This window comes from Cyanobium sp. ATX 6F1, from assembly GCF_024346315.1.
Classification (GTDB): Bacteria; Cyanobacteriota; Cyanobacteriia; order PCC-6307; family Cyanobiaceae; genus ATX-6F1.
Map to the genome: position 1 here is coordinate 1 of NZ_JAGQCS010000011.1, position 82,261 is coordinate 82,261.

92 protein-coding genes, 1 tRNA gene and 2 pseudogenes are annotated in these 82,261 nt (G+C 65.4%); 51 read left to right on the forward strand and 44 right to left on the reverse strand.

From position 1 onward, the window contains the following. Positions 1 to 104: 104 nt before the first annotated feature. The 3 genes from KBZ13_RS13765 to KBZ13_RS13775 are packed head-to-tail and all read right to left on the reverse strand — an operon-like array spanning position 105 to position 1,750. Entirely contained in the window at positions 105 to 626 is a 522-nt protein-coding gene (locus KBZ13_RS13765; RefSeq protein ID WP_255010118.1) for a hemagglutinin, read from the reverse strand. 58 nt (positions 627 to 684) lie between these two features. Next, positions 685 to 903 (reverse strand): hypothetical protein, encoded by a 219-nt coding sequence (locus KBZ13_RS13770; protein WP_255010120.1) that lies wholly within the window; start codon positions 901 to 903, stop codon positions 685 to 687. A gap of 13 nt (positions 904 to 916) precedes the next feature. Further along, positions 917 to 1,750, reverse strand: coding sequence for an ABC transporter ATP-binding protein (locus KBZ13_RS13775; RefSeq protein ID WP_255010122.1), 834 nt, complete (start codon positions 1,748 to 1,750; stop codon positions 917 to 919). A gap of 87 nt (positions 1,751 to 1,837) precedes the next feature. On the opposite strand from KBZ13_RS13775, the gene KBZ13_RS13780 reads away from it, so the two are divergent. Both KBZ13_RS13780 and KBZ13_RS13785 read left to right on the forward strand, forming a co-directional pair. After that, entirely contained in the window at positions 1,838 to 2,074 is a 237-nt protein-coding gene (locus KBZ13_RS13780) for a FitA-like ribbon-helix-helix domain-containing protein (RefSeq protein WP_255010125.1), read from the forward strand. After that, the gene (locus KBZ13_RS13785; protein WP_255010128.1) at positions 2,061 to 2,489 is read left to right on the forward strand and encodes a type II toxin-antitoxin system VapC family toxin; all 429 of its coding nucleotides are present in this window, start codon (positions 2,061 to 2,063) and stop codon (positions 2,487 to 2,489) included. The genes KBZ13_RS13780 and KBZ13_RS13785 overlap by 14 nt, the downstream gene beginning before the upstream one ends. A gap of 34 nt (positions 2,490 to 2,523) precedes the next feature. Here the strand turns inward: KBZ13_RS13785 and KBZ13_RS13790 are convergent, their stop codons facing one another. Then, positions 2,524 to 2,670, reverse strand: a complete 147-nt coding sequence (locus tag KBZ13_RS13790) for a hypothetical protein (RefSeq protein ID WP_255010129.1) — start codon at positions 2,668 to 2,670, stop codon at positions 2,524 to 2,526. A gap of 31 nt (positions 2,671 to 2,701) precedes the next feature. Then, positions 2,702 to 2,761 (reverse strand): annotated as a pseudogene (locus KBZ13_RS15835) (hypothetical protein); the annotation flags it as partial. 268 nt (positions 2,762 to 3,029) lie between these two features. Between KBZ13_RS15835 and KBZ13_RS13795 the strand changes: the two are divergent. Together KBZ13_RS13795 and KBZ13_RS13800 are read left to right on the forward strand one after the other, a co-directional pair. Then, complete coding sequence (locus KBZ13_RS13795; protein WP_255010131.1) at positions 3,030 to 5,186, forward strand: adenylate/guanylate cyclase domain-containing protein; 2,157 nt, start codon at positions 3,030 to 3,032, stop codon at positions 5,184 to 5,186. Then, the gene (locus KBZ13_RS13800; RefSeq protein ID WP_255010132.1) at positions 5,183 to 6,667 is read left to right on the forward strand and encodes a mechanosensitive ion channel family protein; all 1,485 of its coding nucleotides are present in this window, start codon (positions 5,183 to 5,185) and stop codon (positions 6,665 to 6,667) included. The genes KBZ13_RS13795 and KBZ13_RS13800 overlap by 4 nt, the downstream gene beginning before the upstream one ends. 355 nt (positions 6,668 to 7,022) lie before the next feature. Here the strand turns inward: KBZ13_RS13800 and KBZ13_RS13805 are convergent, their stop codons facing one another. Genes KBZ13_RS13805 through KBZ13_RS13820 form a run of 4 tightly spaced genes read right to left on the reverse strand, consistent with a single transcriptional unit; the run spans position 7,023 to position 10,465 of the window. After that, the gene (locus tag KBZ13_RS13805; RefSeq protein ID WP_255010136.1) at positions 7,023 to 7,604 is read right to left on the reverse strand and encodes a DUF4178 domain-containing protein; all 582 of its coding nucleotides are present in this window, start codon (positions 7,602 to 7,604) and stop codon (positions 7,023 to 7,025) included. Between the two features lie 40 nt (positions 7,605 to 7,644). After that, the gene (locus KBZ13_RS13810; RefSeq protein WP_255010138.1) at positions 7,645 to 9,195 is read right to left on the reverse strand and encodes a polyamine aminopropyltransferase; all 1,551 of its coding nucleotides are present in this window, start codon (positions 9,193 to 9,195) and stop codon (positions 7,645 to 7,647) included. Then, entirely contained in the window at positions 9,192 to 9,422 is a 231-nt protein-coding gene (locus tag KBZ13_RS13815; protein WP_255010139.1) for a hypothetical protein, read from the reverse strand. Before KBZ13_RS13815 ends, KBZ13_RS13810 begins: the two co-directional genes overlap by 4 nt. Further along, positions 9,422 to 10,465, reverse strand: coding sequence for a hypothetical protein (locus KBZ13_RS13820; protein ID WP_255010141.1), 1,044 nt, complete (start codon positions 10,463 to 10,465; stop codon positions 9,422 to 9,424). Before KBZ13_RS13820 ends, KBZ13_RS13815 begins: the two co-directional genes overlap by 1 nt. 111 nt (positions 10,466 to 10,576) lie before the next feature. On the opposite strand from KBZ13_RS13820, the gene KBZ13_RS13825 reads away from it, so the two are divergent. Next, entirely contained in the window at positions 10,577 to 10,786 is a 210-nt protein-coding gene (locus KBZ13_RS13825) for a DUF350 domain-containing protein (RefSeq protein ID WP_255010142.1), read from the forward strand. On the opposite strand, the gene KBZ13_RS13830 is transcribed toward KBZ13_RS13825, so the two are convergent. Beyond that, on the reverse strand, positions 10,783 to 12,243 hold the full coding sequence (locus KBZ13_RS13830) for a glycosyl hydrolase family 57 (protein ID WP_255010144.1): 1,461 nt from the start codon (positions 12,241 to 12,243) through the stop codon (positions 10,783 to 10,785). The two genes, KBZ13_RS13825 and KBZ13_RS13830, sit on opposite strands and share 4 nt — an antisense overlap. A gap of 154 nt (positions 12,244 to 12,397) precedes the next feature. On the opposite strand from KBZ13_RS13830, the gene KBZ13_RS13835 reads away from it, so the two are divergent. The 3 genes from KBZ13_RS13835 (at position 12,398) to KBZ13_RS13845 (ending at position 13,200) form a co-directional block, all read left to right on the forward strand. Then, complete coding sequence (locus KBZ13_RS13835; RefSeq protein WP_255010311.1) at positions 12,398 to 12,658, forward strand: hypothetical protein; 261 nt, start codon at positions 12,398 to 12,400, stop codon at positions 12,656 to 12,658. Positions 12,659 to 12,769: 111 nt separating this feature from the next. Beyond that, positions 12,770 to 13,024, forward strand: coding sequence for a hypothetical protein (locus KBZ13_RS13840; RefSeq protein ID WP_255010146.1), 255 nt, complete (start codon positions 12,770 to 12,772; stop codon positions 13,022 to 13,024). Further along, positions 13,021 to 13,200: a hypothetical protein gene (locus tag KBZ13_RS13845; protein ID WP_255010147.1), complete on the forward strand. Its 180-nt coding sequence runs from the start codon at positions 13,021 to 13,023 to the stop codon at positions 13,198 to 13,200. Before KBZ13_RS13840 ends, KBZ13_RS13845 begins: the two co-directional genes overlap by 4 nt. Here KBZ13_RS13845 and KBZ13_RS13850 read toward each other — a convergent pair. The 8 genes from KBZ13_RS13850 to KBZ13_RS13885 all read right to left on the reverse strand — a co-directional run bounded on the left by KBZ13_RS13850 (position 13,197) and on the right by KBZ13_RS13885 (position 17,356). Further along, complete coding sequence (locus KBZ13_RS13850) at positions 13,197 to 13,541, reverse strand: cupin domain-containing protein (protein WP_255010149.1); 345 nt, start codon at positions 13,539 to 13,541, stop codon at positions 13,197 to 13,199. The genes KBZ13_RS13845 and KBZ13_RS13850 overlap by 4 nt on opposite strands. 77 nt (positions 13,542 to 13,618) lie before the next feature. Next, entirely contained in the window at positions 13,619 to 14,143 is a 525-nt protein-coding gene (gene dcd / locus KBZ13_RS13855) for a dCTP deaminase (RefSeq protein WP_255010151.1), read from the reverse strand. An 83-nt stretch (positions 14,144 to 14,226) separates the two neighbouring features. Beyond that, positions 14,227 to 15,147 (reverse strand): oxygenase MpaB family protein, encoded by a 921-nt coding sequence (locus KBZ13_RS13860; protein ID WP_255010153.1) that lies wholly within the window; start codon positions 15,145 to 15,147, stop codon positions 14,227 to 14,229. Between the two features lie 378 nt (positions 15,148 to 15,525). Next, entirely contained in the window at positions 15,526 to 15,867 is a 342-nt protein-coding gene (locus tag KBZ13_RS13865) for a hypothetical protein (protein ID WP_255010154.1), read from the reverse strand. Between the two features lie 48 nt (positions 15,868 to 15,915). Then, positions 15,916 to 16,332 carry a PIN domain-containing protein gene (locus tag KBZ13_RS13870; protein ID WP_255010156.1) on the reverse strand — a complete coding sequence of 139 codons (417 nt, stop codon included), beginning with the start codon at positions 16,330 to 16,332 and terminating at the stop codon, positions 15,916 to 15,918. Positions 16,333 to 16,334: 2 nt separating this feature from the next. After that, positions 16,335 to 16,604, reverse strand: coding sequence for a prevent-host-death protein (locus tag KBZ13_RS13875; protein WP_255010158.1), 270 nt, complete (start codon positions 16,602 to 16,604; stop codon positions 16,335 to 16,337). A 162-nt stretch (positions 16,605 to 16,766) separates the two neighbouring features. Then, complete coding sequence (locus KBZ13_RS13880) at positions 16,767 to 16,988, reverse strand: DUF86 domain-containing protein (protein ID WP_255010160.1); 222 nt, start codon at positions 16,986 to 16,988, stop codon at positions 16,767 to 16,769. Positions 16,989 to 16,993: 5 nt separating this feature from the next. After that, positions 16,994 to 17,356 carry a nucleotidyltransferase family protein gene (locus KBZ13_RS13885; RefSeq protein ID WP_255010161.1) on the reverse strand — a complete coding sequence of 121 codons (363 nt, stop codon included), beginning with the start codon at positions 17,354 to 17,356 and terminating at the stop codon, positions 16,994 to 16,996. Positions 17,357 to 17,818: 462 nt separating this feature from the next. On the opposite strand from KBZ13_RS13885, the gene KBZ13_RS13890 reads away from it, so the two are divergent. The 6 genes from KBZ13_RS13890 (at position 17,819) to KBZ13_RS13915 (ending at position 22,535) form a co-directional block, all read left to right on the forward strand. After that, positions 17,819 to 18,838, forward strand: a complete 1,020-nt coding sequence (locus tag KBZ13_RS13890) for an NAD(P)-dependent alcohol dehydrogenase (protein WP_255010165.1) — start codon at positions 17,819 to 17,821, stop codon at positions 18,836 to 18,838. Positions 18,839 to 19,087: 249 nt separating this feature from the next. Then, positions 19,088 to 19,435, forward strand: a complete 348-nt coding sequence (locus KBZ13_RS13895) for a nucleotidyltransferase domain-containing protein (protein WP_255010169.1) — start codon at positions 19,088 to 19,090, stop codon at positions 19,433 to 19,435. Next, positions 19,422 to 19,820 carry a HEPN domain-containing protein gene (locus tag KBZ13_RS13900; protein ID WP_255010172.1) on the forward strand — a complete coding sequence of 133 codons (399 nt, stop codon included), beginning with the start codon at positions 19,422 to 19,424 and terminating at the stop codon, positions 19,818 to 19,820. Before KBZ13_RS13895 ends, KBZ13_RS13900 begins: the two co-directional genes overlap by 14 nt. Positions 19,821 to 20,379: 559 nt before the next feature. Next, entirely contained in the window at positions 20,380 to 20,898 is a 519-nt protein-coding gene (locus tag KBZ13_RS13905; RefSeq protein WP_255010176.1) for an HIT domain-containing protein, read from the forward strand. A 3-nt stretch (positions 20,899 to 20,901) separates the two neighbouring features. Beyond that, a complete protein-coding gene (locus KBZ13_RS13910; protein WP_255010179.1) occupies positions 20,902 to 21,447 on the forward strand; it encodes a J domain-containing protein in 546 nt (181 codons plus the stop codon). A gap of 8 nt (positions 21,448 to 21,455) precedes the next feature. After that, positions 21,456 to 22,535: a hypothetical protein gene (locus tag KBZ13_RS13915; protein WP_255010182.1), complete on the forward strand. Its 1,080-nt coding sequence runs from the start codon at positions 21,456 to 21,458 to the stop codon at positions 22,533 to 22,535. An 851-nt stretch (positions 22,536 to 23,386) separates the two neighbouring features. Here the strand turns inward: KBZ13_RS13915 and KBZ13_RS13920 are convergent. The 4 genes and pseudogenes from KBZ13_RS13920 to KBZ13_RS15840 form a co-directional block, all read right to left on the reverse strand. Beyond that, on the reverse strand, positions 23,387 to 24,463 hold the full coding sequence (locus KBZ13_RS13920) for a RelA/SpoT domain-containing protein (protein WP_255010184.1): 1,077 nt from the start codon (positions 24,461 to 24,463) through the stop codon (positions 23,387 to 23,389). A gap of 108 nt (positions 24,464 to 24,571) precedes the next feature. After that, positions 24,572 to 25,132 carry a hypothetical protein gene (locus KBZ13_RS13925; RefSeq protein ID WP_255010187.1) on the reverse strand — a complete coding sequence of 187 codons (561 nt, stop codon included), beginning with the start codon at positions 25,130 to 25,132 and terminating at the stop codon, positions 24,572 to 24,574. 99 nt (positions 25,133 to 25,231) lie between these two features. Next, the gene (locus tag KBZ13_RS13930; RefSeq protein ID WP_255010189.1) at positions 25,232 to 25,510 is read right to left on the reverse strand and encodes a DUF1294 domain-containing protein; all 279 of its coding nucleotides are present in this window, start codon (positions 25,508 to 25,510) and stop codon (positions 25,232 to 25,234) included. A 147-nt stretch (positions 25,511 to 25,657) separates the two neighbouring features. Further along, a pseudogene (locus KBZ13_RS15840) lies at positions 25,658 to 25,891 on the reverse strand (cold shock domain-containing protein); the annotation flags it as partial. Between the two features lie 234 nt (positions 25,892 to 26,125). On the opposite strand from KBZ13_RS15840, the gene KBZ13_RS13935 reads away from it, so the two are divergent. From KBZ13_RS13935 to KBZ13_RS13980, 10 genes are all read left to right on the forward strand, one after another. Next, complete coding sequence (locus KBZ13_RS13935) at positions 26,126 to 29,299, forward strand: DUF3427 domain-containing protein (protein WP_255010191.1); 3,174 nt, start codon at positions 26,126 to 26,128, stop codon at positions 29,297 to 29,299. Positions 29,300 to 29,308: 9 nt separating this feature from the next. Further along, the gene (locus KBZ13_RS13940) at positions 29,309 to 29,539 is read left to right on the forward strand and encodes a DUF433 domain-containing protein (protein ID WP_255010193.1); all 231 of its coding nucleotides are present in this window, start codon (positions 29,309 to 29,311) and stop codon (positions 29,537 to 29,539) included. Further along, on the forward strand, positions 29,536 to 29,814 hold the full coding sequence (locus KBZ13_RS13945) for a DUF5615 family PIN-like protein (protein WP_255010195.1): 279 nt from the start codon (positions 29,536 to 29,538) through the stop codon (positions 29,812 to 29,814). The genes KBZ13_RS13940 and KBZ13_RS13945 overlap by 4 nt, the downstream gene beginning before the upstream one ends. Positions 29,815 to 29,838: 24 nt before the next feature. Then, positions 29,839 to 30,522, forward strand: a complete 684-nt coding sequence (locus KBZ13_RS13950) for a DUF3427 domain-containing protein (RefSeq protein WP_255010197.1) — start codon at positions 29,839 to 29,841, stop codon at positions 30,520 to 30,522. Positions 30,523 to 30,575: 53 nt separating this feature from the next. Continuing rightward, on the forward strand, positions 30,576 to 30,770 hold the full coding sequence (locus KBZ13_RS13955) for a DNA-binding protein (RefSeq protein WP_255010199.1): 195 nt from the start codon (positions 30,576 to 30,578) through the stop codon (positions 30,768 to 30,770). A 165-nt stretch (positions 30,771 to 30,935) separates the two neighbouring features. After that, a complete protein-coding gene (locus tag KBZ13_RS13960; protein WP_255010201.1) occupies positions 30,936 to 31,115 on the forward strand; it encodes a hypothetical protein in 180 nt (59 codons plus the stop codon). Between the two features lie 118 nt (positions 31,116 to 31,233). Then, positions 31,234 to 31,452 (forward strand): type II toxin-antitoxin system HicB family antitoxin, encoded by a 219-nt coding sequence (locus KBZ13_RS13965; RefSeq protein ID WP_255010203.1) that lies wholly within the window; start codon positions 31,234 to 31,236, stop codon positions 31,450 to 31,452. Then, entirely contained in the window at positions 31,445 to 31,690 is a 246-nt protein-coding gene (locus KBZ13_RS13970; RefSeq protein ID WP_255010205.1) for a type II toxin-antitoxin system HicA family toxin, read from the forward strand. Before KBZ13_RS13965 ends, KBZ13_RS13970 begins: the two co-directional genes overlap by 8 nt. Before the next feature lie 224 nt (positions 31,691 to 31,914). Further along, positions 31,915 to 32,112, forward strand: coding sequence for a hypothetical protein (locus tag KBZ13_RS13975; protein ID WP_255010206.1), 198 nt, complete (start codon positions 31,915 to 31,917; stop codon positions 32,110 to 32,112). 30 nt (positions 32,113 to 32,142) lie between these two features. Beyond that, positions 32,143 to 32,469: a nucleotidyltransferase family protein gene (locus tag KBZ13_RS13980; protein WP_255010208.1), complete on the forward strand. Its 327-nt coding sequence runs from the start codon at positions 32,143 to 32,145 to the stop codon at positions 32,467 to 32,469. Positions 32,470 to 32,704: 235 nt separating this feature from the next. Here KBZ13_RS13980 and KBZ13_RS13985 read toward each other — a convergent pair whose 3' ends face one another. From KBZ13_RS13985 to KBZ13_RS14000, 4 genes are all read right to left on the reverse strand, one after another. Further along, entirely contained in the window at positions 32,705 to 33,079 is a 375-nt protein-coding gene (locus KBZ13_RS13985; protein ID WP_255010210.1) for a type II toxin-antitoxin system VapC family toxin, read from the reverse strand. Between the two features lie 31 nt (positions 33,080 to 33,110). Next, a complete protein-coding gene (locus KBZ13_RS13990; protein ID WP_255010212.1) occupies positions 33,111 to 33,371 on the reverse strand; it encodes an antitoxin in 261 nt (86 codons plus the stop codon). 278 nt (positions 33,372 to 33,649) lie between these two features. Further along, positions 33,650 to 34,024 (reverse strand): hypothetical protein, encoded by a 375-nt coding sequence (locus tag KBZ13_RS13995; RefSeq protein WP_255010215.1) that lies wholly within the window; start codon positions 34,022 to 34,024, stop codon positions 33,650 to 33,652. Beyond that, positions 34,021 to 34,479: a hypothetical protein gene (locus tag KBZ13_RS14000; protein ID WP_255010216.1), complete on the reverse strand. Its 459-nt coding sequence runs from the start codon at positions 34,477 to 34,479 to the stop codon at positions 34,021 to 34,023. Before KBZ13_RS14000 ends, KBZ13_RS13995 begins: the two co-directional genes overlap by 4 nt. Positions 34,480 to 34,616: 137 nt before the next feature. Between KBZ13_RS14000 and KBZ13_RS14005 the strand changes: the two genes are divergently transcribed. The 3 genes from KBZ13_RS14005 to KBZ13_RS14015 all read left to right on the forward strand — a co-directional run bounded on the left by KBZ13_RS14005 (position 34,617) and on the right by KBZ13_RS14015 (position 36,250). After that, a complete protein-coding gene (locus KBZ13_RS14005; protein WP_255010218.1) occupies positions 34,617 to 34,847 on the forward strand; it encodes an antitoxin MazE family protein in 231 nt (76 codons plus the stop codon). After that, the gene (locus tag KBZ13_RS14010; protein WP_255010220.1) at positions 34,844 to 35,173 is read left to right on the forward strand and encodes a type II toxin-antitoxin system PemK/MazF family toxin; all 330 of its coding nucleotides are present in this window, start codon (positions 34,844 to 34,846) and stop codon (positions 35,171 to 35,173) included. Before KBZ13_RS14005 ends, KBZ13_RS14010 begins: the two co-directional genes overlap by 4 nt. A 225-nt stretch (positions 35,174 to 35,398) precedes the next feature. Next, on the forward strand, positions 35,399 to 36,250 hold the full coding sequence (locus tag KBZ13_RS14015; RefSeq protein ID WP_255010222.1) for a hypothetical protein: 852 nt from the start codon (positions 35,399 to 35,401) through the stop codon (positions 36,248 to 36,250). Between the two features lie 38 nt (positions 36,251 to 36,288). Here KBZ13_RS14015 and KBZ13_RS14020 read toward each other — a convergent pair whose 3' ends face one another. After that, complete coding sequence (locus KBZ13_RS14020) at positions 36,289 to 38,034, reverse strand: protein adenylyltransferase SelO (protein ID WP_255010313.1); 1,746 nt, start codon at positions 38,032 to 38,034, stop codon at positions 36,289 to 36,291. Between the two features lie 132 nt (positions 38,035 to 38,166). On the opposite strand from KBZ13_RS14020, the gene KBZ13_RS14025 reads away from it, so the two are divergent. The 4 genes from KBZ13_RS14025 (at position 38,167) to KBZ13_RS14040 (ending at position 40,297) form a co-directional block, all read left to right on the forward strand. Then, positions 38,167 to 38,439, forward strand: coding sequence for a DUF3303 domain-containing protein (locus KBZ13_RS14025; protein WP_255010223.1), 273 nt, complete (start codon positions 38,167 to 38,169; stop codon positions 38,437 to 38,439). Between the two features lie 308 nt (positions 38,440 to 38,747). Then, complete coding sequence (locus tag KBZ13_RS14030; protein WP_255010235.1) at positions 38,748 to 39,329, forward strand: hypothetical protein; 582 nt, start codon at positions 38,748 to 38,750, stop codon at positions 39,327 to 39,329. Positions 39,330 to 39,355: 26 nt separating this feature from the next. Continuing rightward, complete coding sequence (locus KBZ13_RS14035; RefSeq protein WP_255010237.1) at positions 39,356 to 39,547, forward strand: hypothetical protein; 192 nt, start codon at positions 39,356 to 39,358, stop codon at positions 39,545 to 39,547. 84 nt (positions 39,548 to 39,631) lie between these two features. Then, entirely contained in the window at positions 39,632 to 40,297 is a 666-nt protein-coding gene (locus KBZ13_RS14040) for an SDR family oxidoreductase (protein WP_255010316.1), read from the forward strand. Positions 40,298 to 40,313: 16 nt separating this feature from the next. On the opposite strand, the gene KBZ13_RS14045 is transcribed toward KBZ13_RS14040, so the two are convergent. Then, positions 40,314 to 41,744, reverse strand: coding sequence for an NAD(P)/FAD-dependent oxidoreductase (locus KBZ13_RS14045; protein ID WP_255010238.1), 1,431 nt, complete (start codon positions 41,742 to 41,744; stop codon positions 40,314 to 40,316). 132 nt (positions 41,745 to 41,876) lie between these two features. Here KBZ13_RS14045 and KBZ13_RS14050 point away from each other — a divergent pair, with 132 nt between their 5' ends. From KBZ13_RS14050 to KBZ13_RS14070, 5 genes are all read left to right on the forward strand, one after another. Beyond that, the gene (locus tag KBZ13_RS14050; protein WP_255010240.1) at positions 41,877 to 42,485 is read left to right on the forward strand and encodes a PCC domain-containing protein; all 609 of its coding nucleotides are present in this window, start codon (positions 41,877 to 41,879) and stop codon (positions 42,483 to 42,485) included. Further along, complete coding sequence (locus KBZ13_RS14055; RefSeq protein ID WP_255010242.1) at positions 42,482 to 43,033, forward strand: hypothetical protein; 552 nt, start codon at positions 42,482 to 42,484, stop codon at positions 43,031 to 43,033. The genes KBZ13_RS14050 and KBZ13_RS14055 overlap by 4 nt, the downstream gene beginning before the upstream one ends. After that, entirely contained in the window at positions 43,030 to 43,269 is a 240-nt protein-coding gene (locus tag KBZ13_RS14060) for a hypothetical protein (RefSeq protein ID WP_255010245.1), read from the forward strand. Before KBZ13_RS14055 ends, KBZ13_RS14060 begins: the two co-directional genes overlap by 4 nt. 78 nt (positions 43,270 to 43,347) lie before the next feature. Next, a complete protein-coding gene (locus tag KBZ13_RS14065) occupies positions 43,348 to 43,671 on the forward strand; it encodes a hypothetical protein (protein ID WP_255010247.1) in 324 nt (107 codons plus the stop codon). 167 nt (positions 43,672 to 43,838) lie between these two features. Next, positions 43,839 to 44,186 (forward strand): PilZ domain-containing protein, encoded by a 348-nt coding sequence (locus KBZ13_RS14070; protein WP_255010250.1) that lies wholly within the window; start codon positions 43,839 to 43,841, stop codon positions 44,184 to 44,186. On the opposite strand, the gene arfB is transcribed toward KBZ13_RS14070, so the two are convergent. Further along, positions 44,183 to 44,623: an alternative ribosome rescue aminoacyl-tRNA hydrolase ArfB gene (arfB, locus tag KBZ13_RS14075; protein WP_255010252.1), complete on the reverse strand. Its 441-nt coding sequence runs from the start codon at positions 44,621 to 44,623 to the stop codon at positions 44,183 to 44,185. The two genes, KBZ13_RS14070 and arfB, sit on opposite strands and share 4 nt — an antisense overlap. Positions 44,624 to 44,646: 23 nt before the next feature. Further along, positions 44,647 to 44,961 carry a hypothetical protein gene (locus KBZ13_RS14080; RefSeq protein WP_255010253.1) on the reverse strand — a complete coding sequence of 105 codons (315 nt, stop codon included), beginning with the start codon at positions 44,959 to 44,961 and terminating at the stop codon, positions 44,647 to 44,649. Positions 44,962 to 45,050: 89 nt separating this feature from the next. Between KBZ13_RS14080 and KBZ13_RS14085 the strand changes: the two genes are divergently transcribed. Then, positions 45,051 to 45,605 (forward strand): PAP/fibrillin family protein, encoded by a 555-nt coding sequence (locus KBZ13_RS14085; protein ID WP_255010255.1) that lies wholly within the window; start codon positions 45,051 to 45,053, stop codon positions 45,603 to 45,605. Here KBZ13_RS14085 and KBZ13_RS14090 read toward each other — a convergent pair. Then, positions 45,571 to 45,942 carry a hypothetical protein gene (locus KBZ13_RS14090; RefSeq protein WP_255010257.1) on the reverse strand — a complete coding sequence of 124 codons (372 nt, stop codon included), beginning with the start codon at positions 45,940 to 45,942 and terminating at the stop codon, positions 45,571 to 45,573. The two genes, KBZ13_RS14085 and KBZ13_RS14090, sit on opposite strands and share 35 nt — an antisense overlap. 51 nt (positions 45,943 to 45,993) lie before the next feature. Here KBZ13_RS14090 and KBZ13_RS14095 point away from each other — a divergent pair, with 51 nt between their 5' ends. After that, positions 45,994 to 46,530, forward strand: coding sequence for a gamma-glutamylcyclotransferase (locus KBZ13_RS14095; RefSeq protein WP_255010259.1), 537 nt, complete (start codon positions 45,994 to 45,996; stop codon positions 46,528 to 46,530). Here the strand turns inward: KBZ13_RS14095 and KBZ13_RS14100 are convergent. Both KBZ13_RS14100 and KBZ13_RS14105 read right to left on the reverse strand, forming a co-directional pair. After that, a complete protein-coding gene (locus KBZ13_RS14100) occupies positions 46,517 to 47,410 on the reverse strand; it encodes a DUF4115 domain-containing protein (RefSeq protein WP_255010260.1) in 894 nt (297 codons plus the stop codon). The genes KBZ13_RS14095 and KBZ13_RS14100 overlap by 14 nt on opposite strands. 92 nt (positions 47,411 to 47,502) lie before the next feature. After that, complete coding sequence (locus KBZ13_RS14105) at positions 47,503 to 49,668, reverse strand: glycosyltransferase (protein ID WP_255010262.1); 2,166 nt, start codon at positions 49,666 to 49,668, stop codon at positions 47,503 to 47,505. Between the two features lie 257 nt (positions 49,669 to 49,925). On the opposite strand from KBZ13_RS14105, the gene KBZ13_RS14110 reads away from it, so the two are divergent. Both KBZ13_RS14110 and KBZ13_RS14115 read left to right on the forward strand, forming a co-directional pair. Continuing rightward, positions 49,926 to 51,080, forward strand: a complete 1,155-nt coding sequence (locus tag KBZ13_RS14110; RefSeq protein WP_409995665.1) for a sirohydrochlorin chelatase — start codon at positions 49,926 to 49,928, stop codon at positions 51,078 to 51,080. Between the two features lie 406 nt (positions 51,081 to 51,486). After that, positions 51,487 to 51,777, forward strand: a complete 291-nt coding sequence (locus tag KBZ13_RS14115; RefSeq protein WP_255010264.1) for a DUF2811 domain-containing protein — start codon at positions 51,487 to 51,489, stop codon at positions 51,775 to 51,777. A gap of 181 nt (positions 51,778 to 51,958) precedes the next feature. Here the strand turns inward: KBZ13_RS14115 and KBZ13_RS14120 are convergent, their stop codons facing one another. Further along, positions 51,959 to 53,608: a GMC oxidoreductase gene (locus KBZ13_RS14120; RefSeq protein ID WP_255010266.1), complete on the reverse strand. Its 1,650-nt coding sequence runs from the start codon at positions 53,606 to 53,608 to the stop codon at positions 51,959 to 51,961. After that, positions 53,608 to 53,799, reverse strand: coding sequence for a hypothetical protein (locus KBZ13_RS14125; protein WP_255010276.1), 192 nt, complete (start codon positions 53,797 to 53,799; stop codon positions 53,608 to 53,610). The genes KBZ13_RS14120 and KBZ13_RS14125 overlap by 1 nt, the downstream gene beginning before the upstream one ends. Before the next feature lie 275 nt (positions 53,800 to 54,074). Between KBZ13_RS14125 and KBZ13_RS14130 the strand changes: the two genes are divergently transcribed. Next, positions 54,075 to 62,147, forward strand: coding sequence for a YDG domain-containing protein (locus KBZ13_RS14130; protein ID WP_255010278.1), 8,073 nt, complete (start codon positions 54,075 to 54,077; stop codon positions 62,145 to 62,147). After that, the gene (locus tag KBZ13_RS14135) at positions 62,144 to 63,427 is read left to right on the forward strand and encodes a CHAT domain-containing protein (RefSeq protein ID WP_255010280.1); all 1,284 of its coding nucleotides are present in this window, start codon (positions 62,144 to 62,146) and stop codon (positions 63,425 to 63,427) included. Before KBZ13_RS14130 ends, KBZ13_RS14135 begins: the two co-directional genes overlap by 4 nt. Positions 63,428 to 63,529: 102 nt before the next feature. Here KBZ13_RS14135 and KBZ13_RS14140 read toward each other — a convergent pair. Beyond that, positions 63,530 to 63,606: transfer RNA gene (locus tag KBZ13_RS14140), tRNA-Met, on the reverse strand. Positions 63,607 to 63,664: 58 nt separating this feature from the next. On the opposite strand from KBZ13_RS14140, the gene KBZ13_RS14145 reads away from it, so the two are divergent. Beyond that, a complete protein-coding gene (locus KBZ13_RS14145) occupies positions 63,665 to 64,684 on the forward strand; it encodes a DUF475 domain-containing protein (RefSeq protein ID WP_255010282.1) in 1,020 nt (339 codons plus the stop codon). On the opposite strand, the gene KBZ13_RS14150 is transcribed toward KBZ13_RS14145, so the two are convergent. Genes KBZ13_RS14150 through KBZ13_RS14165 form a run of 4 tightly spaced genes read right to left on the reverse strand, consistent with a single transcriptional unit; the run spans position 64,681 to position 67,251 of the window. Beyond that, positions 64,681 to 65,667 (reverse strand): asparaginase, encoded by a 987-nt coding sequence (locus KBZ13_RS14150; protein ID WP_255010284.1) that lies wholly within the window; start codon positions 65,665 to 65,667, stop codon positions 64,681 to 64,683. The two genes, KBZ13_RS14145 and KBZ13_RS14150, sit on opposite strands and share 4 nt — an antisense overlap. A 43-nt stretch (positions 65,668 to 65,710) precedes the next feature. Then, a complete protein-coding gene (locus tag KBZ13_RS14155) occupies positions 65,711 to 66,217 on the reverse strand; it encodes a CGLD27 family protein (RefSeq protein WP_255010286.1) in 507 nt (168 codons plus the stop codon). A gap of 7 nt (positions 66,218 to 66,224) precedes the next feature. After that, positions 66,225 to 66,623 (reverse strand): ribosome silencing factor, encoded by a 399-nt coding sequence (gene rsfS, locus KBZ13_RS14160; RefSeq protein WP_255010287.1) that lies wholly within the window; start codon positions 66,621 to 66,623, stop codon positions 66,225 to 66,227. Continuing rightward, entirely contained in the window at positions 66,616 to 67,251 is a 636-nt protein-coding gene (locus KBZ13_RS14165) for a DUF3318 domain-containing protein (RefSeq protein ID WP_255010289.1), read from the reverse strand. The genes rsfS and KBZ13_RS14165 overlap by 8 nt, the downstream gene beginning before the upstream one ends. A 123-nt stretch (positions 67,252 to 67,374) precedes the next feature. Between KBZ13_RS14165 and carB the strand changes: the two genes are divergently transcribed. Together carB and KBZ13_RS14175 are read left to right on the forward strand one after the other, a co-directional pair. Next, positions 67,375 to 70,689 (forward strand): carbamoyl-phosphate synthase large subunit, encoded by a 3,315-nt coding sequence (carB, locus tag KBZ13_RS14170; RefSeq protein WP_255010291.1) that lies wholly within the window; start codon positions 67,375 to 67,377, stop codon positions 70,687 to 70,689. 55 nt (positions 70,690 to 70,744) lie between these two features. Beyond that, complete coding sequence (locus KBZ13_RS14175; protein WP_255010292.1) at positions 70,745 to 71,467, forward strand: DUF3386 domain-containing protein; 723 nt, start codon at positions 70,745 to 70,747, stop codon at positions 71,465 to 71,467. A gap of 18 nt (positions 71,468 to 71,485) precedes the next feature. Here the strand turns inward: KBZ13_RS14175 and KBZ13_RS14180 are convergent, their stop codons facing one another. Genes KBZ13_RS14180 through KBZ13_RS14190 form a run of 3 tightly spaced genes read right to left on the reverse strand, consistent with a single transcriptional unit; the run spans position 71,486 to position 73,883 of the window. Beyond that, on the reverse strand, positions 71,486 to 71,707 hold the full coding sequence (locus KBZ13_RS14180; protein ID WP_255010294.1) for a DUF6447 family protein: 222 nt from the start codon (positions 71,705 to 71,707) through the stop codon (positions 71,486 to 71,488). Positions 71,708 to 71,734: 27 nt separating this feature from the next. Continuing rightward, on the reverse strand, positions 71,735 to 72,124 hold the full coding sequence (locus KBZ13_RS14185) for a hypothetical protein (RefSeq protein ID WP_255010297.1): 390 nt from the start codon (positions 72,122 to 72,124) through the stop codon (positions 71,735 to 71,737). A gap of 19 nt (positions 72,125 to 72,143) precedes the next feature. After that, a complete protein-coding gene (locus KBZ13_RS14190) occupies positions 72,144 to 73,883 on the reverse strand; it encodes an ABC transporter ATP-binding protein (protein ID WP_255010298.1) in 1,740 nt (579 codons plus the stop codon). A 23-nt stretch (positions 73,884 to 73,906) separates the two neighbouring features. On the opposite strand from KBZ13_RS14190, the gene KBZ13_RS14195 reads away from it, so the two are divergent. The 3 genes from KBZ13_RS14195 to folP are packed head-to-tail and all read left to right on the forward strand — an operon-like array spanning position 73,907 to position 75,775. Next, the gene (locus KBZ13_RS14195) at positions 73,907 to 74,149 is read left to right on the forward strand and encodes an RNA-binding S4 domain-containing protein (RefSeq protein WP_261359063.1); all 243 of its coding nucleotides are present in this window, start codon (positions 73,907 to 73,909) and stop codon (positions 74,147 to 74,149) included. 31 nt (positions 74,150 to 74,180) lie between these two features. Continuing rightward, complete coding sequence (gene tpiA, locus KBZ13_RS14200) at positions 74,181 to 74,921, forward strand: triose-phosphate isomerase (protein WP_255010300.1); 741 nt, start codon at positions 74,181 to 74,183, stop codon at positions 74,919 to 74,921. Beyond that, positions 74,921 to 75,775: a dihydropteroate synthase gene (gene folP / locus KBZ13_RS14205; protein ID WP_255010303.1), complete on the forward strand. Its 855-nt coding sequence runs from the start codon at positions 74,921 to 74,923 to the stop codon at positions 75,773 to 75,775. Before tpiA ends, folP begins: the two co-directional genes overlap by 1 nt. Before the next feature lie 10 nt (positions 75,776 to 75,785). Here folP and KBZ13_RS14210 read toward each other — a convergent pair whose 3' ends face one another. Further along, positions 75,786 to 76,457, reverse strand: a complete 672-nt coding sequence (locus KBZ13_RS14210; protein ID WP_255010305.1) for a hypothetical protein — start codon at positions 76,455 to 76,457, stop codon at positions 75,786 to 75,788. 204 nt (positions 76,458 to 76,661) lie between these two features. Here KBZ13_RS14210 and KBZ13_RS14215 point away from each other — a divergent pair, with 204 nt between their 5' ends. Genes KBZ13_RS14215 through KBZ13_RS14225 form a run of 3 tightly spaced genes read left to right on the forward strand, consistent with a single transcriptional unit; the run spans position 76,662 to position 81,962 of the window. After that, entirely contained in the window at positions 76,662 to 78,341 is a 1,680-nt protein-coding gene (locus tag KBZ13_RS14215) for an ABC transporter transmembrane domain-containing protein (protein WP_255010306.1), read from the forward strand. Next, positions 78,338 to 80,461: an ATP-binding cassette domain-containing protein gene (locus tag KBZ13_RS14220; RefSeq protein ID WP_255010308.1), complete on the forward strand. Its 2,124-nt coding sequence runs from the start codon at positions 78,338 to 78,340 to the stop codon at positions 80,459 to 80,461. The genes KBZ13_RS14215 and KBZ13_RS14220 overlap by 4 nt, the downstream gene beginning before the upstream one ends. Before the next feature lie 34 nt (positions 80,462 to 80,495). Then, positions 80,496 to 81,962, forward strand: coding sequence for an HlyD family type I secretion periplasmic adaptor subunit (locus KBZ13_RS14225; RefSeq protein WP_255010310.1), 1,467 nt, complete (start codon positions 80,496 to 80,498; stop codon positions 81,960 to 81,962). Positions 81,963 to 82,261 lie beyond the last annotated feature (299 nt).

Consider the following 82,261-nt stretch of genomic DNA (forward strand, 5'->3'; position numbering starts at 1 on the left):
GAAGGACTTGGGCTTCTGCATGCCCCATTCTGGTGGCCAGACCCATTGCTGTCACTGGGATCTGGGCAGATTTATGGGCGTCTGTGGAGAGCTCGGCCGCTGATCTACGCGCAACAGGCTCCTAGCGAGGTGGGGCTGCCGGGGTGGTCGCGGCAGATGTGGCCGTTACGCCAGCTCCAGATCCAGGGCGGCACCTGCAGCAGCTGCTGGAGGTCGGGCCGCTCCCGGAGGCTCACGGGAGTGAACTCGGTGGCGTAGCTGAAGGCGGCATCCCGCTGGGCCTGGTTGAGCACCACGCTCCCCTGGGGCCCCGACACCGAGCGGTGCAGGGTGCCGATCGGAATCTCCAGGGCCCCCATCGCCCGCTCCAGCTCCACCAAATGGTGGGGCTGATCCCACTCGGGATTGAGCAGGATGAAGCGGCGCTGGCCGCTGAGCACCAGGTTGTGGTCCACCTGGTGACTGTGCCGATAGAACTGCGGGAACTCAGCGTCATCGGGCGGCGAGGTGGCAGCTCCGCTGTGCAGCACCACATCGGTGCCATTGGCGTGGGGCACGCTGGCATCAAAGAACGTCACCTGCGGCGTTTCCCGGAACACGTGGATCGGAACGAAGCGGAGCTTCATGGCCCTGACCGGTGGCTACTCCACTGTTAGCCCCGCCGGGAGCGCAGCGCGGGAGAGCTCAGTAGGAGCTTTCCTCCCCCAGCAACGCATCGATGCAGCAGCGGGCTGCCTCCAGGGCGGTCTCGGGGCTGGGCCAGGGGCCCTGGTTCAGCTGACAATGCAGATCCACATCGGCCACGTGCCCGGCGGGATCGCCGATGTGCACGTCCCAGCCGCCCTCCAGGGGCTGCAGGGTGAGCGCATAGCCGCGGTGATGCAGGGCCTTGGCAGGGTCCATGGGGCGCGTCCGGCTATTCCGATGATGACGGCGGCTGAACATCTGAGCTGCATTCGCCCGCCGGCAGCACCTGGCGGTAGCCCCCTGCCGACACAACCTGTAATGGCGTGTCGAACAACGTGCTCAAGGGACCGTCCTGCAGCAGCGCCCCGGCGGGGCCATCGCCCACCACCGCCCCCCGGCGGAGCAGCACGCAACGGCTGATCTCGGGGATGATCGCCTCAATCTGGTGGGTCACCAGCAGCAGGGTGGTGCCGGAGCGGGCCAGATCACGCAGGATCTCCAGCAGCTGATGGCGGGAGCGCAGGTCGAGGCCATTGGTCGGTTCATCGAGCACCAACACCTCGGGATCGTGCACCAGGGCCCGGGCCAGCAGGACGCGCCGCTTCTGACCATCGGAGAGCTGGGCCAACGGGCGCTCGGCCAGATCCCAGAGGGCCAGCTGGGCCATCAGCTCCCGCACGCGCTCGCGCTGGGCGGTTGTGGGCTGCTGGCTGCGGCCGATCCCCACCGAGCCGAAAAACCCCGAGAGCACCACATCAAAGGCGCGCACGCGTCCGACATAGCCGATCTGCAGATCGGTGGAGACAAGGCCGAGGCGCGCGCGCAGGTCCCAGAGGTTCACGGTGTCGCTGCCGAAGATCCGCAGCGCCGAACCGGGCTTGACCAGCGGGTAGAGCTCACGACCAAGAAGCTTGATCAGGGCGCTCTTGCCGGCCCCGTTGGGGCCGAGCACCACGGTGTGCTCACCCAGGTGCAGGCGCAGGTTGAGGTTCTCGAAGACAAGGCGTGGGCCCAGGTAGGCGTCCACGGCCTGGAGCTCGAAGTAGGGGGAGGGGGAGGTCAAGACCGGCGGTGAGCTGTTGCGAAGCCTATGGGCCAAGGCAAGAACCCACGGACTTGATAGCATTGCTATCAAACGTGAACACTGGCCATGGCTGACCTACTGGTGCGTGGGGTTGACGACGCCATCGTGCGGGCCTTGAAGGAGCGAGCTGGAGCCCACGGCCGCAGCGCCGAGGCGGAGCACCGCGCCATTTTGGCGAGCGTGCTCCAAAAGCCCCCACGGCGCAGCCTGGCGGAGTTGCTCGCAGCCATGCCGGATGCAGGCCTGGATGCAGATTTCGAGCGATCCTCCAGCGACCGCGCACCGAACGATGTTTTTGGTTGACACCAACGTCATCAGCGAAGCGCGCAAAGGGCCGCGTTCCAACACCGGCGTCAGGGATTTCTTCACGACCTGCACAAAGGAAGAGCGAAGGCTCTTTCTGGCCTCGATCACGGTGGGCGAACTGCGCCGAGGCATCAGCTTGATCCGCTATCGCGGCGATGAAGTCCAGGCCCAACGGTTGGAGGTCTGGCTCTCTGAGGTGCTGGTCAACTTCGGATCCAGCATCCTCAGTTTCGATGGCGAGGCCGCCCAGGTGTGGGGGGAGTTGCGGGTACCCCATCCCGAACATGCGCTCGACAAACAGATCGCGGCGATCGCCCTGCTGCATGACCTGACGGTGGTGACCCGCAACACGGTTGACTTCAACGGCACCGGGGTGAACCTGCTGAATCCCTTCCAGGTCACTCCCCGCTGAGATGTCCCTCCACAGTGGGAGCCCCCATGCCCCCTCAGGCCAGCGCCTCCTGGTAGAGCCACTCATCCTGGGCACCGCGGCCGAAACGGTAGCGCTCCTTGAGCACACCGCTGCGGCCTCGGCGGCTCCAGCGGGCTTGGAAGGCACCGTTCCAGCAGCTCCCTCCGCCGCTGGCGCTCACTGCTGCCAGGTTCCGGGTGGGTACGCAGCAGGTGATCGATCTCCCCGGCCTCCACGCCGGCCAGGGCGAAAGCGCTGTAGCGCGAGCGCATCAACTTCTCGGCCGTTGAGGTCAACCGCTGGCCGCGGATCAACGGCGCGCAACAGGCAACATAGGCCCCGCCGCCGCAGGGGCAATCCTTCGGCAGCGGGGAGGCAGAGGCAGCAAAGCCCTGGGCCACAGGCAACGGGAACGCCTGCTCAGTCTGGGCTGGAGGCAGGCGACCAGGGCCGGCGGAAGGGTGGCAATGACTACAGGAGCCTCAAATCTGGCGATTAGGCTCCCCATGGCCTGATCGATGGAATGAACCACTGGTGTGGATGCGTCGCCTCTCCAGGGATTCAGCCAATCAGCTGAGCATCAAATCAAAGCTGATCCTGATGCTGCTGCTGGTGAGCGGCTTTTCCACGCTGATCTCAGCGGCCCTGGGCTATCGAAGCGGCCAGATCAATCTCACCAATCGGGTCTTCAATCAGCTCACCAGTGTTCGAGCTTCAAAGGCCTATCAGATCGAATCCTATTTTCGGAACATCCAGAATCACACGCAGACCTTGAGTGAAGACCTTTCCATCGTTGCTGCCGTCGAGCAGTTCGATGCGGCCTTCAAGCAACTCAAAGGTGTTGCCGAGCCGGCCCAATCAGACCGGGCCTTGGAGACGTACTACCGCAAGGAATTCCTACCAAGGCTGGATAAATACCATGCCGGCACTCCGAACCTTCCCGCCTATCTGGCCAATGACCCGGCCACGCGCTACCTCCAGTACAACTACATTGCGGCCAATCCCAATCCCGTAGGAAAAAAGCAGCAACTCGCCGCCGCCAAGGATGGCAGCGGCTACTCCCAGGTCCATGGGCGCTATCACCCGATCTTTCGCAACATCGTCGCCAAGTTCGGCTACTACGACATGTTCCTGATCAACCCCCAGGGACAGATCGTCTACACCGTTTTCAAGGAAACCGATTACGCCACCAACCTTGAGAATGGCCCCTACAAGGACAGCAATCTGGCCGAGTTGGTGCGTCAGGTGATCGCCTCGAAGGAGAAGGGCTTCACCCGGCTGGTCGACTTTGCCGCCTATGCCCCCTCCTACGGCACACCCGCTTCCTTCATCGCCGCTCCGATCTACAACGGCTCCAAGTTGGTGGGCGTTCTGGCCTTTCAGTTGCCCGTCGACGAGATCAACAACGTGATGACCGGCAACCAGGACTGGAAAGAAGATGGACTGGGGAAATCAGGCGAAACGATCCTGGTGGGCCAGGACAACCTGATGCGTTCGGCCTCGCGCTTCTATCTGGAGGATCCCAAGGCCTTTCTGGCGCAGTTGCAGTCCCGCGGCATGAAGGAGGACGCGATCGCACGCCTGCGCCAGTTCAACACCACAATCCTGCAGCAGCCGGTGACCAGCCCAGCGGTGACCAAGGCGATCGCCGGTGGCTCCGGAACCCTGCAGGTCGTCGACTATCGCGGCGTGCCGGTGCTGAGTTCCTATGCGCCACTGGCGATCAAGGGTTTCGACTGGGTGATCCTCTCCCAGATGGACCTGGCGGAGGCCTATGCACCGATCCATGCCTTCCAGCGTCAGATTCTGATCACCGTGACGCTGCTGATCCTGCTGGTCACCCTCCTGGCCATGGCCCTGGCCCATCTGTTCGTGAAGCCTGTCCAGCAACTGATCGAGAGTGCCCGCAAGGTCTCTTCCGGCGAACTCACGAGCATCCCGGAAGTGAATTCCAAGGACGAATTCGGTGAGTTGGGTCGATCCTTCAATGCCGTCGTGCAGAGTCTCCAGACTCAGACAGCGCTGGTCGATCAAAAGAACCATGAGAATGAGCAGCTGCTGTTCAGCGTCTTTCCGGCGGCGATCGCACGGCGGCTGCAACGGGGTGAAACCCAGATCGCCGAAGACGTCACCAACGTGGCGGTGCTGTTCGCCGATCTCAAGGGATTCTCCAAACTCTCTTCTTCGCTCACGGCCTATGAGTCGGTGGCGATTCTCAACGATCTGGTGGGTTCCTTTGATGATCTAGCCGAACGATTCGGGCTGGAGAAAATCAAGACGATCGGCGACAGCTATCTGGCGGTCTGCGGCCTCTCGGTGCCCTATCTCGACCATGACAAACGGGCCCTCGATTTCGCCATCGAGATGCTCGGCATCCTGCGCCGTTTCAACCTCGAGCGGGGCTTCTCGCTCGGCATCCAGATCGGCATCCACTCCGGCGACATTATTGCCGGCATCGTCGGCAAGAGTCGAGTCGTCTATGACATCTGGGGCGTAACGGTGAAACAGGCCCATGGCCTCAGCCAGGAGTGTCCATCCGGCAGCGTTCTCGTTTCCGAGGTGGTGCATCACCGGCTCGAGGATCTCTACCAGTTCGAGCTCATCGCCGCATCAACCAATGGTCAAAAGTCTCAGCAGGCCTGGCGGTTGACGAGCAGCACCGTGCCAGCGGTCGGCGAGGTTCTCTCCGAGCCATGAACACTTCCTCGCCTCTCTTGATGTGGGGGATCGGCCTGGCGATCGGCTTTCCCCTGCTCACGATCCTGCTGGGCGAACTGATCCATCGCCTGAAGCGACGGGGTCTGGCGATTGCGAGCACGGTTCGACTGGTGCGCGATGTGCTGCTGCCGATCCTGGTGCTGCTGGTCTTCCTGCAGCACCTGCTGATGGTCGACCCCAGCGGCCGCCTGTTCAAGGCCGTCGAGACGGTGTTCTGGGTCTGCGTGATCCACGCCGCCCTTTCCCTGCTCAACGTGATCCTGTTTGAGCAGGCCGAGGCCGACACCTGGCGCTCAAGGGTGCCGAAGCTGCTGATCGATCTGGCGCGCCTGTTTCTGATCCTGCTGGGTAGCGCCTTCGTGCTGGCCACGGTCTGGAACGCCGATCTCGCTGGCCTGGTCACCGCCCTGGGGGTGAGTTCGATCGTCATCGGCCTGGCCCTGCAGGACACGCTCGGCAGTGTGATGTCAGGGATTGCGCTGCTGTTCGAGCGCCCGTTCACGGTGGGGGACTGGCTGGAGGTGGGCGGCGTGGTGGGCCAGGTGATCGACATCAACTGGCGCGCCGTGAGGTTGCTGACCCTGGAGCAGGAGATGGTCGTGATCCCCCACAAGCTGATCAGCAGCGAGATCATCCGTAATTTCACCAAGCCCAACAAGATCCACGCCGAACGGATTCAGATCGGTTTTTCTTACAACGATCCGCCCAACCTGGCCCGGCAGGTGCTGAAGAGCACGGCCCTGGAAACCAAGGGCATTCTGCTCGATCCAGAGCCCGATGTGTTCACGCTCGCCTATGCCGACTTTGCCGTGTCCTATGAGGTGAAGTTCTTCATTCGCGATTACGGCGATGTGGAGCAGATCCGCGAACGTTTCATGACCAGGGTCTGGTATGCCGCCAAGCGCAACAACCTCTCGATTCCTTTTCCGATCCGCACCGTCTACAACTACCACGGGCCCACGAGCCAGCAGAAAGGCATCGCCAAGAAATTCAACGAAAGCCTGCAGGCCATTCCCTCCTACGTTCCGATCAATCGCGAGGAGAGCAGCGCCGCCACCTCAACAACAGGCATCGCCCTGCAGCATTTTGCCGCGGGCGAAAAGGTGATCCGCCAGGGGCGTATGGGCAATGAGCTCTACATCATCGTCGCCGGCCAGGCGGTGATGTCCACCCGGGATGAAAGCGGCGAGGAGCTGGAGTTACTTGCCCTCAGAAGTGGTGAGTTCTTCGGCGAGATGAGTCTGTTTTCCGGTGAACCCAGCGTCGTGACCATCGCCGCCAGCAATGACCTGGAGGTGATGAAGCTCCCAGCGGCGGTGGTCAATCAGATGATCGATCGCCAGCCCAGCTTTGCCCGCGAGATCGGCCAGATCCTCGAGATCCGCCGCCTGGCGATCCAGGAGACGAAACAGGCCCACCGGCAGTCGCTCCAGGACCAGCAGGCGGGCCAACGCACCTGATGGATGGGTCCCGCCACCGATGAGCCCTCTGTTCGCCTGTGCAGGTTGTGGTGTTCGGATCGAACGCTCCATGCGCCTCTATCTTGGGCAGAAGGGGCATGTGCTCTGCTCCACCTGCAAGGACAAGCTGGAGGCTGATCCGCCCGCTTCAGCGGCGCCAAGCGATCTGCGGAGCCAGCCGCCATCGGGCTGAAACGGAGGAGTGAAGCGCGCCTGGGGCGCGGATGGATGATCGCAGGCTCCCTCAACTCCTTGCTGCGATCACCCGATGCTGGGCAGAGCAGATCAACCGCGTCGCTCCCAACAGCTTGATCAGCGCGACCATCACCCCCTGGGCCCAGGACCCGCCGGCCGCTCAGCGGTACACCGAGCGACCATCCCCAGGAAGCAGCGTGAGGCTGGAGGGATCAATGCGCCAACCGGCGCTCACCTCCACCTCCTGGTCCTCCCCAACGCCCCACAGCTCCGCCGCCAACAGCCTCCCTTCGCTGCCGACGTAGTCGGCGAAGCGACAGCTGCCCGGGCGGCGGTTCATCGTGCGGGCTGTGGCTGTCACTGTGGCCTTGCCCTGCTCCCGCAGGGTATAGACCTGGCCCTGCCAGGTCAGCTCGGTGGGCAGGGGCTGGAGCAGGTGTGCGTCCACCGTCTCCAGCCAGCTCACCTCCAGCCAGTCGTCCTCGCAGACCACCAGCCAGCGCGCGTCCTGGCGGTCGCGGACCAGGTACTCGAGCCATTGGAAACCGTCCTCCTCGTAGACCAGCCGGTCCTCCACCACCCAGTCGCGGGCGTCGGCCTGCACGATGTCGCCCAATTGCAGATCAAACAAGGTGCGGTCCCGCAGCGGCAGCGGGCGCGCTCCGAGCCGCCGCCGCGAGCGCTGCAGCACCAGCACGACCGCGGCCACCGCCACCAACAGCAGCAGCAGAAAAACGGCCATGCGGACCCAGGCAACGGCGCAGATTTCAGGCTATCGGGGCTCAGTCGGGCCGCCAGAGGCTCTGGCGTTGGTAGTCGGTCAGCACCGGGCGGCTCAGCCGGTTGGGCTGCACCGATTGACCGGGTCCCGGCCGTAGATCCCGGGGCAGCTCGAACAGCCTGGCCAACTGGGTGCGATCGATCCAGCGGCCCTCAAAGGGCAGCGCGCCCGCGGCCAGCGTCCGCCCAGGCCGGTGGGCGAGCACAAACCCCCAGGGGCCGAAGCTGGGCACATCGACGCTGTAGGGCAGGGTCTCGAGATCCAACACCGCAAAGGTGGCCTGAATCGAGGCCAGCACCTTCGGTGTGAAGAAGGGGGTCGAGGCCTGGGTCACCACCAGACCATCGGCCGCGAGCTGACGGAGCAGAAGGCCGTAGAACCCCACGCTGTAGAGCCGGGCCAGGGGAGAGGTGGTGGGATCCGGGAAATCGGCAATGACCACGTCGTAGGGGCCGGGCAGGTCTCGCACCAGGGCGAAGGCATCGCCGATGTGAATGTGCACGCGCCGATCATCGAGGCTGCCGCGGTTCAGCTGGCGCAGGAACGATTGCTTCCGGGCCAGCCGAAGCATCGCCGGATCCAGTTCCACCAGATCAACCCGCTGCACCCCGGGCCAGCGGAGCAGTTCCCGAAGGGCCAGGCCATCCCCCGCCCCGAGCAGCAGCACCCGCCGCGCCCGGCCATGGAGGGCCATCGCCGGGTGCACCAGGGCCTCGTGGTAGCGGTATTCATCGAGACTGGAGAACTGCAGGTTGCCGTCCAGGAAGAGACGCAGGTCATCCCGCCGTCGGGTCAGCACGATTCGCTGGAAGCGGGTCTGCAAGCGACCGATCACCGGATCGTCGTAGAGGCGGTCTTCGATGCGATCGCCCAGGGGCGCCACCACCAGGGCGGCCACCCCCACCAAGGGAACCAGGGCGCTCACCGGCCAGCGCCAGCGCCGCAGCTGGGGAAATCCCCAGCACAGGGCCCCACCGGAGAGCAAGGGCACCACCGCCAGCAAGGCCGCCGTGGGCAGCAGCCCCAGGGAGGGCAGCAACAGCAGGGGGAAGGCCAGGGACCCCACCAGTGCACCGAGATAATCGAGGGCGAGCACCCGCGCGAGGGCGGTGCGCAGCTGCTCCTGTCCCTCCAGCATGCGGGTCAGAATCGGCAGCTCCATGCCCCCCAGCACACCCACCAGCAGGGTGAGCACCACCAAGCCCAGCCAGAGGGGACCATCGGCGGCGAACAGGGAGAAAAGCGCCAGCGGGCCGAGCAGGCAGAAGGGACTCAGGCACAGCTCAATGACCACGAAGCTGCGCAGCAGCGGCCCCTGGGGCCGAGGGCCCATCGCCACAAACTGGCTCAACCAGGCCCCCAGACCCATCGCCGCCAGGAAGGTGCCCACCACCACCCCGGTGGCCAGGGCGGCATCGCCGGCCAGGTAGCTGGCCTGCGTCACCAGCAGCAGCTCCAGCACCAGCCCAACGATGGAGGAGATCGCCGCACTGGCCAGGAGCAGACGGACCTGCAACGGCGTGAGCGGCGTGAGCGACGCTCGCTGACTCACTTGGCGCCGCCCGGACCACGGCCCTGGAAGCCAGCCCAATCGCGGCTGGGCGTGGCCGGGCGCCAGCGGCCTGACGTGTAGGTGCCGCGATGGCTGACGCCACCGGAGTCGGAGGCGGTGGGGGGGCCGTCCTGTCCGAGCCGGTAGAGGAGGGGGCGGGTGATCGCCAACCCCGTGCCCACCAGCACCGCCGTCACCACCAGGGCGAGCATCAGCTGACGTTCCATCAAGGCTCAGGCAGGGCGCTGGCGAGTGGGGTGGTCGGCAGCGGCGCGAGGGCGCTGACGTTGATGGGCCACGGTGTCACCACCCCATCCTCCACGAGCAGATCCAGCCATTCCAGCTCCAGGCCACCCCCTGCCAACGTCGGCGGCAGCTCGACACGAACGCGAACGCTGCGGGGCTCATCCAGCCGCAGGTGCCACCGGGCGGACACCGTCCAGCACGCGTCGTCAGAGCCCTCAACGTGGCGAAGCTTGAGCGGCTGGCGCTCCTGCAACAGCGCTCTGCCGAGGGCATCGGTGAGGCGCAGCTCCAGGGTCAGACCATCGGGGGGAGCACCGGTGCCGGCCGGGTGATGAGAAGGCTCTTCGTAGCGGGCCTCCACCCGCAGCCGCAACAACCCCGGCCCCCCCAGGATCAGTCGCTCAGACCCTGTCGCCTCGTCGAAGCGGCGATGGAAGCGCAGGCGGCAGTCGCCGTAGACCGCCCTCCAGAGCATCACAACCAGCACGGCAGCCACCAGCGCCGTGATCAACAACAAGGGGCGATCGACGCTGTGGTTCTCGACGCTGAGGCGAATCAGCAAGGGATCAGACAGCGGCACTCCGGCCACACCCAGCAGGTCCTGGTTCTGCAGCCGCAAGCGGTAGGAGCCGCCCACACGCGGCCGCAGGTTCAAGGTGAGCGCGTCGTCCTGTTCGTCGTAGGTGCCGCTCTCCCCCTCCTCGCTCCAGGTGCCCAGCTCCCGCCAGCCTTCCTTGCTGAGCTGGAGCACGGGTTGGCCGGCCGCATCGAGCAGATCCACATCCAGCAGCAGGCTGCTGTTCGGCGGCAGCTCGGCCCGCAGATCAAGGCGCGGACTGCCCAACCAACCGTCCTGGAGATGGAACGGCTGACTCTCCACGGGCCCATCGCCAACGAGCGAAAGCATCTGCCGCTCCCGGGGCAGCAGCAGCGTCAGCAGCAGCACAAGTAAGGGCAGAAGAGGAAGGAGCGCGGCCAGCAGGGGCCAGCGCACCACGGCGAATCGCTGGACGGGCGGTGCCATCGTGCTCTCCGAGCCCGGGTCTCGAGGCGCCCGGAACTCCTTCTGGGTACCCTACGGGCGCACTGACCATCCTGGCCCCCGACGACCGGTGCCGCCTCCCACCTGAAGCCGATGCCCCGACCCCTCCTTCAGCTCCTGTTCACCGTGGGCTGGACCTTGGTGGGCGTGATGCTCATCTATGCCGGCACCGTTCTCTTTGATCGCCTGGCGCCGATCGACTACCGGGCCGAAATCCGCAAAGGCAATGTGGCCGCCGGGCTGGTGCTGTCGGCCGTGATCCTGGCGGTGGCCGCCGTGGTCGTAACCATTCTCGCCACCTAACCGATCACCGCCTCACCGCGCCGGTGGATCGCGTTGGCGTAGTCGGTCCAGGCGCCCTGGCCCCAATAGCGGAAGCAACTGGTTTCCAGCAGCAGCAGGTGGAGCAGCGCCTCTAGATAGGGCGCGGTTTTGGTGATGGCGGGATCCTGCGCCACCAGGGGGTCAAACACCTGGTGGAAACGGGCACTGAGGCGATTCATCGGCTCCAGCACGTTGCCGTAGCCCTCCACCCAGCTGAGGTTGTTGGTCCAGGACGCTCCCGCCATCGAGAACTGGGGATCGTTGGCCTGGAGTGCGGCGATCGCCGCTGCGGTGGATTCCGGCGTGGGGTGACTGCCCGTGAGTTGCCAGAGCTTGTGTTGTTGGACCGCCTGGATTTTCGGGTAATCATCTGGGCTGACACCGGCGGCCTCCAGCAACTCCAGATACTCGGTGCCATTGATCGCCACCGTTCTTGAATCCGTTCCCGATTCGCTCCCCTGGGCGGCAATTTTCTGATGGGCCTGGATGAAGGCAGAGGGGAATTCGTTCATCATCACGCCGCCATTTTCACCGTCGGCAATCTGCGACACGAGCGAAGGAATCGATCGTCCCCCCAGCTCTTGCCGCCCCAGGCCCAGGGCTTCATAGCAGGGCTGCATCTGGCCCACCAGCTTGGTATCGGAGCCCTGGGTTTTGATCAAGGCCGTGATGGACACCGTTTCGCCGCTGGAGTTGCGCACCACGAGTTGGTTGGGGCCGTATTTCTGCGCCTGGCTGAGGCTGGAGCCATCAAGGTTCTCCACGCTGTGCTCCTGCACCAGCAGCCACCGGTAGCCGCACTCCCGCAGGGCCTTGATGAATTCATAGAGGGTGTCGGGGTGGTTGGGGAGCGCCATTTCAGGCGGTGAGAATCCCTTCACCCGTTGCAACGCCTCAGGGCCGAAGAGGGCCGAGAAATGGTGTTGCCAGGCCAGGATCTGCAGCTTGAGGTCGGGGATGGGCGTGGAGGGGGCCACCGCATGGCTCCAGAAGGTGCCGAGCCATTCCACGTGGGGCTGAAGGCTGGGATCGCAGGCGAGAAACTTGAGGGCATCGAGAATGTCGACGCGGCCCATCTGCTCAAAGCCCCAGAGCAAATTGCCCGAATAATCCAACATGATCCGAGGGTTGCAGCCGCCCTGAATCAGCTGGGGGAGGATTTCCGCGAGGCGCTTGTAGCAGTGGGCAAAGGCTTCGGCGTTGTGGTTATCGCCCTCGCCGGGGTGCTCGAACATGTACTGGAGATGGGAGATCAACTCGCCATGGGCCCCGGCAGGAATCGTCGGCTGGTGCATGTGCAGGGCACAGGCGAAGCCGGAGCGGATCTGCCCCAGCTTGAGCGTGGTGCGCGGCAGAAAAACGGGGCCGGCCTGCTGCATCAGGGCGAGGAGTTCGGCTTCACGGCCGGCGATCGGCGGCAGGGCTGAGTCGGTCATGGCAATGGTGTCGCGCCGGCGCGATCAAGGGGGAGGGGTCCATCCGCCGCCATCATCGCGGCGTCACAGCCCAGGCCTGGCGGCAGAACTCCGGGCCGGCTGCCAGGCCAGCGGCGCTCCCCTCTTAGCGTTTGGTCAGTTGCTGCCGTCCAAGGTGCAGAAGCCACCCCTCCTCCTGGCCGCTGCGGTTCTGGCCCTTCCGCTGCTGATCCCTGACCCAGCACTGGCGCAGAAGCGGATCCCCAAACTTCCGGGGTATGACCAGTGTCCGCTTGGGTATGTCAATGACCTCAAGCAGCATTGCAACTCACCCATCTACTACGAGGTGAAGCCCACCTACGGAAAGCCCTGTGACTCGGGATGGATGAACATCGGGGCGGGTTACTGCAAGAAGAAGACGCTGGGAATCTTCTGATCTCACAGAATCTGGGACCGCACACGCATCAACGGTCAGGCCCCGCAAGACCTCAGGGTGGAGGTGATCGGGCATCATCAGGGAGACTGGAGCGCTCGGCGGATGATCCCGATGCGGTACACGCTGGTTGCGGCGGCCCTGCTCCTGCCCCTGCTGGCCGGATGCGACAGCGTCTGGCGCTGGACAACCCAGCCCTTCCGCCTGAGCTGCAGCCTCGACTCCGCATCACCCACGATCTTCCGCATCGACCCCCGTAGTCAGCAGGTGCAGGAGCTGGATCCGAAAACCGGCGAGGTGACGCGCACCGTCACCACCAATGAACCGCCACCCAAACTGGGTGGCGGTTCATCGATGACAGCACGGTGACGATCACGCCGCGGCAGATCAGCTGGGAGACCCGCATGTACCGGCCCCAGTGGGTGCGGGACAGCCGGTCGATCGATCTCACCACCCTGCGCTACACCTCGGAATCGAGCGTGCAGGTCGATATGGGCCCGGAGATGAGCCAGGAGACCCGCACGGGACGCTGCCGCAGGATCTAACGACGGAACTCCGGCCGGTCCTCCTCACAGGTCACCAGCAGCAGGGTGTCGTCGAGAGCGGTTTCGGTGTGGGTGTCGCCCGGCTCCACGAAGTAGTAGCCGCCGGCAGTGATGGTGTGTTTATCGTCGCCATCGGCCTGCACCCGCATCGCTCCACGCACCACAAACACCTGGCACCAGAAGGCATGGTGATGGCGTGGAATCGTCAGGCCCTGCGGCAGGCGGTAGAGGCCTGATTCCACGTTGTGGTCGCCTTCCCACAGACGGCAGGCCTGCATCGGGACCCCCCGCACATCGATCGGCTGCCACTGCTGCTCGTGGGTGGGGAGGTAGCGGGTCATCGGTGATCGGCTGCGCTGAACCGTGAGTGAACTCTGCCGCAACACCCCTGTCAGCAGCCAGGCAACGGCCGAGTCGTTCAGAAGGAGTCTTCCGTCTGGCCGGCGAAGCGGCCGGCGTAGCTCTCGCTGCCCTGCAGGAGCTGGAACACGAACTGGCAGATCGCGGTGCCGGGAACCACGGCCAGGGGTGCTGGGCCGAAGTTGCTCATCTCGAGCACCTGCTGGCTGTCGATCCCCGGCCCCATGAAGGGGGCGCTGATGTGCACCATCAGGCCCAACCGCGCGAAACGGCTGCGACCCTCCAGCCAGCCGCACAGCCCGGGGCCCAGGCGCAGGCGCTCGCGGGTGATGCCGAGCACCGTTTCGCCGGGCATGATCAGGATGTGCCCGCCCTTGGGCACCTCGATCTTCTCGGTGAGCTGCCGGTAGTCGGTGTGCTCACGCACCTCGATCACCGCGTGGACCTTGCGGAACACGCGAAAGGAGGGGGCGAGGGTGAGGTCGAGCGAGGCAGGGCCCAGCCGCTCGGGATCGAAGGGCGTGACCGTGATGGCGCCCTGCTCGATCGCCTGAAGGATCGCCTCTCTGCCGAGAACGGCCATGGATGTCCTTTGGGGTGGGCGGTTGTGGATTGTCTCAGGCGGCCGATCGGGTGCCGCTCGCAGAAGGCCTGGGCGGGGAGGATTCAGCCAGGAGGCGCTGCGGATCCTGTGGCGTCAGCAGTGTCATCGGCAGGCAGGCCTGAACGCCTGGGCGGGTTGAGGTTCTGCAGCAGGGGCAGCGGGCCCAGTTGCTCAAGCCGGAAGTTGGCGCCATAGCTGGGGGTGGGCCGCTGGGAGAAGAACCGCGCCCGGGGTTGCCGCCCCAGCCCTCGGCTCAAGACGGCACCGGCGGCGGAGGCGCGGCTGCGCAGGCGCAGGGTGGCGAGCACCAGCTGCTGCAGCAAGCCCGGCGCCACGGGCCAGCCCAGGCTGCCCGCCGTCTGGCGATCGAGCAGGCCGGTCAGCACCCGTTGCAGCGCCGGCCGTAGGGGGGCGGGCCAGTCGGCCAGCAGCATGGCCAGGGTGGCGTCGGCGACGCGGCGGTTGCTGGGGGCCAGAGCGAATACCTCCCGTTCCACCTGCTCGTTGAGCGCCATCAGCTCCACCAGGCTGCCCGGGATGGCGCTGATCCCCATCCGCTGCCCCACCGCCTGCCAGAAGCGGAACAGGTGCTCCTGCTCCAGGTCGTTGAGGCCCCGCCAGCCGTAACGACTCAGCCAGCGGATCGGCTCGGCCACGAACGTAGAGAGCACGTAGAGGAAGTCGTCGTTGCCGATGGCGTAGTGGCCGTGGATGTGGTTCATGCGCTCGATCACCGCCGCACCCGCCTCGCTGTCGACCCCATGACGCAGCAGTTCGGCCACCATCAGGCCGGTGTCGTCGTAGCGCTTGCGCGGCCGCTGGGCGAACTCACCGGTGCGATCCAGCAGAGCAGAGATCGAGGGCACGCAGAAGGTCTTGAGCAGGGCCAGCTCAAGGGAGCGGGTGAGATCCCAGGGGAACACCACGCCGGCGAGCTGGTGGCAGGTGGCTTCGGCCTCCTGCAGCGGGCTGGGATCGCTCATGGCTCCAGGGGATCGGTCTGCCTGTTCGAAACAAGAAGGGACCATCGCTGGAAACCCTATGGCGCCCGCGAAGGAAGTGGGCGCACATCCACGGCCGCAGGACGAGCGCATCAAGGATCCGTTCGGTTGCCCTACATCGGGTCACGACCACCACCGGCAGATCGGGTGGCACAACCCCGTGCTGGCAAAGGCCGAGGAATCGCATGGTGGGCCGGGTGCTCACCGGCAACGGCATCACCGCCTACGGCAACGGCGCCTACCTCCTGATCGGCGGCGACGACCTGAGCGACACCGAGCGCGACGAGCTGCTGCAGCTGTGCCGCCAGCGCCTCGATGCCTTCCGTGCCCAGCGTGGCGAAGAGGTGGCTTGTTTGCCTTTCAGAAGCCTTCGGCTTCGGCCACCGCTTGCCGATCAGTGGCTCCATCAAGGTCCGCGTGCTCACCCGCACCATGGCCGTTGCGAATGCTGCGGCACGGGCTGTTGCTCAGCCAATCCCGCACCAGTGCGCCCTGGAGGTGGTTCACATCATCCCCAGAAATACTCAAAGCAATGCCGGCAAACGGGACACGGATCGCTCCGACTTTCGCGGACTCCTCGTCAACTACCAGATCAGGCAGGAGGACAGCCGCCGGATGCTGCTGGAGAACGAACTGGCGCTCTGCATCGCCGATGCCTATCCGGTGAGCGAAGGGCACAGCCTGGTGATCCCCCGGCGCCATGGGGCCGACGGGCTGGAGTTGCACCAGCCGGAGTGGAATGCGATGGGCTCAGCTCTCCAGGTAACGCTCCACCGTGTTGGTGGTCCAGGTTGCGATGCCGATGCCGAAGAAGTCCTGATCCTCCGTCCAGATGGCGCATTCCAATGGCAACGCCAGCGCCAGGGCAGGCCAGTCATCCTTGTCACGGATCCTCACCAAGGCCTCCTCCTTGGCCGACCCGAGCACGCTGTTTTCCACAACCTGGACCATCAACAGCAGGCTGAGCAAAGCCTCAGCGCAGACCTCTGCATTGAGTCCTCTCTTCCTGGCGAGATCACTCACGTAGGCGGTCGCCTCGGCCACGTTGGCTTCAGCGACAAAGAAGTCCACTTGATCGGCGTAATGGGCGATGAGCGCGCGCACCCGAAGGCCGAGACAACCGCGAATGAGGATGTTCGCGTCCAGGACCAGACGCTTGCGCTCCACCCTCAGGCCGACGGTTGCTCAGGGCGGCCTTGCCGCCAGGCCTTGAAGTCGGCACTGAGCTCGTCTTCGCTCAAACCGAGACGCTCCAGTTCAGCCTGCATCAGCCGGCCAGCCTCCAACACCTTGTCCCGATCACTCAGGTTGCCCTGCTGGGGCAAGGGCACGTAGAGGCCAATGGTGCGGCCATGGCGGGTCACCTCAATCGGCGTGGACGATTCCAGATGGGAGGCCAGCCTGGACCTGAGTTCACGGATGCCAATACGGGTCGTCACGCCTTCCTCCCGCCAAATGTGTACACATCCTAGGGCTGGCTGGGGCGGCACAACCACTCCCGGAGCCGGGTTGGCTGCAGCCGCCGCGCGCTCACACCAGAAGGGATCCCAGTAGCAGCGACTGCCTGACGGGCCGCCCAGGGCCCGAAGCCCACCGGATCATTATCTTTGCCGCAACGCCCGAACAGCCGCGATCAGTTCAGGCAGGGATTGCTCACAGATCAGCAACACCTGCTCACTGTCGAGATCGAAGTACTGATGGGCGATCACATCGCGAAAACCCATGGCCCCCTTCCAATCCACCGATGGGAATTCGGCCTGCAGACGACCAGGCCAGTGGCGTTCAAAAAGCTTGAGAGCCTCACCGATCGCGAGGAACTGCATGCAGATCACGTCAAGCAGATCCCGGCCCACCTCCGTATCAACTTGAGATGGGTCCTCCTTCCGTCATGGCCGCAGGCCTTCGTCGAGGATGCGCTGCTTGAGGGAGGGTTCATGCGCTCGCGCAGTCGCACCACATCCACAGACGTGCTCAGCAACGTTTCCAGCTCCTGCTTGAGGTGCACCAGGGCATAGGGAGTGAGCGGATCCAGCCGCACCCACACGTCGACATCGCTGTCGGGGCGGGCGTCGCCACGGGCAACGGAACCGAAGACGCCGATATCGACCACGTTGAAGCGCTGTTGCCAGTCTCCACGATGGAGCCGCAGGGTGCTGAGAACCTGTTCTGTCCGTGGGCTGGTGATGGTCATCGGGGTTCCGATCTGGAGGCCGTTCTGCCGGGATGGCTGCGCTGATGCACCGCTACCAAACGCTGCGATCCGAACGGAATCGCACCCAACGACAGGAGCTGCACTGAAGTTGCCTGGCGCAAGCACTCTGGGAAGGGTCAACCACCACAGGCTGATCCCCCTCACAACGGTTGGATCCCATGGGCCTCCACTGGGGCGAGCCTGCGAGGGAGTCGGTTTTTCCTGCCCATTGGCGCTTGAGTCCGAGGCGTGAGGGCGATTGCGCGCAGCCGCGGGGTTTGGGACGGGGGCGGGCACGGGGGTTCATGGTGGTGCGGACATGGGCTGGACCGCTTTGCCTAGGATCGCGAGGGTCGCCCGTTCGACAAGGTCAACCCCCTAGGGGCATCGGAGCCAGCCCATTCCCGTGAACGGCAAGCCATTCGTTGAGATCATCAGATCCATCCCAAGCCAGCAGATTCGATGACCGCACAGATCGAGGCCCTCGCTGCCCTCGGCGCCGGGCAACCGCTCCAGCCCTTTTCCTACACCCCCGGTCCCCTCGGCAGCGATCAGGTGGAAATCGCCGTAGAGAGCTGCGGCATCTGCCATAGCGATCTCTCCATGCTCGACAACGAGTGGGGCATGACCGCCTATCCGTTTATTCCCGGCCATGAAGTGATCGGCCGGGTGGCCGCCCTCGGGGAGCACACGAAGCGTCTGAGCATCGGCGACCGGGTTGGTCTGGGCTGGTTTTCCGGCAGCTGCGGCGCCTGCGACCAATGCCTCTCCGGCAACCAGAACCTCTGCCTTAAGGCCGAAGCCACCATCGTCGGGCGCCACGGAGGCTTCGCGACGCGGGTGCGGGCCGAGTGGACCTGGGTGTCTCCCTTGCCGGAAGGCCTCGACGCCGAGAAGGCAGGCCCCCTTTTCTGCGGTGGCATCACCGTCTTCAATCCGATCGTGGAATTGGGTATCAAACCCACCGACAGCGTGGCGGTGATCGGGATCGGCGGGCTGGGTCACATGGCCCTGAAGTTTCTGCGGGCCTGGGGATGCGACGTCACCGCCTTCACCAGCAGCGACTCGAAACGGGAGGAAGCGCTCCAGCTGGGCGCCCACCGCACCTTGAACTCCCGCAACGCCGAAGAACTGGCAGGGGCTGCGAGCAGCTTCGACTTCATTCTCAACACCACCAACGCCAACCTCGACTGGAACACCTACATCGCCGCCCTCAAACCCAAGGGGCGTCTGCACACCGTGGGGGCCGTACCTGAACCGATCGCCTTGGCCGCTTTTCCGATGATTCTCGGGCAGAAAAGCCTCTCCGCTTCACCGCTGGGGAGCCCTTCCACCACCGACAAGATGCTGCATTTCAGCTGTCGCCACGGCATCGCGCCCACCACGGAGTTCTTTCCCATGTCGAAGGTCAATGAAGCCCTGGATCACCTCCGCTCCGGCAAAGCCCGCTACCGCATCGTGCTGATCAACGACCTGGGGTGAGGCCCACAAGCGGCTGCTGAGACTGTGGCCCCAGCGGCAGCGGATATCGAGATGACTGGGGCGGCCACAGCAGTACCCGCAGCAGGGTTGGCTGCAGCCGCATCACGCCCACGCCAGAGGGGATCCCAGCAAGGGCGAAGCCCTGACGGGCCGCCGAAGACCTGCCTGCCGATCCGAAGTGGGCTGGCACATCAGCCCACCAACCCCAACACGGCTGCATCGCCTGGCGGGTGGCTTCACAATGGGGTGATGAGCACGGCATCCACGCCCACGATCGAGGAACGGCTCCAGGCCATGGCCGGGGTGATCCATGGCGTCATCCCCGGGGCGCAGGTGCGGCTGTTCGGTTCGAGGGCTCGCGGCACCAGCGGACCTGATTCCGACATCGATCTGCTGATCACCGCCCCAGATGAGTGGCTGGCGCAGCATCACCGTTTCCAGGTGCTGAACGATCTGTGGGGTCGGCTGGCCCAGGCGGATGTGTCGCTCGATCTGCTGCTGTACTCCCGGAGCGAATGCGAGGAGCGCCAGCACTGGCGGAGCCATGTGATTGGCAGGGCCTACCGGGAAGGACGGCTACTGCATGGCGCTCTCTGAAGCGGAAGGTCTGCTGCGCATCGCCGCCGTCGATTTGGAGAGCGCTCAGGCTTCCTTCGACCCGACCGTCTTTCGCGAAGGTGCCTGGGGTTTCTGGCTGCAGCAGGCCGTGGAGAAGGCGTTGAAGGCCTGGCTGCTGCATCTGGGCAGCGATCCGCCGCTCACCCATGACCTGCGCCGTCTGGTGTTGCTGCTTGAGGCCAAGGGAGTAGCCACGGCCAAGCTGCAACCGCTCGCTCAGCTCACCGTCTATGCCGTGCAGTTCCGCTATGACGCCGATCCCACACCCCTGGGGTTGGATCGGGAAGACCTCAACCGGCAGGTGAAGGAACTGATCGCCCGGGTGCAGGCGCTGGTCATGCCGGGTTCCGAAACTGAGGCGTGACGGTGTCTGCCATGCCCCACCCCCCTCTGCTGCCTTCCATCGCCTGCGCGCGTTCATCGCCGAGCGCATGCGCATGAGACCTATCGACCAGCCGTTGATGCTCCTGGAACTGCTCGGCCATGGGTTTGCCAGGCAACAGCCAGCCCAGCCCCAGTGCAGGACGTCGCCCGCAGGATCCTGGGAGAAGACTTGACCCAGATCGACACCTACGTGCAGCGGGTGAAGCGCATGGTGGGCCGGGTGCTCACCGGCAACGGCATCACCGCCTACGGCAACGGCGCCTACAGCCTGATCGGCGGCGACGAACTGAGCGATGGCGTTACCTGGCCGAAGGCCAGCGTGGCGGAGCCACTACGCGACGAACTGCAGCAGCTCTGCCGGCAGCGCCTTGATGCCTTCCGCTCCCAGCGCGGCGAAGAGGTATTTGCCCACCGCAGCCGCCACCGCACGCCGATCAGCGGCTCGATCAAGTACCGCGTGCTCACCCGCGCCCGGGGCCGCTGCGAATGCTGCGGCGCGGGCTGTTGCTCAGCAAATCCCGCACCAGTGCGCCCTGGAGGTGGATCACATCATCCCCAGAAACCAGGGAGGACCCGACGACCTCTCCAACTTCCAGGCCCTCTGCTTCCGCTGCAATGCCGGCAAGCGGGACACGGACCGCACCGACTTTCGCGGACTCCTCGCCAGCTACCAGCACAGGCAGGAGGGCTGTGTGTTCTGCGCGCTGGAGGGCAGCGGCCGGGTGCTGCTGGAGAACGAGCTGGCGCTCTGCATCGCCGATGCCTATCCGGTGAGTGAGGGGCACAGCCTGGTGATCCCCAGACGCCATGTGTCCGACGGGCTGGAGTTGCACCAGCCGGAGTGGAATGCGGTGGTGGAACGGCTCAAGCGTCGGCGCGAGCAGATCGCGGCTGATGATGCCGGGATCAGCGGCTGGAATCTGGGGCTGAACTCAGGCGAAGCGGCCGGACAGACGGTGTTTCATGCGCACTGGCATCTGATCCCCCGCCGCACAGGTGATGACAAATCCCCCCGCGGAGGCGTTCGGGGGGTTATCAAGGGCAAGCAGGAGTACTGAGCCGTGGCCACCAAGACGCCAACGCGCAAGAAGCTGGACAGGCCAGCGGTCTTGGCACGGATCGAGGAGATCCTCTCGGCAGGGGCACCGGATGCCGAAAGCCTGCTGGCTTTCGCAGAGCTCATCAACGGAAAGCCTTTCCCTGAGCCTGTTCTCACGTTGACTGAGCTCAAAACGGCTGTCTGCAAGGTGTTCGGCAGCAAGAACGCCACAGAGCTACGCAAGTCGAGCGAGTTCAATCTCGCGATGGCTGGGCGCAGCTTTGATCTCAAGACCAAGGCTGATTGGCTCAAGCTCTATCGGGAGTGGGTTGGGGTTCCCCGCAGCGAGCGGGACAAAATAGGCAAGACATCCATCAACGGCATCGATGTCTTGGAGAATTTCAGACCTTGGCATGTGTTCTCTCTGGAACCATCGACAGCCAGTGCGGATGACATCAAAGAGGCCTTCCGCAGGCTGGCCAAAGAACACCATCCCGATGTGGGCGGCGATCCGCGCGTGATGGAGCGGCTCCAGAAAATGCGTGACTCCCTTCTTGCCTTTCTCTGAACAAGATGATGACGACGACATCCAAGCGATCACGTGACGCCTTCTCCTTTCAGGAGTCAGCCAAAATCCTTGGCATCAGCGCCAAGAAGCTCGATGGGATTTGCAAATTCTTTGATGCCCACAATGACGATGAATGGGAGCTGATCGAAGGAGAGTTCTTTGAATACGAACTAGGGCAAGCTCGTAGTCGCCGCTTTTACGAAGAAGGCGTCATGGCGATTGCAAAGTATCTGGAAGAGAAGGAAGGTGGAAGCATCATCGCCAAAATCCATGAGTTCTTCACCCACCACCGCGCGCGGGTGACACGCACCCTCGTCAAACGACGCATCATTCAAGTCACCCAAGATCGGAGCACCATCGAAATCCGAGGCGATCTGATTTTTTTGGAGCAACGCTCAGTTGTCAGGGTTCTGGGCACCAATGGCAAAGGGATGGCTGGCACGATCACAAGGATCCAAGAGGAAAGCGCAGGGTTAGAAGGTGCAGAGGGTTTAGAGATCGGCGTTCATTTCGATAGCTTTGATGGCAAAGATCAACGCCATTGGAGCCAGCGCGGCATTGTGCGGCTGGCGAAGACGATGAACGACAAGGGCAAGATCAGCAAGGCACGCAAGGCCTGGGTGAAAGCCGTCGCGGAAGTTGCTGAAGACTGCTTTGAAGCCCAGCGAAAGCTGCTGGAGAGCCACGAGGCGCGGGTCAAGGCGGCAAAAGACAAAGTTCGTCAGAAGGCCCTACGCAAAGATGGCTCTGGCTGTGCAGTCTCGGGCCACAAGCCATCAGCATCCGATCAGAATCCGGTTGAACTGGAGGCACATCACCTTTTTGACGCTAGTTCAAGGCCTGATCTTGCGGCCTATGAAGAAAACTTGATTGCGATCAGCAGCAGCATCCATCGCAACTTTCACAAGTGGATGGGCGCCAAGCCCTGCGAACCCAAAGATTTTGTTGACTATCTCTTAGGCAACGAGATGAGCCATTTTGATGGTGCGCCGAGCGTCAAGAAAAGGAAGGAGCAGAAGCTGGAGAGACTGATGAATCGGGTGGAGTTGTTGCAGGCGAGGTTTGAGGGGAATCATTTGCTTTACTAACGCTCCAGCTCAGAAGCGGGCAGATAATGTTCAGAATGCGCAGGCAGCTTATGCATCCATCATCTCAATCTGGATGTTGGACGGCATGCTATGAGAAAATTGATCCTATGGAACGACCAGGCACTTTCAGAAATCAACCATCAGCGAATTGGTGGATACATTCATCTCTGCAATTGCCCGGAAACGAACAGTGTAAGCAGTAATTGACTGGCAATGGACACATGATTAAAGGCAAGACGCATTAAAAAGATATGCACTCAGTCCCAGGCAAATAAACGGTTTGGCAGTGATTTTTAAGCCTGCTTGTGATGCTCATCGTTGCGTTGCTGAGACTCCTCCTTTCCCTCTAGCCAATAGATTCCCTTGAACTTATCAAGTGCCATGCGCCGATAGGCCTCCTCACTCATCACGACTTCAGCAGTGAAGTAGTAAGTCAGCTCGCCTCCATCGCTAGATGAAACAACCTTTGGCTGGAATGTGCGACTACCATCCGAGTCGGTAGGCGTGAGAGAGAAATGTCCAGGGCGAAGACGTCCCATGATCTTTCTAGGATTGGTTGGTGGCAGAGCAAATTATGCCATATGCAACTTCAAGCTGCAGGCTTTCCCTTGCTGGATAACTCTAGCTTGGCTGTATAGCTATATCTCTTGCGATATTATCCCAAGACACCACGTTCATTGCTGCGTGTCGACACCGTCGATGTCAATAAACATTTGGCAAGTCATTCATCAGTGACTCGACAAGGTTTCATTAGCCTAGACCGCCCAACGCTCCAGATCAGAAGCGGGAGCATTATGAACGGATGCAAGCCAATCAAATGCCCAGTCTTCTGTATCTTATTGTTAGGCATATTACTGGGAAAGATCCATGCCGCCTGTATATTGAGTAGCTCTAGCGAGTATGGCGCATCCATCATCGATTAGGCGAAGAAAATCACGAGCATCAGAGAAATAATTCTTAAACGCCAAACGAACATCTTCAGAGGTGTCGGCTCTCACCAGGACAATGTCTCTATCAGGCATTTCCTTCTCGAACTCAAAAAGTGCTCTGAGCGCATCCGGAGCGTCTCGATACTGCTTGACTTCCAGTGGCTTTCCCTCTGAAATAATCAGAATCGCATTTCTCCTCGCTGAAATAATCTGATCGGCTGAGTTAAGGCCTCGAAGCATGTGCAGCAGCCCCAATTCCCTTTCTGCAGCAAGGAAGTCTGTCACAAGATCACGATCATCAAGATCCGGCAAGGCACCTTTCATGCCTTCATGGGCTCGAGCTAATATTTCGCTCGCCATCTTCATTACTGTTTCGTAACGTGTATCCCCGTGCTTAAACTTTGGCTGACTTTCTGTAATGAAGCCGATGACCTCAACTGTCGTAGCCCAAGCGTGCTGGACCAAGGTTCGATACTGAATCTCTACATACAGTCCTTTCAGAGGGCGTCCGACAACGGAGTTGACATCATACTCGTACACATCATGCACTCCTCTATAGCCAGATTCCTTGGGGTTCTTGATGTAATCGTACTTGTCTTTATCGTCTGCATTGCGTCGCTTGTGCTTGAAGCGAGCCTTATGGAAATGATCCCTAAAAGAATAGAGCTCCTCGATGCTTCTAAATATTAGCCTGCAGCCGGCTACATCGTCCATGCGAGACAGGTTCATTCTCGGGAATCGATTCAGCTTGTGAAATATTGTCCTCTTACGCTTGTGGCGCTGGGCAAAGATAATGCCCTTGTCTCTGCCTCTCTGAATAAGATTGACCTTAAATGTATTTAGAACTGCTCTGTGAGCTGCTCGCCACTCATCGATAACCTGGAGATCCTCCGAGTTTGCAGTTCCTTCCCGCACCCGCTGTCCAGCACGGTTTACTCTCGACTTTGATCCACCAGGGAACGCCTGTTCTTGGTCGGGGGAATGGCTTGGGTTCTCCATGACACAATTATGGCGCCTAACGTTCGCCTTCACTTGGCCGCATGGAGCCGATGAACACCGCTGACAATGAGTGGAGGTGGCTCAGATACATGGTGATCTTAAGTATCGCTACGACACGATGGCGACCTTGGAGTGCATGGCAACATGCTCGAGGTTACTGTAGCGGTAATACCTGCCAACGATCCTGCATGCCTTTACTTCTAGGCTGTTCAAGTTCCAGAAATATTCGACCTCATCCTTTCTTGCTTGACGGACATAAGCCATCGGAACAAAGTATCGGCCACCGTCCATTGAAATGAACGTTAGCTCCCTTAGTGTCATGCCGTTGAGCTCTAGATGGACAGGGTAAGCGTAACTGTTGCGGTCCGGATACAGCAATGTCCAGCGCTCAGCAAATAAGCGTGTTCGTTCGCCAATCTTGATCTGGTATGTGTTGTCGGTGACAGCGATCCACACTTCAGTGCCATCAATATCGGTCTTGGACCAACTGCTGGATTCAAGCATTCTCTCGAAGTTCTGGAGCGTGTTGCGTGGCTTTAGGTCTGCAGACAATTTTTGAAGCTCAGCGCGCTGATCAGAACCCGCCTTGATGTAGTAGCGGTGAGTTATGAGCCAGGAGAGTAAGCCACCAATGGCTGCTCCTGCGGCGAAAGTGAGAAACTCGTTCATGGGACGCCTAACGCCCAAGATCAGAAGCGGGCCAAGATTCACTGGCATCACAAGCAATCAATGATCCCGTCTTCTGCATCTGGATGTTAGTCCGCGCCATCATGCCTGCACATTGCGGATCAACCCTGAATGCCATGCAACAAAACCCGCGACGTTGATGGCCACTGTGACCCAGAAGATAGCCACGAAGTTTGACTTGGAACACTTGTGGCGCAGTAGCTGCTGAGCGAGCAGGGCGCCCGGCCAGCCGCCAACCACCCCAAGCAAGTGCAATGTCCTCTCCGGCGTGCGCCAGCTTCCATTGATAGCAGCCGACTTATCGACCGCGTATGCAATAAACGTCAAGAGACTGAGCCCGAAGTACACAGCGGAAACCATGGGGTTGACCGACCACCTGCTCGCGACATAGATCCAGACTGAAGCGAAGGCCGGGATGACCAGCAGTCGTGGGAGAGTCCATGCTGCAGGCGACTCCGATCGGTATGTCTTGGGTGCACGATTACCTACGAGGTACTGGACTGAGCGCGCACGCTGCTTGCCGTTTGGGCCTAGCTCGATCTCAAAGGTTAAAGCCTTCCCGGTTGTCGGGCGCTTGATGCTGGGTGGGAAAGCCTTGATATGAACAAAGATATCCTTGCCACCCTGAGCTGGCTCAATGAACCCGAAGCCTCGCTCATCATTCCACGATTTTAGGTTACCTCGTAGTCGCATCGGTGTTTTGCGTCGGTCTAACAATGATTGGGCGGGTCCGATAACCATCTGCAATGCTTGGCCCCTTCCGCATAACAAGCCTTGCCGCGAAAACACCAAGCTTCAAGATGCCATCCATTGCAAGAGTTCCCCAAGGATCGGCAGCCGTTGATCGCCACGTTAGACGGATCCGATATCCAGGCAGTTCGTTGCGATACTTCTAAGCACTGAGGCGGCCTTCTGCGTTCGGCCCCACTCCAGCCCTTCATCCTCGATCATTTCTGCAGACAGGCTCAGGCTGAATTGAGCACCCCACCCCCCAACCCCGGCCTCTACGACCACCTCCTTACCGAGGTCCTGGAGCAGCAGTTGGCGGGCGTACCCCAGGAGTTGGTGGGCCTCGATCCCCTCGACCCCGAGGAAGCGCCCCACAAGCTCTCGCGCCACCTCGCCGCCTTGGTGCGCAGCGCCCTGGCCAGCCTTCCCGATGGACATCCCACAGCAGCCCAGCTGAAGCTGGTGAACCAGTTGGTGGCCTTGCTGATTGCCCAGGTGCCCCGGGCCGTTAGCCCCGGTGATGCCGTCCACCCCAGTAGCCAAAACCTCAGCAGCATCCTTGCCTCCCCGCTGCTTCCTGGCCAAGCCAAGCCGTTGCGTCCCCTGATCCCCCTGGCCGACAGCACCCTGCTGGTGAACGCCAGCGGCGAGCCATCGGTGGGGCAGGCGTTGATCCACGAAATCCCCTCCGCCCAGCGGATTGACCTGCTCTGCGCCTTCATCAAGTGGAGCGGCCTGCGTCTGCTGCAGGAGCCCTTGGCCGACCTGCTGCGCGCCGGCCGGCCGTTGAGGGTGCTCACCACCGTCTACATGGGTGCCACCGACCGCCGCGCCCTTGATTGGCTCGTGGCCCACGGCGCCGAGGTGCGTGTCAGCTACGACACCCGCCGTACCCGTCTGCATGCCAAGGCCTGGTTGTTTCACCGCGCCTCGGGCGCAGCCACCGCCTACATCGGCTCCTCCAACCTCTCCACCGCCGCCTTGCACGACGGCCTGGAGTGGAACGTGCGCCTCTCCGCCCAAGACAACGAGGGCATCCTCTCCAAGTTCCAGGCCACCTTTGAGAGCTACTGGGAGGAGGGCGAATTCGAGCCTTACCGGGCCAGCGAGATCGAGCAGCGTCGCTTTGATCGGGCCGCGGCGAACGAAACCACCAGCGACGCCACACCGCTCAGCTTCTTCGACATCCGCCCTCACGCCTACCAGCAGGAGATCCTCGAAAAGCTCGCCGCCGAGCGCAGCCTCCACAACCGCTGGCGCAACCTGGTGGTGGCCGCCACCGGCACCGGCAAAACCGTGATCGCCGCCCTCGATTACGCCCGCCTGGCGTCTGATTTCGGCAACCAGTGCACCGCCCTGGCCGGTCCGGGCTACCCCAGCCTGCTGTTCGTGGCTCACCGGAAGGAAATCCTGGAACAGAGCCTCGCCACCTTCCGCCAGGTGCTGCGCGATGGCTCCTTCGGTGAGCTGCTGGTGGATGGCCAGCGTCCCGGCCAGTGGCGCCATGTGTTCGCCTCGGTGCAGTCGCTCGCGGGGATCGATCCGGCGGGCCTGGCGCCGGGCAGCTTCAACGTGGTGATCGTCGATGAGTTCCACCACGCCGCCGCCTCCAGCTACGAGCGCTGGCTGGCCCACCTGGCGCCGTCCCTGCTGCTCGGCCTCACCGCCACCCCCGAACGCACAGACGGGCTCGACATCCTCCATTGGTTCGGTGGCCACACCGCCGCCGAGCTGCGCCTCTGGAGCGCCCTCGATCAGGGCCTGCTGGCGCCCTTCCACTACTTCGGCCTCCACGACGGCACCGACCTCTCGCAGATCGAATGGCGCCGCAACGGCTACGCCACAGAAGCTCTCACCAACCTCTACACCGCCGACGACGCCCGCCTGCGCCTGATCCTGCGCGAACTCGAAGGCAAGATCACCCACCTGTCCACGATGCGGGCCCTGGGCTTCTGCGTGAGCGTGGAGCACGCCGCCTGGATGGCCCGCAAGTTCGCCGCTGCCGGCCTGCGCGCCGCCTCCCTGGATGCCAACAGCCCTCGCGACGAGCGCGCCGAGCAGATCCGCCGCCTGCGGTCCGGTGAGCTGCAGATCCTCTTCGCCGTGGATCTGTTCAACGAAGGGCTCGACATCCCCGAGATCGACACGGTGCTGTTCCTGCGGCCCACCGAGAGCGCGATCGTGTTCCTGCAGCAGCTCGGCCGCGGTCTGCGCCTCTGCCCAGGCAAGAGCTGCCTCACTGTTCTGGATTTCATCGGCCAGGCCCACCGCAACTTCCGCCACGACATCCGCTACCGCGCCCTGCTCGGCGGCAGCCGCGACCAGCTGCGCCAGCAGATCGAAACCGGCTTCCCCTTCCTCCCCGCCGGCTGCAGCCTCCAGCTCGATCGCGTCTCCACGGAGCGGGTGCTTTCCAATCTGCGCGAGTCGCTGCCCAGCCGCCGGCCCCAGCTGCTCGCCGAATGCCGCCGCCTCGGGGCCTGTTCGCTGGCGGAGCTGCTCGACGGACTCGGCATGGAGCTGGGGGAGTTCTATCGGGTGGCGGGGTGTTGGGCGTTGCTGCAGCGGGAGCTGGGGTGGGCGGTGGCGGAGGCCTCCGGGGAGCCCACGGCGGATGAAGAGCGGTTGGGGCGGGGCATCGCCGGCGGTTTGCTGCACCTCGACGACCCCGAGCGCCTGCGTTGGCTGGTGGATCAGCTGCAGCGGCCGCTGGCACCCGATCCGGCGGGGTTGGACCTGTGTGCGGAGCGCCAGTGGCGGATGCTGCTGGCCCAGCTCTGGGGCAGTGGCCGCCAGCACCTGCCGCTGGCCGAGGCGTTGGTGCGGCTCTGGGCCGCCGCCGCCATCCGCGCCGAGCTGGTGGAGCTGTTCGCGCTGCTGCTGGAGCGCACCGACCACCTGGTGGCACCGCTCGCCTGGCCGTTTCAGGGTGAAGGCGAACCAGCCCCGCCAGTGCCCCTGAAGCTCCACGGCCGTTACTCCCGCGCCGAGGTATTCGCGGCGTTCGGGTTATTGAACGAAGCCCGCCCCTTCCCCGGCCGCGAGGGTGTGTTCTTTGATGAGGCCTCCCGATGCGACGTGTTCTTCATCACCCTGAAGAAGAGTGAGCGGTTGTTCTCCCCCACCACCCGCTACAACGACTACGCCATCTCACCGCGCGAGTTCCACTGGGAGAGCCAGAGCCTCACCCGCGAAGCCTCAGCCACCGGCCAGCGCTACATCCACCACCGCGCCCGCGGCAGCCGCGTGCTGTTGTTGGTGCGGGAGGAGAACCGGCGTGGCGGCGTCACGCTGCCGTTTCTGTGCCTGGGCTTTGCCGATTATGTGAGCAACGAAGGCGAGCGGCCGATGGCGATTCGCTGGCGGCTGCACAGGGCGATTCCGGGGGCCTTCTATCCGGAGCTGGCGGTGGCGGTTTAGCGTTGGTTCATGGATCACGAAGAGCGGATCACTATCAATTCGGCGGTTCGTTTTGGCAAGCCCTGCGTCCGCGGTACCCGTCTCACGGTGGGAGATGTTCTTGGCGCGTTGGCGAGCGGCATGACGGAAGCTGAGCTTCTGGGGGATTTTCCGCAGCTCAACCACGAGGATGTGCTGGCCTGCCTGGCCTATGCCGCCGACCGTGAACGGCGCCTGGTCATCCGTTCCGCAGCGGCGTGAACCTGCGGCTGCTTGGACTTGGTGGGGCGGATGATCTGGTGATCTGGGACCATGCCCGCCGCGAGGATGTCCTGCTGGTGACCAAGGACGAGGATTTCCTTCGACTCAGTGTGAGCCGAGGATTTCCCCCCAAGGTGATCTGCCTGGGCATCGGGAATGCCGGCAATGCCGCCACCGCCGATCTGCTTCTGAACAATCTCGAGGCCATCGAAGCCTTCAAGGCCCATCCAGAGGCCGGCTTTCTTCTTCTCAGCCCCGAAGCTCAGTCTCCGTAAGGATGTGCGTAGCGCCAGTGGCGGATGCTGCTGGCCCAGCTCTGGGGCAGTGGCCGAAATCACCTGCCCTTGCCCGAAGCCCTCGCGCGGCTCTGGGTCGCCGCATCCATTCGCGCCGAGCTGGTGGAGCTGTTCGCGCTCCTGCTGGAGCGCACAAACCACCTGGTGACGCCGCTCGCCTGGCCGTTTCAGGCCGAAGGCGATCCAGCCCCGCCGGTGCCCTTGAAGCTCCACGGCCGCTACTCCCGCGCCGAAGTGTTCGCGGCGTTCGGCTTATTGAACGAGGCCCGCCCCTTCCCCGGCCGCGTAGCCGAAGGCTTCTGCGCAGCAGTTGGTGTGTTCTTCGATGAGGCCACGCGCTGCGACGTGTTCTTCATCACCCTGAAGAAGAGCGAGCGTTTGTTCTCTCCCACCACCCGCACCAACGACTACGCCATCTCACCGCGTGAGTTCCACTGGGAGAGCCAGAGCCTCACCCGCGAAGCCTCAGCCACCGGCCAGCGCAATATCCACCATCGCGAGCGCAGCAGCCGCGTGCTGTTGCTGGTGCGGGAGGAGAACCGGCGCGGCGGCGTCACGCTGCCGTTCCTGTGCCTCGGCTTTGCCGACTACGTGAGCCACGAAGGCGAACGCCCGATGGCGATTCGCTGGCGGCTGCAGCGGCCGATTCCGGGTGCGTTTTATCCGGAGCTGGCGGTGGCGGTGTGAGGGGGCCGCCCAGCTTTCGGCCTCTCCTATCCTTGGGGTTCTGGAGGACTTCCATGGCTCTCGCCATTGAGCTCAACGATGAACAGTCCCGGGCTCTGGCCGAGGTGGCCGGGCTGCTCAACGTGCCCCAGGAGGTCCTGGCCTCGGCCGCCGTCCGCGATCTGCTTAGCCGACCCTCCGCAGACTTCGAAGCAGCCGCATCGAACGTGCTGGCAAAGAATGAGGAGCTGTACCGTCGTCTGGCGTGATCCGCTATCTCCGCCTCGTTGAGGTACTGGAGCTGCACCGCCGATTGATCGCCACGTCCGGCGGTTCACCCGGATTGCGGGATCTTTTCAGGTGTTGATCTCTATCCAACTCTCATCGAAAAGTCTGCCGTTCTTGGCTTTTCCCTGATCAAGAATCATCCCTTTGTGGATGGCAACAAGCGTGTTGGCCATGCAGCCATGGAAGTGATGTTGATGCTTAACCGCTATCAGTTGACCGCTTCCAACGAATCCACCGAAGCCGTTGTTCTTGCTGTGGCCTCCGGAACGCTTGATCGGCAGGAATTTACCGAGTGGGTTAGGGAGCAGATCAAGCCCTTGGGATGAGGTTGGCGGCCGATAGGGCCACCGGCGACTGCAGCGGCCGATTCCGGGGGCCTTCGATCCGGAGCTGGCGGTGGCGGTTTGAGGGGGCCAGACTGTAGGCCTACCCAGCCCGGCGACCATGACGACCGCCACCCCCCAGCGCCTCACGGCAATCCTGCACCGGGAAGACGAGGTCAACGTGGCGGAATGCCCCGAGGTCGACACCGCGAGCCAGGGTGACTCGATCGAGGAAGCCCTGGCCAACCTGCGCGAGGCGACCGAGCTCTACTTGGAGGAATGCCCGCAACCTGCGCTGGCGCCCCGACTGCTGACCACCTTTGAGGTCAACGTTGCCTAAGTTGCCTCGGCTGCCGGCATCAGCCGCCATCGCCGCATTGCAGCGCCTCGGTTGTGAGATCGTGCGCCAGAAAGGCCGCCATGTGGTGCTGCGAAGACAATCCCTCAACCCGGAAAATGGCGATGCCAGCGTCACATGCGTGGAGCCTCCCCATCGGCGTGACCTGGCGGTGGGGACCTTGGGAAGCGTGCTTCGCCAGGCAGGTATCGACCCGGCAACGTTCATCGATGTCCTCTGACGCTTTTCATCGCGGAGCCTGAACCTACGCTTGGACGGCAGCTACAGCCGCGCTTCCTGCAGCGCATCACCCTGCGAACAAGCGAAGCCCTCTTCTCCCCCACCACCCGCACCAACGACGTCGCCATCTCGCCGCGTGAGTTCCACGGGGAGAGCCAGAGCCTCACCCGCGAAGCCTCAGCCACCGGCCAGCGCACCATCCACCACCGCGAGCGCGGCAGCCTGGTGCTGTTGTTGGTGCGGGTAGCCTCAGGCTTCTGCGCAGCAGTTGAGAACCGACGCGGCGGCGTCACGCTGCCGTTTCTGTGCCTGGGTTTTGCCGACTACGTGAGCCATGAAGGTGAGCGGCCGATGGCGATTCGCTGGCGGCTGCAGCGGCCGATTCCGGGGGCGTTCTACCCGAAGCTGGCGGTGGCGGTTTGAGGGAACCCAAGGCTCCATTAACCTGACTCCATGGACACGGCTGCCCCACTGCTGACCTTGCTGGTCGACCGGCTGGAGCCGCTCAGGCACCTGTGCAACCGCTACGGCGTGGATCGGCTTGAAGTGTTCGGCTCGGCGGCGAAGGGCCTGTTTGACCCTGCCAGCAGTGATCTGGACTTCATCGTGCAGATGACGGACCAACGAGAACCAGGCTATGCCCGGCGCTTCTGTTCCTTCGCCGATGACTTGGAAGCCCTTTTCGGCCGTCCGGTGGATCTCCTGACGGAATCCATGATCCACAATCCCTATTTCCGCAAAGACGTGGACGCGTCACGGCGGCTTCTCCTGGAACTCTGAACATGCGAAGGGAGGCGCTGAGAAGGGATCCCCCATGCTTTAGCCAGCGACTTGAACGCATCCAACGCCTGGGAGTCTGTTGCGCACAGATTGCGAGCAGCCTCTCCACAGACGTTCCTGAATCTGCCCAGAACCATGTGACTGCAGTGGTTCTAGGCGAAAGAATGAGGCATGCACAAGCCCAAGTCCGTCCGTCCGTCCCTGGCAGCCGGAGCAGACCATCCTGTTGCCGCCATCACCAGCTCTCCAATGTGAGTTCGTCCACCTGGGCGAAGGCCTGATCGGCGCTCACCAGGCTGCAGCCTTCGCTGAGAGCATGGCTGGCGATCAGCAGGTCCATCAAACCCAGGGGCTTGCCTCGTTGCTCCAGCTGGGCCCGAAGCCTGCCATAGGTGCGAGCGCATCCTTCGCTCCAGGGCAGGATCTCCAGAGCCTCCAGCGCCCCCTCGATCAGCTGGCGCTTGTTGGCAGGCAGCACGCGCCGCTCCAGCCCGTAGCGGATCTCCGCCGCCACGATCACCGAAAGGCAGCACTGCTGCTCCGCCAACCAGCCATCGAGGCGAGGCGAGCGCCCATCCAGAAGGGCGCGCACAGCGTTCGTATCGAGCATCCGCCTAGTCATTTCGGCCCTTGCGACATCGTCACGGCCAGTTGCCCTCCGGCGCTGCGGCTGGATCGCGTAGGTGATCAAAAAAGCTGTCCAGTTCTGCGCGTTCGCCTGGCTCGGCCAGCAGGGCATCACGCTGCTCCAGCCAGACGCGGGCGGAGGGCCGCAGCGGCGTGAGCACCACCGCGCCGGATTCGGGATCCCGGTGCACCTCCACCTCCGATCCCTCGAAGCGGAATTCGGCAGGCAGGCGCACCGCCTGGCTGCGCCCATTCCGAAACAGCTTGGCGCGCATTTCACTGAAGTGATAGATACCAAGTCTAGACCACTTGGCCGCCATCAGGCTGCCCCCTGGCGGCGGAGCAGCACCTCGCCATGGTCAAGCGCCTCGCGCACGACCGGAGCACCATTTCACGCATCCTGGCCAGGTGGCGTTCCTCGAAGGGCATCACCACCAGGACGTCGGCATCCAAATCCCAGCGCCTCGCGGGTCACCAGAGGTGTCGGGGTGGAAGTCATGGGCCCCTTCATCGCGAAGCTACCCAGCCAACAACGCCCACGACCAGCAGCGCCTCAGGCCAGGAACTGCCTCACCAAGCCAATCAGCTCCTTCTTGCTGAACGACTCCAAGGGCGGCGGCGGCGGCTCCACCTGCCTCTGCTCAAGAACCCTGGCCAGCTCGGGCTTCTTCAACTTGGTGTAGCCCTTGATCCCGTGGGTCTTGCACAGCTGCTTGAGGGCCGCCACCGACAACTTGAGAAAGCTCCCCTTGCCCAGCAGAGCCTTGCGGTGTTGGGAGGCGGCATCGGGTGGATCCTGCAGATGGCTGAGGGCTTCTCCCGAGCGCTGGAGATGCTCCCCCACACGCCGATAGACCCGGGCATCGGTGCCGGCGAGTTCCCGGTGGCTCTGCTCCAGCAGATCGGCGATCGATGGGCCCGCGCTCATGGCTGCTCGTTGATCTGGGCGGGTCCGTTGCCGGGGTCGGCCGCTTCGCCGGCGAGTGCCACAGCGCGCGCCTTCACCTGACGCCAGCGGCGGGCCTGGGCGATCAGCTGCCGGAACATCTCCACGAGCCAGAAGCCGCTCTGGCGCTCACTTTCATCAATCAGGCCCACCATCGCATCGCCGGTGTCCTCCAGTTCGCGGATCACGGCGCCGAGCTTGGCGTTCATGGCATGGAGCCGCGTCTTGGTGTGCGCTTCATCGGCCAGGTCGGCCGCCAGTTCCCCCAGTTCCCGTTGCAGCTCGGCGATCACCACACCGCGACGGTCGCTCTGGGCCTTGAGCACCCCCCGGGAGCGGTTGGCCGACACCAGCGCCGCACGGCATTCGCTGTAGGTGGCCTCGAGAGCCTCCGGCTCTGGTGAGCTGGGGAACTCGCTGGCGGAGCGCAGGGCCATGCCGCGTAGAAGAACTGGAGGCAGGATGACAGCCTTGGATCTGGGCTGACGGTTTGCCTGAAAGCATGGAACGCGGGAGCGCCCCAGCCAAGCCCAGCTCCGCTAAATTACATGTAACTTCCTGGGGGACGATGGCGATGGACGAAGCAAAGCGTGCTCTCACCCGAGAAAAAGTCCGCGCCCACCGGGAGCGGCTACGGCGCCAGGGTCTGCGGCCGATCCAGATCTGGGTGCCGGATGTGCGCACTCCCGAGTTCGCCGCCGAGGCCCGGCGGCAATGCCTGCTCGTCAACGCAAGCGCTCAGGAGGCAGACGACCAGGCCTTCGTGGATGCCATTTCTATCTGGCCGGATCATTGCCCTGAATGAAACGGAGTGAAATCTGGACCGTCGCCGGAGGTGGCGCCTACACCTCAAAGCCGCGCCCTGCCGTGATCGTGCAAGACGATGCCTTCGCGGAGCGGGACTCAATCACCCTCTGCCCACTCACCACTGATCCCGCCGACGCCCCCGTGTTTCGGATTCCTGTGGAGCCAAGCAGCCGCAATGGCCTCTCCAGCCGTAGCTGGCTGATGGCGGACAAGCTCAGCACCGTTCCCCGTGAACGCCTCGGCAGCCGGATCGGCCAGCTCGAGGACGACCTGCTGCTGCGCCTGAACCGCTCGATCCTGGTGTTCCTCGGTTTGGCGCGCTGAGCCTTTTGTTCATCACCCTGAAGAAGTCCGAGCGGTTGTTTTCCCCCACCAACCGCTCCGTGGACCTGCGGCACCAGCGTCTGCACCGAAGCCTCACGTCGCCCTGCGCCCTCAGACAAGACCGCTCGATCGGTCTCCAGCGCAGCTCAAGGCTCGCTGGGCCGGCGATCTGGATGGCACGAGTACCGTCTCAACGGGAACGAGAACGGGCTCGAGGTTCACCGGATGGTTGGGGACGTGTGTGCTGCCGACGGAGCGCGGCTCGAGCCTGTGGTCGGTGTGGCGGATGTCTGGCGCTGCCCGACCTGTGGACACCGAACGGACGAAGCCGGCGACGGACGGCTCGGTGACGGGTTCGACGTCAACCACCGGCAGTGGGGCCTGCGCGGGGATGTGCATGCCTGGCAGGCCATGCGTGAGCTCGTCAGGGCGACACCCACGCCGAACGATCGCGGTGCGGTCCGTGCGGCCTACGTCGATGCCCTGCGTCGCGTGGCCGACGTCGACATCGATCAGACCGATGAGCGGGTCGTGCACCGGCCCCACCTCGACCATGGGGGGATGTCCGGCGGATCGCTCGACGTCGAGTGGTGGCGGTCCAAGGGCATTCCACTGCTCGTCGAGCGGGCGCTGCAGCGGCGTCCCCCGTTGCGATCGCCGTCCACGCGACGCCCCGGCGGCCATGGGATCGACATCGTCGTGTGGACGATCCTGCTGGCGATTCCGGCAGCGTTGGTCGGTGGCGGAGGGTTCCTGCTGCATCAGCGCTTGGCCGGCACGCGCGTCGAGGCCAAGGTGCTTGCGTGCAACACATCGGGAGCGATCATCCGTGGAGCGTCCACGTATCGCACTGAGTGCATCGCCCGGTGGGAGATCGGCGGTCGGCTCGTGATCGGTGGGTTCACGGGGGGTAACGGGGAGGCCGACGTGGGCAGCACCATCGACGCAACGGTGCGCGGCGACACCGCCTACAGCCGGTCGCTTGGTCTCCCCGTCATGCTGATCGCCATGGGACTGCCGTTCCTCGCGCTTCCCGTGCTCGCGATCCGCACGAGAGTGCGGAGCCGGATCAGCTGACCAGCTGCGTTCTGGGGATGGTTCAGGGGTTGATCGGCTCAGGACGAACAGCTGTAGTGGGACACGCCTCCGGCGTTGAAGAATTCCCTGGGCTTCAGGCGGTCGTACCTCGCCGCCAGCTCCGCGGATGGCTCGTCGTAGGGATAGCTGAACACCTCCTGCAGCTCCTGGACCAGGTTGAAATCACCTTGCGCCGCCTGTTCATAAGCCGGTGCAATGAGCCATTCGCGCCAGGTGATCGCGGGGTTCACCTGTTTCATCGCTGAGGATGTCTCGCCGAGGTCGCCGTTACGCGTGATCTGATCACGCCAGCGTTGCAGCCATTGCGTCCATTGGGCATCGAGCTGCTCTGAACTGGGCAGGTAGAAGCTCTCTTTCAAGGTGGAGAGTTGATCTGGAATCTCAGACAGCCGGCGGAAGAAGATCGTGTAGTCCGCCTTGGAGAGCACCATCAGCTCCAGCAGCTCGTTCACCAGCGCGGCGTCGTAGCGAATCAGGCCGAGCTTGCTGGCCCACATCGCCTCGATCTCCTGGCGCATCACTTCGGCGAAGCCGTCGCGGATCTGATCCAGCTTTGCCACTGCCTCGGTGTTGCCCTCGAGCAGTGGCCGGAGGGCAGCCGAGAACATCTGGTAATTGGCTTCGGCCGCCACCGGTTGGTTGAAGAAGCAGAAGTGCTCGCCGCCGCCGGTCCAGGGCTGAAAGCGGGGATCGAACAGTTCGCAGAAGCCGAAGGGTCCGTAGTCGAGGGTGTAGCCACCGGCGGCGCAGTTGTCGCTGTTGAAATTGCCCTGGCAGTAGCCAACCCGCATCCAGTTCGCCACCAGTGCGATGAGCCGCCCGCGAAACAATTCCGCCAGCTCAACCACCTGATCGCTGAAATCCAGACTCGGATCAATCTCCGGCCGGTAGTTCCGCTCGATCAGGTGCTGAACGATCATCCGCAGCTCGTTCAGCGCATCCGGATGGGCCTCGCTGCGGGCGCGACGGGCGAACAGCTCCAGCTGGCCCACCCGCAGAAACGATGGTGCCACTCGTGTGGTGATCGCCGCAGGGTTGTCCACCAGGATGTCGGGATCGAACGAGCGGGAGTTCGGGGAGTACCAGGGCCGGCGCACGGTTTCAGACCCAGACACCACCAGGGTCAGGGATCGTGAAGTGGGCACCCCCAGGGCGTGCATGAACTCCTGGGCCAGAAACTCGCGCACGCTGGAGCGGAGCACGGCGCGTCCATCGGCCCCGCGGCAGTAGGGGGTCGGGCCACCGCCTTTCAGTTGCATCTCCCAACGCCTGCCGTTGAAGACACCTTCAAACACGGAAATGGCCCGGCCATCGCCGTAGCCGTTGCCGGTTCCAAACGGGCACTGCTGGATGTACTCCGTGCCGTAGATCGAGAGGGCATACCCGGTGGCCCAACCCAACGGTCGCATCGGCTCCCGCGCCACCGTGATGTCGCCGGAAAACAGACGGCGGAACTGGTCGTCCTGTGCCAGCGCATCGCTCAGGCCCAGCTCGCCAAAGAGGGTTCTGCTGTGCGCCACAACCTCCGGCGCTGGAAGTGGGGTTGGTGTCACCGGCACGTAATGACCGGAGAACACCTGGCGGGGCTGGTGGTCGCGGCCATCACCCGTCGCCTGGGGATCCGCCTGCAGGGAATCCAGCAGCGAATAGTCGGCCCGTTGGGCAAACTCCGCGAACGTTGTTGTCAGAACTGCTGCCGGCACTGTTGTCGTCACGGGTCTCTCGGGTGTTGGGCGGCCTGGCCCTGACGTTGAGGTCATCATCCTGGCGAACCTGTCGTCCTCGGTGTCCTGCCGGTGGGGAGGAGCGGCAAAGGGCGATCCGCTGGCGCCTGCAGCGATCACTCTGCGTCAGGCCGTACAAGATGAATCGAGAACCCTCCTTGCAAAAGAACCATGAAATTCATGATCACCTGGACGATCTCGCCCTCCCACTACAGGGCCACCGTGGAGCGTTTCCTGAGCACCGCGGCCCCCGATGTCGACGGGCTCACAACCGTGGGCCGCTGGCACATGCCCGGATCCTCCCGCGGCTGGCATGTGGTCGAGGGGTCTGCCGAGGCCGTGGCCACCCTCGAGGCGTTCTGGGGCGATCTGCTGGAGATCCAGGTCTTCCCGGTGCTCGAAGACGCCGAAGCGGCTCGCAGCCTGGCGTCCCAGGCGAGCTGATCGCTGAATCACCCTGACGCCGTTCCACCAGGCCGGTGGCGGCGAGCGGGGGAATGGTGGGACGCACGGTTCCTCGGGCACCAAGTGGTGTCCGAGAGCGCCATGGAGACCAGAACCTTCCGGGCAGCCGATGGAGATCGCTGTTGACGCCGGCGATGGAGACGCCCCAGCCCTGCGTCAACGTTCTGGAGTGATCCTTGTCGCCACAGAGCCGGCAGCCGCTCGGTGACCCAAGGCGCCCGTGTCCTGGCAATGTTTCTGCAGATCAAGTTCCCGGAAGTCCCGCTTGGAGTCCTGCCTTGAAAGCCATGCCCACCATCCATGGCTTGATGCCATGGGCCGCCCTGCTGTTGATGGCTGGGCCGATCACCGCCCGGGCGGCAGGCGCCCCCCCGGCTTCCCCTGTGGCGCTGAAGTTTGCCGATCAGACCTACCTTCATCGCTGGTCATCGAACCACCAGCACGAGTTCACACCTGTTGGCCAGGAAGACCTGAGTCGCTGGACGGACATGGTCACCATCAACACCTACCCAGGGGTGAGCGATGGTGAAGGGCTGGCTGATGTGGCCAACCGTGTACTGGGCAACTACACGCGCAACAAGGCCATGGTGCTGCGCACCGATTCGATTCCCCGCACCCCCGCCAGGCCCGCTGAACACTTGATCGTGGTCGTCTTCCCCGCTCGCGACACCATCGAGGCCGTCTTCGCCCGGTTGAGGATGGCCGACGGCCGCGGCACCGCGGTGATCTACAGCCACCGCCTCTATGGAGGCAAGGCGGGGGAGGCCATGGCGGCCTGGCTGAAGGCCCATGGAACCACCTTGGAACGTCGTTTGATGGCCCTCCAGGAGGTTCCCTCCCACCGCATCCTCGAGCCCGCCAGCCGTTGAACAGGAACCAACCCGGTGCCTGGCGGGTGGAAATCGGCAAGAGCAGCGAATGGGATGCCCACCACCCATGGGCGGCCGGGCGGCGGAAGCAAATTCTCGAGCGCATCGCAGCAGAGGTGGTGCGTCAGAAGGCGCCCAGCTGCAGCGCCTTGATCGGCGAGCCGCCGGGTTTCATCACGATCAGGCAGCGCCCCGTGCAGCGTGCATGGCTTCGATGAACGCCCGGCCCAGATGTGCTGCCCAGAGGCCACCGGCCGGGTTGGGATGAGAAGGTGCGGGGGTCCGTCCCGATCTTCACGGCCATGGCCACCTACCTGATCACCGGCGCCAACCGGGGCATCGGCACCGAGTACTGCCGCCAGCTCAAGGCCCGGGGCGACACCGTGATCGCGGTCTGCCGCAGCTCCTCGCCGGAGCTGGACGCCCTCGGGGTGCGGACCCTCACGGGAGTGGACATCACCTCCGCTGACGCCATCGCCGGCCTGGTGGAACGGCTCGATGGCCTGCCGATCGACGGCCTGATCCACAACGCCGGCCTCCTGGAGCGCACAAGCCTGGGGGATCTCGATGTCGAGAGCCTGCGGCGCCAGTTCGAGGTCAATGCCCTCGGCCCCATGCGGCTCACCCATGCCCTGCTGGGCCATCTCCATGTGGGCTCCAAGCTGATCCTGATGACCAGCCGCATGGGCTCGATCGCCGACAACAGCTCCGGAGGCTCCTATGGCTACCGGATGTCGAAGGTGGCGCTGTGCATGGCTGGCAAATCGTTGGCGATCGATCTCCAACCGCGTGGCATCGCCGTGGCCCTCCTCCACCCCGGGCTGGTGCGCACGCGCATGACCGGCTTCAGCGCCCAGGGCATCTCTGTGGAGCAGGCGGTGCAGGGCCTGCTGGAGCGCATCGATGCCCTCAGCCTGGAGACCTCCGGCACCTTCTGGCATGCCAACGGCGAGGTGTTGCCCTGGTAGAGCCTGCCCGCCCCCCTCAGCCCCCCAGCACCGCCGCCTCGGGCTCGCTCTTCCCACTGGACCTGGCCCGCTCCAGGCCCACATCCACCCCCAGGTGCTGGTCAGGCCGGCCGGTGATCAGCAGGGCCCGGCGCTGGCGGGTGGCGATCTGCCACAGCCAGCGGCTGAGCAGGGTGATGCGGTTTTCGGTGTCGGGGATGAAGGCCAGGTGGGCCACCCCCCAGAGCAGCCAGCCGGCCAGGCCGGTGAGCCGCAGCCCGCGCAGATCGGCCACCGCATAGAGCGGCCCGATCACCGCCATCGTGCCGAGGTCGTTCCAGCAGAACGCGGCACTGTCGCGTCCGGCCAGTCCGTTGAGCAGATCCCTGGCGACCCAGGCGCCCATCTGCACCGCGGGGCCCGCCATCCCCGGCAGGGGCGCCCCGTCGCTGGTGTGGCGGTAACAGCAGAGATCCCCCAGCACCCGCACCTCCGGGTGGCCGGGAATCGAGAAATCCGGTTCCACCAGCACCCGCCCGCCCCGGTCGGTGGCGCAACCACTGCGCTCCGCCAGCAACTTGCCCAGCCGCGAGGCGCGCACACCGGCGGTCCAGCAGATGGTGGCGGCCTGCAACAGCTCGGCGGTCGGCTCGCTGGCGCTGCCCTGGTTCGAGCCGGAGGGTTTGAGCCGCACGGTGCCGGGCTCGATCGCCTCCACCATCGTGTTCAGCCGCACCTCGACGCCGTTGGCACGCAGGTAACCAGCCGCGGAGGCCGAAAGGCTGGGATGCATCGCCGGCAGCACCCGGTCCACCGCATCCACCAGCACCACCTGGCACTCCTGCTCCTGGAGTTGCTTGAAATCGCGGCGGATGGCGGAGCGCATCAGCTCCACCAGGGATCCGGCCAGTTCGCAACCCGCCGGGCCGGCCCCCACCACCACCACCGAGAGCAGGAAACGGCGCCGCTCCGGTTCGGTGCACTGCTCGGCCTCCTCCATGGCCATCAGCAGGCGCCGGCGGATCTCCTGGGCGTGCTCGAGGATCTTCATCGGCGGCGCCAGGGGGCGCCATTCCTCATGGCCGAAGTAGGCCGTGCCGGAGCCGCTGGCCAGCACCAAGTGGTCGTAGCCGTAGCGCTGGTCGTTGAACACCACCTCCCGCCGCTCCAGGTCAAGGTCCACCACCTCCCCGAGCAGCACCTGCACGTTGCGGGCCTGGCCGACCATCTGGCGCAGGGGCGAGGCCACGTCGGCGGCGGACACCAGACCCGAGGCCACCTGGTAGAGCAGCGGCTGGAACAGGTTGAAGTTGCGCTTGTCGATCAGGGTGACGCGCACAGGTTGACCGGCCAGGGCCTGGCAGACGCGCAGCCCGGCGAAACCGCCGCCCACCACCACCACGTGGGGGGCACCTGCCAGCTCAGGGGTGGGGGACTCGAGTTCGAGAAAGAAACGTTCCGCTGCCATCCGCTCCGGCTCGGAAACAGTGCCTCAAACCGTAATCAGGTGAACCGTTTTCGGGGACGCCGATGGGGTTCTCCGCACAGGAGCGTCCCCTCACCCCCATAACCTGGGCCCGAGTCCATGCCCGTTTCAGCGATGCGATCCGTGCCGCTCCAGCTCGCACCCGGCACGGATGTGCGCCGTGCGCTCGAACAGCTGGCCCTGCAGGAAAAGGCCAGCGGCTTCGTGCTCGGCGTGGTGGGCAACCTCTCCCAGGCCGCCTTCCAGTGCCCGGGTGCCCAGCAGCCGACGCTGATCCTGGGCGAGCTGGAGATCATCACCCTCCAGGGCACGCTCGCGCCCAGCGGAGTGCATCTGCACCTGAGCGTCTCCGATCCGCAGTGCCAGGTGTGGGGCGGCCACATCGAACCGGGCACGTTGGTGCTCAAGGGAGCCGACCTGCTCGTGGGCCTGCTCGATGGTCCGCTGCCCACAAGCGCGGCGGCGGCGGCAGTGGAGGCGGCGGTGGCGAACGCCGCACCCCTAGGTGGGCCGCGCGTGGAGATCGCCGTGCTCTCGGGGTGCCCCTACAGCGCACGGGCCCTGCGCATGCTGCGCACCCTGGGCATTCCCTTCCAGGTGATCGACCCGGTCGCCCCCGGCCCCCTGCCCCAGGTGTTCATCGACGGGAAACTGATCGGCGGCTACGACGCCTTCGCCGAGCTCCAGGGCCAGGGCGCGCTGGAGGGGCTGCGCCAGGGATGAGCCTCCTGCGGCTCTCCACCGGCGAGGGCTGCGGCCTGGTGATCGGCGCCTACCCGCCGTTCCGTTATGACGCCCGAGGCGGTGGCGGCCTGGGAGAGCTGGGGCCAGCGAATCAGGCGGGGCTGCAGGCGCTGGAGTTCGACCCCACGGCCCTGCCAATCCCGCCGCTCACCTGGCGCACCACGCGCTTCCTCGGTCTGCCCCTGCCGCCAGGGCTCTCGATCGCCATCGAAGCGGAGCAGCTGGCCGGCAGCCTTGATTCCGCCACGGGCACCCTGGCCCTGCACTTCAAGGCCCGCTTCCACTTCGCCATCGGCTCCGTCTACCGCGCCCCGGCCCTGCAGGTCGACACCCAGCTCAGCTCCGGGGCCGTGAGCAGCCGCCGGCACCAGCGCAGCGGATCCCCCCTGGCGGCCGATGGCTCCGCTGTGCTCGTTGGTGTGGCGATGATTCCCCCCAGCGGCGAGGCCTGGCTCGATCGCTTCCTGGGTCTACCCGATGAGGCCCTGGCCGTGCTGCGCTGCCGCCTCACCCCCGCCGCCCGATGACCCCCACCTTCCAACGGATCGCCCTGCTGCTGGCCTGGGCCCTGATCTGGGGCACCGGCGGCTCCCTGATCGACGCCGGGCTGATCCAGGCCGGGGTCTATTCGCTCGAAACCGGCCAGCTGGGCACCGCCACCACCTTCGCCCTCTGGACCCTGGCCTGGGGCCCCCTGGGGCTCTGGCTCTACCGGCGGCTCAACCGCCCCGAGGATCCGCCGGAGGAGCCGCCCCAGGGGTGACACCAGCCAATCCCCTGCCCGACCCGTGGCGCGAACAGTACAGACGTACTAGCCTGCTGGCAGCATTCCCCGTTCCCCATGGCGCCCGCGCTTCTCGATGGCGGCCCCCTCGGCGCCGTGTCCCTCAAGCCCGGCCAGATCGACCCCGCGGTCGAGCCCCTGCGCAAGGCCCGGCCCCAACGCTTCCGTGATGCCCGCCCCGGCCACCTGGCGGTGGTGGCCATGGCCGGCCGCCCCTGGTTCATCGGCCGCGTCAGCGATCTCGACCGCGGCCATCGGGCCGCCCAGTCCTTCGCCCGGGTGATCGACATCGACACCGGCGAAATCCAGCGCATCCCCGCCCCCTGGATCGTGGAATTGCTGGGCGACGCGGCCCAAGCGGGGCCGTCTATGGGGCAGTGATGCCTTCGCCAGGTGGCTTGGGTGCAGCGCTGGAAGGGGTTGAGCCGCCGAAGGATTCGCTCCGGACAGGGCTACTCAGTCCCGCTGACATGCCTTACCTTCAGGCCAAGGAATGACCGTTCCGCCGAAAGGCTGAATCAATCCTTTCCTGTGCTGCAGATCACCCCTTGGCCGAAGCATCGGAAACCCCGGACTATCCCCTTCGCCAGAAGCGGCAGCGCCTGCCGTCCTCCATGGCGCGGGTGGATGCCACCTTCTTCAGCCCCAATGGGAAAAGCATCCACGGTCGGCTCTGGGACATCAGCCCCACCGGCGCCGGCCTCCAGTTCAACCACGACGTGACGATCGCCGAAAACACCATCGGCCGGCTTGTGCTTGAGCACAGCTACAGCAAAGCTGAACTGGAGCTGGAGGTGGAGGTGTGCTGGGTCGCGCACGGCCCCTCGTCGTCGCTGATGGGCACCGTGTTCTCCAGGACGCTCAAGCTGGGAACGTTCCTGGACCAATACCTTTAATCCCCCTCCTCAGGCCGCCTGGCCCGGCCCCGGTTGCCCTTGATCCGGGCCCTGAGCCGCTTAGCCATGAGCCGCCGCTCCACCGAGCCCTTCGAGGGTCGGGTGGGTCGGCGCGGCGGCGGCGGCGGGCTGATCGCCCAGCGCAACAGCTCCTGCAGGCGCCGCAGGGCGACCTGCCTGTTGAGCCATTGGGAGCGCTCCTCGCTGGCCGTGATCACCACCGTGCCCTCCACCAGCCGGCCCGCCAGGCGCTGCAGCGCCCGCTGCTGGAGCGCCCGTGGCAGGGCCTCCGAGGCTTCCAGGGCAAACACCAGTTCCACCCGCGAATCCGTGGTGTTCACCCCCTGCCCCCCCGGTCCCGAGGAGCGCGAGAAGCGCCAGGCCAGCTCCCGGGCGGGAATCGTCAGCGTTTCGCTCAGTTTCAGATCGCCCGCCATTCCTCCCCCACGGTCTCAACCGCTCAAGGCTGAGCGGAGTGTTCACGCTTGTTCAACCGCTTCACCGCCAGTGCCGCCTCCGTGGCCGTCACCGCGGCCACCAGCAGCAGGCCCCCGAGGCCGATCAGTTGGTTCTGCTGCTTGGCCATGGCTTCCGCCCCCTGAGCCAACAGCGCTCCAAGCACGAACCAGGCACTGGTGACGGCCGAGGTGATCCAGTAGGCCTTCCAGCGGCGTTGGTAGATGTATCCGGTGCCCAGGCCCGGCACCACGTTCAACAGCGCCGCCACCCAGCCTGATGAGGCGGCCAGGATGGTGTCTTGGCTGGGTGTCGTCACAGGATCGCTGCGAATGCCCTGAACTCTGGCGACACCCGGCCGCCACTGTTGCCATCACGGTTGCCATGAAGGTTGCGAGGATGGTGACCATGCCCCCTGATCCAAGCCTCCGCAGTCAGCTGCTCATCGCCCTGCAACGCCCCGAGCGGGCCCCGAGCGGGTCCATCCGCACCCTGATCGAAGCCCTGGAGCGGGAGCAACCGGCCGACCTTGATCAGCAGCTCGATCAGCTGGCGGGGGTCTGGGAGTTGCGTTGGAGCAGCGGGCCCAGGCCCGAACGGCTCCTGGGACCCTGGGCCCAGAGCCTGCAGCTGCTCGACCCCGCCCAGGGCCGCGCCTTGAATGTGTTGAGGCTGAGCGGGCTGGATGGCCTGGGGCAGATCACGGCGTCGGCCGCGATCGAGCGGATTGGCCCGCGGCGACTGAGTGTGCGCTTCGAGCAGGTCGGCTGGAGCGGTCCGCGCCTCGGAGGCCGGCGGCTGGATCTGCTGCGAAGCGTGCGCCAGAGCTTTCCCGCCTGGCTCGATGTCACCGTGCTGGATCAGGAGCTGCGCATCTGCCGAGGCAACGCCGGCAGCCTGTTTGCCCTCACCCGTCTGCCGCTGGAGCTCAGCGCATTCCCATGGCCGAGCGGATCTGGTTGAGGCAGAGCTGACCACTGGAGCAGGTGTTGATCAGACGGCCGTTCACCTGGGCCAGCGGAGTGCCCAGGGGTGGTGCGGCCGCCTCGGCGGGGGCGGCGCTCCCCCCTCCGCTGGCCGAACTGCCTGAGAAACCAGCGGGAGCGAAGGACGACGGCTGGCTGCCGTTGACGGCCGCGCGGGCTGCGCTGAGGGCGCCGGCGTATTGGGGCATGGCCGTGTTGTTGAGCGCTCCCTGGGCCGCCCCGGCGGCGGTGACATCGAGCAGGGTCTGGGCCTGGAGGGGCGCACCCCAGCCCAGGAGCACCAACAGCAACAGCGGCAGCGGGCGGTGGGTCACAGGGCGGGTGTGGGGCGCAACAGTGAGCTTCAACCTAGCGGCGCTCTCCGCATGGATCCGGTCTTCGTCTACGGCACCCTCAAACGCGGCCAGGTCAACCACCACTGGCTGCGGGGTGCCGCCTTTCTGGGGCGCCGGCGCCTGGGCGGTGCCTGTCTCTACGACCTGGGGCCCTACCCCATGGCCGTCCCCGGAGACGGCCTGATCCATGGCGAGCTGTTCGCGGTCGATGGCCCGGGCCTGCTGCGGCTCGATGGGCTTGAGGATGTGCCCCTGCTCTATCAGCGCCACCGACGGCCCCTCGCTGACGGCACCCTCGCCTGGACCTACCTCGGCCAGGCGCCCCAGGTGGCCGGCCGAGCGCTGGTGCCCTTCGCGGACTGGGGCAGCACACCGGTGTTCCTGAGCGAGCCGATCGCCCACCAGGATCCCCCCCTGACGGTGTTGGCGGCGGATAGGCGCACGGGAGTGGTGCAGCATCTTACGCCGGCTGAGCTGCGGCGCTGGGAGCGCCAGGGGCTGCAGAGCCTGCAGGTGAGCGGCCCAGGTGGTGAGAACTTCCTGGCGCTGGCTCCTACGGCGCCTTGATCGGCAACGAGATCACCTGCTCGATCCGCCCCAGCAACCGAGGGGGCGCCCCCGCAACCTGCACCGTCACCAGATCCGGGCGGCCGGCCAACACCTTGAGACCCGCTCCGAGGGGAAGACGGCGCTCCCCCTTGAACAGCCCCCAATAGAGCTGGTTGCCCCTGGCGTCCTGCACATCCAGCCAACTCACCCCGCTGGCCTTGAACACCACCTGGGGGGATGGCTCGCTGCTGGCGGGGGCATCACTGGCCGGGCCATCGCTGGCAGGAACTGTGCTGGCAGGGGACTCGGCGTCCTGCAGGGGCGAGGCCGTCTGGGGCCTCAGTCGCTGCAGGCCAACCACCACCGCTGCCGCCAGCAGCGCCACCCCCAGCGAAAGTCCCAGCAGGCCTGCGCCCCGGCGCAGACGCCCAACGGAAAACCCCTGGGGCAGCCATTGGGGCAGCACCCAGTGGCGCACGGTGATCGCCTGCTCGCCCCCCAGTCCCTCCGACGCCACCGATGGCTCAGCTGCCCGGGCTGGCGCGGCTGGCGAACTCTGAGCCGCCGGAGGTCCGGGCGGGCGCGGCGGCAACTCAACCTTGGCGGGGGCGGTCCCGCCGGCGGCGGGCAGGGCCGGGCGACCGCCTGGGGGTTCGCCGCTGCCCAGGACGTGGCGCACCTGGTCCAGCAACAGTTGGTTTTCCTCCGCGATCAGCCGCTGTTGATCCAGCAGCGGTTCCAGGCGTTGTTCGAACTTGCGCTCGAACATCTGCGGCAGTTCCCCCAGCAGACCCTCCAGGTCCGCCAGTTGGGCGCGTGCCTCATCGAGTTCCCGCTGCAACGCCTCGATCTCCTGCGGGTCATCCGAGGGCTGGTCATTGGATCGGTCCTCGGACAAAGGTTGCTCCCCTCCTGCTGCGCGTTGGAATCTGCTGACCAGGAAGCTGGCCTGCGGCTCGGCCCGAACCCGGCTCGAAACCGTGCGGAAAGTCAGATTAACGGGCCCGCGCCGCCCTGCCCTGACGCCGACACCTGAGCGGTTCGGTGGTTCTGAGGCAACAGGCTGCGGTGGAACCAGCCGCCTCCCCCCAGGGGTGACACCAGCCGCAGGACCGCCGCCAGCAGTGCCCGGGGCTCGAACGGCGCCTGGCGGGTGGGCCAGAGGCCACAGCGGCGGTAGAGCTCCCGTTGCAGGGCTTGGCGGGTTTCGCCCTCCAGGCCGTGCCAACGCCCCCCCAGCCGCACGCCGCCGCGCCCCGCCGGATCCAGCCGCTCCACCCGCAAGGCCAACCGCGTCGCCTCAGGAAGGAGACCCACCAGTTCAAGAATCGCCCCTAGCCCTGGGGGCGCCGCGCCGGAGTCAAGCCGCAGCTCGACCCCCTCCTCCCCGATCGCCCGCAGCCGGGCCGCCCAGGTGCTGGCCCCATCGCCCAGGCTCACGACCTGGTCGCGGGCGAACCAGGGGGCCGCGCTCTGGGGCAGGCGGTCCCAGCAGGTGCGCAGGGCCAGCAGCAGCAGCAGCACACTCAAACCCGACCACACCAGCCCCAGGGCCTGGCCGGCGGGGGTCAGGGCGGCAACGGCAACCTCACGCGCCGGATCAGCCCCGATCACCAGGTGCACCAGGTTGAGCAGCTGCGCCGCCAGCAACGCCAGCAGTGGAACCAGCAACCAGGGCTCGGGGCCAGGTCGTCGGCCTGGACTGAGCGCCTTGGGGGTGACATGGAACCGTTGCGGGTGGCCGAAGCCGGTGGCGAGCACGGCCGCGGTGATCGGCACCAGGAAGATCCAGCGGTAGAGCTCCGGCATGAGGGCGGAGCGGGAGCCGCGGCTGAACCAACCCAGCAGCAGCAGCTGGCCCAGGTAAAACGGCAGGGCGATCCCCAGCAAGCCGCCGGCGCTCAGCCGGATCGGCACCACCCCCAGCAGCCCCAGGCTCAGGGGCATCAGCAGCAGCAGCAACTGGGGGATCACGTTGAACCAGTGCTGGATGCCCTCCAGGTAGGCGAGGCGCTGCAGCGGGCTGAGCCCGGGGATCGTGAGCGGGTTGGCTCCGGTGCGCAGGGTCTGCAGGGTGCCGCTGGCCCAGCGGCTGCGCTGGCGTGCCATGGCCGCCGCCGTCAGCGGGGCCAGGCCGGCGCTGAGCTTCTCGTCGAGGTAGAGGTTGCGGTAGCCGGCGGCGGTGATCCGGATGCCGGTGGCCAGATCCTCCGAGGCGGTGCCGGTTTCGAAGCGTCCCACCACCTCCAGGGCCGAACGGCGCACCACGAAGGAGGTGCCGGCGCAGACCACCGCCCCCACGGCCGCCCGGGTTGGCTCGATCCAGCGGTAGAAGCTCTCCTCATCGGGCATCAGCCAGCGCTCCAGGCGCAGGTTGCGCATCACCGGATCGGCCGTCATGTACGACTGGGGGGTCTGCACGAAGCCCACGGCCGGGTCGGCGAACAGCCCCACCGTGCGCCGCAGGAAGGGCTCCAGCGGCACCACATCGGCATCGAACACCACCACCAGCTCGCCGTCGGCGTGCCCCAGGGCGTGGTTGAGGTTGCCCGCCTTGGCGTGGATCCTGTCGGTGCGGCTCAGGTAACGGCAACCCAGACGCGCGCACAGTTGCTGCAGCTCCGGCCGGCCGCTGTCATCCAGCAGCCACACCCGGTGGTGGGGGTAGTCGATCGCCAGGCAACCGCGCAGGCAACGCTCGATCAGCTCCGGCGGCTCGCCGTAGCTCGGAACCAGCACATCCACGCTCGGCCAGGCGGGCTCCCCAGGCCCCGCCGGCGGCGGAGCGTTCGGCTCGGCCAGCGGCCGATGGGGAAACCAGGTGAGGCCCAGCTGCAGGAAGCCATTGGTCAGCAGCACCAGCTCCGCCACCAGCATCAGCAGGCTCAGCCCAGCGGCCTCCGGTGTGGCCAGGTTGAGGGTGGAGCTGAGCCGCCAGAGCAGATAGCGCAGCCCCAGCAGGGCCAGCACCACCACCGCCGATCGCCGCGCCGCCAGGGGCTGGCTGGCCTCAGCGCGCCAGGAGAGCCCCAGGGCCCAGACCAGCACCGCCAGCAGCACCCAGGCTTCGGCGCCACGGGGGGCCAGGGCGGCCACCAGCAGGGGCAGAGCCCCCCAGAGCAGATAGGGCAGGGAGGTGATGGGAGATCGCTCCATTGGAGACTGATTCCTACCGGCGACGGGACCGACTGGATGGGTTGAGGCTCAGGGCTTGAAGCTGTCCAAAACCTCGGCCGTTGCGAGACAGCTCAACGCGGTTGAGCGGCTCGAACGAGCCGAGGCGGGTTCCCGGTGATGTAACCAACCGTAAAGCCAATGCAACGAAACATTGAGCGCCGATGGCTGGGCGGGTGGCGGCGGCAGGCCCACCCAGCCCTGGCAAAGCGATAGGTTCCCATCAGCACGGCCTTCCCATGGTTTCGCCCCCCGCGCAGCAGGCGCTCTCCACCCTCTCCGCCTCCGCTCAAGGCGGGGCTCCGATCGGCGTGATGATCTGCGGCCATGGCAGCCGCAACCGCCTGGCGGTGGCCGAGTTCGCCCAGCTGGCCGAGGGCCTGCGCCGCCAACTGCCCCAGATCCCGGTCGAATACGGCTACCTGGAGTTCGCCCGGCCGATCCTGCGGGATGGCCTGGAGCGCCTGCGGCAGCAAGGGGTGGGCCGGGTGCTGGCGGTGCCGGGGATGCTGTTCGCCGCCGGCCATGCCAAGAACGACATCCCCTCGGTGCTCAACACCTACGCCGCCGAGACCGGGCTGCAGATCGACTACGGCCGCGAACTGGGCATCGACCTCAAGATGATCCAGGCGGCCGGGGCGCGCATCCGCGAGGCCCTTGATCGCGCCCCAGTGGGACCAAATGGTCCCATCCCCCTGCACGACACCCTGCTGGTGGTGGTGGGCCGCGGTTCCTCCGATCCCGACGCCAACTCCAACGTCGCCAAGGTGACGCGGATGCTGGTGGAGGGCTTCGGCTTCGGCTGGGGCGAAACGCTCTATTCCGGTGTCACCTTCCCGCTGGTGGAACCGGGCCTGCGCCACGTGGTGCGGCTGGGCTACCGCCGCATCCTGGTCTTTCCCTATTTCCTGTTCTCGGGCGTGCTGGTGAGCCGCATCCGCCAGCACAGCGAGCGCGTGGCGGCCGAGCATCCCGAGGTGGAGTTCCTGCCGGTCGACTACCTGGGGGATCACCCGCTGGTGATCGACACCTTCATCGAGCGGGTGGAGGAGGTGGTGCGGGGCGACACCAACATGAACTGCTCCCTGTGCAAATACCGGGCCCAGGTGCTCGGCTTCGAGCGCGAGGTGGGCGCCCCCCAGGAGAGTCATCACCACCACGTCGAGGGGCTCTGTGAAGCCTGCGACCTCTGCGAGAACGAGTGCACCGGCGCCTGCCAGAGCGACGGCGTTCCGATCCCGGTGGCCGGCCACGACCACGGGCCTCACCACAGCCATGAGCACAGCCATAGCCATGCCCACGGCCCCCACCATCCGCCCTACCCCCACGCCGATCACCCCCTCGGACCCCGCAGCCTGAGGACGAACCCACCGGAGCAGGAACCGCCTTCCTGAGCCGCGCGGGCGGCCCACCCAAGCGTCTCGATCTCGCCCGCGTCTCAATGGACACAGCGCCGATCAGTCCTGCCTATCAATGGGGGGTTTCCACAGGCTCCGGGTGTTTTCCCCAGCTCAAACGGGGTTTTTCCACAGTTCAAGCCACCTGAAGGGTTGCTGGGCCAAGAGCGTTGGGGATTTCCCGATTTGGCACCAACGGAACTTGACAGCCACGCGCCATCGACCAAGGTCCGGGGCGCCCAGCACTGACGCCATGCAAGTCCCCTGCGCTGGAAGCCATCTCATTTTGATGCGACGTGCGCTCAGAAGAGACCTCCGCTTTGACGCCTCGGGGCCTGTTGTGTCTTTCTTAGGGGGTAGTCACGGACGGCAGACCTTGGACGGCGTTGGCGGGGTTGATGGGATGGAGCAGACGCCAAGGAACCAGGAACGTGACCACCTTTCCCGTTGCATCGCCCGCCAGACGGCTGATAAGCCCGCCGTTCCGGACGCCGCCAGCGTCAGCCTGGAAGCCGAGGTTCCCGAGGTCCTGTTCGATGGCATGCGGGAGTTCATCCAGGCTCACCCCCACTGGGATCAATACCGGGTGATGACCTCGGCCCTGGCCGGGTTCCTGTTCCAGAACGGCTGCACCGATCGCACCGTGGCCCAGCACTACCTGCACGGCCTGTTCCGGCGCCAGGGCCAGCCCTGAGCTCAGCCCTGGGACAGGGAACGCATCAACCTGCTCAGGCACAAAAAAAAAGCGGGAGGCTGAACTCCCGCTTTGGATCTCCCTTGCCCGACCCGTTGAAGGTCGCCCCCAGAGTGTGCGGCTTCTCGCCGGTGGGAACTGTGGTCATCGACACCACAGGAGCCGTTCGATGTCGAAGTGCTCACAGAGCCTTGAGCTCACCGCTGCGCAGGTCCGCGGCAGCCCGCTCGCAGGCCCGCCAGGTGATCGCCATCTCCGTGAGCGTCGGGCTCTGCCAGCCGGCGCTGGGCCAGCAGGCCCCATCCACCACAAGCAGATTGGGGGCCCGCCAGCAACGGTTCCAGGGGTCGACGACACCCTCGTTCTCCGTCGCCGCCATCGGCGCGCCTCCGAGCTCATGGATGTAGTAGCCGGGGGGTGGGGCCTCCGGGGCCAGGGCGATGCTGCGGCGCAGCAGTGGCTCGATCAAGGGCATCAGGAACAGGTCTTCGAGCGGACGGATCTCGCCGCCGGCGGCCGCCACCACCTCCCCCATGCGCCGGTGCATGTGCGCCACCATCCGCTGTTCGTTCTCGCCCCAGGCGCAATCGATGTGGGCGATCGGCAGGCCCCAGGCATCGCTGCGGGCGGTGTCCAGGCGCACATGGTTGCGGGGGTCACTCAGCATCTCCCCATGGCCGATCAGGAAACCCACGGCCTCGCTGCGGCGGCGCTTGAGCATCCCGGGCGGATCGAAGCGCTGCACGGCACCCCAGAGCCCATAACCGCGCAGGAAGGGCAACCCCTCGCGCGCCTCGAGATTCACGGTGTTGGGGATGAAGACGCTGCCCGCCCCCGAGAGCTCCTGGGCACGGGGGGGGGCGGGCTGATCGGGCAGGCGAAAGAAACGGCTGCTGGAGATGTGATCCATCAGGCCATGGCCCAGGCCCCCGGAGGGATCCACCAGGCCGCCGGCGCGCTGGTCCTCGCCGGAGGCCAGCAGCAGCCGCACGCTCTCGATCGTCGAGGCGCACAGCACCACCAACGGAGCCGTTTCGCGCCGGCGCGTGCGGCTCAGGCGCTCGACATAGACCACCGCCTCGGCGCGGGATCCGGAGCGATCCAGCTCCACATGGCTCACCACCGCATCACTGCGCACGCTCACCCGGCCGGTGGCCAGCGCCCGCCCCAGGCAGCCCCCCTGGGAGCTGGAGGCCGGCCAGCCGGCGCGGGCACCACCCCGGTGCAGGGCAAAGCCACGGGAATGAATGAGAGGCAGCCGCAGCTCCTGGTCGATCGCCCCCTGCAGATGCACTTCAGCTGGGGTGAAGGGCAAGGGCGGGCCGTAGTCGCCATCCGGTAACTGGGGCAGACCATCGCGGCCGCCGCGCACGCCCAGCAGCCTCTCCAGCCGGGCGTAGTAGGGAGCCAGGTGGTCGTGGCCGATGGGCCAGCTCGGGCCATGGCCATCGCGCTCGCCGGCCTTGAACTCGAGATCCGACAACCGCAGGGTGATGCCGCCCCAGGTGAGGCTCTTACCGCCCACCTGCCGGCCCCGGGTCCACAGGAACGGCCGCTCCGACGGGGTGCCGTAGGGGTTCTCGCCCTCGTCGACGAACAACTCGGGATTGGCCTTCCAGTAGCCGGGGTGGCTGGCCTGCCGTTTCTGGGCTCCGCTGGTGAGTTTGGCCAGCCGCCGCACGGTGTTCAGCGGTTCGGAGCCCAGGGCCCGCTCGACGCTCAGGTTCGGGCCGGCCTCGAGCACCAGCACCTGCAGACCGGCCTCGGCCAGCACCATGGCCGCCACCCCGCCGGTGGCGCCGGAGCCCACGACGATCGCGTCGAAGGGCATCAGGAGGGGGTCACCTGCCGATCCGTGCTGGGTGTGGCGCTGGGGGTGCGGGCCCCCAACAGCTCCAGGGTGGCCAGGATCCCATCACCGATCAGATCGATGCTCAACCACACCAGCACCGCCATCACCAGCAGCGGGTGCGTAGCGGAGCGCTCCGGAGCCGCTGGGGAGGGTGCGTCCGTGATCTCCATCGCAGCCGAGTTCTGGTGGAAGAGTTTGGGGACGAGGTTAGGCCAGCCCCATGGGCGCAGAGGCGCACGAGAGGGGTCGATTCACAGCCAATTCTCAGTTCGTCGACCTCGTCGCGCAAAATGCTTCCAGCGCAGGAGCATCAAGCGACGCCGACTGGATTGCGGGCGCGGACGTGCCGCAAAATGTCGTTCTTGTTACCAGTGCAGGTCAATTTTGGCCTGTTCGGGTAGGTCGGTCCTGGAACTCACAATTACTATCAGCGCTTGGCCTGCCTATGGCGCTTAACGTGCTACTCAGCTACCTGCCCCCCAGTCGCTGGTCGCTGCTTCGATCGAGTTCCAAGATCACTGGCCTCGCGGTCGGTCTTGCCGCTCTCCTGGCCGGCGTTCCGGTTTCAGCGGGCGAGGTGAGCGCCACCGGCGGCGCCCTGGGCCTGGGCACTGCGGTGAATGGGATGGCGGGCGGCAGCTGCGCATCGGGCCTGTGCCAGGTGGGCGGCGGCACGGCGGCGGGCAGCAACCTTTTTCACCGTTTTTCGGCCTTCGACACCCGCGGCGGCATCACGGGTGTGAACTTCGCCACCGGCGGCGCCTCGAACGTGTTCGTTGGGGTGACCAGCCCCCTGGGCAGCTTCATCGACAAACTTGTCTCGTTCTCTAGCCCCGGCAACCTGTTCTGGCTCTCCCCGGGCGGCATCGCCATCAGCGGCGCCGGCGGTTTCGCCAACATCCAGCAGCTGAACCTCAGCACCGCCACCGGCTGGCGGCTGGGCAATGGGGTGTTCGATGCGGCCGGCACCACCGCCGGCCAGGCGGCGTTGCTCAGCGGCGCTCCCCTGCAGGGGGCGGCCGGAGCTCTCACCGATCCGGCCAGCCTGGCGGCGATCGGCCTGCAGAACAACGGCGATCTGAGCCTTTCCGGCGGCCTGCTCACCGTCGACCAGAGCCTGCTGCTCGATGCCCAGGGGGGCAACGTGCTGCTGCAGGCCGCCGGGATCCAGGCACCCAGTATCACGATCAACGGCCACTCCGTGCTGCAGAACACGGCCCTGAGCGCCAGCGGCGCCAACGGCGGCTCGGTCACGATCGCCGCCGCGGGTTCGGTGGTGAGTGGGGCGCCGATCGAGGCCAAAGGCGGCAGCGGCGCCGGCGGCAGCCTTTCCATCACCGCTGGCCAGGCGGTGGTGCAGAGCGCCGGCGCACTGCTCGACGTCAGCGGCGCCAGTGCTGGCGGCTCGATCAGCGTGCAGGCGGGCAAGAGCCTGTTCACATCAAGCACCGCCTCAGCCCTGGGCACGGGCGCTGGCGCCAAGGGCGGCACGATCGAATTCAGCGCCCCTACAGTGCATTTGGCGGCGGCCCAGCTCGATGCCAGCGGCAGCGGCGGTGGCGGGGCCGTGCGCGTGGGCGGCGGCTTCCAGGGCCAAGCGCTGAGCCTGGGCGGCGCCAACGCCAGCAGCACCACGGTGACCGCCGCCAGCAGCCTCAAGGCCGATGCCACGGATCTGGGCAACGGCGGCCAGGTGGTGGTCTGGTCGGAGCAGAGCACCAGCTTCCGCGGCTCGGTGAGCGCCAAGGGCGGCCCCAATGGCGGCGACGGCGGCGTGCTGGAGGTCTCCGGCAAGGAACAGCTCCTGTTCGGAGGCATGGGCGATGCTTCGGCGCCCAAGGGCACGCCGGGCAGCCTGCTGCTCGATCCGAAGAACATCGTGATCGCGGCCGATGCCATTGGCTACGACGTCACCCAGCTGGTGGACCCCAACCCCGGAATCAGCGACAACTTCGCCCAGGAGGTGACGGTGCTCAGTAGCGGCAACATCGTCGCTACCGATCCCTTCGACGATGCCTTCGGCATCGATGCCGGCGCCACCTACCTGTTCAACGGCAGCACGGGGGCCTTGCTCTCCACCCTCTCAGGAACGCTCCCCAACAACCAGGTGGGCAGCGGCGGCGTCACCGCGCTCACCAACGGCAACTATCTGATCTACAGCCCCCTGTGGACGGGCAACTCGCTGACTAGCCAACTGGGTGCCGTCACCTGGGGCAGCGGCACGAGCGGGATCATTGGAGCCGTGTCCAGCTCCAACTCGTTGGTGGGCAGCCAGGCCTTTGATCAGGTGGGCATTGGCCGCATCACGGAGGTGGGCAGCGGCAACTACGTGGTGCGCAGCTACAGGTGGGCCAACGGGACGGCCACGAATGCCGGTGCTGTGACCTGGGGCAGCGGCACCAGCGGCATCAGCGGTGTGGTCAGTGCGGCCAACTCGCTTGTGGGCTCGGCCACCGGTGATCTCGTGGGCAGCGGTGATCTGGCCGTACTGAGCAACGGCAACTACGTGGTGGCCAGCCCGCAATGGGGGAATACGGGCTCTGGTGCACTGGGTGCCGTCACCTGGGGCAGTGGCTCTAGCGGAATCATTGGAGCCGTGAGCAGCACCAACTCGCTGGTGGGTAGCTCCTTCGGTGACGAGATGGGGAGTGGCGGGGTGATCGCTCTGACCAACGGCAATTACGTCGTCATCAGTCCGAATTACACAATACCCGCTCCTCTTATTACAACTGCTTTTTTCCCGTCAAAACCCCGTGCGGGTTCAGTCGCCCAGTTTGATGGATCTACCGGTTTAATTTTTTCAGGCCTCGTCGGCAGCCAAGCCGAGGACCAGGTGGGCAGCGGCGGCATCACCGAGCTCAGCAATGGCAACTACGTCGTTGCAAGCCCCAAGTGGGCCAACTCAGCAGGTAGCAGCCTCGGTGCTGTGACTTGGGTCGACCCGCTGGCGGGTGGAAATCAATCTGTGAATAGCAGCAACTCCCTGATTGGAAGCAGCTTTGGAGATTCCGTGGGCAGTGGCGGCGTCACCGCTGTCAACAACGGCAACTATGTGATCAGCAGTCCCGATTGGGACAACAGCGGTGTCTTCAACGCTGGCGCCGTTACCTGGGTCAATGGCAGTAGCGCGGCTAGCGGAACACCGAGTTCAGCCAATTCCCTGGTAGGGAGTTCCCCGAACGACCGGGTCGGCGGTTCCGGCATCACGGTTCTGACGAATGGCAACTACGTCGTGGAAAGCTCCAGCTGGAGCGGAAGCACCCTGACCAGTCAACTGGGAGCCGTCACCTGGGGCAGTGGCACGACCGGCATCAGTGGTGTTGTCAGCTCTGGGAACTCCCTCGTTGGAAGTACCATCTTCGACATCGTAGGCAATGCCGGCATAACGACCCTGACCAACGGCAACTACGTGGTGGCCAGTTCCTTCTGGGACAACGGCACCGCTATGGATGCCGGAGCGGTCACATGGGGCAATGGCAGCCTCGGGAGCAGCGGTGTGGTGAGTGGCATCAACTCACTGGTGGGCACCAGTACCAACGATGCCGTGGGCTCTGACGGGGTGACCGCCCTGATCAACAACGGCAACTACGTGGTAGCCAGTTCCTCCTGGGACAATGGCACCAATGTGAACGCCGGAGCGGTCACCTGGGCCAATGGCAGCAGCGGCATCACTGGTGCGGTGAGCAGCAGCAATTCCTTGGTGGGAAGTACCAGTGCTGATCAAGTCGGCATTGGAGGCATCACGGCTCTCGCCAATGGCAACTTCGTGGTAAGCAGCTTCTACTGGAGCAACACTGCAGCCAGCAGTTCCCCCTCCTCCGAAGGAGCGGTGACGTGGGGCAACGGCAACAGCGGCATCACAGGTGTGGTGACAAGCAGCAATTCACTCGTAGGCCTACAGGCGAATGGCTACTACGGCAGGGTTTCTATCTGCTCGGATGGCTGCTTCTACATCTCAGGCATCAGTGCGCTGAGCGGTGACCGGTTCGTGATCAACAGCAACTCCTACGGCACCGGCGAAGGACTGCTGCAGATCGCTACGGCCAATGCCCTCACCAATCCCTTCAACTTCTCCAATTCCCCAGGCAGTGATGTCGGGATCAGCCCCGCCCTGATCACCGCCACGGCCAACACCGGCACCGCCGTGGTGCTGCAGGCCAACAATGACATCACGCTCAGGCCAGGCTCGGACATCGTCATCGACAACCCTGGCGGAACGAGTGGATCGGCCCCCGGTGGCAACCTCACCCTCCAGGCCGGGCGCTCGATTGATCTGCAATCCAGCATCAGAACTGATGGTGCCAACCTCACCCTCATCGCCAACGATCCCGCCGCCATTTCCACCTTCCGCGATGCCGGCCTGGCGACGGTCACCATGGCGGCGGGAACCAGCATCGACCTCAACACCAACACCGCCGGTGCCGCTGCCGGTGCGTTGTATCTGAGCCAGTTTTCCTCCACCCTGGGAGTGCCACCATCGGCTGGGGTGGTCAGCCTGACGGACATCACCGCGGGCCTGATCACCGTGGATGCCCGGGATGGGCTCAGCCTCAACGGTACCTTGAATGCGCTCAGTAACAGTCCACTGACTGGCTTGCCCAATGCGGGCCGGTCGCTGGTGCTCTATGCCGGCGCAGGCTCGTTCCTGAACCCTGGCGGTTCAAGTGCCCTCAACTCACCCAACGGTTGGCTTGTCTATGCGGATTCGCGCTCTACGGATGCCAACTTGCTCAACTACGACTTCAAGCAATACGGCAAAACCTTCGACGACACCACACCGATTGCAGCCGCCGGCAAAGGAGTGATCTACGGATTCACCCCCGCCCCACTCACGGTCAGCTTGGTGAATGCCTCCACCAAGAACTACGACAGCAACGTGGATGCCCCGATCAGTGCAGGCAACTATCTCGTCAGTGGGGCGATCGATGGCGACACCGTTCAACTCAATAACCCCGTGCTTGGCGCATACACAACCGCCGGCACCGGTGTGGGCGTAAAGGATGTCGGCACAGGCAAAACCGTCTCCGTCGCTGGTGTCGCCCTTGCACCCACCCAGATCGTTTACGGCTACTCGCTGGCCAGCTCAACGGCTACGGGAGTGATCGGGGGAATTACAGCCAGACCATTGACGGCCACGTCGATTAACTCAGGCAACTCGACCTATGGATCGCCCCTGAGTCCTGGTGCCGTCAACCTATCGAACATTGTCGGAACTGAACTGGTCACGGCTTCCGCCTCCGTCAACACAGGCGCCCTCAGCACAAGCGGCAACCCCATCTTTGGTGCCTACACACAGTCCGCCAGCGCAACACTCTCTGGCGCTGATGCCAATAACTACTCCTTCTCTGGTTTCACAACAACAACGCCCAACTACAACATCAACAAGCTCGCGCTCTCAGGCGCTGCCATTGCCGCGAGCAGCTCCATCTACGGCTCGGCGCTCGTTCCAGGCGCCGTCAGCTTCTCCAACATCGTCGGCCTTGATGCCGTCGGCTCCAGCGCCTTCGTCAATACAGCCGCCCTCAGCATCAGCAATAACCCCGTCTTTGGCTCCTACACCCAGAGCGCCTCTGCCCTCTCCGGCGCTGATGCCGCTAACTATTCCTTCTTGGGCTTCACAACAGCCACTCCCAATTACTCCATCAGCAAGCTCGCCCTCGCAGGGCCGGCCATCGCCGCTGGAACATCCATCTACGGCTCCGCCCTCGCTCCAGGTGTCGTCAGCTTCTCCAACATCGTCGGCCTTGATGCCGTCGGATCCAGCGCCGCCGTCAATACCTCAACTCTCAGCACAAGCGGCAACCCCATCTTTGGTGCCTACACACAGAGCGCCAGCGCCACACTCTCTGGCGCTGATGCCGCCAACTACTCCTTCTCTGGCTTCACAACAGCCACGCCCAACTACAACATCAACAAGCTCGCTCTCTCAGGCGCTGCCATTGCCGCGAGCAGCTCCATCTACGGCTCGGCGCTCGTTCCAGGCGCCGTCAGCTTCTCCAACATCATTGGCCTTGATGCCGTCGGATCCAGCGCCGCCGTCAATACCTCAACTCTCAGCACAAGCGGCAACCCCATCTTTGGCGCCTACACACAGTCCGCCAGCGCAACACTCTCTGGAGCTGATGCCAATAACTACTCCTTCTCTGGTTTCACAACAACAACGCCCAACTACAACATCAACAAGCTCGCTCTCTCAGGCGCTGCCATTGCCGCGAGCAGCTCCATCTACGGCTCGGCGCTCGCTCCAGGTGCCGTAAGCTTCTCCAACATCATTGGCCTTGATGCCGTCGGATCCAGCGCCGCCGTCAATACCTCAACTCTCAGCACAAGCGGCAACCCCATCTTTGGCGCCTACACACAGTCCGCCAGCGCAACACTCTCTGGAGCTGATACTAATAACTACTCCTTCTCTGGTTTCGCAACAACAACGCCCAACTACAACATCAACCAACTCGCCCTTTCCGGCGCCTCAGTAATCGCCGAGAACAAGGTGTACAACGGCAGAACCGCGGCCACCCTGTCTGATACCAGCCTTGGCGGACGGTTGCCCGGTGACGTCGTAGTACTCAATAGTGGCGCCTCGACCTTCTCCGATCCCAACGTCGGCACAGGAAAGACCGTCACGGTGTCTGGTGCGGGGATCTCCGGCACCGATGCCGCCAACTACAGCCTCACCAGCGTTCCTACCACCCTCAGCGCCGACATCAGCATCCGCCCCGTCGCCACCTGGGTCGCCAGCACGGCGGGGAACTGGAGTGATTCAGCCAACTGGGATGCCCTGCCCAGCGCCGCCAATGTGGCGTCCGTGAGGATCCCCGTCGGCAGCGGCGCTCTCACCTACGACGCCGCCGCCGGCAGCACCACCCTGCAAAGCCTCTTCAACGACCAGAGCCTCAACCTCACTGGTGGCTCCCTGGCGGTGAGTGGTGCCACCACCGTGGGCACCGGCGCCAGCCTGGGCCTCAACGGCGGCAGCTTCTCCACCGCCTCGCTGCTCAACCGGGGGCTGGTGAATGGCAGCGGGCCGCTGGCGCTCAACGGGAGCTACACCGAGAGCGGCGGCAGCCTCGGAACGGGCTTCTCCAGCGTCTCGATCACCCAGACCAGTGGCGACCTCAACCTCAGGGGGGTCGGCGCCGTTGGGCCGGTGACCCTCAGCAGCCTGGCCGGTGGCCTCAATCTCAGCGGTGCGGTGAGTTCGGCCGGCGGCACGATCAGCCTCAGTGCCAGCGGCGCCACTCAGCTTGCCGCCGGCTCCTCGCTCACCAGTCCCGGCGCTCTGATCTCCGTCAACAGCAGCGGTCCCCTGTCCCTACTCAGCGCCCGCATCGATGCCAGCGGCGCCAGTGCCGGCGGCACCGTGCAGCTCGATGGCAGCAGCATCAGCCTCGCCAGCACCAGCTTGAACACCTCCGGTACCAACGATGGCGGTGCGATTCAGATCGGCCTCAAGGCCCTGCCCAGCAACGTCACCATCAGCAACTCCAGCCTGATCGCCGATCCACCGGCCCTTGGCGGATCGATCACCATCGACGGCGTCAACATCGCGATCAGTGGCTCCACCCTCAACGTCTTTGGACTCAGTGGCGGCTCGATCGTGCTGGGCTCAGGCAACACCGCCACCTTGAGCCTCGATGCCTTCACTTCGCTCGTAGGGGGCAGCGGCGCCTCCTTCAATCTTTTCGGCGGCTCGATCCTCAACAACGCCAGCATCGTGGGCGGCAAACTTTTCGTGAACGGGGTGGCCGTGGGCAGCTCCGCGCCCCTCACCAGCACAACCATCCCCCTGCTCGTCACCTTCCTCCAGACGATTGATCCGATTCAACCCGGCCTGATCGATTCCACCACCGACTACTCCGACCCTGGTTCTCCACTCGTGACCCAATGGGAACGACTGGGCATCGATCCACTCACCATCACCCTTACCCAGTCCCTGTTCCTTTTCTCTGATGCCTTCTTGTATCAAGACGAGGCGATCACTCCTATCTGGGATTGGGCACGCTTGGATCTATTCAATGAACGTTCTCAACGATCTCTCTACGACATCACCCTTACGGTCGATCGTGACCTGGATCGTCTCGGAACCTCCTTCCAGCAAGATTCCTTGGTCTACATCATGCTTTTGCGCGAAGCGACCGGTGCAGCACCAGGAGTTACCACTGCTGAGATCAAGGTACCGTCAGGTGGCACCGGCCTCGATGAAACAGCTTTCTATCTGAAACTCGAGCAACAGCTGTATCCCTCCCAGGCCTTCGCCGGCCGTTGGCCCGAAGGCTCGCTGCTGAGCCTGTCGGCCAATGCATTCGGTCTGTTTGATCGGGCTGTGCAACAACTCACCCCCCTTCAGGTGCAGGATCAGTTCAACGCCGATGAGCAGCGGGCGATGGAAGAAACCGCCGCTAAGTTGGGTCTCGATCCCACCGACGGCCAAACCGTGCCGACCCCCTCCCAGTTGCAGCAAAGTTTGCGCGACGTGATCCAAGCGGTCCGAGGAAGGATTCGAGCAGGCCAACCATGAACCACCCCAACTCCCACCGACCAAGCCGTTCCCTGGCCGTCTCGCTGCCGTTGCTGCTGGGCTTAGCCCTGGCGACCCCAGCGGCGCAGGCGACGCCGCCAGGCGCCGCTGCACAGCTGCTGGCCCGTTCATCCGAGAGCACCTCCCCCTTCAACTCGGCCCTGTACAACCCGGCGATCCTGCGCATCGGCTTCAGCGAAGCCAAGGGGAAAACCGCCAGTCCCCAGGCGGATGCCTTCCTCGATCTGACCTTGATTCCACCGGATGGAGAGGTGCAGGGCTCCCGCAGTGAGGTGTCACTCAAGCGCTTCAACGAGCTGCTGCGCAAGCTCTACGGCCAACTGGCGAGTCAATCGCCGCTGGATGTCAACGATCCGAACTCACCGGCTCGGCAGCTGTATTCGATTCTGATCCAGCCGATTGCCGCGCAGCTGCAAAAGCAAAAGATCACCACGCTGCTGATCTCCGCCGATGCGGGGCTGCAGGCTGTGCCCTATGCCTCCCTCCACGACGGCCAGAGCTACCTGGGTGAGCGCTATGGCCTTGGCATGACGCCGGCCCTGGGGCTCACCAAACTGGCAGTGCTGCCCGAGAAAGCCCAACCGCAACTGCTGGCGGCCGGGGCCTCCGAGTTCGTGGGCCTCAATGCCCTGCCTCTGGTGCCCCAGGAGCTCGACCGGGTGGGCAAGGGCAAGGCGAACCAGAGCTTCCTCAACAGAAGCTTTACGCCCCAAGTGCTGCTCCAGAAGGCGGGCGATCCACTGATCGATCGGGTGCACATCGCCACCCACGCTGAATTCCTGCCCGGCGGGCCAGCGGCAGCTCGCCTCTACTCAGGCACCGGTCCGATGTCCCTGCGTCAGTTATCCCAGCTGCGCCAACGCCGCGGCGAGGGTCAGCTGGATGTGTTCAGCCTCAGCGCCTGCCGCACCGCCCTCGGCGATGCCGACAGCGAACTGGGTTTCGCGGGGTTGGCGCTCCAGGCGGGATCCCGCAGTGCGCTCGGCAGCCTCTGGTACGTCGACGATGTGGCCACATCGGCGCTGTTCGTGCAGTTCTACCGCTACCTGGACCAGGGCCTTCCCAAGGCCGAGGCGCTGCAATTCACCCGGCGCGCCATGGCGAACGGCCGGATGCGCCTGGTGCGCGATCAGGTGATCGGGGCCGGGGGCGATGTGCTCCTCTCCAAACTGACCACGTCCCAGCAACGTCGCATCAGCACAGGTCTGCAGCACCCCTTCTTCTGGGCGGGCATCCAGTTGCTGGGAACGCCTTGGTAAACGCAGCCGGCCCGCAGCTCAGGCCAACAAGACGCCAACAAAAAACCCCCGGCCAAGGGCCGGAGGGTTGACGTGAGGGCGCCGATTGACGACCTCTGAAGTTGGTGGCGGGGAGGAGATTTGAACTCCTGACCTTCGGGTTATGAGCCCGACGAGCTACCAGACTGCTCTACCCCGCGTCGCCTCAAAGATCGTATCCCTCAGGGGTACCCTTCGGCAATCAACTGAGCCAACGGCATGGCCCGCTACTTCCAGTACGTGCGGTTCCCCCTGCTGTGTTGCCTGATCGGCCTGGGGGCCGTGCTGGTCTCCCGCGGCCTCACCGCCGCCTGGCTCACCCTGGTGCTGCTGGCCCTGGAGATCAGCCTCTCCTTCGACAACGCCGTGGTCAACGCGCGGGTGCTGGAAGAGCTCACCCCCGGCCAGCAGCGTTTCTTCCTCACCTGGGGGCTGGTGATCCCGGTGTTCGGCGTGCGCTTCATGGGTCCGCTGCTACTGGTGGCGTTGGCGGGTGGCGTGGGCCTGGGGGAGGCCTTCGATGCCGCCATGCATCATCCCGACCACTACCGTGAGCTGCTGGAGCTGGCCGAACCACGGATCCTGGCCTTCGGCGGGATGTTCCTGCTGATGGTGTTCCTGCGCTACTTCTTCGATGAGGCCAAGACTCTGCACTGGGTCCAGCGGCTGGAGGCCAGGCTGGCCCAGGCAGGGCGGATCGAATCACTGGAGGTGGCCCTGGCCCTGACGGTGCTGCTGGCCGTGGCCCTGGCCCTCCCCAGGGAGCTGCGCGGCGATGTGCTGATCAGCGGCCTGGTGGGCCTGGTGCTGCAGATCCTCAGCACCTCCCTGGCCCAGTTCTTCGGCGGCGACGAGGCGGCCATGGGACGGCTGGCCGCCCATGGCGGTGTGGCCAGCCTGATCTACCTGGAGCTGCTGGATGCCTCCTTCAGCCTCGATGGCACGATCGGCGCCTTCGCGATCACCAACCAGCTACCCCTGATCCTCACCGGCCTGGGCCTCGGCGCCCTGTTCATCCGCTCGCTCACGGTGCTGCTCACGCGCGAGCGCGCCCTGGACCGGCTGATCTACCTCGAGCACGGCGCCCACTACGCCATCGGCGCCCTGGGCTTTTTGATGCTGGCGGGGGTGGTGATCGCCCGCTGGGGCCTGCATGTGCCCGAATGGCTCAGCGGCCTGATCGGGGTCGTGTTGCTGGCGCTGTCCCTGTGGGATTCCCTGCGCCAGGCCCGCTCCTAGCGGCTCGCGGCGGCGTCGAAGCGCAGCTCCCCCACCACCTCCAGGCGCACGGCCTCGCCGGGCACCAGAAAACGCTGCTCCAGCTCCTCCAGGCTCAGCGGGGTGAGCCAGTCGAGCTGGCGCAGCACATGCAGCGCCACGGCGTGCTTCGCGCGGCTGGCCCCATCGATCACCTTGATCGCGACCCCCATGCCCTCACCGACGCGGCTGAGGCATTGGATGCCCTCGGCGCCACCCTTGCTCACCACCTGGCCGTGGCCGCGGCGCATCAGTTCGGTGTCGAAACGGCCCTCACCGGCGATGAGCTCGGGGTGGGCGAGCATCGCCCGGCTGAGGCGTTCCAGGTCGGCCTGCTCGGAGGCCCCCAGATGAGCAAAAAGTAGGGCCATCTGGGCCAGCTGCAGTTGCAGGGTGGGGGCGCCGCAGTCGTCGCGGGCGGTCACCAGCTCAGCGCCGGGCATGCCCAACAGTTCGCCCACCCGCTTGAGCAGCTGCTGCTGCAAGGGGTGCTCCACCTGCAGGTAGCTCTCCAGGGGCCAGTGCAGCCGCCGGCAGGCGGCCAGGAACGCGGCGTGCTTGCCGGAGCAGTTGTGCTCCAGGGGGCTGGTGCCGCCGGGGGGGATCGGGCACTGCAGCTGCTCCGTCTCCAGATCGGCGCTCCAGAGCAGCTTGAAGGCTTCGCGGGCGTGGGCAGGGGTGCCCGCATGGGAGGCGCAGGCGATCGCCAGGCCGCGATCATCGGCGCCGGCCCCATCGGCGGCGCCACTGCCCACATAGACCTGCGCCTGGAACGGCTTGAGCGCCGAGCGCACAAAGCTCAGCAGCTGGGGATCTCCGGCGCGCATCAGCACCCGGCCGCGCTGGTCGCAGACCACCGCATGGGCCCGGTGCACCGATTCGACGATGCCGCTGCGCAGCACACGCACCTCCAGAGGAGGGACGCCGGAGCGCTGGGGAGTTCCGAAGCTGGAGGACAGGGTCATCGGCGCGGCGTGGGGGATGACCCCCGATCGAACCGGAAGCCTCTCAGAAAGCCTGACAGAGGCCGGTGCCGAGCAGCAGCAGCAACGCCAGCACCGCCAGGGCCAGCTCCAGCCGGCGCATCACCGGAGCCACCTGGTGGCGGGCCACCAGCAGATCCCGCTGGCGCCAGGCCAGGGGTTTCTCCCACTCCTGGCCGTCGTACCAACCGGATTCCTCGTAGGCGATCCGCTCGCTGCGCAGGCGCAGCAACAGGTGCCGCCAGCCCAGCCACTGGCGCACCAGCAGGGCGAGGGGCATCAGCACGGCGCCCAGGGCGGCGATGGCCGTCAGGCGCAGGGGATCCTGGCGCAGGGCCCAGCTGCCGCTGGTCACCAGCAGGGTGAGCGGCAGGGCGGCCCACCAGCTCACCAGCAGCGGCCGCAGCAGGGAGCGGGAGCTGGTGGCGGGCCAGCGGAAGAACCAGGAACGGCAGAACTGGTCGTACTCCTCCAGCGGTCGCTGCTCCGGTGGCACCGGGCAGAGATCATCGATGAGGATGTTTTCGGCCACAGAGCCCTCAGCCCGGAAGGGCGCCCTCGGGGTTCACGCTGGCCGAGCTCAAGCTGGCGGTGCTCACGAAGGGCACCTTCTCCCCATGGCCCCAGAAGGCCTCCAGGTCGTAGTAGCTGCGCTCCGACGGGGTGAGCACGTGCACGATCAGCTCGCCGTAATCCAGCAGAAGCCAGCGCCCCTCGGTCTGACCCTCCTTGCGCAGGGGCAGGCGGCCGGCCTCGGTTTCGAGGCGATCCTCCACCGAGCGGGCGATCGCCCGCACCTGCACATCCGACAGCCCGCTGGCGATCACGAACCAGTCGGCCAGGGAAGACACCTCGTCCACCCGGATCAGCAGGATGTCGACGGCCTTGCGGTCATCACAGGCTTCCGCCGCCAGCTGGGCCAGCTCCCGGCTATCCATAGACGTTCTCGCTGGTGACCGACTGGCGGCTTCCCTGCTGCTGGGCCATCTCGGCGCGGGCCTTGCCGGCGCTCTTGCGCAGGGCCTCGAGGCGATCTTCATAGAAGGCCCGCTTCTTCTTCTTGCGGCTCTGCTCCACCAGCTCCTTGAGGGCGCCCCCCAGGCTCTTGTAGGCATTGGGCAAGGTGTAACCAAAACGGGTGGCCAGATCGATCGCCCGCTCGTCGGCACCGATGGCGTCCGCCAGGCGCTTTTCGGAATTGTTCTTGAGATACAGGCGGTAACCGGCGAAGCCTGAAAGCCCCGCCGCCAGCACCAGCAGCAGGCCGTCCTGGACCCAGAGCTCGCCGATCGCCCCCCCCAGGCCGATGGCCAGGGCCGCCATCTCCCAACCGTCGCGGGGCACGGCATCGTTCTGGACCCGGCCCACCTCGTGCCAGAAGAGCAGGTTGCGGTGATCCAGGGCCAGCTGGTCCCATTTCTCCAGATCCACCTGGATTTCCACCTCATCACGGCCGATCTCCTCGATCGTGATCAGCGGCGGGTCGGCGGCGGCGGCGGCTTCCACGAACACCCAGCTCTGCATCTCAGGAGGCAGCAGCCCCTTCAGGCGCTGGAGTTCGCTCATGGAACGTTCGTCAGAATGGATATTGGACCAGATTAGCGACCACAGGGGGTGGACTCGCCCGGCAGCGGCCGGTGCCGCGATCAACCATGAGAGGCTGGGCAGGTTTGGCCCCCGCTTTTCCCCATGCCCCGCCGGACGGATCTGCGTCGCATCCTGCTGCTGGGGTCCGGGCCGATCGTGATCGGCCAGGCCTGCGAGTTCGACTATTCCGGCACCCAGGCCTGCAAGGCCCTGCGGGCCGAAGGCTTCGAGGTGGTGCTGGTGAACAGCAATCCGGCCTCGATCATGACCGATCCGGACATGGCGGATCGCACCTACATCGAGCCGCTCACCCCTGAGGTGGTGGCCCGGGTGATCGAGATCGAGCGCCCTGACGCCCTGCTGCCCACCATGGGCGGCCAGACCGCCCTGAACCTGGCGGTGGCCTTGGCCGAGAACGGCACCCTGGCGACCTACGGGGTGGAGCTGATCGGCGCCAACCTCGAGGCGATCATGAAGGCGGAAGACCGCAACCTGTTCAAGCAGGCGATGGAGCGCATCGGCGTGGCCGTCTGCCCGTCGGGCATTGCGAGCACCCTGGAGGAGGCCGAGCGTGTCGGCGACGAGGAGATCGGCAGTTATCCGCGCATCATTCGTCCCGCCTTCACCCTCGGCGGATCCGGCGGCGGCATCGCCTACAACCCCGAGGAGTTCAGGGCCTTCTGCAAGAGCGGCCTGGAGGCGAGCCCTGTGTCGCAGATCCTGATCGAGCGCTCGCTGATCGGCTGGAAAGAGTTCGAGCTGGAGGTGATGCGCGATCTGGCCGACAACGTGGTGATCATCTGCAGCATCGAGAACCTCGACCCGATGGGGGTGCACACGGGCGACTCGATCACGGTCGCCCCCGCCCAGACCCTCACCGACCGGGAGTACCAGCGCCTTCGTGACCAATCGATCGCGATCATCCGCGAGATCGGCGTCGAGACCGGCGGCAGCAACATCCAGTTCGCGATCAACCCCGCCAATGGCGATGTGGTGGTGATTGAGATGAATCCGCGCGTCAGCCGCAGCTCGGCGCTGGCGTCGAAGGCCACGGGCTTCCCGATCGCCAAGATCGCCGCCCGCCTGGCGGTGGGCTACACCCTCGATGAAATCCTCAACGACATCACCGGCAAGACGCCGGCCTGCTTCGAGCCCACGATCGACTACGTGGTCACCAAGATTCCGCGCTTCGCCTTCGAGAAGTTCCGTGGTTCTCCGGCTGTGCTCACCACCTCGATGAAGTCGGTGGGGGAAGCGATGGCGATCGGCCGCTGCTTCGAGGAATCGTTCCAGAAGGCCCTGCGTTCGCTGGAAACGGGCCATGCCGGCTGGGGCTGCGACCGCCCCGATCAGCCGATCGAGGCCCCCGAACTGGAGCGCCTGCTGCGCACCCCGGCGCCGGATCGGATCTTCGCCGTGCGCGCCGCCATGGCCGCCGGCCGCAGCGACGCCGACATCCACCAGCTCAGCGCCATCGACCCCTGGTTCCTGGCCAAGCTGCGCCACATCGTTGAGGCCCAGGAGCGCCTGCTGAGCGGCCGCTCCCTGGATCAGCTCAGCTCTGAGGCCCTGCTGGAGCTCAAGCAGCTGGGCTTCTCCGACCGCCAGATCGCCTGGGCCACCGCCAGCGACGAGCTCAGCGTGCGGCGTTATCGCCAGGGGCTGGGGGTGAACGCCGTGTTCAAGACGGTGGACACCTGCGCCGCCGAGTTCGCCTCCAGCACCCCGTATCACTACGCCACCTACGAGCGGCCCCTGGAGCATCTCAATGCCGACGGCTCCTTGACCCTGCTGCCCCCCGAAAACGAGGTGCAGCCGGAGTCACGCCGCAAAGTGATGATCCTCGGCGGTGGGCCCAACCGCATCGGTCAGGGGATCGAATTCGACTACTGCTGCGTGCACGCCTCCTTCGCCCTGCAACAGGAGGGCTTCGCCACGGTGATGGTGAACAGCAATCCGGAAACGGTGTCGACGGATTACGACACCAGCGACCGGCTCTACTTCGAACCGCTCACCCTCGAAGACGTGCTCAACGTGATCGAGGCCGAACAGCCCGAAGGCGTGATCGTGCAGTTCGGCGGTCAGACGCCCCTCAAGCTCGCCCTGCCGCTGCAACGCTGGCTGGCCAGCCCGGAGGGCCTGGCCACGGGCACGGGGCTGTGGGGCACGTCTCCTGAGTCGATCGATACGGCCGAAGACCGGGAGCAATTCGAGGCGATCCTGCGGCGGTTGAACATCCGCCAGCCCCGCAATGGCCTGGCCCGCAGCGAGGCGGAGGCCCGTGCCGTGGCCGAGCGGGTGGGCTACCCGGTGGTGGTGCGCCCCAGCTACGTGCTGGGAGGCCGCGCCATGGAGGTGGTCTTCGATCAGGAGGAACTGAACCGCTACATGGGGGAAGCCGTGCAGGTGGAACCCGACCACCCCGTGCTGATCGACCAGTACCTGGAGAACGCGATCGAGGTGGATGTGGACGCCCTGGCCGATCGCACCGGCCAGGTGGTGATCGGCGGCCTGATGGAGCACATCGAGCCCGCCGGCATCCATTCCGGCGATTCCGCCTGTGCCCTGCCCTCGGTGTCGCTGGGGCCTGAGGCCCTGGCCACGATCCGCGGCTGGAGCAAGGATCTGGCCCTGGCCCTGAAGGTGAACGGCCTGATCAACCTGCAATTCGCCGTGCGCGACGGCGAGGTGTTCATCATCGAGGCCAACCCCCGGGCCTCGCGCACGGTGCCGTTCGTGGCCAAGGCCACCGGCGTGCCCCTGGCCAAGATCGCCAGCCGGTTGATGGCCGGCCGCACCCTGGCGGAACTGGGTCTCACGGGCGAGCCCGTGCCGCCCATGCAGAACGTCAAGGAGGCGGTGCTGCCGTTCAAGCGCTTCCCGGGATCCGATTCGCTGCTGGGCCCGGAGATGCGCTCCACCGGCGAGGTGATGGGCAGCGCCAGCAGCTTCGGGATGGCCTACGCCAAGGCCGAGCTGGCCGCCGGCGAGGCCCTGCCCACCGGTGGCACGGTGTTTCTCTCCACCCACGACCGCGACAAACTCGCCCTGGTGCCCGTGGCCCGCGGCCTCGCCGCCCTGGGCTTCGCCTTGATCGCCACCACCGGCACCGCCAAGGTGCTCCAGGAGGCCGGTCTGGAGGTGGAGTCGATCCTCAAGGTGCACGAGGGGCGACCCAACATCGAAGACGCGATCCGCTCGGCCCGCATCCAGCTGATCATCAACACCCCGATCGGCCGCCAGGCCGCCTACGACGACAAGTACCTGCGCCGGGCCGCCCTCGACTACGCCGTGACCACGGTCACGACCCTGGCCGGGGCCCGGGCGGCGGTGGAGGCGATCACGGCCCTGCAGACGACCCACAGCCTCACGGTCCGGGCCCTGCAGGACATCCACGCTCCCGTGGCCGCGCCCTGAGCCCTGCTGAGCTGAGCGGTGCTGGGTAGGGTTACAGGACGCTTGAGCTTCCCCCATGCCCATCTTTCTCTCCCTCGATCCGGCGGCGTCTAAGGCCAACAGCCCAGCAGCCGAAACACCGATCGCCCCGGGCAGCGACCTGCGGGAGGCCTTCCGCGCCGCCTACGAGAACCGCTACACCTGGGATCCGGAGTTCGGGGGCTACCGCGGCCGCTGGATCTGGGAGCAGGGCGAGCGGCGCGAGCAGGGCACGTTTGAGGTGAGCTCCGATCTCAAGGCCAAGGTGGAGGGCTGCGACGACGAAGCGGTCACCAAGGCGGTGGGTTCCCAGCTCTGGGAGGTGGCGATCCACCGGGTCCGCCGCAGCTTCGAGCAGACCCATGGCGCCAACACCTTCTCCGCCGGCGACACCGATGACGTGGGCGTGGAGGTGATCGTGGGCGGCAAGAACGCCGGTGATCGTTACCGCATCAAGAACGACGTGGTGACGATGGTGCACCGCCACATCCACGGCACGGTGGTGACGATCTTCACCGGCAGCACCACCGACACCGGTGCGGGCTACCTCAGCCACACCTACAGCAGCCGTTACAGCGATCCGGCCACCGGGGCCGCCAAGGGTGGCGCCAGCTCCTTCACCGACAGCTTTGTGCCCCTGGGCGACGGCGGCCCCTGGGTGCTGGCCGAGCGGCTGATCGAAACCGAAGACCCCGAAGCCGAAGGCGGCACGAGCCACCAACGCTTCCGCTTCGAGGAGTTGGGCGCCCTGGGCGAGTGATCGCCACGGCCCCTGGCCTCAGGGCATCGGGGTGATCGTCTTGAGCCGCTCGTTGAGTTGAGAGGCCAGCGACTGCCGCCCCACCACCAGCACCTTGAGGGTGTCTTCGTGGAGCCGCAGTTGGGCATCGGCCACCTGCATCCCGCGCACCAGCTCCTTGACGTCATCGGGGAGGTTGTTGAGGTCGTAGCGCTTGTCCTCGAAGGTGAGAACGGGGGGCTGCTGGAGTTCGTCGGTCATGCCTGCACGGGGGGGAGCCCGATCAGGTTAGGGGCCGTCTGCCAGGCCCTCCTCCGCTGGGGCCTCCTGCGCGCTGGCGGGGGGAGGCAGGGCCTTGGGAAGGGGCCGCAGCGGCCGCCGGAAGAAGAACATCAGCAGCACCCCCACCCGCTCGGAGCCCACCATGTCCCAGCCCTCCTTGCCGAGCAGGTTGAGGAAGAACTGCAGCTGTTCGGCGGGGTGACGCGGCGGCGGCGGGGCGCCGTACTGCTGCGGAAACTCCCGGGCGATGAACTCCGGGCTCAGCATCCCCTGCAGCTTCTGGCTCGCCACCTGGGGATTGGGCGCCTCGGGAGGGGCGTTGTTCTCCACATTGATGTGGATCACCCGGTACTCCCAGAGCTGAAAGGGAAGGGGGGGATCGGCGGAGTCAGCCATGACCTGAGGCGCTGGGGGTTCAGATGCTGACGCGAATCAACTGGCGCTCGCAGAGCTCGCGGTAGCGGCCCGCCTGCGCCATCAACTGATCATGGCTGCCGCGCTCGACGATCCGCCCCTGATCGAGCACGAGGATCAGATCGGCCTCCTGCACGGTGGCGAGCCGGTGGGCGATCACCAGCACGGTGCGGCCGGCCATCGCCTGCTTGAGGCCCTGTTGGACGGCCTCCTCGGCCTCCGCGTCCAGGGCGCTGGTGGCTTCATCGAGCAGCAGCACCGCCGGATTGCCCAGCACCGCCCGGGCGATCGCCAGCCGCTGCAGCTGGCCGCCGGAGAAATTGCTGCCGCGCTCCTCGATGCGGGCGCCATAGCCGCCGGGGAGGGCCTCGATGAAGCCATCGGCATTGGCCAGCCGCGCCGCCTGGCGCAGCTGCTGATCGCTGGCGGGACGCCCGAAGCGGATCGTCTCGGCCACCGTGCCGGAAAAGACACTGCTCTGCTGGGGCACCAGGGCCAGGGCTCGGCGCAGGTCGGCCGCCCTGAGGTCGCCCAGGTCCTGGCCATCGAGCAGGATCCGACCCTGGCTGGGCCGGTTGAAGCGCAACAGCAGCGAAAACAGCGTGCTCTTGCCCGCCCCGGAGGGCCCCACCAGGGCCACCACCTGGCCCGGCTTGATCTCGAGGCTGAGGTCGTTCAGCACCGGCTGAGTGGGGCTGTAGGCGAAGCCCACGCCATCGAGCAGCAGCCCCCCCTGCACCGGGCCCAGGGGGAGGGCATCGGGGCGGTCGGGCTCCTCCACCGCCTCCTGCTCGATGCCCCGCAGGCGCTTGAGGGAAGCCTGGCCCTGCTGGAACTCGTTGAAGTTGGTGGTGAGGTGGGAAATCGGATCGATCAGCATCAGCAGGGCGGCGATGTAGCTGCTGAAGCCCTGGCTGTCGAGGCCGCCGGCCTGGATGCGGGCGGAGCCAATCAGCAGCACCGTCAGGATTCCGGCCGCCTCGAGAAAACCGACCACGGGAAACTGCAGGGCCAGCAGCCGCTGGGTGCGGTAACGGGCGCGGCGGTGCAGGTCGATTTCGCGCTCGAAGCGCTCCTGCAGCCAGGGTTCGGCGGCGAAGGCGCGCACCAGGGGCAGGCCACTGATCGCCTCCCCCAGCAGGGAGGCCAGTTCGCTCACCTGCTTCTGGCTGCGCTCGGCCGCCCCCATCACCCGCGCCCCGAACACGCTCACCAGCGCCGCCACCAGCGGCGCCAGCAGCAGCGTGGCTGCCGAGAGCTGCCAATCGAGGAAGACCATGTAGCCGAACACCACCACCAGTTGCAGGAGGCTGGGGGTGGTGTCCTGGATGGTCTTGTAGATCACCTCACCGACCCGGTCCGCGTCTTCGGTGAGCCGATAGGTGAGATCGCCCGACGAGAGCTTCTCGAGGGCACCGAATTCGAGCCGCTGCAGCCGCGCGAACAGCTGCCGGCGCAGGTCCTGGCTCACCTGCAGGGCGGGGCCCGCCAGCAGGGTGTCCTGGCCGAACTGGGCCAGCTTCTGAACCATGAACACCGCCAGGGCCAGGGCCACCACCCGCAGCACCCGGGGGAAATCGCCGGCGCCGATCGCTGGGATCAGCTGGCCGGCGAGCCAGGCCAGCAGCGGCCAGCAGCCCACGAACACGAGCATGCACAGGCCGCCGGCCACCAGGTTGCGGCGGTAGGGCTTGAGCAGCGGCAGAAGCCGACGGAAGCCAGCCGACGGTGGTGCGAGCATCGAGGCACCCTATCAGTGAAGTTTTGGCCCCCTCCGCGCCCCAGGAATTAGGCCCGGAGCGGAGCGAGGTGCGCTTCCGGCTCGATCAATTCCTCAAATGGCAGGGCCTGGTGGCCACCGGCGGCGAGGCCAAGCTCTGGGTCCAGCAGGGGGAGGTGAAGGTGAATGGTGAGCTGGAGGAACGGCGCGGCCGCCAGCTGCTCCCCGGCGACCGGGTGGAGATCAGGGGCCAGACCGTTGTCGTGCCCGGCACCCCCGCGCTTTAGGTTGATGGGCAGGTTTGGCGAGGGATCTTCTGTGGCGAAGGCGGTGATCGCAGGCAACTGGAAGATGCACATGACCTGCGCCGAAGCGCGGGCCTTCGCCGAGGCCTTTCTGCCCCTGGTGGCCGATCTTCCCAGTGATCGCGAGGTGATCCTGGCGCCGCCGTTCACGGCGATCGCGGCCCTGAGCGAGGCCCTGAGCGGCAGCGCCATCAAAATCTCTTCCCAGAACGTCCACTGGGATGGATCGGGGGCTTACACCGGCATGATCTCGGCGCCGATGCTGCTGGAGCACGGCGTCACCCACGCGATCGTGGGCCACAGCGAGCCGCGCAAGTACTACAGCGAAACCGACGAGCAGATCAACCACCGGGCGCGGGCGGCCCAGGAGGCAGGGCTGATCCCGATCCTCTGCGTCGGTGAGAGCGATGCCCAGCGGGAGTCAGGTGAGGCCGAACGGGTGATCCGCCGCCAGGTGGAGCAGGGGGTGGACGGGCTCGATCCCGCGGCTCTCGTGGTCGCTTACGAGCCGATCTGGGCGATCGGCACCGGCAAGACCTGCGCAGCGGCCGAGGCCAACCGGATCTGCGCCCTGATCCGTGGCTGGGTGGGCTTCCCTGAGATCACGATCCAGTACGGCGGCTCGGTCAAAGCCGACAACATCGACCAGCTGATGGCTCAATCCGACATCGATGGGGTGCTGGTGGGGGGTGCCTCCCTCGACCCGGCCGGCTTTGCCCGCATCGCCGGCTACCAGGTGCCTGTCACGGCTTGATGCCGCCGGGCCGCACCCTGGCCTGGGGCCAGCGCACCCATGTGATGGGGGTGCTCAACCTCACCCCCGATTCCTTCAGCGACGGGGGCCGGCTCACCAGCCCCCAAGCCGCCGTGGCCGCCGCCCGGCGCATGGCCCGCCAGGGGGCCGCCGTGCTCGACCTGGGGGGCCAGAGCACCCGGCCCGGCGCCAGCGAGGTGGAGCCCGAAGAAGAGCTGCGCCGGGTGCTGCCGAGCCTGCGGGCGATCCGCAGCAGCTTCTCGGAGCCAGCCTTCGAAGGTGCCCCAGCCCCGCCGCTGCTCTCGATCGACACCTTCCGGGCCAGCGTGGCCGCAGCGGCCCTGGAGGCGGGAGCCGACTGGATCAACGACGTCAGTGGCGGCGCCCGCGACCCCGATCTGCTGCCCCTGATCGCCGCCGCCGGTTGCCCCTACGTGCTGATGCACAACCGCGGCACCAGCGCAACGATGGACGGCCTGGCGGTCTATGGCGATGTGGTCACCGAGGTGCACACGGAACTGCTGCGGGCCACCGATCGGGCCCTGGCGGCCGGCCTGGCCGCCGGGCAGATCATCTGGGATCCGGGCCTGGGTTTCGCCAAGACCACGGCCCACAACCTCGCGCTGCTGGAGGGCCTCTCGGCGATGCGCGCGGAGGGGTTTCCGCTGCTGGTGGGCCCCTCGCGCAAGCGCTTCATCGGTGAGCTGCTGGGCGAACCGCGGCCGCGGGCCCGGCTCTGGGGCACGGCCGCCGTGGTCTGCCGGTTGGTGGCGGCGGGGGCCGATCTGGTGCGCGTCCACGACGTGGGAGCGATCGTTCAGACCTGCCGTATGGCCGATGCCCTCTGGCGCTGAGCCGCCCGCTTCAGCTGCCGCTGTATTCGATCTGGCCCTGGGTGTTGATCTGGGCCTTGGAGAAAAAGCGCGCCATGCGCTCGCTGAGCAACCCCTGCTTCGCCAGCACCTCACCGAGCAGGCCACCGCCCTGCTTCTGGACGGCCAGGGCCGCTTGAAGCTGCTCGGCGGTGATCACGTTCAGCTCCACCAACCGATCGCCCAGGCGCTTGTCGTTGAAGCCGCCGCCATCGAAGAGGGTGGGGTTGAGCAGCAGCTCCAGCAACTGGGGGGGCACCTGCAGGTTGAGCTTGAGGAACTCCCCGAAGCGCTGGGTACCGGCGAAGGGGCGGTAATCCTCGAGCAGCTTTTCGAGCTCATCGATTTCGAGGAAGCCCGCCTGCACGAGCTTGTCGCCGAGGGTCTGGCGCTGGAAGGTCTGCTCGCCGGTATCGGTTGCGTTGAGGTCGCCGTCCACCAGTTCCGGGGCACTGAAGCGCTCCTGCACCCAGGGATCGCTGCCGAGGAAGCTGAACAGTTCAGCGGGGTTGATGGTGAGCCCACCGAATTGCTGCTCCAGCAGTTCCTCGACGAAGGCCACCTCGGTGGTGGGGCCGAGCACCTGAAACGGCTGCCGGTTGCCACGACCCGTGCCAATCAGCTCGAGTTGAACCTGGGGGGCCGGAAGGCGGATCCTGAGCATGCTGGGGGATGAAGCCAGAACGTTCAGACTAGTGGCGCCACCGAAAAGTAGGAACCGCCAGCGAGGGAAACACAGAAATTGTCAGTTTGTCCCTCGATGGAAGCCAAAGCGTGGGTAACGCATTAACTTGGTTCTGATTCACTCGTTGGACTGAGGCTTACCGACGTGGTTCGAGCCGTGAGCTTGCCTGGGGCCGGAACCCGATTGCGATCCATCGGGGCGGGCATCAAAGACTTCATCGACCGCCAGCTCGATCTGATCGAGGAACTGCGCAACCACCAGTTCTTTCAATCTCTCAAGGACACCGATTGGAGTCAATACCAAGTTGGACCAATCGTGGTCAGCTCCATTCTGATCAACCTGCTGGAGCTGTCCTCACCGATCTACATCAACCTCGTTTACACCACTGTTCTCCCGACCAAGGCCTTCGCCAGCCTCACCCTGCTGACCATCGGGGTGGTGGTGCTGCTGTCGGTGTCCGGCTGGCTGCGCACGGTGCGCACCGGGCTCACCGGCTTCGATGGCGCCCGGGTGGAGCACCAGCGCCGCATGGAGGCCCTGGCGCATTTCACCCAGATGCGTCTGGGCGACTACCTCAAGGAGCCCCCCTCCACCCACGCCGAGCGGCTCAACAGCATCAACCTGCTGCGGGATGAAAGCGCCATCCAGGCCTTCACCACGGCCATCGACCTGTGCTTTTCCCTGTTTTTCGTGCTGGTGCTGTTCCTGATCGGCGGCAGTGTCGGCCTGATCGCGGTGCTGGCGATCGTCATCTACCTGTTGCGCTCGCTGCAGTTCGCCCGCGACTTCGAAGCGGTCTCACGCCAGAAGGATGAACTGGAGCTGGAGCGGGTCAACTACCAATCCCAGTTGATGTCGTCGATTGATCTGATCAAGTCGAACGGGCTGGGGCGCTTCTTCCTGATCGGCAACGAGGAGCGCCAGGAGCGCCTGGCCTGGCAGCGCATGCAGAACAGCAACGCCACCGGTCAATACCAGGCGTTCAGCAGCCTGATGAACCAGGTCACCATGGCCGCCCTGGTCACCTGGGGGGCCTTCATGGTGATCAGCGGCCACTTGCTGGTGGGCGCCCTGGCCGCCTGCCTGCTGCTGGGGGGCAAGATCCTGCAGCCCTGGCAGCAGGCCCTGGGCCTCTGGAGCAGCTACCGCCGGCTGATCCATGCCCGCGACGAGCTCGACACCCTGATGGCCCTGCCGGTGGAACCGGCGGGTGGAAGCGCCGACCTGGCCCTGGAGCAGAGCCTCCAATTCAGCATCAACGGCCAGGCCTTGCCGCCCATTGGCGCCGGTGAGGCGGTGATCGTGCGCGACGCCAGCAGCGGTGCCGACGCCCGGCACCTGTTCCTCTCGCTGCTGCAGATCGAAACCGACTTGGATCTGCAGGTGAATGGCCTCTCGATTGCCGACTACAACCGTGAGCGGCTGCGCCGGGAGGTGATCTACGTGGATCCGGCCCAGGCGTATTTCGACGGCACCCTGCTGCAGAACATCACCTCCTTCCAGCCCAACCGCTACAGCCGCAAGGCCCTGTTCTGGTCGGTGCTGGTGGGCACCGACGACAAGGTCAGGAGCCTCTCCGACGGCTACAGCACGCCCCTGGGTGGCTCCGTCCCCACCGGGCTCTCCCGCGACACCCTGCAGCAGTTCCAGTTGATCCGGGGTGTGACGATGGAGCCCCGGCTGCTGCTGGTCGACCTGAGCGAGTGCTCCTACGGCAAGGAGTTCATCGATGGCTTCGCGAAGTTGCTCAAGCGCACCCACGGCCGCACCACCGTGCTGATCTGCGGGGCCGGCAACGCCCTCAAGGCCCTCACCGACCAGTCGATTGATCTTCCCGCGCTGAACCTGGAGGTGGCCCGATGACCAGCCGCAATGTGCTGCTGCGCGACATCACGCTCAGTGCCGAGGCGCCCATGGCCTTCTGCCTGCGGCTGCTGTTGCAGCAGTTGTTGTGGACGGGCCGGCCCGAGGAGCTGTTCGAGCTGATCAGCGCCGACCCCCGCCAGATGGATCTGGTGGACGTGCGCAATGTGCTGCTGCGCCTGGGCTACGGCAGCCGCCTGGAGGTGCTGCAGGGCTGGGGCCAGCTCAACCCCCACCTGCTGCCGGCCCTCTACCTCAGCCCTGAGGGCACCCCCTATGTGCTCTCCCGGGACAGCCACGGCGAGGTGATCGCCGGCAATGTCACCGGTCGCACCGACCCCACCACCTTGACCCCCGGCGGCCAGGTGGTGCTGCTGCAGGAAAAGGCGAGCGTCGATCGCTCCAGCCTGCTGAAGCAGATCCTCTACCGCTTCACCAACCGCATCGGCGTGCTCTACGCCATCAGCTTCGGCCTCAGCCTGCTGGCCCTGGCGCTGCCCTTCTACATCCGGGCGATCTACGCGGTCTCGATCCCCAGCAACAGCATCATTTCCACCCTCTGGATCTTCCTGGGGGTGGTGGTGCTGTTCGGCCTCGACTGGATCCTGCGCCAGTGGCGCTCGGGTCAGCTGGCTCTGCTGGCGGGGCGAATCGAAAGCCTGATGGGCGTGGGCATCGTTGAGAAGCTGTTCTCACTGGATTACCGCCAGATTGAACAAATTGGCCGCAATGGCCTCTATTACCGCCTGCGCAACCTCGACAGCCTGCTGGGCTACCTGCAAGGGCCCCTGGCCTCGGCCTTGCTGGATTTCCCCTTCATCGTCGTGTATCTGGCCGCGGTGGCGGTGATCGGTGGCTGGCTGGTGATGGTGCCGATCGCCCTGATGATCGTCAGCGGCCTGATCGTGTTCTTCCTGGCCCGCTACTACGCCGGCGCCGCCGAGCTCAGCCTCAGCACCGGCACCGGCATCGGTCTGGCCCAGCAGGAACTGGTGTCGCGCTTCCTGGAGGTCAAGACCTCCAACATCGGCTGGGTCTGGCTGCAGCGGCTGCGCGGCCTTTCGGCTGAGAGCAGCAAGAGTGGCCTGGAGCTCAACAAGCAGGTGAGCCGCCTGCAGGTGCTGATCAGCACCACCTCCCAGCTGGCCGGTGTGCTCACCCTGGCGGCGGGGGCCTGGCTGATCACCTCCGGTGAGCTGAAGGATCCGGCGGCGATGGGCAGCCTGATCGCGGCGATGTTCTTCGTGTGGAGGATCTTCACCCCCTTCCAGCAACTGATGAACGCGGTGCTGCGCTACACGAGCATGCTCAATCAGTACAAGCAGCTGGAATCGTTCCTGAAGCTCCGGGGTGTGAGCAAGGCGTCGAGTGAAGGCAGTGTTCCGCGCCTGCGCGGCAACCTGCTGCTGGATTCGCTGGCCTGCCGCCTGGGCAACGACGCCCAACTGGCCCTGAGCCGGGTGTCGCTGTCGGTCACACCGGGCCAGATCCTGGCGGTCACGGGCCATGCCGCCTCCGGCAAGAGCGCGGTGCTCAAGGTGATCGACCAGCTCTACCCCCTGGCCAGTGGCACCCTGCTCTTCGATGGCAGCGATTACCGCCAGTTCAGCACCGATGGTCTCCAGCGCAACATCGCCTACGTGATGACCAACGTGGAACTGCTGCCGGGCACGCTGTGGTCGAACCTCACGGCGATGAACTCCGATGCCACCGTTGATGGTGTGCGCCGGGTCTGCGCTGATCTGGGCATCCTCGAAACCCTCGAAGCCTTGCCGGATGGGTTGTTCACGCCGCTCACCAACGAGATCACCTATCAGATCCCGTTGGGGGTGCGCAAACTGATCGCCCTGGCCCAGGCGATCATCAAGGATGCGCCGATCCTGTTGATCGATGACATCAGCCAGGGCCTGGCCCCGGGTCAGTTCCAGACGGTGGTCGATGCCCTGCCCAAATTGCGGCGCTGCGCCTTCAGCGGCCAGCAGCGCAGTGTGATCCTCGCCACCGACAACAAACTTCTGCTGGAGCTGGCCGATCGGCTGGTGATCCTCGACAAGGGCGTCACCGTCTTCCAAGGAACCGCTGAAGAGCTCCGCCAACAGATGCAGAAATCAGCCCCCTGAATCACCGCCCCACGCCCCGCCCTCCTCTGATCCCATGAGCAACTCCTCCAACACCCCCGGCGGCCCCACCTCCGCCGGCCCTTCCGCCATCACCCCTAGTTCCGGCAACGACATGGCCCTGCCTCCGGGCTCTGGGCTGATCAGCAAACTGCCGGGCCTCGAGCAGGTGGACACCATCGGGCTGGTGGGGCGCAACCGCCTCAGCCAGGCCCTGGAGCTGGAGGAGAAACCCGACAACCGCTACCTCAAGCTCACCCTTTACGGCATCGGTGCGGCCTTTTTGATCTTCATCCCCTGGGCAGCGCTCACCCCGATCAACGAGGTGGTGCATGCCTCCGGTGAGGTGATTCCCGAGGGCAACGTCTACACGGTGCAGCACCTGGAGGGGGGCATCGTCGAGAAGGTGGCGGTCAAAGAAGGCGATCAGGTGCAGAAGGGGCAGCTGCTGCTGCAATTGCGGCCCAATCTCCTGGGCAGCCAGTACCTGGCGATGCAACAGAAGCTGCAGGCGCTCACGCTTCAGCAGGCCCAGCTGCGGGCGGCGCTCAGCGGCAGCGACAAGCTCCCTGACTCCAGTAAGGAACTGGGCAGCCTGGGCAACAGGGTCCAGAACGCCCAGGAAGACCTGCTGCGCAGCCGTGAGCAGAACACCCGCGATCAGGTGGACACGATCAAGGCCCAGATCGCCCAGAAGCAAGCGGAAATCGCCCGCTTCAACGACCAGGAGCGCAAGTTCCTCACCGAGCAGAGCCTGCTGCGCCAGGGGGTGTCGATGTACGAAAAACTCGACAACATCGGCGCCGTTTCCAGGCTGCAGGTGGTGAATGCCCAGCGGGAACTGGCGGCCTCGAACACGCGGCTGGCGGAACTGCGGGGCAACCGGTCGGTGTCCTACAAGCTGCTCAGCGAGGCCCAGGCCAAGCTGCGCAGCCTGAACTCGGGACAGCGCCTGGAGAACGACTCCAAGATCGCCGAACTGGTGAACGAGGAGGCGGTGGTGAGCGAAGACATCAAGCGGGTCAAGAACCAGCTGGAGCGCACCAGCATCCTCTCGCCCGCCAGCGGCCTGGTTCAAGACGTGAAATTCAAGAATGCCGCGGCGGTGGTGGCCCCCGGCGCCGTGGTGGCCACGGTGGTGCCCGAGGGCACCCAACGGGTGGTGGAGGCGCGCGTGCGCCCCTCCGACATCGGCTTTGTGAAGGTGGGCCAGAAGGCGGAGATCAAGCTCCAGCCCTACGACTCGACCATCTATGGCTTCGTTCCAGGGGTGGTGAGCAGCATTTCCCCCACCACCTTCCAGAACCCCGACGACCGGCAGTACTACTACCGGGTGAAGATCGCCCTGGAGCGTCAGTATGTGGACCCGCAGAAGAAGCTCTATCCGATCCTGCCGGGCATGACCCTGGTGGCCGACATCCAGGGGCCCCGCCGCAGCGTGCTGCGTTACATCTTCCAGCCGATCGCCCGCACGATGAATTCGGCCTTCACCGAAGCCCGCTGAGGGGTCACAAAACAGCAGCACTGAGAGCCCCATCGGGCGCCTCTCAGGCAACTCTCAATCCGGCCAAATTCCCTGCCTTGCAGGGGGGTTGGCCGTTTTTCATGCTCACGGGCCAGGTGCTCTAAGCACACTCTCAGCTAACCCGCCCGTTGGCACCCTCGGCCACCCCTAGGTTCAAAACAGATCGGAAAGGTGTCTTCCACTCTTTCCCGTTGTTTGCGTCGTCCCTTCGCTGCACCTGAGCCATGACTTCCACCCCCTTCGTTGCCGGCCCCACCGCCGACGAGAGCCAGGTCGAT

Excerpts from the sequence above, each read along its gene's own strand:
- KBZ13_RS14060 (WP_255010245.1), top strand. The coding sequence starts at position 43,030 with ATGACCCCCACCTTCCAACGGATCGCCCTGCTGCTGGCCTGGGCCCTG.
- KBZ13_RS14180 (WP_255010294.1), bottom strand. The coding sequence starts at position 71,707 with ATGACCGACGAACTCCAGCAGCCCCCCGTTCTCACCTTCGAGGACAAG.
- KBZ13_RS14125 (WP_255010276.1), bottom strand. The coding sequence starts at position 53,799 with ATGGAGATCACGGACGCACCCTCCCCAGCGGCTCCGGAGCGCTCCGCT.
- KBZ13_RS14220 (WP_255010308.1), top strand. The coding sequence starts at position 78,338 with ATGACCAGCCGCAATGTGCTGCTGCGCGACATCACGCTCAGTGCCGAG.
- rsfS (WP_255010287.1), bottom strand. The coding sequence starts at position 66,623 with ATGGATAGCCGGGAGCTGGCCCAGCTGGCGGCGGAAGCCTGTGATGAC.
- KBZ13_RS13915 (WP_255010182.1), top strand. The coding sequence starts at position 21,456 with ATGACGACGACATCCAAGCGATCACGTGACGCCTTCTCCTTTCAGGAG.
- KBZ13_RS13830 (WP_255010144.1), bottom strand. The coding sequence starts at position 12,243 with ATGACCGACTCAGCCCTGCCGCCGATCGCCGGCCGTGAAGCCGAACTC.
- KBZ13_RS14225 (WP_255010310.1), top strand. The coding sequence starts at position 80,496 with ATGAGCAACTCCTCCAACACCCCCGGCGGCCCCACCTCCGCCGGCCCT.
- KBZ13_RS14115 (WP_255010264.1), top strand. The coding sequence starts at position 51,487 with ATGGAGCAGACGCCAAGGAACCAGGAACGTGACCACCTTTCCCGTTGC.
- KBZ13_RS14065 (WP_255010247.1), top strand. The coding sequence starts at position 43,348 with ATGGCGCCCGCGCTTCTCGATGGCGGCCCCCTCGGCGCCGTGTCCCTC.
- KBZ13_RS13890 (WP_255010165.1), top strand. The coding sequence starts at position 17,819 with ATGACCGCACAGATCGAGGCCCTCGCTGCCCTCGGCGCCGGGCAACCG.
- KBZ13_RS13800 (WP_255010132.1), top strand. The coding sequence starts at position 5,183 with ATGAACACTTCCTCGCCTCTCTTGATGTGGGGGATCGGCCTGGCGATC.
- KBZ13_RS14130 (WP_255010278.1), top strand. The coding sequence starts at position 54,075 with ATGGCGCTTAACGTGCTACTCAGCTACCTGCCCCCCAGTCGCTGGTCG.
- KBZ13_RS14105 (WP_255010262.1), bottom strand. The coding sequence starts at position 49,668 with ATGGAGCGATCTCCCATCACCTCCCTGCCCTATCTGCTCTGGGGGGCT.
- KBZ13_RS13955 (WP_255010199.1), top strand. The coding sequence starts at position 30,576 with ATGGCTCTCGCCATTGAGCTCAACGATGAACAGTCCCGGGCTCTGGCC.
- KBZ13_RS14020 (WP_255010313.1), bottom strand. The coding sequence starts at position 38,034 with ATGATGACCTCAACGTCAGGGCCAGGCCGCCCAACACCCGAGAGACCC.
- KBZ13_RS14135 (WP_255010280.1), top strand. The coding sequence starts at position 62,144 with ATGAACCACCCCAACTCCCACCGACCAAGCCGTTCCCTGGCCGTCTCG.
- KBZ13_RS14095 (WP_255010259.1), top strand. The coding sequence starts at position 45,994 with ATGGATCCGGTCTTCGTCTACGGCACCCTCAAACGCGGCCAGGTCAAC.
- KBZ13_RS13860 (WP_255010153.1), bottom strand. The coding sequence starts at position 15,147 with ATGAGCGATCCCAGCCCGCTGCAGGAGGCCGAAGCCACCTGCCACCAG.
- KBZ13_RS14015 (WP_255010222.1), top strand. The coding sequence starts at position 35,399 with ATGGTTGGGGACGTGTGTGCTGCCGACGGAGCGCGGCTCGAGCCTGTG.
- KBZ13_RS13850 (WP_255010149.1), bottom strand. The coding sequence starts at position 13,541 with ATGACCCGCTACCTCCCCACCCACGAGCAGCAGTGGCAGCCGATCGAT.
- KBZ13_RS13965 (WP_255010203.1), top strand. The coding sequence starts at position 31,234 with ATGACGACCGCCACCCCCCAGCGCCTCACGGCAATCCTGCACCGGGAA.
- KBZ13_RS13765 (WP_255010118.1), bottom strand. The coding sequence starts at position 626 with ATGAAGCTCCGCTTCGTTCCGATCCACGTGTTCCGGGAAACGCCGCAG.
- KBZ13_RS13795 (WP_255010131.1), top strand. The coding sequence starts at position 3,030 with ATGCGTCGCCTCTCCAGGGATTCAGCCAATCAGCTGAGCATCAAATCA.
- KBZ13_RS14165 (WP_255010289.1), bottom strand. The coding sequence starts at position 67,251 with ATGAGCGAACTCCAGCGCCTGAAGGGGCTGCTGCCTCCTGAGATGCAG.
- KBZ13_RS13925 (WP_255010187.1), bottom strand. The coding sequence starts at position 25,132 with ATGAACGAGTTTCTCACTTTCGCCGCAGGAGCAGCCATTGGTGGCTTA.
- KBZ13_RS14050 (WP_255010240.1), top strand. The coding sequence starts at position 41,877 with ATGCGATCCGTGCCGCTCCAGCTCGCACCCGGCACGGATGTGCGCCGT.
- KBZ13_RS13940 (WP_255010193.1), top strand. The coding sequence starts at position 29,309 with ATGGATCACGAAGAGCGGATCACTATCAATTCGGCGGTTCGTTTTGGC.
- KBZ13_RS13995 (WP_255010215.1), bottom strand. The coding sequence starts at position 34,024 with ATGAGCGCGGGCCCATCGATCGCCGATCTGCTGGAGCAGAGCCACCGG.
- KBZ13_RS13865 (WP_255010154.1), bottom strand. The coding sequence starts at position 15,867 with ATGGCGCCGGGGGATCACCAGGCTGTGCCCTTCGCTCACCGGATAGGC.
- KBZ13_RS13985 (WP_255010210.1), bottom strand. The coding sequence starts at position 33,079 with ATGCTCGATACGAACGCTGTGCGCGCCCTTCTGGATGGGCGCTCGCCT.
- KBZ13_RS14110 (WP_409995665.1), top strand. The coding sequence starts at position 49,926 with ATGGTTTCGCCCCCCGCGCAGCAGGCGCTCTCCACCCTCTCCGCCTCC.
- KBZ13_RS14120 (WP_255010266.1), bottom strand. The coding sequence starts at position 53,608 with ATGCCCTTCGACGCGATCGTCGTGGGCTCCGGCGCCACCGGCGGGGTG.
- KBZ13_RS13990 (WP_255010212.1), bottom strand. The coding sequence starts at position 33,371 with ATGCGCGCCAAGCTGTTTCGGAATGGGCGCAGCCAGGCGGTGCGCCTG.
- KBZ13_RS13815 (WP_255010139.1), bottom strand. The coding sequence starts at position 9,422 with ATGGAACGTCAGCTGATGCTCGCCCTGGTGGTGACGGCGGTGCTGGTG.
- KBZ13_RS14190 (WP_255010298.1), bottom strand. The coding sequence starts at position 73,883 with ATGCTCGCACCACCGTCGGCTGGCTTCCGTCGGCTTCTGCCGCTGCTC.
- KBZ13_RS13895 (WP_255010169.1), top strand. The coding sequence starts at position 19,088 with ATGAGCACGGCATCCACGCCCACGATCGAGGAACGGCTCCAGGCCATG.
- KBZ13_RS14025 (WP_255010223.1), top strand. The coding sequence starts at position 38,167 with ATGAAATTCATGATCACCTGGACGATCTCGCCCTCCCACTACAGGGCC.
- KBZ13_RS14040 (WP_255010316.1), top strand. The coding sequence starts at position 39,632 with ATGGCCACCTACCTGATCACCGGCGCCAACCGGGGCATCGGCACCGAG.
- KBZ13_RS13780 (WP_255010125.1), top strand. The coding sequence starts at position 1,838 with ATGGCTGACCTACTGGTGCGTGGGGTTGACGACGCCATCGTGCGGGCC.
- KBZ13_RS13840 (WP_255010146.1), top strand. The coding sequence starts at position 12,770 with ATGCGGTACACGCTGGTTGCGGCGGCCCTGCTCCTGCCCCTGCTGGCC.
- KBZ13_RS14010 (WP_255010220.1), top strand. The coding sequence starts at position 34,844 with ATGAAACGGAGTGAAATCTGGACCGTCGCCGGAGGTGGCGCCTACACC.
- KBZ13_RS14175 (WP_255010292.1), top strand. The coding sequence starts at position 70,745 with ATGCCCATCTTTCTCTCCCTCGATCCGGCGGCGTCTAAGGCCAACAGC.
- KBZ13_RS13785 (WP_255010128.1), top strand. The coding sequence starts at position 2,061 with ATGTTTTTGGTTGACACCAACGTCATCAGCGAAGCGCGCAAAGGGCCG.
- KBZ13_RS14185 (WP_255010297.1), bottom strand. The coding sequence starts at position 72,124 with ATGGCTGACTCCGCCGATCCCCCCCTTCCCTTTCAGCTCTGGGAGTAC.
- KBZ13_RS14150 (WP_255010284.1), bottom strand. The coding sequence starts at position 65,667 with ATGACCCTGTCCTCCAGCTTCGGAACTCCCCAGCGCTCCGGCGTCCCT.
- KBZ13_RS14045 (WP_255010238.1), bottom strand. The coding sequence starts at position 41,744 with ATGGCAGCGGAACGTTTCTTTCTCGAACTCGAGTCCCCCACCCCTGAG.
- KBZ13_RS14210 (WP_255010305.1), bottom strand. The coding sequence starts at position 76,457 with ATGCTCAGGATCCGCCTTCCGGCCCCCCAGGTTCAACTCGAGCTGATT.
- KBZ13_RS14000 (WP_255010216.1), bottom strand. The coding sequence starts at position 34,479 with ATGGCCCTGCGCTCCGCCAGCGAGTTCCCCAGCTCACCAGAGCCGGAG.
- folP (WP_255010303.1), top strand. The coding sequence starts at position 74,921 with ATGCCGCCGGGCCGCACCCTGGCCTGGGGCCAGCGCACCCATGTGATG.
- KBZ13_RS13825 (WP_255010142.1), top strand. The coding sequence starts at position 10,577 with ATGCCCCGACCCCTCCTTCAGCTCCTGTTCACCGTGGGCTGGACCTTG.
- KBZ13_RS14145 (WP_255010282.1), top strand. The coding sequence starts at position 63,665 with ATGGCCCGCTACTTCCAGTACGTGCGGTTCCCCCTGCTGTGTTGCCTG.
- KBZ13_RS14055 (WP_255010242.1), top strand. The coding sequence starts at position 42,482 with ATGAGCCTCCTGCGGCTCTCCACCGGCGAGGGCTGCGGCCTGGTGATC.
- KBZ13_RS14005 (WP_255010218.1), top strand. The coding sequence starts at position 34,617 with ATGGACGAAGCAAAGCGTGCTCTCACCCGAGAAAAAGTCCGCGCCCAC.
- KBZ13_RS14030 (WP_255010235.1), top strand. The coding sequence starts at position 38,748 with ATGCCCACCATCCATGGCTTGATGCCATGGGCCGCCCTGCTGTTGATG.
- KBZ13_RS13920 (WP_255010184.1), bottom strand. The coding sequence starts at position 24,463 with ATGGAGAACCCAAGCCATTCCCCCGACCAAGAACAGGCGTTCCCTGGT.
- KBZ13_RS13900 (WP_255010172.1), top strand. The coding sequence starts at position 19,422 with ATGGCGCTCTCTGAAGCGGAAGGTCTGCTGCGCATCGCCGCCGTCGAT.
- KBZ13_RS13770 (WP_255010120.1), bottom strand. The coding sequence starts at position 903 with ATGGACCCTGCCAAGGCCCTGCATCACCGCGGCTATGCGCTCACCCTG.
- KBZ13_RS13980 (WP_255010208.1), top strand. The coding sequence starts at position 32,143 with ATGGACACGGCTGCCCCACTGCTGACCTTGCTGGTCGACCGGCTGGAG.
- carB (WP_255010291.1), top strand. The coding sequence starts at position 67,375 with ATGCCCCGCCGGACGGATCTGCGTCGCATCCTGCTGCTGGGGTCCGGG.
- KBZ13_RS13885 (WP_255010161.1), bottom strand. The coding sequence starts at position 17,356 with ATGACCATCACCAGCCCACGGACAGAACAGGTTCTCAGCACCCTGCGG.
- arfB (WP_255010252.1), bottom strand. The coding sequence starts at position 44,623 with ATGGCGGGCGATCTGAAACTGAGCGAAACGCTGACGATTCCCGCCCGG.
- KBZ13_RS13805 (WP_255010136.1), bottom strand. The coding sequence starts at position 7,604 with ATGGCCGTTTTTCTGCTGCTGCTGTTGGTGGCGGTGGCCGCGGTCGTG.
- dcd (WP_255010151.1), bottom strand. The coding sequence starts at position 14,143 with ATGGCCGTTCTCGGCAGAGAGGCGATCCTTCAGGCGATCGAGCAGGGC.
- KBZ13_RS13930 (WP_255010189.1), bottom strand. The coding sequence starts at position 25,510 with ATGGTTTCCGCTGTGTACTTCGGGCTCAGTCTCTTGACGTTTATTGCA.
- KBZ13_RS14085 (WP_255010255.1), top strand. The coding sequence starts at position 45,051 with ATGCCCCCTGATCCAAGCCTCCGCAGTCAGCTGCTCATCGCCCTGCAA.
- KBZ13_RS13880 (WP_255010160.1), bottom strand. The coding sequence starts at position 16,988 with ATGCAGTTCCTCGCGATCGGTGAGGCTCTCAAGCTTTTTGAACGCCAC.
- KBZ13_RS13820 (WP_255010141.1), bottom strand. The coding sequence starts at position 10,465 with ATGGCACCGCCCGTCCAGCGATTCGCCGTGGTGCGCTGGCCCCTGCTG.
- KBZ13_RS13950 (WP_255010197.1), top strand. The coding sequence starts at position 29,839 with ATGCTGCTGGCCCAGCTCTGGGGCAGTGGCCGAAATCACCTGCCCTTG.